The organism is Acinetobacter sp. YH12068_T (assembly GCF_024606005.1).
Classification (GTDB): Bacteria; Pseudomonadota; Gammaproteobacteria; order Pseudomonadales; family Moraxellaceae; genus Acinetobacter; species Acinetobacter amyesii.
The window spans coordinates 288,357-403,699 of record NZ_CP094555.1; the positions used below are offsets into that span (position 1 = coordinate 288,357).

Genomic DNA, 115,343 nt, shown 5'->3' on the forward strand with positions numbered 1-115,343 from the left:
GGGCAAGAAAGATGTGCCTATTGTCAACGTGGTATTGAAAACAGACGTACGTGGTACTTTGGAAGCATTACACGTTGCACTTGCTGAACTTGCAACTGATGAAGTGAAAGTACGTATTATTGGTTCAGGTGTTGGTGCGATCACTGAGTCTGACGTAACACTTGCTGAATCTTCAGAAGCGGTTCTTCTCGGCTTTAACGTACGTGCTGATAATACTGCACGTCAAAAAGCTGATGCTGATGGTATCGACATTCGTTACTACTCGATCATCTATCAATTAATTGATGATGTGAAAGATGCGATGAGCGGTAAATTGGCGCCTGAACACCGTGAAACAATTCTGGGTGTTGCTGAAGTACGTGAAGTGTTCCACTCAAGTAAATTCGGTGCTGCTGCAGGTTGTATGGTACTTGAAGGTACATTACACCGTAATAAACCGATTCGCGTATTACGTGATGACGTGGTGGTATTCCAAGGCGAGCTTGAATCTCTTCGTCGCTACAAAGATGTGGTTGAAGAAGTTCGTGCCGGTATGGAATGTGGTCTTGCGGTGAAAGGCTATAAAGACATCAAAGCACAAGATAAGATTGAAGTGTACGATGTTCAATTAATTAAACGGAGTCTTTAATGGCGGGTAGTCAACGTCTGAAGCGTATGGCGGATACAGTACAACGTGAGTTGTCAGAACTGATCCGTCAGGAGCTGAAAGATCCACGCTTAGGTGGTCTCGTGACCATCTCTGCCGTGAAGGTGAGCCCAGACTTAGGATATGCCGAAGTTTATGTGACTGTAATGGGTCGTGAGCTAGGCGATGAGCAAAGTGAAGCCGCAAATAAAGAGACTTTAGATGTCTTGAATAAAGCATCTGGTTTCTTGCGTCATGAACTAAGCCGTCGTATCAAAACACGTATTACGCCACGTTTGCGTTTCCATTACGACAAAACAAATGCTTATGGCAACTATATGTTTGGTCTAATTGCGGAAGCAGTCAAGGACTTACCTCCTACTGACGAAGCAAAAAAAGATGATGAATAATTCAGTTTGCTGAATGAAAAAAGCCACCTTTGGGTGGCTTTTTTATGTTTGAATAACGGTAATTTAAAAACTCAATCACTTTAAAATTATAATATGCCAATGAAAGACAGGTCGAACATGATATTTAATCCGCCAATCTGTAAAATAATGAATTGAAAAAAATAATCCTTTTGAGTAGCGCATTATTTATTACTATGCCAAGTTGGGCATGTTTAAATACCTATGTAGAAGATTTTTATACATCTGATTCACAAAAAGAAAATCAACGCGAAGAACATCATGACGAGAAATTGAATAACTTTGTATCAAGGCATCCTAGCCCAATAGACTATCAGGCAGAAAATGATTATGCCGTACATCAGATCTACGCAGGCCGTTACGATTTAGCCATTAAAGTTTTACGTGCAATTGGAAATTGAGCATCCAAGTTTACCGAAGACGGCAGTGAATTTAGGCACAGCTTATGAGTTGATCGGCAATATTAAACTGGCCAAAAATTGGATTGCAGAAGGTATGAAGCGTGATCCATCGATACATCTTGGCAGTGAATGGATTCATCTGAATATTTTAACAGCCAAAGAAAAAGTGCGACAGCAAAATATTTTCATGAATATCTATTGTTGAATGTATATTATGTAACAGGCTATGTTCCTGATGGACATTGGAGTGATCAGCGCAAACCCACAACAGCGGAATACGATGCCATACGAGAACAGGTCAGCTTACAAATCAGTGAGCGGAAGAATTTTGTTTCAAGACAGGATGCCGTGATGGCACAGCTGTTTTATGAATTGGCGAATCTTGAGATGAGCCAGAATCAGCCTGGCTGGTATAACAATTTTCAAAGTAGTTTTGAGACTAACTTACTGATTGATTTAGCTAGGCAGTATGGTTTAAAAAAAACACCTTATAACCAAAAACGTTTGCAATATATGGCTCAAGGGAATGTAATTGAGAAATTATGGATGAAAATTAAAGACTTTTGGGCTATAAGGGATAATCAAACTGGATCTAGATTTAATCCAGATCCTCCGGTTTTGAATGGAGTTTAGAGTGAAATGCACGGCGCCGAGTTCGCTGCCAAGGAAGAGGGCGATTCAGAGCTTCTGGTGCATCACCACTCATCGAGCGCAGTCGTAAATGTAATGCCGCTTGTGCCATGAGGTTTGCAGAAACCGGTGCAGTGATAAAAGCAAAAAGCGTGATCAGGATTTCTGCAAATCCAAAACGGCCTTGAAATGCTGCATAAATAATTGCAGCAATTAGAAAACTTCCTAAGCCTAAGGTGCTCGATTTGGTCGGTGCGTGCAGTCGCATAAATAAGTCGGGTAGGCGAACCATGCCAATACCGCCGACCAACATGAAAAAAGCGCCAATCACCAAAAAAATCGAGACCAAAATTTCCATGACTAATTGCATATTAAAGGACTCCTAGTCGATGACGTGGCCAGTAGTGAAATAACGCGCTAAAGCAGCTGTAGATACAAACCCCAGCATGGCAACCAATAAAGCCCCTTCAAACATTGATGTACTTGCCCAATAAATACCTAAAATGACGATTAAGCAGGTGGCATTTAAGAACAAAGTATCTAAAGCAAGTAGTCGGTCCACAACTGAGGGTCCCATCACCAAGCGGATGAGGCACAGTAACATCGAGATCGTCACCGCAACTAAACAAATGCCAAGCGCATAAGGTAAAATTGTCATGCAGACTCTCCTGTATCAGCGCCAAAAATAAGGATGAGAGGGCGCTCATAGCGCTCTTTAATGGTTTGAATTTCTGCTTCAGGATCATCCGTGCTCAGAGCATGGACCAAAATATCACCACGGTCTTGGTCAATTCCGGCAGACACCGTACCGGGTGTCGTGGTGATGATCATCGCAAGCAGAGAATTGACTTCTTCATGCTGTGTATCGAGAGGAACACGGAACCATTTCGGATGCAATTTATGTGTCGGACCAAGGACGAGTTTTGCAACATGGATATTACTGACAATAATATCCCATAACACCACAAAGAATAATTTACATGCTGCCAGCCAGTTGATATTCGGTGTTCGATCAATAAAAGGGCGAACCATTCGCGGAATAACAATTGCTAAAACCAAGGCCATGCATAGTGTGGCTGCATCTAAACTGTGCGCTAACATCACCCAGCTCAGACCAACCATGACTGATACCAAAGGATGCGGAAACCAGCGATTAAATAAAGATAGTGTCGCCATGTTAAGGCACCTCCATTGGTTTCAGCTGGGTCTCTTCAGGCAATTTTTCTTCTTGTTGCTGTCCCTGAATTTGGCGTCGCTTATATTCAGAAATATGTTCGCCATTTAGGGTTTCAGGCGCAATCAATGCAGGGATGAGGTGTGCATTTGGATCCGCTGATTCGCCACCATATTTGGTTTCAGGTAAATTTTCAGGATCATAAGGTTGAACACTGATAATTTGACCTTCTTTATCCTTTTTCAATAGCAACGATTCATATAATGGGTTGTCTTGAATTTGCTGCGCAGTCTTGTAGGTATAGTCATAGATTGGTGCAGCAAAGACCATATATCCCACAAGCGCTGTTAATAGTAGATAAATGGTCTTGTCATTGCGTAGCGGAGCCTTATTCGGCAAAGCCTGATAACGTTGATATTCTTCAGTATCAATATCATCTTCTGGACGAGATGAACGCCAGAAAAGTACAAAACCAGCGCGGGTAAATGCCATGATACTGAGTAAACTCACCAACAAAACAATTAAAATAATCATGATTTGGTAAGGTGAATTGGCTGTTGCTTGTAAGATAAATACTTTACCCAAAAAGCCGCTAAATGGTGGTAGACCAGCCATCATCAACGCAATGATGAAATAGCAGACAGCAACTGTATTATGCTGTTTCATGCGGGGCGCAAGTTTAAAATGATCTTTAAATTCGCCGCGTTGTGAGGTAATCCAACCCGATAGAATATAAAAAGCTGCACCAATAATGGTACTGTGAATCAGGTAATAAAGTCCTGCAGCCCATGCATCCGTATTAAAGAGTGAAATCGCAACCAATATTGTACCGATAGAAGACAAAATCATAAAACCGACAAAACGACGTAAACGATCCGTTCCGATTGCACCATAAGCACCATAGAGCGACGTCACTAAACCAATCGGTAATAGCCACTGCTGTAAGATTTCACGGCTAATCCCATCGTCAAACACAGTGCCATTAACACGGAGAATGGCATAGATGCCGACCTTGGTCATAATGGTGAACAAGGCTGCGACAGGAGTGGTTGCCACAGCATAGGTCTTTGGTAACCAGAACCCTACAGGCAGCATTGCTGCCTTGATGCCAAAGACGGTAAACAGTAACAATGCACCAGCTACAGCAATACGATGTTGATCCGCTTCAAGCAAAGGCATAAGTCGTGCAACATCTGCCATATTTAAGCTACCTACACTGCCATAAATCATCCCGAGTCCGATCAGGAAGAGAGCAGAGGCAAATAGGTTAATGGTGACGTAATGAATACCCAATTGAAAACGTGCTTTGCCTTGGCCGTGTAAGAGCAAAACGTACGATGCCATCAACAGGATTTCAAAGAAGACAAATAGGTTAAATAAATCGCCTGTTAGGAATGCACCACACAAACCCATCAGTAAGAAATGGCACATGGCATGGAAATAACGACCACGCTCATCCCATTCTTTGCTGGCAAACCACATCACTGGCACAGCAAGACCATAAGTCAGCACCAACATGAATGCTGAGAGTCGATCTAGAACTAAGACAATACCAAACGGTGCGGCCCATTCACTCAGGTTATAAACCAAGACTTGGCCAGAGCTGGCGATCATCAAATAACTGATAGATGTGATCAGCCCAAGGATGCCAGAAACATAGCTGATTCCACGACGCCAAGGTTGTCGCCAGTCATGTGCCAACGAGCCAGAGCCGGGGTTGCCCAACAGGACTAAAATAAATGCAGTAATTGCAGGAATTAAAATACTGAAAATCGGGCTGTGGGTAGTCCAAAATTGGATGAAGTCATGCATTATGGCTCATCCTCCCGCGGGTCAATTTGCGGTATTTCTTCTTTGGAGTCCACATGATCTGTTCCGGTTTCATAGCGGCTACGCAGAGCCAATTGTACGATAAACGCAGTGGTCGCAAAGCCAATCACAATGGCGGTTAGGACCAAGGCTTGTGGTAAAGGATCGGTCGCTTTGGTTGTTTCCGTTAACACAGCCGGTGCGTTGACATGAATACGTCCCATGACAAATAAAAATAAGTTCACAGCATAGCCAATCATGGCTAAACCCAGCACGACAGGAAAGGTACGTGCCCGCAAAATCAGGTATACCCCTGTTGCGGTCAGTAAGCCAATGGCTGAAGCGAGTAAAAATTCTAAACTAATCATCTTATTCGCCTCTTGGAACTGGACCAGACATACTCGAGTGACGCGAGTCGCCTAAGACGGAAATCATTAACATCGTCGCACCCACAACAGTGATGTAGACACCTGTGTCGAAGAGGGCAGCGGAGGCAAGGTGCATTTCACCTAAAATGGGTGGTGAGACATAGATATGAGCACTGGTCAGGAATGGGCGGCCCCATAGCCAAGCAGCGATCCCTGTCAAACCCGCAATGGTTAAACCAATACCAATCCACACTTCATATAAGCGACCTGATTTTGCACCAATCAATTGTTCAGCACGGTCTTGACCGAGCGCGATATATTGAATCACTAAGGCTAAAGAGGTAATTAAACCTGCAATAAAGCCACCGCCAGGTAAGTTATGACCCCGTAGGAAAATATACAGACTGATCACCAAGGCCAAAGGCAAAATCCAAGATGAGGTAATACGGAACATCAGTGGCGACGGATTAAAACGATAGGTCAGACCTTGCGTAATGGTGGTGCCATGAGCACGCATACCATCCATCATGCATAGCGTACCAATTGCAGCAATTCCAAGTACGGTAATTTCACCAAAGGTATCGAAACCACGGAAGTCCACCAAGATCACGTTGACCACATTGGTACCACCACCAAGTGGGATAGACTGCTGCATGAAGAACCATGAAATGGAGTTATGATCACGGGTCATGATCAACCATGAAATCCATGCGATCCCTAGACCTACAATAATCGCAATCAATGCATCTCGCCAACGACGTGACACGCTCGACTCATAAGGGGTGAGCTGTGGTAATAACGATAAGCTCATGAGTAAGAGCACGGTGGTCACCACATCAACAGTAATCTGTGTCAACGCCAAATCTGGAGCGGAGAAACAGATAAATACCATGGTCACAACTAGACCGACTGCACCACTGATGAGGACGGCTTTAATCCGTTCATGGTGGAACCAAAGCATCATCCAACATGCAGAGAATAATAATAGCCACAGAACGATTGCGATGACCGGTGCATGTACCAGTTCACGACTGCCTGTGCCGATGCCTTGCAGCCAAAATGGAACGATGACGATGGCTACACTAAAGATTAAAATCCACAATAAATAGCTTTGTAATTTGCCATTTTCAGTAAAGCGACGGAATTTTCTTGAGCTGAGTAAAAGATATTTTAAAAATAAGTCGAACAGCACTTTACCTTGCAAACGACCCAAAAATGGATCTAAGTCGATCCGCCGTAATTTGCCGCCCTTTGCCAATGCGAAGTAGAAAATTAAACCACCCAATAGTGCTATTACACTCATCAAAAGCGGTGCATTTAAACCATGCCAAATCGCTAAATGTGTACCTTCAAACGCAGGGTTTTGAATACTCGCACGTGCTGTGCTGTTGACTATATGCTCAACCAATAGGGCAGGGAATAATCCAACTAAAATACATAAAGCAGCCAGTAATGTTGCTGGTGCGCGCATACCAAACGGTGGTTCATGTGCTTCTTTATTGGGAATTTCTTTCCCCAGTGGACCATCAAAAAACACCCCGTGAACTAAACGTACTGAATACGCGACAGCAAAGATACCGGCAAAGGTGGCAATGATGGCTGATACGATCATCACAGGCCCAGTCAGGTTGGCTAAAAGCTCAGTAAAGAACATCTCTTTAGAGAGGAAACCATTGGTTAATGGGACACCTGCCATAGAGGCTGCAGTGATCATGGTTAGCGTTGCGGTAAACGGAAGTAATTGCCATAAACCAGAGAGTTTTCGTAAATCACGTGTGCCTGATTCGTGGTCAATAATCCCCGCGATCATAAATAGGGCTGCTTTGAAGGTCGCATGATTAATGATATGGAAAATGGCAGCCGCAACTGCGAGGGGAGATCCGATCCCGAGTAAGCAAACAATCAGACCTAAATGGCTGATGGTGGAATAGGCCAAAAGCCCTTTTAAATCTTCTTTGAAAATGGCAAAAAAGGCCGCCATATATAAGGTAAATAAGCCAATAAAGGTGACCAAGTTGTGATACAACGCAGCGCCTACAAAAATCGGTAATAAGCGTGCAAGCAGGAAAATTCCGGCTTTCACCATCGTGGCAGAGTGTAAATAGGCCGAGACGGGGGTCGGTGCCGCCATAGCATTTGGCAACCAAAAATGGAAAGGGAACTGCGCACTTTTGGTAAATGCCCCCATTAATATTAATAGCAGTGTGGGTACAAAAAGCGAGTGCTGCTGAATTTGGCTACTCATCGTTAGGATTTGATCAATCTGATAGGTGCCCGTGATTTGCGCCAACAGAACAAAACCACCCAGCATACATAAACCACCCATACCTGTAATGGTCAAAGCCATTCGAGAGCCACGCTGAGCTGCGTCGTAATTACTCCAATAACCAACCAAAAGGAAAGATGAAATGCTGGTAAGTTCCCAGAAAATAAGCAATAAAATTAAATTATTAGACAATGAAATGCCGAGCATGGCAGCCATGAACAGCATCAATAAAACATAAAGTTTACTGAGCGAATTCTTTGGACTTAAATAATAGTAGGCATAGATATAAATTAAGGTGCCAATCCCAGTAATGAGCAGGGAGAACAACAAGCCCAGTGCATCGAGACGGAAACTGAAATCAATGCCAACTTGAGTGAGCCACGGCCAAGTTTGAATGATGGTTTTGCCATTAAAGACATCTTGAGCCTGACTCAATAATAAAACTAAACTGCTGAGGCTGACGCCAATCGCCCCTAAAGCTGTTACCCCGCGAGAGAATTGCTTCAACCACGAGACAAGTGTTGTGCCTAGTATTAACGGTAACAATATAATAATCGGTAGCACACTCGTATCCATTGTCATGATTAGGCGGTGAAACCTAGGTGTATTTCATCTTTCAAGGATTACAGGACAGCAAAGAGCAGTCCAAAAATTCAATCTTGAAAGCCATGTGTGTCAAAAAAAATTAAAAACAAGCTGTGTTGCGCAACTCGTGAAGCGATAGCAATTTCCGATGTTACTATGAAAATTGCAAATAAAACCGATCATATTACATGCGTAAAACAACATCAATCTTTTTTATGACCCACTTACACATTATACGCCTGACGAAACTGTCTAGACATCTATTGCGGCCTTATTGCTGAATATTTAAACATCGAGGCTATGGATTACACTCAGTCAATCAACCTCAGTATTTTTAACTCAGCGGTTGGATCGTAATGTCCTGATCACCTCGCTGTGATAAAGCCCTAACCAATTCTTGTTGCTGTTGCTCGGTCAGTTGTGTCTGAATTAATTGCAACATGTGTTGGATGGTATCCGGATGGTTCAGCGGCTCATTTAATTCAGTCTCTTCAGTTTTAGGTGGAAGCGATGGTTTAGATCCGAGTTGCAACTGCTGATAAATTTGATCATAGGTTTCTTGTAGTTTTTCAGGCTGAATTTCACTGAGCTTTTTATTCTGTAATTGTAAGCACTGAAAGCGAGAAGCCTGTTCCATCAGTTCAGGACGGTTGCCGCTGGCAATGATTTGGAGTCGTGGAAACGCTTGATTTAAACGGGTTAAAATCACTTGAGTCATGTTTTGATCGAGTTGGTGGTCTATGGCGTCGATCAATAAAATACCGTCACCTTCTTGGCACGGATATAAGCTATGAGGATTGAGCAGACAGAGGCGACGCACAATATCACCAATTAAGGCCACAAGGTTGCGTACACTATTTGATAGCTGTTGGAACAACATATCTTTGCCTTGATAGCAGACCATTAACTGTAATTTGGGGTGATATTGCAGATAAATATTGGTTACCTCGGGCAACACGGTCTCTAAGGCTTGTTTTAATGATCTGAGTGACGGCGCGTGTAGATCGGCCTGAGCTTGTGCTAGTTTATGCCCAAAAAGAGGCGTGTCTGATGCGTTGGGTATATCTGCTTGGGTTTTAGGATGTAATAAATTTTGAATTAATTCGGCACTTTGTGCATTTTCAATGTCGGATATTTCTCGAAACCACTCAAAAAAACGAATAAACGTGGTAAAGGGAATGGCCGATATTTCATAAGCATGCGAAGGCTGAAAAATAGCAGGATTATTTTTATTGAGAATATTCACATCGTTGACGAAACGTTCAGCAGGGTAATAGGCAATGAGTGGCAACCCTTGTAACGGATCGGCTTTGAGGGCTTTTTGATACAGCGCAACCATCGATTCTAATTGCTGTGTTTCAGCCTTACTGAGACCGACGCCTTGACTGTTTAAGGTTTTGTACAATTGCCATGAACAACATTGTGGGTCTTGGTCTTGTTGATCACTTGAAAGCTGAAATGAGCCAATGTCTTCGGGAAAACTGACTTGAATATCAAGTTTCGATTGCAGGCGATTTAACATGATGTCTTGATCGAGCATCACCACGCCTGCGGTGCGTAAATCTTTATAACGTGCAGCGAACCAAGTGAGGGCCTGATAACTAAAGCGTAGTAGGGAGGTTTTTCCAGAACTTTGATCACCCAAAATTAAGGTGATCGGCAGATCGTGGTAATTAAAATTGAGGGTGATATCAGTAAAATGAAGGGTGTGCTTGAGTTGGATCGATTGTAATTTCATGGTGCACCTTTTACTGATTTATTGTTTATTCACCTTTTTCATCATACTAGCTGACCGCTTGTGCCAAAGATTTGGGCATTTGACGTTTTAAGTGCTGCATCAAGTCATAAATATGATGGATATTTAAACTTACTTTAGCACGTGTGCAAGCCACGTAAAGTAACCGTAACTCTTCGTCACTAATTTTATAATCTTTATCGTTGAGCTTAAATTGGTAGTCATCTTCAATATGTACCCGATCCCATTCTAAACCTTTGGCTTTATGGGCGGTCGAGATGATGTAGTCGGCTTGATCAATTGGGGTGATTTTCGCCAGCGCCTTTTTCAGTGGGTCAGTACCGTGGTCATCGACCAACTTCACTAGCGGTTTAATATCGCTGCCGTCGTTGGTTTCACAATATTCATGCACATCATGCCATGAGTTAAACCACGCAAGCTCTGGGACATCGACTACGCGCTTGCCTTGCTTGAGCATGGCTGCAGCATCGACAAAACGATTGAGTCGCGCATGATCTGCTTGCAGGCTAACTTTTTCGCCCTTAACCAAACCCGCCAATAACAGTTCCATCGCACGTGCATTGGTACGACATAAAATGGCATCGCGCATCTTGGTATGTGGTTTATTGACCACTTTAGAGTTGAGCTGCGGATTACCCAATAAAGGCACGGTTTCGTTCAATGCGCCCAGTAGAGCATTGGCGTTCAAGGCAATTTCTTCACCAAAACGGAAAGACGTGGTTAAACGGGATTCGGGTAAAGGGAGTTGCTGCATGGCATTGACTGCGCCACGCCATGCATAAATTTGTTGATGCGCATCGCCAACATAGATGACTTGAGTATTCCGCTGTTTCAGTAAAATCCCTAGCATTAGCGGGTCAGCATCTTGAGCTTCATCGAACAGCACATAATCCGCAGGAATATTCGGTTCAGACAAAGCCCAAAGTTTTAAATAAATATCGTGTCCAATCCCTGCTGCATGATTCGGATCAATCGACTCTAACCAACGACGTTCAATGGCAGGATACAAATGCTTTTGTAAGCTTTCGATATCGTCCGGATGCAGCCAACTCGGTGCTTGTAGATGTCGTGGGGCAGGGTATTGCGAACTGGTCGAACAGAAATAACTGACAGCGTTTGCCACCAGACTTGCCAAACGCGAAGGCATGAGTACATATTTTTCATAACGACCGCCCATCATACGACGTAAGGTGATCGGTTCTAGTCGATATTCTTTAGCAATAAAGCTCGGACTTAAACGTGGTAGACGCAGTTTGTCAGTCACTCCACGTGGAACACTACGATAAGCCAATGAGTGGAAGGTTCGACAGTCGACATTTTGATGAAAACGATTCTGTGCTTCGGTGGCAATGGCTTTGTTAAAGGCCAAGTACATGCCACGCCGCTGAGGCATGGCATCACTGATCATTTGCAGTGTGGTTGTTTTACCTGTGCCAGCATAGGCAATCACTTTAAATGATTTACCAAGACGTGCGTTATCTATGGCAGTGGCCTGCTCATAGGTCGCGGTCGGTTTTTTAAGATCTGGCACGGTTGCGTCTTAGTGCTGACGGTTGGCTTTTTCAACCAAACCAGAAAGGCCTTGACGACGAGCGAGTTCGTTAAGTACCAATTGAGGATCAATATCGAAATAACCCAACATCACAATGGTATGGAACCAAAGGTCTGCTACTTCGTAAATCAAATCGTTTTTGTTGTCTTCATTGGCTTCGATTTTGAAATCTTTAGCGGCAATGATGGTTTCAACACTTTCTTCACCGATTTTTTCTAAAATTTTATTCAGGCCTTTATGGTAAAGCTTTGCCACATAAGAGGACTCAGGATCAGCTTGTTTGCGTTCAGCCATCATTTTACCTAAGTAGTCGAGTACTTCGACTTGCTCAGATTGCGCATTGGATGCATTCATCGCAAGGGTATGCGGATTTGCTGATTTTGCACCATAAATTGCAGCCGGATCTTTTAATTGCGCATCGACAATTTCCCAGCCATTGGCAGTAAGCTTGCGGTAGAAGCATGACTCACGGCCGGTATGGCAGGCAATGCCGCCATGCTGTTCAATTTGTAGCACAATCACGTCAGCATCACAGTCCAAACGGATTTCATGTACGGTTTGGAAATGGCCAGATTCTTCACCTTTGTGCCATAGCTTATTGCGTGAACGTGAAAAGTACACCGCCTGATTTTTTTCTGCAGTTTGCGCCAACGCTTCACGGTTCATCCATGCCACCATCAATACGCGCCCGCTTTGATGATGCTGTGCAATAGCAGGTACTAAGCCTTGTTCGTTAAATTTTACTTCATCGAGCCATTGCAGGTTGTTCATGAGGATTTCACCAATTCAAAAATCAAAAAATAAATGCCGCAGCATTTGAGCAGCACTATAGTGTAAGCCATCAAGAGAATGATGGGGAGTTAATTCTTAATCAAATTTTAAATTGCGCAGTTCAGCCGCAGAATCATCTGCAGGCTTTCGGGCAATGTCAGCATAATTCATTTGCCCAAATGCACCCGTTTTTAAGCCGGAAATTCTAATCGCCATTTCTTTGCGGAAAAACGGCAGCTGATACATAGCACGAAATGAAAAATCACGGAGCGGTGCTGTCCAGCGATGATGTGATTGATAAAAAGGAGTCAGCAAGCGACTAAAAAATTGGTAAAATCGCACGGAGGGCAACCGTAGCTGATGATACTCCTGCCAGAGGTTTTGCAGTGAGGAGTCCTGTTGATATTGAAGCAGAGCTTGACTGATGGCCCATGCATCGAGCAAAGCCATATTGGCGCCTTGTCCAAGCTGTGGACTCATGGCATGAGCAGCATCGCCTAATATGCCGATACGACCTTCACCAAGTTTGCTCAGCACCACATCACGATAATTGGCAGATAGCCATTGCTGCGGATCATCTGGATGTGGAATCACATGCGCTAACCATTCTGCAACACTCGGCCAGCGTTTTGAAACTTCAAGCAACCATTGCTGCTGTGCGTTCTTGGTTTTTAAGAATCCCTCTAAATCTTCTGTAGGCAGACTCCAGAAAATGCTCGAAAGGCGCTGTTCAGGCTGTGTTGGAATTGCTCCCGTTGGCATCACACCCATCATGATATTGGAACGGTCATAGAACTGATGCAAGATCTGCGGATTGAGTACTTCGCATTCAGGCACGATGATCCACTTCGCCCCCCAAGGATAGGCTTGGTTGAGCTTTTCCCACGCTTTAGGACGTAAATGGCTGCGTGCACCATTGGCAATCAGCACGAGATCAAACTGACGTTGAAAAGATTGATCTGCGAACTGCCCAATTACGTTTATACCCTCACTGGATTCTTGAAGTTCATGCACTTCATGCGCCATGCACCATTCAACGTGTTGAGGATATTCACCGACTTTGGATGCGAGGACATGACAGAGTGTGGCACGGTGAATGCCGAGCCCATATGAACGGTCATCGGCTTGACGATAATGACTGTTTATCAGCAAGTCGCCGCCAGCCAGTTGACCTTCAAGACCAGTTACCACAGCGCCAAGGCTTAAGGCATGTTCCAAAATGCCTAAATGTTCGAAAACTGCCAGGCCGGCAGGTTGTAATAATAATCCTGCACCCACAGGTTCAAGTTGTGAGACTTTTTCATATAAGCAGATCTGATGGCCTTGAGCAGCAAGCATTGCTGCAGCAGCTAATCCTGCTGTACCTGCACCGATGATGGCAATATTTTGAGTTTTCATTGTTATAAAAGTTGATTTTATCTCAGCCCAATGTAGCAAAGTTGTCGTATAAAACCCAATAAAAAAGCCCTCATAAGGGCTTTTTTAGGGATGCATCAGGTCTTACCAATGTTCACCAGGGAATAGGCGAGCATATGCTTTTTGTACCCAATTGAGTTTTTCTTGCTTACCAATAGACGCTGAAGAGCTTGGGAACAGGTTATAACCAATCGACATGAGTTTATTGTTAATGTCAGGAGCAATGGAGTAGGTGATCGAAGCCAAACGGCCCAAATTGGTCGCCACTTTCTTCGGACGTTTCACGATGGCATAGGCAATCAGGTCAGTTGCTTGTTCTGGAGAAAGCGTTGGAACATATTTATAAATTTTGGTTGGGGCGATCATTGGCGTGCGCACCAATGGCATGTAGACCGACGTGATGGCAATATTATGCGAGTGAACTTCAGCACTTAGGCAACGGCTGAAAGCATCTAATGCGGCTTTAGATGCAACATACGCAGAGAAGCGCGTTGCATTGGCCAATACACCAATCGAACTGATGTTGATGATATGACCTTCACGGCGAATCATCATTTTCGGCAGTAAATTCATCACCAAACGTACCGCGCCAAAATAGTTCAACTGCATAGTACGTTCAAAATCATGGAAACGATCAGTTGATTCATGCACGGCACGGCGAATAGAACGGCCAGCGTTATTAATTAAAATGTCAATATGATCGACGGAAGCGAGAATTTGTTGTGCCACAGCATCAATGGATTCCATATCATTGAGGTCACATGGGAAAACATCGGCTTTACCGCCAGTGGCTTCAATTTCAGCTTTTACGGCATCAAGAGTTTCTTTGGTACGTGCAACCAATAGAACATGTGCGCCTGCGTTGGCAAGGCGATGTGCTGTGGTTAAACCGATACCACTTGATGCACCGGTGATTAAAATGGTCTTGCCGTTGACACGGTCAACGAAACGTTTCTCAAGTCTTGAATTCACGATGAGGTTCCCTGTTAAATCAGTTTTATTGTATTCATTTATCGGCCCGACAATGCTATGTGCAGGGCTGTTTTAAGTCAGCGGTATGATAGCGTTTTATTTAAAAAAAGCCATATGATAAGTAATTGATAATAAAATAATATTTAGAGTTTTTACTCTAAATTAAAATCCCTATTTACTCATTTTTTAACACATAAATATGTGAAAGAGAAGTGCTTTTATCCACATCGTTGCAACGTAAAAAAGTCGATTTTCAAGATAAATAAAATTGTAAATAAATATAGAAGCAGGGCCATAGATGCGCAAAATTGAAAGGCGGATAATGTGGGGGTGGTTATTTAATTGAAATGGAAATAAAAACAGGCCTTAAAAATAAGACCTGTGGATTGTGCACTTGTGGTTTAAACAGCAGCTAAGGCTTGCTCTAAGTCGGCAATCAAGTCATCTGCATGCTCGATCCCAATCGATAAACGAACCATATCAACGCTGACACCGGCTGCTTTGAGTTCATCTTCATTGAGCTGGCGATGTGTCGTGGTCGCAGGATGGCAAGCTAAACTTTTGGCATCACCAATATTCACAAGGCGAGTAAATAACTGCAACGCATCGATGAAACGCGTGCCGCCTGCAAGGCCATCTTGAACTCCAAATGAAAGAATCGCAGATGGTTTGCCTTTGACATATTTTTGCGCCAAAGCATGCTGAGGATGGTCTTTTAGGCCAGCGTAGTTGACCCATTTTACTTTTGGATGCGCTTGTAAATATTCCGCCACTTTTTGCGCATTTTCAGTATGACGCTCCATGCGCAGGCTTAAGGTTTCCAAACCTTGTAAGATTAAGAATACATTATGCGGGCTGATCGCAGCGCCTGTATTACGCAGTGGGACCACGCGCGCACGGGCAATGTAGGCTGCGTCACCTAAAGCTTCGACATAATTGACCCCGTGGTAGCTTGGATCAGGGGTGTTGAGTGATTTAAAGCGTTCAGGGTATTTGCCCCAAGGAAATTTGCCGCTATCGACGATGATGCCACCGATCGAATTACCATGACCGCCAATATATTTTGTGAGTGAGTGCACCACGATGTCGGCACCAAATTCAAATGATTTTTGCAGAACAGGTGTGGCAACAGTATTGTCTACGACTACAGGTATGCCAAATTCATGCGCAATTTTCGAAATTGCTTCGAGGTCAATAATATTGCCCAATGGGTTACCAATAGATTCGACAAAGACCAACTTGGTTTTGTCATCGATGAGGCTACGCAGCGCTTCAGGGTTTTGATAATCAAAGAAGCGAACTTCAATGCCTTGTTTCGGCAGGGTGTGGGCAAACAGGTTATATGTGCCGCCGTACAGGGTCGAAACAGAAGCGATATTGTCGCCCGCTTCAGCAATGGTTTGAATCGCATATGTAATGGCAGCCATACCTGATGCCAACGCCAGTGCGCCTATACCGCCTTCGAGCGCTGCAACACGCTGTTCAAGTACCGCCGTGGTTGGATTCATAATGCGGGTATAAATATTACCCTGAACTTTTAAGTCAAATAAATCAGCACCATGCTGCGTGTTATCAAACGAATATGAGGTGGTTTGATAGATCGGAACTGCAACAGCTTTGGTGGTTGCTTCCGGGGTATACCCCGCGTGAATTGCTAAAGTTTCGTCTTTATATGTCATGATTACATCATCTAAGTGAGCTAATTTTTTAAATAGTCTATCATTTATATATATGAATAAAAGTGCTTTATTTATAAAATGAATATCATAATTATTCATATTGTTGAAAAATTTTCAGCTAAAGATGAGCGAAATCATGCTTAAAAACGCATGTTTAAATTTTGTTCGCCATTAAACTTGTAACAATGCATTGAAGGCGTGTGCGAAACCTTATTTTTTCACGACTTTATGCGTATAATAGCCGATTATTTTTTCGCTCAATTGAGCAGGGACAACTTTGTGTTGTTCCTTATATGTTTTGACTATTGAGGAGTCCTAAGTGGCCCAATATATTTACACGATGAACCGTGTGTCGAAGATGGTTCCGCCTAAGCGCGAAATCCTGAAAGACATCTCTTTATCATTTTTCCCAGGCGCAAAAATTGGTGTGCTTGGTCTAAACGGTGCAGGTAAATCTACCTTGCTTCGTATTATGGCGGGCGTAGATAAAGATTTCTCAGGTGAAGCACGTGCTCAACCGGGTATCAAAATTGGTTACCTTGAACAAGAGCCGCCATTGGATGAAAGCAAAGACGTTCGTGGTAACGTTGAAGACGGTTTACGTGAGCCGTTAGATGCTTTGGCGCGTCTTGATGAAGTGTTTGCAGAATATGCAGCAGAAGATGCTGACTTTGACGCACTTGCAAAAGAACAAGAGAAGTTAGAAGCCATTATTCATTCATGGGATGCACATAATATTGTGAACCAAATGGATCAGGCTGCTGCAGCGTTGAACCTTCCAGCTTGGGATGCAGATGTATCTAAGCTGTCTGGTGGTGAGCGCCGTCGTGTTGCACTTTGCCGTTTGTTATTGTCTAAACCAGACATGTTACTTCTAGATGAACCAACGAACCATTTGGATGCTTCATCAGTATCATGGTTGGAACGTTTCTTGAAAGACTTCCCAGGTACGATCGTTGCGATTACCCATGACCGTTACTTCTTGGATAATGTGGCAGAGTGGATTCTTGAGCTTGACCGCGGCATGGGTATTCCATACCAAGGCAACTACTCTTCTTGGTTAGAGCAGAAAAATGCCCGTTTAGAGCAAGAGCAGAAGCAAGAAGAATCTTTTGCTAAAGCATTGAAAAAAGAACTTGAATGGGTTCGTTCAAATGCCAAAGGTCAGCAAAAGAAAAACAAAGCGCGTATGGAGCGTTTTGAAGAGCTTAACTCACGCGAATTCCAACAGCGTAATGAAACGTCTGAAATCTATATTCCACCTGGTCCACGTCTAGGTAATAAAGTTGTAGAAGTTGAAGGTATTAGTAAATCCTTTGGTGACCGTACACTTTATAAAGATTTATCGTTCGTTGTACCACCTGCTGCAATTGTAGGTATCGTGGGCGAAAACGGTGCGGGTAAAACCACATTATTCCGTATGATGACAGGCGAACAACAACCAGATACAGGTACAATTACACTGGGTGAGTCTGTTAAAGTGGCTTATGTTGGTCAGATTCGTGACACCTTAGATGACAACAAAACTGTTTGGGAAGAAGTTTCTGGCGGTTTAGATATCTTGAAAATTGGTGAATACGAAATCGCATCTCGTGCGTATATCGGTCGCTTTAACTTCAAAGGTCAAGATCAGCAAAAACGTGTAGGTCAATTGTCAGGTGGTGAACGAAACCGTTTACAACTTGCGAAAATCCTGCAAATGGGTGCAAACGTCATCTTACTCGATGAACCGTCAAACGACTTGGATATTGAAACTTTACGTGCGCTTGAAGATGCCATTTTAGTATTCCCGGGTACTGTAATGGTGATCTCGCATGACCGTTGGTTCCTCGACCGTATTGCTACGCACATCTTGTCATTTGAAGGTGAAACCCCTGAATTCTTTACAGGTAACTACCATGAATTTGAAGAATACCGTCGTAAACGTGATGGTGATGACCTTGTTGCAAAGCGTCAAAAATACCGCAAAATTGGCAACTAAGTTCCAGTTTTAAAATAAAAAAACCAGCCTGCGGGCTGGTTTTTTATTGCTTAGGGTGTGATGACTATACGACAATGTCTTCATAGGCATGATGTAAGACGTAGTCTGCATGTTCATGGCCTTGTGCAGCAGCTTTACTGAGCCAAAGTTCTGCAAGTTCATAATTACGGTCCAAGCCGAGTTCTCCACGTAAATAACCAAGACCTAAGCGATATTGGGCATCTTTATGACCTTTTAATGCGGCACTTAAAAAATTCCACATAGCATTGCGATAGTCAGTAGGGGATTGGTCTGCTGAATCCATAGTATGGTGACTGAGAAAGTCTTGATGGTGTTGAGCCGCAAGAATTTCGAAATAAGTGCCTTGGGCATAATTACCCTCGGCTTCTGGAACCGAAAGATGCATTCCTTGCAACTTTGGATTCATCTGTTGTGACAACAGTGCATAGATTTTTTTCAGAGCTTGTATCATCATTGTTAAACTCCTTGTTTCTAAATATAACCACTTGATTAATAAAAATATTAATTTCAGTCATTCGTGCGCTGCGATGAATGATTTAATTGTTTTAAACAGATCACACTTAAGATGAAAATTAGCATGCTTGTCATGATATGTGAATAGTTCTTGAAAAATATCTATAAGTGATTTCAGTCATCTAGATTGCGAAAAATTAATTTGAATAAATTGAAAGTAGATGCTGAAAAAAGCAGTTTTAAAGTTTGAGAGTAAAATGCCATGCTGTTGGTTGAATAATGTAATTTTATTACGTTTACTGCACCTGTTAAGCTCAAGATTGAAGAATATATAATTTATAAAGGTCAGAAAATAATGAGTGAGCATCATGGGCATGACCACAGCCATGCCGTTGTGACGGAAGGGAATGTCAAAAAATTAAGTTTTGCCTTAGCACTGACCACGACGTTTTTGATTATTGAAGTCATTGCTGGATTTGTGACACAAAGTTTGGCGCTATTGTCAGATGCGGCACATATGTTCACTGATGCCGCAGCCCTTGCTATAGCATTAGTCGCGATTAAAATTGGCAAGCTTCCTGCTGACAACAAACGCACCTTTGGCTATCAGCGTTTTGAGATTTTAGCTGCCTTGTTTAATGCCTTGATGTTATTTGTAGTTGCAATATATATCTTGTATGAGGCCTATCAGCGCTTTTCGACACCACCTGAAATTCAAAGTATGGGCATGATGATGGTCGCCGTTATTGGTTTGATCATTAACTTAATCTCGATGCGTATTTTATTTTCCAGTTCACAAGAAAGCTTGAATGTGAAGGGGGCGTATCTAGAGGTGTTGAGTGATGCCCTAGGTTCGGTTGGTGTAATTATTGGTGCAGCGATTATTTATTTTACGGGCTGGATGTGGGTCGATACGCTTATAGCGGTGCTCATTGGCTTTTGGGTTTTACCAAGGACTTGGATTTTACTCAAACAAAGTATCAATATTTTATTAGAAGGCGTGCCTGAAGAAATTGACATAGAAAAGTTACGCAATGATTTATTGGCACTCAATGGGGTAGAGAGTATTCACCAGTTAAAGGTCTGGGCAATAACATCAAAGAATGTGCATTTGACAGTTCATCTCTTTGCACCTGAAGCCGATCGTAATGCCTTGTATTTTGAGGCGATTGAAATGTTGCAACATGAACATGGAATCACGGAGATGACATTACAAATCGAAGAAGATGAATGTGTGGTACACCAACATACCCAAAAGTCTGATCATGCACATGGGCATCATCAAGATGATCACGCGCATTCTCATGATGAATCACATCAGCACTAATGCTGATGTAATTTAAATGGCCGGCTTAGATTTCCCATTCATGATTACATTCGCGGCATTTCCATTTTTTCTGTGATTGCATAAAACCTTGCATTGAAATTTTGAAATCTGGCAGGTCGCGATAGAACATGAAGCCAGCAATCAAGCAAGCAATAAATACAACAACAGTCGCAGTTTGTAATGTAGTGCCTGCACCGTCACCAAAAATCCACATTGCGATGCTGATAATCACCAACAGTAAAAGAATAAATACCGCAGGGATGAGGATAATCAGGCTTTTAGGCACGACAGGACGAGCAACAGGCTGGCCTGCTTGCGCAAGAGGCATAATTTTAGGGCTTTGACATTTAGGGCAACGGTATTGCATTGCAACTCCATAATTTTAATCTATGGTTTATTTTAATCAGAATGACGCAGAAAGCAAAAATACCGTAAATTTAAATCAGATAAAATTTAGGCAATAAAAAACCCAAGTCATAATGCTTGGGTTTTTTATAAGATGATTTGCATCACCTTGAATATGGCGTCCCTACGGGGATTCGAACCCCGGTTACCGCCGTGAAAGGGCGATGTCCTAGGCCTCTAGACGATAGGGACAATTTGAGGCAACTTAGAGTTGGTTGACACCATCTCTCGGTATGGGCGCTATATTAGGGGGATAACGCCCATCCGTCAACTAAAAAATCAATTAAGCTTCATCAACTGCATCATTTTTCGGCAGTTTTAAGGTTTCATTGAGTTTTTCCCATGCTTTTGTTTCTTTTTTACTCGGGCTGCCCACAATTTCAAGTGCATGACGTAAGCGAGCAAAGGTTAAATCAGGACCAATTGTTACCATCGATTGCATAACAGGTGTCGAAGATGTCGAACCAGCAATTGCAATAAAGAAGGTTGGCATGAAGTCACGAAGTTTAATGTCCATTTGGTTCGCCAAATCCATAAGCGTTTGGCTGACGGTGTCATTGTTCCAAGTGAACATGCTTTCTAGACGCCAAATGGCAAATTGAAGGCTTTGACGCACTTGTTCTTCAGTCAATTTTTTGCTTTCAAACTGTTCTTTGCTGAGTGTTGGGAATTGGTTGAAATAAAAACCTGCCCAATTCACTGCTTCAGATAACAAATTAATACGCGGTTGAATCGCAGCAGCAATTTCTTCCAAGGTATTACGATCTGATTTCCAAGCCAGTAGGGTATCGAGCAATTGACCCGGTGTTAAACCTTTAATCCATTGACCATTTAACCAGTTCAACTTTTCAACATCAAAGATTGGACCGCCTAGTGATACACGTTGAATGTCAAAGTGTTCAATCATTTCAGCCAAAGTGAATTTTTCACTTTCATCCGGCATTGACCAGCCCATACGGCCTAAGTAGTTCAATAATGCTTCAGGTAAAACGCCGATGTCTTTATAGTAGTTAATTGAGGTTGGGTTTTTACGCTTAGACAGTTTTGATTTATCTGGGTTACGTAACAGCGGCATGTGGCAAAGTACAGGCATGTCCCAACCAAAATATTTGTACAATAATTGGTGTTTAGGCGCAGATGGAATCCATTCTTCACCACGAATCACGTGAGTGATTTCCATTAAATGGTCATCAACCACGTTTGCTAAGTGATACGTCGGTAAACCATCGGTTTTTAATAGAATTTGCATGTCAACTTGCGCCCAAGGAATTTCGACTTCACCACGTAGTAAGTCGTTAAATTTACAAATCCCTTCTTCAGGCACTTTCATTCGAATAACATGCGGTTCACCAGCAGCCAAACGCTGTGCCACTTCTTCTGCAGTGTGTTTTAAGCCACGACCGTCATAACGCGGTGATTCACCACGCGCTTGTTGTTCCGCACGCATTTGATCGAGTTCTTCTGCTGTTGCGAAGCAGTAGAATGCATGGCCTTTTTCAACCAGTTCCAAAGCATATTGTTTATAAATGTCCATACGTTCAGATTGACGGTATGGCGCATGAGGGCCACCCACATCTGGACCTTCTGACCAGTTCAAACCTAACCAACGCAATGAATCTAAAATCATTTTCTCAGATTCTGGGGTAGAGCGCAGTTGGTCTGTATCTTCAATACGAAGAATAAATTCACCGCCATGTTGCTTCGCAAAACATAAGTTAAACAATGCAATATAAGCAGTCCCAACATGCGGGAAACCAGTAGGAGAAGGTGCGATACGAGTACGAACAGTCATAATCAGCTTTTAATCAGAATGTAAATTGGGATCTATTATAACGAAAAAGCCTGATCACTTAATGCTTAATTCAACATTGAATGATCAGGCGTTTTTTAGTATTTTTTAGACGACAGTAGGGGAACTCGTCTAAAACAATAGCTTGGACAGCATCAGTATGCTGATGTCGTTATGAGTTGCTACCAGAAAAAATGGCTTGAACAAAACGAGAAAAACTTTGGTTTTGTGATGCAAAGAAACTTTGAGTCGGTGCAGCTTTAATAGACGTAAGTACTTTTAAATTATCGTCTGTACGGCCTTTACCTTCAGATTTTTGCTGATTAATCGCTTTTTCGATCAATGAGGTACGTTCAGCAGGCATCGTAAGTTTGTTATTCGATGCGGTGCTGGTTGCAGCACACAAAGCAGTCTGTGCAGTAACGCTTAAACTTAAGCCTAGGCATAGCGCGTATGAAAATTTCATGTCCAAATCTCCCCCTAGTTTTGGTGATGGAACTTTTTATTTGCAAAATAGTTTTAATATTTAGACTACGATTTAACCATCTTTCGTAATTAAAAAGTAGAACTACGTCACAATTTTTACAAAAAAACTAAAAAAGTCTGTACTGGGATTACCTAAATAGACTGTTTTCTCCAGATTTTCGGATGTTTTAGCAAACAACTATGAAGATAGCATGGAGATCGCTTCTGATTGTTGCTGCATTAGCAGAATTAAAGCTTTAAATACGTTATTTTTAGATATCTTTAAAACAGAAATAGATTTGAATTTATATTATAGATAGCTGATTGTTAAAGTTATTTTTGATTTATATAGTGCTCTCAAGATCAATTTGAGTTTGAGCAGATGAAAAAAATAATAGCATCGGGCATTTTCGCATTGTTGGGTGGGGTGGCGGTACAGGTGTATGCCGCAAAAGATTTCTTAAATGTCTCATATGATCCAACACGTGAGTTTTATCAGGAATATAACCAAGAATTTGGACAATATTGGAAAAAACGTACAGGACAAGAGATTAATTTTAAACAATCACATGGTGGTTCTGGCAAACAAGCTCGTGCAGTGGCAACGGGTTTACAAGCGGATGTAGTCACTTTGGCATTGGCAAATGATATTGATGAAATTGTGGCGACCGGACAAATCAATAAAAATTGGCAAAAACAATTTCCACATAATTCTGCTCCGTATACCTCAACCATCGTATTTTTGGTGCGTAAGGGCAACCCGAAAAAAATTAAAGATTGGAATGACCTGACCAAACCGGGCGTTGAAATTATTACGCCAAATCCAAAAACAGGTGGGGCACCGCGTTGGATCTATTTATCAGCTTGGGGATATGCTTTAAAACAACCGGGTGGCAATGATGCCAAAGCCAAAGAATTGGTGAAAAAACTCTATAGCAATGTCAAAGTTTTGGATTCAGGCGCACGTGGTTCACTCACGACCTTTGCTGAGCGCGGCATTGGAGATGTCTTGCTGTCTTGGGAAAATGAGGCATTGTTGGCGACTCAGGGCTTAGGCAAAGATAAATATGACATTGTTTATCCGTCTATTTCGATTTTAGCTGAACCTTCGGTGGCTGTAGTAGATAAAACCGTCGACAAAAATGGTAATCGAAATTTGGCGAAGGGTTATTTGAACTATCTATATTCACCTAAGGGCCAAGAGCTGGCAGGTAAATATTTCTTCCGCCCTCGCGATGCAAAAGCCACTGCAAAGTACGCTGCCCAATTCCCGAAAGTTCAAACCTTTACCATTGATAAAGTGTTTGGCGGTTGGGTAAAAGCGCAAAAGACACATTTTGTGAATGGTGCGATTTTCGATCAAATCTATAGTGAAAAGAATAAAGAGTAAAACGACCCACTATAATGTGCGCTGCAAAAAACGGATAATCTAGATTATCCGTTTTTTGCATATGTAATGCATAAAAATCTATATATAGAGAATAAGTAGATTGTTTTTGTGTATTTTAATATGAAAAACAAACAATTAAATTCGTAGCGTTAGCTGTATTCAGCAAAGGGTCTAAACACGCTGCAATTGCGATTTATGACTTTATTTCATATATTTAGCAGTATTGAATATAACTTTATGCTGGCTGTTATGAAAACTCAATTTAAGGCGTGGCTCAGTGCTGCGTTGCTTGCCACTGGTGTTGCTTTCTCTGCGTCTGCTCAGGCCGCTGATCGTGAATTTTTAAACGTTTCTTATGATGCAACGCGTGAATTTTATGACGAATTTAATAAGTCATTTGGTGCATATTGGAAAGAGCGTACGGGTAAAACGGTCGCATTTAAACAATCACACGGTGGCTCAGGTAAACAAGCCCGTTCCGTGGTTGATGGTTTAAAAGGTGATGTCGTGACTTTGGCTTTGGCCAATGATATCGAGGAAATTGTAAAGTCTGGTCAGATTCAGCCGGGTTGGCAAAAAGAGTTTCCACATAACTCAGCGCCATATACGTCAACGATTGTCTTCATGGTGCGTAAGGGCAACCCGAAACATATTAAAGATTGGTCTGATTTAACCAAACCGGGCGTACAAATTATTACCCCGAACCCGAAAACAGGCGGTCTCCCACGTTGGGTTTACTTGTCAGCTTGGGGTTATGCTTTGAAACAGCCGGGTGGTAATGAAGCGAAAGCCAAAGATTTCGTGGGTAAAATGTACCATAACGTAAAAGTGATGGACTCTGCGGCACGTGCATCGATGACTACTTTTGCAGAACGTGGTATTGGTGATGTGTTATTGACTTGGGAAAACGAAGCTTTAGTTACTCAAAAAACTTTGGGTAAAAATAAATTTGATATCGTTTATCCATCGATGTCGATTTTGACTGAGCCTTCAGTGGCGATCGTGGACAAAACTGTCGAAAAAAATGGCAATAAATGGTTAGCTCAAGGCTATATCAATTATCTTTATTCTCCATTAGGTCAAGAGATGGCAGCTCGTCATTTTTACCGTCCACGTAATGCAGCAGTTTTAGCAAAATATAAATCACAGTTCCCGCCATTAAAAACCTTTACCATTGATGAAGTCTTTGGTGGCTGGGCAAAAGCACAACAAACACATTTTGTGAATGGTGCGATCTTCGATCAGATCTACAATAATAAGCGTTAATACATCGAAATCTATGATTTGAGATGTTCAAAGACCTCCTTCGGGAGGTTTTTTAATGGATGGCAAAAAAATAAAAACGGTTTTCTCTATGGAAAGTAATATTTCTGTACAAAAAGACGTTTGGAGCTTTGCTAAAACAAGGTAATAATGTGCAGTTACATTTTTAGCTGTGTTGAACGAACCCTTATGTCGCATATTTCTGTATTACTTCATGAAACTGTTGATGCTTTACTGGCAGATCGCAATACAGGAATTTTCGTAGATGGCACATTTGGGCGTGGCGGTCATACGCGTTTATTACTGTCTAAATTAGATGAAAATGCACGTGTTTATGCCTTTGATAAAGACCCGCAAGCATTGGCTGTTGCCGCAGAATTAGAACAAGAAGATGCGCGTTTTAAAATTATTCACGCCAGTTTTGCAGACTTAAAAGAAGAACTGCGTAGTCGAGGTATCGATTTGGTCGACGGTATTATGGCAGATTTAGGGGTGTCATCTCCGCAGCTAGACCAAGCAGAGCGTGGCTTTAGCTTTATGAAAGATGGCCCACTCGATATGCGTATGGACAATTCACAAGGTCCAACAGCCGCAGAGTGGTTGGTTGATATTGAAGAAGAAGATTTAGCCAATATTATTTTTAAATATGGTGAAGAGCGTTATAGCCGCCGTATTGCCAAAGCGATTAAAGCGGCAGGGTATATTGAAACTACAGCTCAATTGGCCGAAATTGTGAAAGTTGCCCACCCGAAATGGGAAAAAAATAAACATGCAGCGACACGAACTTTCCAAGCAATTCGTATTGCTATTAACAAAGAACTCGACGATATTGATATCTTCTTACCTCAAGCGGTGGAGATGCTGAAACCTGAAGGCACTCTGGCAGTGATCAGTTTCCATTCTTTAGAGGATCGTTTAATTAAACAATTTATTCAAAAAGAATCTACACTTGCAGAAGACACAGGCTGGGGTTTACCACAAAAACGCGAAGATACCCGCCGCTTAAAAAAAGTGTCACGAATTAAAGCAAGTGAAGAAGAAGTTAAAGCCAATCCACGATCTCGTAGTGCTTGGCTTCGTGTGGCAGAGCGTTTAGCTTAAAAGGCAAAGAATGAAAACCGAAGCAATCGAAAAAAACTCTGATCAATCGCAGTCTAAGAAAATCATTACATACAGCATTTTATTGCTCTTGGTTTTTGTGAGTGCGATTATGGTGGTGTTTCAAGTCTTTGAATATCGCCAAGATTATCGTCAATTGAGTACCTATATGCGTGAAAGGGATGACCTCAATGCAGAATGGGGACGTTTGCTGATCGAACAACAAACTTTTGGTGCAACAGCCCAAATTGGGACACGTGCAGTTACCCAATTACGGATGTATTCGCCTCCTATTGCACAAACCGTTGTTATTTCATTGCCACAAACTCCAGAACAGAAAAAATAGGCTGCCGGTCACATGGTTGAAAAGAGAAACAAACAAACTCCGCGTAAAAAACAGCAGTCTGTTACTGGTCGTACAGCAATTTCGGTGGAGATGTGGCGCTATCACTTGATGTGGGCGGTGGTTTTACTGTGCTTTATTGCATTGGTCGGGCGGGCTTTTTATGTACAAATCATCAATAAAGACTTTTTACAAAATAAAGCCAATGCCAAAATTTTAAGAACTGAAACCTTAAAAGCCATGCGCGGTGTAATCTATGACCGTCACGGCGTTCCTTTAGCCATTAGTACTCCGATCATGAAAATCGTGATCGATCCACGTGATTATTTTGACAATAAAAAACTCTTTGAAGAAATTACGGCCGAATTGGCTAAAGATCCAAACAATCGTAAGTTAAAACGTCAATTACCAGATAAAAATCTGAATTTAGATGAACTCGCTGATGCTGTAGGGATGGATCGTGCTGAATTGAGACGCAAAATGAATGAGCGTCCACGTTCACGTTATTTAGTTTTAAAGAAAGAAGTGCCACCACAACAAGCTGAATTGATCATGAAACGTGACTTTCAGGGGGTATATACCGAGAAAAACTATAAGCGCTACTATCCACAGCCTCAGCCAAACTCACAAATTATTGGTTTAACCAATAGTGAGGGTATGGGCATCGAAGGTTTAGAGATGCAATTGAATGAACGTCTTGCAGGCGTAGATGGTGCGCAGCAAATTGTCCGAGATAAAAAAGGCAACCGCGTTAAAGACCCTGAGATCGTGAAAGAAGTTGAGTCGGGTGAAAATATAACGCTGAGTATTGATTCACGTTTGCAATACATTATGTATCGTGAGTTGACTGCAGCCGGGGTAGCCAATAACGCACGTTCTGCCACAGCGATTGCTGTCGATGTCAAAACGGGTGAAATTTTAGCGATGACCTCTTGGCCGTCGTACAACCCGAATGATAAAAAAGGTGTCTTAAATAAAGATGCCATGCGTAACCGTGGTGCAATTGACTCATTTGAGCCGGGTTCAACTATGAAGCCAATGACCGTGGCAATGGCATTGGAAAGCGGTAAATACACGGCAAATACCGTTGTAAATACCGCACCCGGTTCTATGCGTGTAGGGAATCATACTATCCGAGATACGCATAACTATGGCCCTCTGACTTTGGGCGGCATTATTCAAAAATCGTCTAACGTCGGTGTGGCAAAAATCGCTTTATCTCTCCCTTATGAAACATTACCAACGTTCTATCAACGTCTTGGCTTTGGTCAACGTTCAGCGGTGAAATTCCCCGGTGAAAGTGCTGGTCTGATTTTGCCGAAGAGCAAATGGAATGTGTCAGAAGTAGCGACCATGGCTTATGGTTATGGTTTGAACGCTACAGTGCTCCAACTGGCTGATGCTTATGCCATGATTGCCAACAAAGGCGTCAAAATGCCACTGAGCTTGTACAAGCTTGAGGAAAAGCCGAAAGGTGAGCAGATGGTTGACCCTAAAATTGCTGATCAAGTGCTTTTAATGATGGAAGCGGTGACCTTGCCGGGTGGTACGGCACGTCAAGCCAATATTCCGGGTTATCGCGTGGCGGGTAAAACTGGTACAGCACATAAATTACGTGCAGACCGTAAAGGCTATTCGACTTCAGAATATCGTGCACTCTTTGCTGGTGTCGCACCAGTGAGTGATCCACGTTTGGCCATGATTGTTGTAGTGGAAAACCCGACAGGTCAGTATTACGGTGGTCTGGTGGCTGCACCCGTTTTCGCTCGTGTAATGCAAGAATCTTTACGTTTAATGAACGTACCATTAGATAAACCTTTAGACACTCCTAAGATCCAGTAATAGGTGATGAATGAAAATTACGTTTCAAGATCTATACACCGTTGAACAGCCCGCTGAATGGATGTCGCAATCCTTTCAGGGCTTCAATCTGGATAGTCGCAAAGTTACAGCAGGGCAAATATTTATTGCCCTGACTTCGTTTTCGCAACCTGAAAAAACAGCACAATTTGCACGTGCAGCGTTAGAGAATGGCGCGTTGGCTGTCATTTCAGAAACTGATTTGGGCTTGGATCAAAGTGTCGTGATCGCGGATGTGCGTCAATTGATGGGGCAGTGGCAAAAGCAATATTTACAGGCGACTCAACCAGCTCAAGCTGCACGGATTTTGGCTGTGACGGGTACCAATGGTAAAACCACGATCTCACGCTTAATCGCTGAATTACTCATGCTGCAAGGCAAAAAATGTGCAGTGATGGGAACCACTGGAAACGGGATTTTACCGAATTTAGAAGCCTCATCTCACACTACTTTAGATGCGTTACATATGCAAAATGCATTGCATGCCTATGCGCTTGAGGGTGCAGAGTTTGCTGCCATAGAGGCAAGTTCGCACGGATTAGAACAAGGTCGATTAAATGGCTGTGCAATTGAAATTGCCGCTTATAGCAATTTAAGTCGTGACCATTTGGATTATCATAAAACCCTTGAAGCCTATGCTGAAGCGAAATCACGTTTGTTTCAGTTTCCATCGCTCAAAGTTGCAGTCATCAATCTCGATGATGAACATGCAGAAGTGATGTTGAATGCTGCACGCCAAAACCCGGCTCAGCCTAAAATTTTGACTTATTCAACGCGTCAGGCTGCGGATTATCAAGTGACGGATATTCAATACAGCTTAACGGGCGCAAAATTTAAATTGCGTACTGCTCAAGCTGAATTTGTGGTGCAAAGTCCATTATTGGGACACTTCAATATTGAAAATATTGTGGCGAGCTTAATTTCAGCGGAGCAAGCGGGTTTTGACTTATCTGCCTTGATCGCAACTGCGCCCAAGTTAAAAGGTGCGCCGGGTCGTATGCAAGTGATCCGTGATGATGAGCGCCTGTTTGTGGTGGATTATGCACATACACCAGATGCTTTAGTTCAAGTGTTACAGACTTTAAAACGTCATGTATCGCAACAGTTATGGGCGGTGTTTGGCTGTGGTGGTGATCGTGACCGTGGTAAGCGTCCATTGATGACACAAGCGGCATTAAACCATGCAGATGTTGCGTTGATTACCTCGGATAATCCACGTACTGAAAACCCAGAACAAATTTTTGCAGATATGAAGGCTGGTATTGATTTTACTGGAAAAACTGTCCATGAAATCCATGACCGCCGTGAAGCGATTAAATTCGCAGTCAACCATGCGCAAGCGGGTGATATTGTGGTGATTGCTGGTAAAGGCCATGAAAACTATCAAGAAATTGATGGTGTTCGACATTGGTTTGATGATGTGGTGGAAGTGAAATCAGCAATTGATTCACAGCATCACAACACTGACTCGGCTTATCCAGCGCAATAGGAAACAGATATGCATACTTCAACGACCAGTACGGTTCCGTTAGAACCATGGACTGCCGAACAGTTGGTTCAAGTGACACAAGGTCACTGGCATAACAATCAAGCGCCGACAGGTTCTGTAAAACGAATTTTGACCGACTCACGTCATGCAGAGCAAGGTGACGCTTTTCTTGCCCTGAAAGGTGAGCGCTTTGACGCGCATGACTTCCTTGCTCAAGTGGCTGAAAAGGGTTGTGAAATTGCCATCGTTAGTCATCCTGTCGATGTGGATATTTATCAGTTGGTGGTTGCAGATACACGTTTGGCGCTTGGACATTTGGGTGCATTTCGTCGTGCCCAAAACCCAGCTTTAAAAGTAATTGCCTTGACAGGAAGCAGTGGTAAAACTACGACCAAAGAGATGCTCGGGAGTATCCTTTCTCGTCTTGCACCAACATTAATTACGCGCGGTAATTTAAATAATGACCTTGGCGTACCGATGATGTTACTTGAGTTGCGTCCAGAACATCAGTATGCCGTGATGGAGCTTGGTGCCAGTCATAAAGGTGAAATTGATTACACCTCAAATTTGGTACAGCCTCAGGTTGCCGGAATTTTAAATATTGGCACCGCTCATATGGGTGAGTTTGGTGGACGTGATGGCATCTGTCGTGCCAAGTCTGAAATTTATGCACATATAGCGAAAACAGGAACTTCGATTGTGCCTGCGGCAGATGATTTTACAGATGCCATTCGTCAAGCTGTGCAAACTGAGCAAGTAATGAGTTTTGGTCAGGGCGGGGATGTCTTTGCGACTGAGACGGAGCTTCAGGCTCAATCTTCACGTTTTATCTTAAATACGCCACAAGGTGCACGTCCTGTTCAACTGCCATTTGCTGGTGAACATAATGTGCAAAATGCCACTGCAGCCGCAGCTTTCGCATTATCGATTGGTGTGAGTTTAGATGATATCGTTGTGGGGCTTGAACATGCGACAGGTGCCAAAGGCCGTCTAAACTTTATTCAGCATAAAGATTATTTGTTTATTGATGATACTTACAATGCAAATCCAACCTCAATGCGTGCTGCTGCTGATGTACTTGCGCAGCAAGATGGCATCAAAGTCATGGTCATTGGGGATATTGGTGAGTTAGGTTCATCTGCTGCACAGCAGCACTACATGTTGGGACGTGATCTTGTCTCACACTCTGGTCTTCAATTTGTCGTTGCTGTCGGTGAGTTTTCACCTGCTGTGCAAGAAGGCGCGCGCAGTACACAATATGGTAAAAAATTACAGGCCTTTCTTACTCAAGAACAGGCCTTACCGTTATTAATTAGTCTAGTCAAAACACATCAGCCTCAGTCCATGAGTTTCCTGTTTAAAGGTTCTCGTTATACCCACATGGAAACTTTGATGGCTGAATTGATGGAGAAACTTTAATGCTGTTATGGTTATTTGAGCAGCTTGCGGGTTATCACAGCTCGTTTCAGGTTGTTCGTTATTTAACGCTTCGTTCGCTACTCAGTGTCTTAACGGCATTGGCCATTGGTCTGTTACTTGGACCTGTGATGATCCGAAAATTGCAAGCTCTCAAATATGGTCAGGCAGTCAGTTCATTTGCACCTGAAAATCATGCCAAAAAAATGGGCACACCGACCATGGGTGGTGTGTTGATATTACTGTCTATTGGGATTTCAACCTTACTTTGGGCCGATCTTTCAAACCCTTATGTATGGATTGTACTAGGCGTGATGGTGATCTTTGGTGCTGTTGGCTGGGCAGATGACTGGATTAAAATCCGTTATAAAGACAACGCAGGTCTACCTGCGAAGAAGAAATTCTTTTGGACTTCGGTGGCATCGTTAGGCGCTGGTATTGCACTCTATGTGATTGCGACACAGCAAGCAAACCCAGTACATACCTCAAATATGTTGGATCTGTTGATTCCATTCTTTAAAGAAATTAGCATTCCGCTGTCCATTATTCCACTCGGTATTGGCTTTATTGTCTTTACTTATTTGGTGATTAACGGCGCATCCAATGCTGTGAACTTAACCGATGGTTTGGATGGTTTGGCAATTATGCCAATCGTTCTGGTTGCCGCAGGTTTAGGTGTATTTGCTTATCTGGCTGGTGATGTCCGTTTTGCTGATTATTTGCATATTCCTTATGTGAAATATGCATCTGAACTTGTCGTGATCTGTGCGGCGATGATCGGTGCTGGCTTGGCATTCTTATGGTTTAATGCACATCCTGCTCAAGTCTTTATGGGTGATGTCGGTGCCTTATCTCTAGGTGCGATGCTCGGTACGATCGCAGTCATGGTTCGTCAAGAAATCGTTTTTGCCATTATGGGCGGTGTTTTCGTGGTTGAAGCTATTTCTGTCTTCTTGCAAATTGGCTCGCTGCGTATGCGGAACAAGCGTGTATTCTTAATGGCACCGCTGCACCATCACTATGAGAAAAAGGGATGGCGTGAAACTCAGGTGGTGATTCGTTTCTGGATTATCACAATTATGCTGGTAGTTTTGGGTCTAATGACTTTAAAATTACGCTAAGCAAATAAATAAACAAAACCGGCATTTGCTCCCACAGATGCCGGTTTTTTTATTTCAAAATCTAGTGGAGTAAATGATGAACCTGTTGATGTGTCCTGTATGCCGTGAAGCATTGAAACTCACAGAGCGGACATGGCGCTGTGAAAATAATCATAGCTATGATGTTGCAAAACAAGGCTATGTCAATTTACATGTGGTTCAACATAAACACAGTAAAAACCCGGGTGATACGCCTGAATCTGTACAGGCGCGTCGAGCATTTTTAAGTGCAGGTCACTATGCACCTTTGCAACAGACAGTAGTGGCTTTGATTCAAAAGTTACGTGTTGAAAACTTGTTGGATATTGGCTGTGGTGAAGGCTATTACACCAATGCGATGCAAGCTGAAGTATTACAGTGTGTGGGTGTCGATATCGCTAAAAATGCAGTACAAGTGGCCGCTAAACTGAATAAAGAGGTGACTTGGGTGGTTGGGACAGGGGCAACCTTACCTGTATTAGATCATTCGATTGACTTGTGTACGAGTTTATTTAGTCCTATTCCAAAAGAAGAAATCCTTCGCGTATTAAAGCCTGAGGGGCACTTGATGGTGGTTACACCTGCACCAGAGCATCTTTATGCTATGCGTGAAGCTTTGTTTGAAGAAGTAAAACCACATGAACCGCATAAATTTGTGGAACAACTGGCGAATGATTTTGAATTGGAAAGTGAGCAAGTGGTTCAAGCGAAAATGTCACTTTCTCAGCAGGATCTCAAAAACTTAATTGCAATGACGCCTTATGCATATAAAGTGAAAGCTGAGCGTCGAGAAGCTCTAGAAAAAAATGAACAATTTGAGTTGCAAGCGCAGTATCAAATTTATCTCTTTAAAAAGAAATAATGCATTGGAAGTGATAAAAAAGCCCTCGTTTGAGGGCTTTTTTTATGCAGTATTTACTGAACTTGATCGATGAGATGATCAAGTGCGTCCGTTTTATGCTCTGCACCTTGTGGTTTAGGCTGCATTGGCGGAGGCGCAGTTCGAGTCGGTGCAAGATTGGTTTCAGTAGACCCAGGAAGGTCGTCAAAATCATTTTGCGAAGCCTGAGGCTTCGGTGCAACAGGAGCAGGACGATACAGCGGTTGAGCCATTGGTGGCGTTGCTGCACGATCTTGTTCAGGTTGACCTTGAGTCGCTTTAGCCGAATTACGGTTGATTGGATTCTTGGCATGGGTGTCTAAACGCACCCAAGCTTCAGGTGTGCCTTTAAGTGATTTCGCCATAAAATCTGACCAAATTGGCAGAGCTGCAACACCACCATATTCACGGCGACCTAAAGTAGAGGGTTGGTCAAAACCGACCCAAGCCACAGTGACCAATTTTCCATTAAATCCAGCAAACCACGCGTCTTTTGCATCATTGGTTGTACCGGTTTTACCGCCTAAATCACCGCGACCAATTTTTAAAGCCGCACGACCTGTACCGTGTTGAATCACGTCACGCAAGATGTTCGCCATATCAAAGGCTGAACTTGACTTCAAAATCCGCTGAGCTTGTTTATAGTTTGCTGCTTCAGTATCGGAAATTTTTGATTCAGCGGGCTTGTTATCCTGATTGGTGACTTCAATCACTTCATCATCCGGCGTGGTTGGATCTGCAGATTCAACTTCGTCTTTTTGATTAATACATTGAATACATGCATATTCAGGATTGGCTTGATAAATCACTTTGCCATAAGCATCTTCAATACGGCTAATAAAATGGGGTTGAATACGATATCCACCGTTGGCAAATGTCGCATAACCTGTCGCCATTTGAATCGGTAATACCTGTGGGGTACCTAAAGCAATGGTGTAGTTACGTGGAATTTGGTTTTCTTGTAAGCCAAAATCCATAAATAATTGGCGAGTACGTTCAATCCCAACGACTTGTAATAAGCGAACTGAAACTGTGTTACGTGATAAATAGAGGGCGCGGCGTAGAGGAATCATCCCCAAATAGCGACCGTCAGAGTTTTTAGGCGTCCATTTGCCAATGGTAATTGGATTGTCATTGACCATGGAGTACGGTGTCATACCGCGTTCAAGTGCTAAAGCATAAACAAAGGGTTTAATGGTTGAACCCGGCTGACGCCAGCCTTGTAGAGCACGGTTAAATTTAGATTGATAAAAATTATAACCACCGACAATGGCTTCAATGCCACCATTATTGGGGTTAAGTGCGATCAATTGACCTTGCGCTTTTGGAATTTGCACCAAAGCCCATGAGCTTTTATCAGCATTCGGACGTAGGCGAATTATATCTTTTACTTTTACAATTTGTGAGGCTTTGCTTGGCGCATTGCCTACACTATTGGCATTGCGATAGGGGCGTGCCCAAGACAGACCTGACCATGGAACTGTCACACTACTGCCGTCTTGCATCAACACTTCGATACTGGTGTTGTTAACTTTAGTGACTTCGGCAGGGTATGTGTTGGCATATGGAATAAAGTTTTTTAATGGCTCATCATGTGCTTCTGCACCACGCCAACCATGTCGTCTATCGTAAGCTTCAAGACCATCTTGCACAGCTTGCTCAGCATAGGCTTGGCGTTGGCTGTTGATGGTGGTATAGACTTTATAGCCAGAATCTGTCGCTTGTTCGCCAAACTTTTCTACGAGCTCAGAGCGAACCATTTCCCCGACATAGGGGAATTTGTTGCTAACTCCGCGGTCAGGCATATCGAGATTAATTGGTTCAGCAATTGCTTCTTGATATTCCGATTGATTGATATAACCCAATTGCAACATACGTCCTAAAATCCAATTACGACGCTCTAAAGCACGTTTTGGATTGGCTACAGGATTATATTTTGATGGTGCTTTGGGTAGGCCTGAAATCATTGCCATTTGAGCCAAGCTCAAATCTTGCAAGCTCTTGTTATAATAAATTTTTGCAGCTGCTGCGATCCCGTATGCATTTTTGCCCAAAAAGATTTTGTTAACATACAGCGTTAAAATTTCTTCCTTACTTAGATTTTGTTCAATTTTTCGAGCAAGGAAAACTTCGGTTAGTTTACGTTTTAAAGTACGCTCTGGAGTCAGATAATAGTTTTTTGCAACCTGCATGGTAATGGTTGAACCACCCGTTTGCACATCTGAGCCTGTAATACTTTCACTGACGGCACGCCCCAATCCTTTGAAACTAATTCCGCTGTGTTCAAAGAACGAAGAATCTTCCGCAGCTAAAAAGCCATGAATGAAATGAGACGGGATTTGGTCGTACTCTACAGGAACCGAAAGTTTGCCACCATATTCTGCAATCAGCTCATTATCAGCACTATAAACTTGCAATGGTTTTAATAATGGAGCCTTTTTTAAGATGGACATTTCAGGCAAAGACGGGGCAATATAGAGATACATGCCATAGAAACCCATTGGAATTGCGACCAAAATAATAATAATGGCCAAAAAAAATGGATGAACAAGGCCTGAACAAGATAGCTTTTTCATAACAAGTAAGTTTTAATAAGAGCTAATGGCAAACTAATTGGTGGTCAGTATATCCTTTCGATATACGGATTGTTAGATGAGTTATTGTATCTGTATAAAATTATAGACCAATGCTAATTAGTGGGTTAATTTTTTTGGGGATAAAAAAATAATAGGAATTATATTGTGCTCAGGTTATATCGTAAGCCAAATAAGGGGTTAATAGGAGTAGATATTAGTTCGACTTCTGTTAAGGTTTTGGAACTTTCTGTAAAGAGTGGGCGGTATTGGGTAGAAAGCTATGCTTTGGTGCCATTACCAGAAGGAAGTGTTGTTGAAAAGAACATATTGAATCCGGAAGCTGTCGGTGACTGTTTAGAGCGCGCAATTAATTTGGCCAATACGCAGACCACTAATGCAGCTTTGGCGGTTCCAACGTCGATGGTGATTACAAAAATCATCGAAATGGACGCAGATATGAACGATGATGAACGTGAAATTCAGATTCGTGATGATGCTGAGCAATATATTCCGTTCCCACTTGATGAAGCGAGCCTTGATTTTGAGGTCTTGCCAGATCGTCTGTCCAACCCAAATCGTGTCAATGTTTTGCTTGTCGCTACGCGTATTGAAAATGTCGAAGCGCGTGCGGAAGTCATTCAGCTTGCTGGTCTTACACCAAAAATTGGCGATGTAGAAAGCTTTGCAATTGAAAATGCGTTTAAAGTTTTCTCAGATACTTTGCCAATGGGTGTGAATACCGTGGGTATTTTAGATATTGGTCATAGTATGACGACCTTATCTGTCATGCAGAATAACAAAGTGATTTATACCCGTGAGCAAGTGTTTGGTGGCAAACAATTGACACAGGAAATTCAAAATCGCTATGCATTGTCTTTCGAAGAAGCTGGTCGTGCGAAAAAAACACGTGCCTTGCCAGATGATTATGATATCGAAGTCTTAGAACCCTTCTTAGAAGCTGTCGTTCAACAAGCAGCACGTTCTTTACAGTTCTTTTTCTCATCTTCACAGTTCAACGAAATTGACCATATTTTATTGGCAGGGGGGAATGCCAATATTCCGGGTCTTGCAAAATTACTTCAACAAAAATTGGGTTACCGCGTCACGATTGCCAATCCATTCTTACAAATGGGTTTTTCACCTCAAATTGATATTAAAAAAATTGAAAATGATGCCTCATCACTCATGGTGGCATGCGGTCTAGCATTGAGGAGTTTTGATTAATGGCAAAAATTAACTTGCTCCCTTGGCGTGATGAGCTAAGAGAGAAACGAAAAAAAGAATTTATTGCACTTTGTATTGGGGCTTTCTTAATTGGGGTAATTGGGGTTGGTTTAACATGGTTGTACTTTGATCACAAATTAAAAGATCAAGAACAAGCGAACCAATTGATTATCAGTCATAACCAAAACTTAGATGTTCAATTAAAGTCTTTGGATGGTTTACAAGAACAGCGTAATGCCATTATTGAACGAATGAAGTTGATTCAAGGCTTACAAGGTCAACGTCCAATCGCTGTACATCTTGTAGATGAATTGGTTCGTGTGACACCTGCCAATATGTACATCACAAAATTTGAACGTAATGGCGACAAATTTATGATCGAAGGGCGTGCGGAAAGTCCAAACACTGTTGCAGATTTACTGCGTAATTTGGAAGCATCACCTTGGTATCGTAATGCCTTCATGAGCTCATTCCTTGTGGCGGAAGAGAAAAAAGACAAAGCGCCGACGTCAGTGGTTCCTCGCGTAGAAGAATCTTATGGTGCATTTACTGTGACTGCTGATTTGGAGCAAATTGCGCAGCCGACCATTAATGATCCAGCAGCAAATGCAGGACAGTCAGCTTCATCGGCGCAAACATCTGACGCACAAACTGCAGCAACACCAACTCCGGAGGCTGCAAAATGAGTCGTGATGAATTTGAACAATTGAATCAAGATGCTGTGGTCATTCCGAAAAAGAAAATGACTTTTGATAAGTTTGTACAGCAGTTCAATACGCTAGATCCGAATAACTATGGTAGTTGGCCAATTTCAGTCAAAATTACATGTTGGATTTTTATCATTATCCTTGTGGCAATTTTGGGCTATTTCTTGGCGATTAAAGACAAGATTGAAGCTATTTCAAGTGCTAATGCACAAGAACAAAATTTGTTAAATGAGTTTCGTGAAAAAGATTCAAAACTACGTAATTTGCAACAATATCAATTGCAGTTACAAGATATGGAAGCACGTTTTAATCAACAGTTAGAACAATTGCCGAAAGAAACTGAAATTCCAGGTTTGGTTGAAGATATCAACTTAACAGGCGTGAATTCTGGATTGAAATTTAAAATTATTCGTCTTGAGCCTGAAGTTAAGCAAGAGTTCTTTACGGAACAGCCAATTCATATTGAGGCAACAGGTGATTACCACGCCTTTGGTTCATTTGTAAGTGGTATTGCGGGGCTTTCACGGATTGTGACTTTGCATAATTTAACGATTACAGCAACTGAAAATAAAGAAAAGAACTCAGATATTCCAAAAATTGACTATGTGATTTCTGCAAAAACATATCGTTATGAAGGGAATACTGAAAGTGCTGCGAAAGCTGCAGATTCAGCAAGCACACAGGAGGCTCCAAAATGAAAATGAATAAATTGGCACTTTCTGTGATGGTTGGATTTGTATTGGCTGGTTGTGAATCACGTATTGATGTGGTCAATCAAGAGATGGCAAATATACGCAATCAAGCTCCACTAGCGATTGAACCTGCGCCAGATTTTGTACCTGTCGAAACTTTTAATTATGCGGCGCATTCTTTAAAAAGTCCGTTCTTGCCAAGTTCTTTGGCAGCAGAACTTAAAATCATGGCAGGTAAGCGTGTTTATCCAAACTTGAGCCGTCAGCCTCAGCCTTTGGAGAGTTATGCACTCGAAACCCTGAATATGAAGGGTAGTATGCGTAACCAATCTGGGCAAATATTAGCCTTGATTCAGACACCTGATGGTGAAGTTGAGCGTATTCAACGTGGAAGTTATATGGGGCTCAATCATGGTCGAGTGGTAAATATTACCCCGACTCAAATTGATTTGATTGAGATTATTCCGGATGGGCGAGAAGGATATGTAGAGCGTCCTAGAAGTCTCATATTAATTGGACCAGCACCTTAAGCTTAAAGGAATAAAAATGAAGAATAGTGTACAAGATTTTATTTTTGGGGATGGCAATACAATGAATCATGTGTTTCGTCAGTTTTCGATGGGGGCTGTTGCAATGGCGATGATGCAAGTTGCCAATGCTCAGGTGAGTGTAACCAATGTGGTACCAATGCAAATTCCAGGTCAAGGGACTGAAATTCGCGTGATGTTTAATGGCTTGCCGCCGCAACCACAAGCTTATCAACTCGATCAACCATCACGACTAGTTTTAGACTTTGATAAAGCACAGCAAAATTTAAAACAAAGTTCAATTCCTGTTGCAACGGCTGAAGCGAGCACTGTGGATGTGAGTTCGGATGCACAACGTGCGCGCTTAACTGTGAATTTAGCCAATGCTGGCGCTTTTACCACGCGTGTTGAAGGTAATACCTTTATTTTAAAAATCAACTCTGCACAAGCTGCAAATTATGTACAGCCTGTAGCACAACGTCAGCAACAGGGCATCTCAAATATTGGTTTCCACCGTGGTTCTAATGGTGAAGGTCAAGTTGTTGTTGATTTACTGGGTGGAAATACCCCCGTTGATGTTCAACAGCAAGGCAGTAAAGTGGTGATCCGTACTTTAGGCAATAAAGTACCTGCACATTTGACTCGCCGTTTAAATGTCAATGATTTTGCAACACCTGTTGCAACGGTAGATGCACATAATGATGGCGGTAATGGTGTGATTACCATTCAGTCGACGGGCAGCTATGAATATATGGCGTACCAAACAGATAATAAATTAACGGTAAGTTTGAAACGTCCGGAAGATAAGAATCCATTACGTCCTAAAGCTGCCAATCATTATATCGGTAAGAAGATTTCATTAGACTTCCAAGATATTGAAGTACGTCGTGTGCTGCAACTTTTGGCTGATTTCACTGAAATCAATATGGTTGCTGCTGATACGGTTCAAGGAAATATTACACTTCGCTTAAAAGATGTGCCTTGGGATCAAGCGCTAGATATCGTATTGAAAACCAAGAATTTGGACAAACGTCGTAATGGTAATGTGATTTGGATTGCGCCTGTATCTGAGTTGATTAAAGCGGAAGAAGAAGAAGCAAAAGCCTTACGTCAAAGTATGAAGTTGGCACCATTACAGACTGAATATTTAACGTTAAGCTATGCAAAAGCTGCTGAGCTAGAGAAGCTGATTACGCAGTCTAAAACTGCGGGTAATAGCGGTTCGTCAAATAATAGTAATAATGCTGATGATGATCGGGGTAATTTGTTAAGTCCACGCGGAACAATTTCTGCAGATACGCGTACAAATACACTGATTATTAATGATACCGCGCAAAACATTGATCAGATTCGTAAGATGGTGGATTTGCTTGATGTATCAGTCAAGCAGGTCATGGTTGAAGCACGTATTGTAAAAGCATCTACTGACTTTACCAAAGAAATGGGTGTGAAATGGGGTCTCTTGTCCCAAGGGATTAACCAAAATGACCATTTATTGGTGGGTGGTAGTGATACTACGCTTTGGGACCTAAAAACACCGGATGATGATGGGAAATATACTATTCAACGTCCAAGTAACTTAAACGTGGACTTAGGGGTGACTACTGCAGGTGCCAGTCGAATTGCGTTCGGCTTAATTAGTCTTTCTGATTTTATGTTGGATTTAGAGCTTTCTGCTTTACAAGCAGATGGTTATGGTGAAGTCATTTCTACACCAAAAGTACTGACAGCGGATAAACAACCCGCCAAAGTTGCATCAGGTCAAGAAATTCCGTATCAAACCATAACGGGTACAGGTTCAAATGCGACTTCTTCTACCGAGTTTAAAGAAGCTTTATTAAGTTTGGATGTCACGCCTAGCATTACTCCAGATGGTAAAGTGCAAATGAAGCTGAATATCAAGAGTGACTCACCAGCAGGTTATGCACAAAATGGTGAAATCATCCTGAATAAAAATGAAATTAATACCGATGTCTTAGTCAACAATGGTGAAACTGTTGTGCTCGGCGGTATTTTTAATCAGGAAACACAAAGTAAGCAAACTAAAGTACCGTTCTTAGGTGATATTCCTTATGTAGGTCGCTTATTCCGTAAAGATATGAAAAGCGATGCAAAAAATGAGTTACTGATTTTTGTTACTCCGCGAATTGTTAATGACAGTGTTACCAGAAATCATTAATATATTTTCAATTTAACAAAAGAAATAGGTGACTCCTTGCCAAGCAAAGAGTTTGAAACCCTACCAAATATCTATTTGGTAGGGCCAATGGGGGCAGGAAAAACAACCGTAGGGCGACATTTAGCAGAATTGTTAGGACGTGAATTTCTAGACAGTGATCATGAAATTGAACGTAAAACAGGTGCGACCATTCCTTGGATTTTTGAAAAAGAAGGGGAAAAAGGCTTTAGAAGTCGTGAAACGAATGTCATTGATGAGTTAACTGCAAAGAAACAACTGGTCTTGGCGACTGGCGGTGGTGCTGTGACTCAGCCCCCAAATCGTGAATTTTTAAAACAACGTGGTATTGTTGTTTATCTATATACTCCGGTGGAAATTCAGTTACAACGAACTTACCGCGACAAAAATCGCCCACTTCTTCAAGTGGAAAATCCAGAGCAAAAGCTACGAGATTTATTGGCTGCCCGTGATCCGCTTTATCGTGAAGTCGCGCACTATATTATTGAAACCAATCAAGGTGCTGCGAGAGATCTTGCGCAAAAAATTTTTAATTTAATTGTTTCACAAAATATATCTCGTTAGAAAAGGTTAAATTCATGCAAACCTTACATGTTGAACTCGGTGATCGTCGCTACCCTATTTTTATTGGGAGTGACCTTAATCCACAAACTTTACTTGAGCCTTATGTTCAGGGTAAACAAGTGATGATTGTCTCTAATACCACAGTTGCACCGCTCTATTTAAAACATTATGTAGAAGCAATTGAGGCATTAGGGAAAACTGTTGCGACATGTATTTTGCCTGATGGTGAAAAGTATAAAAATTTAGACCATTTGAATTTAATTTTTGATGCCTTGCTCGAAGCAGGCTTTAACCGCGATTGTACGGTTTTGGCATTAGGTGGTGGTGTCATTGGAGATATGACCGGTTTTGCCTCTGCATGCTATCAACGCGGTGTGTATTTTATTCAAGTGCCGACGACTTTGCTGTCTCAAGTGGATTCAAGTGTCGGTGGAAAAACCGGGATTAACCATCCACTGGGTAAAAACATGATTGGTGCCTTTCAGCAACCCCAAGTGGTCCTTGCGGATATGGCGCAATTAAAAACTTTGCCAGCGCGTGAACTTTCTGCAGGTTTGGCTGAAGTCATCAAATATGCCTTGTTGGGTGATGTTGAATTCTTAGCTTGGCTTGAACAGCATATGGATGCTTTAGTTGCAGGTGATGCAACTTTGTTGGCTGAAGCAGTATATCGTTCATGCGCTCATAAAGCGCGTATTGTGGCTAATGATGAAAAAGAACAAGGTGAACGTGCGTTATTAAACCTGGGTCATACCTTTGGTCATGCGATTGAATCGTACTTGGGATATGGTGAATGGTTACATGGTGAAGCCGTTGCAACTGGTATGGTGATGGCTGCAGATTTGTCCCATCGTATGGGCTGGATCACACTTGAAGATTTAGAGCGTACAAAAAAAATCATTTTACGTGCACAATTACCGATAGTTTGCCCTAAAATTCCGCTAGAGGAATTTTTGGTGTATATGTCCCATGATAAAAAAGTATTGAATGGGCAATTACGACTTATTTTACTGAAATCATTAGGTCAGGCCATCATCACCAAAGAGTTTGATGTCGAATTAATGAAACAGGCAATTTTGGCAAATCAGGCAGAGTAGGTACATCATGGCAGCGCGGCAGTCTCAATGGCAAAAAGTTCATCACTACACATGGTTGGTGGGTGGAGCTGTGTGTCTGTTCGCTGCATTGGTTTTCTGGGCGATTACAGATACCAAAGAATTGGTTGAAGTTGAAAAACAAGCGGAAACCGAAGTGGATTTGCAAATTCAGCCAGAGAAAGTGGCAGCAATGTCCCATCTTGGTGCATTAAATGACGAAGTGCGTCCGCTTGATATGACGACACGCGTAGTTGCTACAGCTCAACATGAACCAGAATTCCGCGGCACTAAATTTATCAATGATTCTGTCAAGCTTTATGGTATTGAATTATTTAGGGTTTCTGAAGAAGATATTTTAAAAAGCTTCTTACGCAAGCAGCCTGAGCGTCACAAATTTATTTATCTACGTCTTTCTGGTGAAGACCATCCTGAGCAATACGTCATTTTAACAGGACCATATTCGTCTCAAAATGATGCGAAAACTGCAATGTCGAGCCTCAATATTGCTTTGCCTGCATCAATTAAACCTAAGGTTGTGGAATTTAAACAATATCAAGCATATGTGAATGACTTAGGCGCGGAAGAAATGTCGTCGAGTCAAAAGTTATATGCTGTTAAATTAAAGTCTGTGCCTTTACCGAAAATTGATGAAGCTCAAATCGCAGCACGAAAAGCAGCGGCTGCAGCGTCGGTAACAACTCCAGCTAATGCAACAACAAGTACTACGGTGACTCGCCGTGATGCTGAAGGGAATGTGATTGATGTGCAAAAATCACAAAGTAGTGTAGATGCACCACGTCCAAAACCTGCACCGCTAGAACTAGAAGTAACCGATCCTTTTAATTAGTTCTAAAATAGCGCAAGACGTCTTAGGAAAAGCTTAAACTGCACAGAAAAAGTGCATAAAATAAAAAAAGAACAATTTGAATTATTTGTTATAACTAAAAAATGCTTGTAATCAGCCATCTTAGGAGAAAATGCATCAAGTTGGCATGTAAATTGCTTAATTGGTGCGTAAATTGAACTTTTCTCCCTGTTTTGGCGCGAAAATGATTCGATAAAAGTGCGAAGTCATTAATCCAGTCGTTATCCCTGATCTGAACTGCAAAAGCAGAAAATTTGACTTCTATTCATGCATCTAAGATGAAATCGGTTTATCTTAAAGGTGTGAATAAGAAATAATTTTGCTCGACAGAACAATTCATGTGAGTAAGTTAAGACGAATCGCAACAAGAAATTAGTTTGTTAAGTGCTCGAAAGAGCTGTAAAGAAAAGAAGGGTACGCTATGCACATGCCATCGCCTAATACTGTAGCTCCCGCTCAAGGTTTATACCAACCGGATGAGTTTAAAGATAACTGTGGTTTCGGTTTAATCGCCCATATGCAGGGTGATGCAAGCCATGATCTCGTCAAAACCGCAATGCATAGTTTAAGTTGTATGACCCACCGTGGTGGTATTGCCGCAGATGGTAAAACCGGTGACGGCTGTGGTCTACTCCTTGCTATGCCAAAAGAATTTTTCCGTGAAGAAGCGAAAAAACTCAGTGACATTACATTGAGTGAAATCTTTGCTGTGGGTACTGTATTTCTAAACCTAGACCCTGCATTAGCCGCACATGCAAAACAAATTTTAACCAAAGAAATCGAAGACGAAGGTTGTAAAGTCATCGCTTGGCGTGTTGTGCCAACCAATAACGATGCGTTGGGTTCAATCGCGATGCAGTCATTGCCTGCATTTGAACAAATTATCGTGAATTGCCCAATGGGTGTTTCAGAGGTTGAATTCAACCGTAAGTTGGTGATGGCACGTCGTCGTGCAGAACAACAGCTGACTGCTGACCCATACTTCTATGTAACCACTTTATGCTCAACTGTGATCAGCTATAAAGGTTTGATGATGCCAGCAGCCATTGCTGACTTCTATACCGATCTTGCTGATGAGCGTTTAAAGTCACACATTGTTGTATTTCATCAGCGTTTCTCAACTAATACTTTGCCTCGTTGGCCATTGGCTCAGCCGTTCCGTTACTTAGCACACAATGGTGAGATCAATACCATTACCGCAAACCGTAACTGGGCGATGGCACGTACACCAAAATTTGAAAACCCATTATTGCCGGGTTTAACTGAGCTGAATCCAATTGTAAACCGTACAGGTTCGGATTCTTCAAGCTTAGATAATATGTTGGAAATCCTTGTCGGTGGCGGTATGGACTTGTTCCGTGCGCTACGCATGTTGGTTCCACCTGCTTGGCAAAACGTTGAAACTTTAGATGCGGACTTACGTGCATTCTACGAATTCAACTCGAAGCATATGGAAGCATGGGATGGTCCAGCAGGTCTGGTAATTCAAGATGGTCGTCATGCGATTTGTATGCTTGACCGTAATGGTTTACGTCCAGCACGTTGGGTAATTACTAAAAATGGTTACATCACCTTGGCGTCAGAAATTGGTGTTTGGGGTTATGAACCTGAAGACGTTGTATCTAAAGGTCGTGTCGGTCCAGGTCAAATTTTGGTGATCGATACCTTTACTGGCAAAATGCTCGATACTCAAGATGTGAGTAATCACCTCAAACGTATGCGTCCGTACCGTCAGTGGTTACGTGAAAACTCAGTACGTGTACAAGGCAGTCCAGAGCTGGAAGAATATTTGTGTGATCAAGGCTTAAAAGGTGATGACCTGAAAGCTTCACAAAAAATGTTCATGGTGACATTTGAAGAACGTGACCAATTGCTTCGTCCAATCGCTGAAAGTGGTCAGGAAGCCGTGGGCTCAATGGGTGATGATACGCCAATGGCAGTATTGTCTCGTCAGGTGCGCCATGTGTCTGACTACTTCCGTCAGCAGTTCGCTCAGGTTACGAATCCGCCAATCGATCCATTACGTGAATCGATCGTAATGTCGTTAGAGACATGCCTCGGCCGTGAACAAAATGTATTTGAACAAGGTCCAGAGCATGCGGATCGTCTGATCATTTCAAGCCCAGTACTGTCAAATTCGAAAATGCATCAAATCCGTACCCTTGGTCGTAAAGGTTACGAGATTGCAGATATCGACCTGAACTATGCAGAAGATGAAGGCTTAGAAGCTGCCATCGCGCGTATTTGTGAAGAATCTGCGCAAGCGATTCGCGATGGAAAGACATTACTTGTATTGTCTGATAAGAAAATCCGTCAAGGTTTCTTACCTGCAAATGCATTGATGGCGACTGGTGCGGTTCACCATTATTTAATCAATGTGGGTCTTCGTACCGATGCCAACATTATTGTCGAAACTGGTTTAGCACGTGATGCACACCAGTTTGCGGTGATTCTTGGTTTTGGTGCGACTGCGATCTATCCGTACTTGGCTTATGACGTGATCAATGACTTGATCGCGAAAGGTGAGTTGTTGGGTGATCCAATTCATGCGCAAGCGAACTTCCGTAAAGGTATTGAGAAAGGCTTATTAAAAGTCCTTTCTAAAATGGGTATTTCTACTGTTGCCTCTTACCGTGGCGGTCAGTTGTTTGAAGCGGTCGGCCTCTCTGATGAAGTGGTTGCAAAATGCTTTACTGGCGTGCCGAGCCGTATTAAAGGCGCAACATTCTCTGATCTAGAAAATGACTTGAAAAAATTGGCCGATTTGGCGTGGAAATCACGTAAGCCAATCGATCAAGGCGGTATGCTGAAATTTGTATTCGGTAAGGAATATCACGCATTTAACCCAGATGTGATCAATGCGCTGCATAAATCTGTGCGTTCTGGTAATTATGCGGACTTTAAAGAATACGCAGAGCTAGTGAATAACCGTCCAATCGCGACGATTCGTGACTTATTCAAACTTAAAACTGATAATTCAATTGCGCTTGATCAAGTTGAATCCGTAGAAGAAATTCTGCCGCGTTTTGACTCGGCTGGGATGTCTTTAGGTGCATTATCACCTGAAGCGCACGAAGCTATTGCAATCGCTATGAATACCATTGGTGGTCGTTCAAACTCTGGTGAGGGCGGTGAAGACCCTGCGCGTTACGGTACCATTCGTAACTCGAAAATCAAACAAATTGCATCTGGCCGTTTTGGTGTGACCCCTGCATATCTAACTTCTGCAGAAGTCCTTCAAATTAAAGTGGCACAAGGTGCAAAACCAGGTGAAGGTGGTCAGTTGCCGGGCGGTAAAGTGAATGGCTTAATTGCACGTTTACGTTACTCAGTACCGGGTGTGACATTAATTTCTCCGCCACCGCATCACGACATCTACTCAATCGAAGATTTATCACAGTTAATTTTCGATTTAAAACAGGTTAACCCACAGGCGATGGTGTCAGTTAAGCTGGTTTCTGAGCCAGGTGTTGGTACGATTGCGGCAGGTGTAGCGAAAGCTTACGCAGACTTCATTACCATTTCTGGTTATGACGGTGGTACAGCGGCTTCTCCACTTTCTTCAATTCACCATGCAGGTTCTCCATGGGAGCTTGGTCTATCTGAGGCGCATCAGGCGCTTCGTGTGAATGACCTGCGTGGTAAAGTCCGTGTACAAACTGATGGCGGCTTGAAAACGGGTCTAGATGTTGTGAAAGCTGCGATTCTAGGAGCTGAAAGTTTTGGTTTCGGTTCTACACCGATGATCGCATTGGGTTGTAAATACCTACGTATTTGCCATTTAAACAACTGTGCGACCGGTGTTGCAACACAACAAGATCATTTACGTCAGGAACACTATATCGGTGAGCCTGAAATGCTGATCAACTTCTTCCATTTTATTGCGGAAGAAACACGTGAATGGTTAGCAGCGCTAGGCGTTGCAAGTCTGAAAGATTTGATTGGCCGTACAGATTTACTGGAAATGCTTCCAGGTGAAACTGAAAAACATGCACATCTTGATTTGAGCGCATTGCTCCAATCGCATCCTGCGGCTGAAGGCAAAGCACAGTACTGTGAAGTACAAGGTAATGCACCATTTGATAAAGGCCTCTTGGCTGAAAAAATGGTGGCAGAAATGCTGCCAGCGATTGAAGCAGGTACAGGCGGTGAATATAGCTTCACAATTGGTAACTGTGACCGTTCAATTGGTGCGCGTATTTCGGGTGAGATTGCAAAACGTTATGGCAACCTCAGTATGGAAGCGCATCCTGTTAAAGTTAAATTAACAGGGACTGCAGGTCAGTCATTGGGTGTTTGGAACGCCGGTGGTTTACACATCAGCCTAGAAGGCGATGCGAATGATTACGTGGGTAAAGGTATGGCTGGCGGTCGTATCTCGATCTTCCCACCTAAAGGTTCACCGTTCCAAACGCAAAATACTGCGATTATTGGTAACACCTGTTTGTATGGTGCAACAGGCGGTAAATTGTTTGCTGCAGGTACAGCAGGCGAGCGTTTTGCTGTACGTAACTCAGGTGCGTTTGCCGTGATTGAAGGCGCAGGCGACCACTGCTGTGAATACATGACGGGTGGTATCGTGACTGTATTGGGTAAAGTGGGTCATAACTTTGGTGCGGGTATGACAGGCGGTTTCGCTTATGTGCTCGACCTCGACAATGACTTTGTTGACCATTACAACCACGAACTGATTGAATTGAACCGTATCTCTACAGAATCGATGGAAGAACACAAAGAGTTCTTGTGCCGTATCTTAGATGAACATATTAAAGAAACAGGTAGTGCTTGGGCGTATAAGATCCGCAACGAGTTTGACTTCTATAGCCGCAAATTCTGGCTTGTGAAACCAAAAGCTGCTAATTTGCAGACTTTGTTGAAAACAACTCAAGCTGATCCACAATAATTCCACTACTGCAGATTTGATAGGCAGGTGTAAGTCCAAACATGCTTACACCTACCCACGGAGAGAGACATGGCAGAGCGCCTAAATAATGACTTTCAGTTCCTGGATGTAGCACGCCAAGATCCAGAGAAAAAAGATCTAGTTGTCCGCAAAGCAGAATTTGTGGAAATTTATAAACCGTTTACAGCTGAAGTTGCAAAAAACCAAACTCACCGCTGCCTTGGCTGTGGTAACCCGTATTGTGAATGGAAATGTCCAGTACATAACTACATTCCAAACTGGTTAAAACTGATTGCAGAAGGTCGCATTTTCCAAGCGGCAGAATTGTGCCATCAAACCAATACATTACCTGAAGTCTGTGGTCGTGTTTGTCCACAAGACCGTTTATGTGAAGGCGCGTGTACGCTAAATGATGGCTTTGGTGCAGTCACCATTGGTAATGCTGAAAAATACATTAACGATACGGCTTTTGCATTGGGCTGGCGTCCAGATATGTCACACGTTAAGTGGACAGACAAAAAAGTTGCGATTATTGGTGCAGGCCCTGCTGGCCTTGGCTGTGCAGATATTCTTGTACGTAATGGTGTGAAGCCAGTTGTATTCGATAAACGCCCTGAAATTGGTGGTTTGCTGACATTTGGTATTCCAGAATTCAAAATGGAAAAAGATGTGATGAAACGTCGCCGTGAGATTTTCTCTGGCATGGGCGTTGAATTCCGTCTAAATACTGAAATTGGTAAAGATGTGACCATTGATCAGCTTTTGGCTGATTACGACGCTGTATTCATGGGTATGGGAACCTATACTTACATGAAGGGTGGTTTTGCGGGTGAAGATCTTGTTGGTGTTCATGATGCACTGGATTTCTTAATTGCCAATGTCAACCGTACGCAAGGTTGGGAAAAAGATCCATCTGAATACATCAGCATGGAAGGTAAAAAAGTGATTGTTCTGGGTGGTGGTGATACCGCGATGGACTGTAACCGTACCTCGATCCGTCAAGGTGCCGAATCTGTTGTCTGTGCCTACCGTCGTGATGAAGAAAACATGCCGGGTTCACGTCGTGAAGTGAAAAATGCGCGTGAAGAAGGTGTGGATTTCCAGTTTAATCGTCAGCCGATTGAAATTGTGGGTGAAAATGGCAAAGTGACGGGTGTTAAAGTTGTGACTACACAGCTAGGTGCACCTGATAGTCGCGGTCGTCGAAGCCCTGAACCAGTTCCGGGTTCAGAAGAAATTTTACCAGCAGATGCAGTATTGCTTGCCTTCGGTTTCCGTACCAGCCCTGCAGATTGGTTTACTACATCAAACATTAGTATGGATGGTTCAGGTCGCGTCATTGCTGCTGAACAGCAAGAATTTAAATTCCAAACATCGAATCCGAAAATTTTTGCCGGCGGTGATATGGTCCGTGGATCTGACCTTGTGGTAACCGCAATCTGGGAAGGTCGCCAAGCTGCAGAAGGTATTCTTGACTACTTAGATGTTTAAGTCATGACATGCCAGTGATTGCATTGGATTTATTCAAAAAAACTCGCTTCGGCGGGTTTTTTATTTTTTGGAATTTACCTCAAATGACAAGTAAATGGATTTTGCAGATAAATACGCTGAAAAGTTGTCAGACAGCGCTTTAGAATGGTGAATTATGCAAATGTGCTAGCACATTTTGCCATGTGTGAAAGAGCTTAGGAATTACATACTGCGATCATGATCCAAATCTTAGGAAGCGACCATGACGCAAGTGACGACACAAAAAACATATCTAAATCGTCCTAAAGCCATTGGCATTACGGTACGTCGAGCACAATTCAATCCTAAAGCGATTCGCCGGCATTATTTTGCCAACTCACCGGTGATGTCGCATTTGTTGACGGCATTGTCATCGACCTTTCCCATTGGTGAGCAATTCTTTGTGCATAGCGTCCGTAATGTACGCGATAAAGTCAGTGATGAAAAATTGCAAGCTGAGATCGCGGCATTCATTGGGCAAGAAGCGATGCACTCCAAAGCCCACGCTGAATTTAACGATGCTTGGCGCAGTGAAACCTATAATTTAGATCGTTTCCAAGCATGGCTGGCACGTAAAGACAGCTATGTAAAAAACTTACATCCAAAGATTCAACTGGCAATTACCTGTGCTTTTGAACATTTTACAGCGTTGCTCGGTGGCTATATTTTAAGACATCCTGAAGTGCTGAGTACTTTAGATGATGATGCGGTGAAACTTTGGGTGTGGCATGCGATTGAAGAAATTGAGCATCGCGCAGTGGCATTTGATGTATATCAACATGTCTATGGAGATGACAAAATACGCCGCATGATTATGCGCAGTGTGACCACGGGTTTTGCAAGTCTTACGTTTTATTCTGCAACGAAGCTATTTATGCAGGATAAGAAAAAAAGTTTGCCGAAGGTTGGTGGAAATATATTCGGGGCGTATTTATTGGCAAAAATGTTTATTCAATTGGCGCCTGAATATTTGTCATATTACAAAGCAGAATTCCATCCGAGCGAAATTGATTACAGTCAGATCGTGAAATATTGGAAAGAACGTCTCGCTGACGAATATCAAATGGAAAGTTTTATGACTGAAATTACGCCGCAATTGTATAGTTAATTCAACATGATAAAAAAAGCCCGAGTTGTGGGCTTTTTTTAATGCTAGATATCTTAGGAGTAGATGAATTTAATCACAAAGAAAATACATAATTCATTCGAAAAATAAGGTTAGAATGAATTTATTTAAACAATTACAAATAAATACTTGAGGTTAAGGGTTATGAATTCAATGAAAAAAAGCATGCTCGCAATCGCATTAGTCAGTACATTGACCCTGAGTGGTTGTGGCTATAACACATTACAAGTTAAAGACGAAGCCGTTACAGCAGCATGGTCTGAGGTGCAAAACCAATATCAACGCCGTGCAGATTTGGTGCCTAATCTTGTCAATGTCGTGAAAGGCTACGCGAAACATGAGGAACAAGTACTGACCGAAGTGACTCAAGCACGTGCCAATGTTGCGGGCTTAAAAGTGGATAAGGAAGTTTTGGAAGATCCAGCACTGTTCCAAAAATACCAAGAAGCACAGGCACAAATGACTAGCGCACTTTCTCGTTTAATTGCAGTCTCGGAAAATTATCCAGACTTAAAAGCCAATGAGCAATTCCGTGATTTACAGGTGCAGCTTGAAGGCACTGAAAACAGGATCGCTGTCGCACGTAATCGCTACATTACTACGGTACAAGACTTTAATGGCTATGCACGCCAGTTCCCGCAAGTGATGACAGCTAAAGTCATCGGTATGGATAACAAGCCTAATTTTAGCGCAGAGCAAAGTGCACAAACTGCACCGAAAGTTGATTTTAATTAATTGGCATCACTGCATTGTGAGGTGGGCTGATGGTGGATTTTGAGCTAAAACATACAGGTTTGTTGTGGTTGCAGCGCATGGTTTTAGCATGCTTATTGTGTGTGGTGGGTTTCACACATGCAGAAACTGCCACCGCTACAGATGTAGATGCTGAAACAGTTGTTGTCAGTAAAATATTAAAAGATCAACAATCAGCTACGCAAAAAGAAACAACAGCAGAGCCTGAAATCAAAATTCAGCAACCACAAATTGCTAATGATATGGCAGATGGCGAGTCAATTCGTGGACTACCAACACTGAATGAACCTGTAGTTGATCAGGCAAACTTACTTTCCGCTGCTGAAAAGCAAGCCATTAGCCAGAAAATTTTACAGTTACACGAACAAGGCAAGGCACAAATTGGCGTCGTGATTGTGCCAACCACAGGTCAAGAAGATATTTTTGATTATGCCATGCGTGTTGCAGAAAAATGGCAACTCGGTTCTGCAAAACGTGACAACGGGATATTGATGGCGATCGCTGTGAATGATCGTCGCATACAAATATTAACGGGTTATGGGTTAGAAGGAATCATGCCCGATATCATCGTTAGTCGCATAATTCGTAATCAAATCACACCGTATTTTAAGCAAGCCCAATATGCTCAAGGCATAGATGCTGGCTTAACGGAAATAACACGTATTTTAAATCAAGACCCTGAAGTTGCAGCTCAGGCAGCCCAAGAGTTGAAAGAGCGTCAGGAACAAGCCTTACACGAACAACAAGCCAAAGAGAAAACGTTTACAACGGTTCTCATCATTTTGGTTATTGGTATTTTTGCATCCTTTATTGTGGGTAAGCGCTTAAGTGCGTCAACTGCTGCTGTTGCAGGTACCGTTGCTGGTTTGGTCAACGGTGCAGGTCTACTCACCAGTCTGTTGATGGGTGGAGCAATTTTCTTTCTACTGATTACTGCTATTGCTCAAACCATTTTTCAAATGTTCCTTGCTGGTGGTGGGGGCGGTGGAGGCCGTAGCGGAGGTGGTGGCTTTGGTGGCGGCGGCTATAGCGGAGGCGGTGGTGGCTTTGGCGGTGGGGGAGCATCAGGTTCATGGTAACGAAAACAGAAACAACAGAAATTGTCACCTGTCCTAAAACACAGGAAATACAACAACCAAGTTTTAAACGCTGGTTGAAGCACTTTTTTTATATGCCTGCAGCAAACCGGTTTTTTAATAAGCAAGATCAGCAGGCCATTGCGCAAGCGGTGACAGAAGCTGAGCATGGCCATGTGGGTGAAATACAAGTGGTGATCGAAGGGCATATTCCGTCAAACCAAGCCTATTACCAAAATACCCGCGCGCGTGCTGAACAACTCTTTGCTGAACTGGGTGTGTGGGATACGGAGTTTAATAGTGGCGTTTTGCTTTATCTAAACTTGTGTGAACGTCAGGTGGAGATTGTCATTGATCGCGGGATGAGACAGGCGACCGATCCCCAAGTGTGGCAGGCTATTTGCGCGCGAATTATCCAAAATATGCAAAATAAACAATACCGACTAGCTTTGACGGTTGGTGTAAAAGAGATCGGTGAAGTGATGGATCACTTTTATGCAGGGAAGTCTGTAGATCGAAATAATGAAATTGCAAATGCGCCAATAATTCTGCGCTAAAAAAACGGTGATAAAGTGACACAAATCGTCACTTTTAAACACAAAAAGAGACGTAATGATTACAAAAAATAAAAATATTTTTTTAAAGTGCTGTTTTTTCTGTCATTTTCACTATAATAAATCTTGGCACGCTCTGTGCTATTTATAAAACAAGCTACATAGCTTTATTAAATAATTAAATTAAAAAACATTTGTGGAGAATGTTATGAAATCAGTTCAAAAGGGTTTTACTCTGATTGAATTAATGATCGTTGTTGCAATTATCGGTATTCTTGCTGCGATTGCGATTCCAGCTTATCAAGACTATACAGTTCGTGCGCGTGTTTCTGAAGGCTTAACAGCAGCTTCAGCTGTGAAAGCAACTGTTACAGAAAATATTTCTAATAACGGTGGTGCATTGGCAGCAGATAACTGTGTAGGCTTTACTGATACAACAGGTGGTACTGGTAATGTGGCTTCTGTAGCATGTGCTCCAGCAACAGGTATTATTTCTGTTACTATGGGTGCTAAGGCGCAGAACGTAGCAATGACATTAGAACCAACTCCTTCGGCAACAGGTGTTACATGGGTTTGTAAATCAGCAGCAACTGTCCATAAATATGTTCCTGCTGAATGTCGTAATGTGGCTGCTGCAGGTGGTGCTGCAGGTGGTGCTGCAGGTGGTGCTGCAGGTGGTGCTGCAGGTGGTGCTGCAGGTGGTGCTGCAGGTGGTGCTGCAGGTGGTGCTGCAGGTGGTTAATAATTAGTTTGATTGAAAAAGGTTACCATAAGGTAGCCTTTTTTATTTAAATATTTCACGGGGCAAAAAATTGAAACATAGCGTACTACTAATTATTTATTATTATATTTAGAAATACTCTGATTGATTTTCCCATTGAAAGGCTTTGTTGCACAAACCTATCTGTAAAGGCTTTTTCAGCGATATAATTTTCAAATGAAGAAGCCTACACACAAAATCTATCGCACAACCAATTGGCCCGCATATAACCGAACACTCATGAGTCGCGGAAATATTGCCATTTGGTTTGATCCTGCTACGCAATGGTATGCTCCATCAAAAGGCAAACAAGGGCGAAATCAAACCTACTCCGACGCAGCTATCCAATGCTGCTTAATGATTAAATCCTTATTCCGTCTATCTTTACGTATGGTCACTGGCTGTGTGCAAAGTCTGATTAAACTTTGTGGATTAAATTGGACCGCACCAGATTACAGTACGCTTTGTAGAAGACAAAAGCATATTGATATTGCAATCAGCTACCAAAAAAGTAGCGATGGGCTGCATCTACTCATAGACTCTACAGGCATGAAGTTTCTAGGTGAGGGCGAATGGAAACGCAAGAAACATGGACCTGAATATCGTCGCCAATGGCGTAAACTTCATATTGGTATAGATGCTGAAACCCTTCAAATACGCGCTATTCAACTCACTACAAATAATGTGAGTGATTCACAAGTGCTTGGTGATTTACTCGATCAGATTCCACAAGATGAGCAGATTGACTCTGTTTATACCGATGGAGCTTATGACACCAAGCAATGCCGTCAGGTCATTGCAGATCGGCAAGCGCATGCGGTGATTCCACCTAGAAAAAATGCGAAACCATGGAAAGATACAAAGATCAGCTCGCTAGCACGAAATGAATTACTTCGAACAGTTAAACGTTTAGGCAAGACATTATGGAAAAAATGGTCCGGCTATCATTGCCGAAGTTTGGTCGAAACTAAGATGCATTGCATCAAATTATTGGGGGATAAACTCAGTGCAAGAAAATTTGATAGCCAAGTCAATGAAATTCATGCACGTGTAGCAGTCCTCAACAGATTTACGGAATTAGGTCGACCACTTACCCAAGTTACGCCTTAAATTTGGCTCAATTAGGGGGCTTTGTATTTCAAATCTTTGTGCAACAAAGCCAATTCGAAATAAAATCGCTTCAATAAAATTCCGTAAATTTAATTTGAGATAAATATTAAAGTGACGGAAAATAGCAAGTAACTTGGACCAGTGTTGATCATTTAGCATTGTTCGAGGCATAGCGAGTGTAAAATTGGGTTTGGCGATTTAATTTTACTATCTCGCTATTTTTTTAATCAACAAATGTCAACAGATCCTAATAAGTTTAAATCTGACTTTGAATATAATTTTCTATACCCACAGACTCAACAAGGTCTAACTGAGTTGTTGCCCAATCCAGCCATTCTTCTTCTTTTTCTAAAATCTCTTGAACTAGATCTCGAGTGACATAATCTAACTGTTCTTCTGCTAGTTTAGCTGCGGTTTGAATGGCTTCGATGTTCTCTTTGACTTTACGCACATCACAATTTAAGGCTTCAACAGTATGCTGACCGATATAGAGTTTACCGAGGTGCTGTAAGTTTGGTAAACCTTCTAAAAATAGAATACGCTCAATAATTTTATCGGCATGCTTCATTTGACGAATTGATTCTTTATATTCCGAAGAACCGAGTTGCTCAATGCCCCAATCGTTAAACATGCGTGAATGAAGAAAATATTGGTTAATTGCAGTTAAATGATGATAAAGCACCTGATTTAACTGATTAATTACATCACGATTGCCTTTCATGTTTGACTCCTTAACTGCAATAAAGCTCGAACTAAGCAATATAAATTCGATATTAGAATAGAAATATCTTAAACAACAAAGTGTAATTTAGCGAGTGTTTTATAGAACAGCAAATGAAAATCACAATCAAAACAAGGCGCTAATTTTCAGGGCTTTAATAAATAAAAACCCGCTTAGAGTCAGAAGCGGGGGAGGAGGAATGGTCTGAGACCATTGGTTTTATAATTATGATTGTTGAGAAAATTTAAAAGCTTGGCTTATGCAGCAATTGCGATACGGGCTGCAATTTGTGCAACTTCATCACTGATGATCATACGTGCTTCAGGAGCACAGCGACCACAACAGGTGCCTAAATCGAGCATATCGCGAACTTCACGATAGCTTTCTGCACCATTGGCAATTGCATCTTTAATGTCTTGATCAGTAATACCACGGCACAAACAAACGTACATGAAATCAAACCAAGTGAATAAATGGGATGAGTAATATTATTGATAATTATTATCGTTTGTCAATAAAAATCATTTAAAAATACTATAATGCTGATTGAGTTTTTGAATAAAAAAATGTCATTTAAGCGGAAATCTGAGTAATGCTCAGATTTCCATGAAAGGCTTTTGATCTTTTAGTATGAGATATTTCGCGAAAGGCTTAATCAGAGTTTACTAAATTATTGATTAATAATCACCACGCCATCCATTTCAACTAGTGCACCTTTTGGAAGGCTAGCAACACCGAGTGCTGCGCGTGCAGGGTAGGGTTGAGCAAAATATTCGCCCATAATTTGGTTGACCAATTGGAAGTTAGAAAGGTCAGTGAGGAAAATATTCAGCTTAGCGATATCGGCTAACGTACCACCTGCAGCTTCACATACCGCTTTTAAGTTGTCGAATACACGGCGAATTTGAGCTTCAATGCCTTCTACCAGCTCCATGCTATATGGATCTAAGCCAATTTGACCTGATAAATACAAAGTGTCGCCCACTAAAATGGCTTGTGAGTAAGTACCAATTGCAGCGGGTGCATTTTCAGTATGGATTACCTGGCGGGACATCTATTTCTCCTATTATCATCACAGACACAACATATATAAAAATGCGGTGTCAGGTTAGCTGGCAACTTTCGCAGGCTCATTTATGGCAACAGGTTGTGCCAAACGACTGATGCGTGGGAAGCCAAAATGCATTCTTAAATTACGGATAATTTCGGCAATTTGTTTACGGTTATGTACAACAATATTCACATAAGTTTTTTCTTCATGTGAACGGACAGTTTCTACACCGACTTTTTCTTTACGGCATAGATAGATCAGCTCTGAAATTTGTTCATCATTTAACAGCATGTTTAAGCATAAATAGGCTGTAAAACTAATGTCCTCACTGTCTTCTGTAGTCCAGTGTAAAGGCATGATATTTTCAGGATGTAAATGCTGTTCATGCAATAAATTATGACAACGTGAACGGTGCACAATCAAACCACGACGTGATAAATGCCCTTGTATTGGATCACCTAAAACGGGGTTACAACAATGCGCATATTTGACGTCGACACCATCAGTACCCAAGATCAAGCGTGCAGAATTTGAAGTCTGAATGGTGTCTTGAGCATATAAATGATTGGCAACCAATTGAGGCAGTAAATCACCCACGGCGATCTGTTCAAATAATTGTTCTTTATCATTTAAATGACGCCAATTCAGCACATTTTCCCAATCGGCTAATGTCAAATCACTCACAGAACGGTTAAAGAGTTTTAATGCGCGATTTAAAGCTTGCTGACCAACTAAGCGTTGTTCGTCTTGGTCTTGGTCACGGAGGATATTTTGTAATGCGCGGCGGGCTTTTTGGGTATTAATAAAGCTTAGCCAGTCAGGGTTTGGTGTTGCAAGAACATCAGTAATAATTTCAATCACTTGACCACTCAGTAATGGTGTTGAAAGGGGCTTAGTTTCCCCATCAATTTTCGCACCAACGGCATGGTTGCCCAAAAATAAGCTCGCTGAATAAGCAAAATCAACCGCTGTCGCACCCTGAGGGAGTTCATGCAAATGACCGTGTGGGGTATAAACCCAAATTTTCTCTTGATGTAGATAATCGAGTAATTCACTAAATGTAGTCTTTGCGCATTCGCCATCCACTAGCACATTTAAATTTTGCATGGAGGCTTGGATCGCTGAGCGACAAGCTTGTGGTGCATTTTCACCGAGAACCACACCAAAGCGCGCCGCTTTACGCATTAACTCCGTTTGGATAGTCAGAGATAAAATGGTCTTTTCACCTTTTAAGCGCATCATCAGTGACTGGTTGCCACCGGGTAACGGGCGGCGAATATGATCGGTGTAATTTAGAACTTTAAAGCTTTCTTTGAGGATGTCTGCAAGTCGGTCACAGTCTGCGATGCTTTGTAAAATAATTTCAAAGGCATGACTATGGGTGAGCTCTTGCAGATCGATATCGTTTTTTACAAAGTGGCGAAGTAATTCAATATTATTATTCTTCTTTTTAATTCGACCTGAAATATGGTGTTGTTCTAGTAAGGCGGTGAGGTTATTTTCCCACTTGGTTTGGTATTCGCAGCGTTTCGGTTTGGTTTGTAATAAAGCTTCTTGAACATTGTTATACATATCTAAGTCGAGATTTTGATAACACAAATGTTCAAGGTTGTCGGCCATTTCATTCATACCGACAAGGCGTGCCATAGGCACAAAAATTTCAAAGGTCTCTTGGGCAATACGAGCACGTTTGTCAGGGCGTAAAGCACCCAGTGTGGTCATATTATGATAGCGATCTGCCAGTTTAATAATAATGACACGTGGGTCTTGTAGTGTGGCTTGCAGAATTTTACGGAAAGATGCTGCCTTATTATATTCTTTATCACTAGAGTGGCTGAGTTTTGTGACGCCGTCGACGAGTTCAGCAACGGTCAGACCAAATTTTTCAGTAATATCTTGTTTGGTAAATTCAGTATCTTCGATGACATCATGTAGTAAAGCAGCCATTAAAGTTTCCGCATCAAGACGCATATGCGCCAAAATACAGCTCACCGCAATCGGGTGAAGGATGTAGGGTTCGCCACTTTTACGTGTAATGCCATCATGGGCAATATCCGCATAGTCGCAAGCTTCAAGCACGCGTTCGACATCACTTACTGAAAGGTAAGCGTCGATGATCACATTTAACTGTTGCTTGGCTTGGCTGACCATTGGGCCTGGCATAGAACACCCTTTTACTACTAATTTACAAATGAAACGGTTAATACTTTAATGAAATGCATATCGCATGACTTGTCAATTTTTTAGTTTAAAAAAATGAAAATCTTTTTTGCTTGCTTTGCACTTCTTAAGCTTATGTTATAACTGTTCTGAGTAAAATATTAAAGAGAATCCATAAAAAAAGCCTAGTTAAAAACTAGGCTTTTAAGGTCAGGTTTATCTTATTGGAAAGAAAAACCGTCTAAGTTTAGGTTATTTGCAGAAAGTGCAAGGTCTAAACTTGAAGTTTGGTAGTCTTGTTCACGTTGTTTCAAAATGTCTTTAGAAACGTGACCCGCTGCGATTTCACGAAGAGCAACAACGGTTGGTTTGTCATTGTCCCACTCAACAGTAGGTTCGATACCTTGACGTGCCAATTGACGCGCGCGTTTGCTTGCCACTAGTACAAGCTCAAAGCGGTTGTCTACATGGTCTAAACAATCTTCAACGGTTACGCGTGCCATAAGAATTCTCGTTTGAATATAAATTTTTAACAGACTGTGCAGTATAAGGTGCTTTGTCTATAGACTCAAGTTTTAATCACTGCTCAGTCGGCGTGATTAATTTTTCAATTAACTGCTGATGACGTGTCGCTTGCTGTTTTAAAGCCAAACGATTGGCAATAATTACAGACTCTAAATCATGTAAGGCTTTATTAAAGTCATCATTAATAATGATATAGTCAAAATTAACGTATTGCTGCATATCTTCTACGGCACAGCTAAGACGATGTTCAATGACTTCAACAGAGTCTGTACCACGATTGGATAAACGTTGACGTAAATCGAACTGACTCGGAGGGAGAATAAAAATTTGTCTAGATTCAGGAAAAAGTTTACGAACCTGTTCAGCACCTTGCCAGTCAATTTCAAGTAAAACGTCATGACCTTTGGCCAATTGTTCTTTTACTGTGCGCTGTGCAGTACCGTAATAATTACCAAAAACTTCTGCATATTCAATGAAGCCACCTTCATTTACCAAAGATAGAAAATCTTCTTTTTTTGCAAAATGGTAATGTACGCCGTCTAATTCGCCAGGACGCTGACCACGAGTGGTATGAGAAACAGAGACATGTAAATTGTTTACACGTTCAAGCAGGGCTTTAACGAGGGATGTTTTGCCCGTTCCCGAAGCAGCAGAAACGACAAACAAGAGACCCGACATGATATTTTTCCTGATATGATAAAATATCTTCTCTATTTTAGAGTAGACGCGCGCCAAACAAAATAGTCAGACGTCTATTGTTTACATTTATTTCAAGTGATACCCGTAAAATTGAGTGGGCATTGAGGATTCTATGGAAATTGTTTTAGCTAATCCACGTGGTTTCTGTGCAGGTGTTGATCGCGCCATCGCGATTGTGAACCGTGCATTGGAATGCTTTAACCCACCCATTTATGTACGTCACGAAGTAGTACACAATAAATTTGTGGTGGACGACTTGCGTCAACGCGGTGCGATATTTGTGGATGAACTGGATGAAGTACCTGATGACAATATTGTGATCTTCAGTGCGCATGGTGTATCTAAAGCGGTACAACAAGAAGCTGAACGCCGTGGGCTAAAAGTTTTTGATGCGACCTGCCCTTTGGTGACCAAGGTGCATATAGAAGTGACCAAGTACGCTCGTGAAGGTGTGGAAGCGATTTTGATTGGTCATGAAGGTCATCCAGAAGTTGAAGGGACAATGGGTCAATATGACACCAAAAATGGTGGTTCGATTTATTTGGTTGAAGATGAACAAGATGTTGCAGAGCTAAAAGTGGTGCATCCTGAAAAAGTAGCGTTTGTAACTCAGACAACGCTTTCTATAGATGACACAGCAAAAGTGATTGATGCCTTACGTCAGAAGTTCCCTGAAATTCAGGGGCCGCGCAAAGATGATATTTGTTATGCCACTCAAAACCGCCAAGATGCCGTACGAGATCTTGCTGAGCAATGTGATGTTGTATTGGTTGTGGGTTCACCGAACTCTTCGAATTCGAACCGATTACGTGAATTGGCTGAACGTATGGGTAAGCATGCGTATTTGGTGGACAATGCCGATCAGTTGCAGCAAGACTGGTTTAATGAGCACACAAAAATTGGTGTAACTGCAGGAGCATCTGCACCTGAAATTTTAATTAAACAGGTAATTCAGCGCTTACAAGATTGGGGGGCAAAAGCGCCGCAAGAATTGGATGGTCGTGAAGAGAATATTACATTTAGTTTACCAAAAGAGTTACGTATTCCTGTAACTCAGGCATAAAGTGTTAATGACTTAACATTCTGAATTTTTTAAGAATTGACAGATAATTGCTTTTTGGCAATTATCTGTTTTTTTATGCCTTTTATCCTAATTTGTGTTTGTTTTGTAATTTAATTAGATATTATTTTTAATAGGGTAAAGTTTGGCGCGCCTTGGGGGGAGTATGCAGAAAAATAAAGGATTTACGTTAATTGAGTTGATGGTGACGATTGCTGTGATGGCGATTATTGCCATGATGGCTGCGCCTTCGTTTGTTAAATTAGTTCGAAATTATCAATTAACCACAGATACTCGTGATTTTATTGACTTGTTAGCTGAAACTCGCTCGGAAGCAATATTTAAACAGAAACCACAAATTTTAGCCGTAAATACAACGGTTGTTGATGCATATAAAACTTGGGTGCCGTCTTATATTCAAAAAGATAGTGGTGAGATGTCTTTAACATTTAAACGCTTAGGTCAAATAGATAATGCAGAGTGCTTTATTTTTTCGCATAAAAGTGATTCAACATTAAAGGCTTATGTTTATGTACAAAAGGGTGGAACAGTTGTGTACAACAAATCTTTAACCAGTTGCCCAACCTAAAATTAGGGAAAAATATAATGAAAAATTCTCAAAAAGGTGTTGGTTTGATTGAGGTGTTGGTCGCGCTCATACTGCTAAGTATTGCTGTATTGGGTTTTGTTGCATTACAGATTAGAGCGGTTACAGCAACGACTGAAGCTAGTATGAATGTTCAAGCGACTAATATTGCCCGTGATTTGGCAGAAAGAATGCGTATGAATCGGGATGGTCTGCTTGAATATAAAAGTGATGCGAGTGCGGCAACGAAATGTGCTTCAGAATTTTGTACACCTAAAGAAATGGCTCAATACGACTATGCGCAAGTAAGTAAACATGCTACCGATTTAGGTATGAATATGAATGTTTTAAATTGCCAAGGCTCAACATTGGTTCGTAAATGTGTATATGTTGCATGGGGCGGTACTACAGCAACAAATGGCACGGCCGCAACAGACTGTACAAACGGTGCGGCATATATCCCAAATGCACAATGTATCATTATGGAGGTCTATAACTATGGAAGCTAATAGACATACGACTTCTTATCACCCGATCAACGGTAATCGAGTCAATGCTGGTTTCACCTTAATCGAGCTTATGATTGCATTAGCATTGGGTTTAATCATCGTTGCTGCAGGTTTGGCTATCTTTTTTAGCAGCTCGAAATCCTTAAATTTACAAAATAGCATGGGCGAATTACAACAAAATGCGAATTTTGGTTTATCTGTAGTTACGCATGATATTCGTCATACAAACCTAAATACATTGTCTTCTCAGCGCGTAAACAATATTACTAATGGTTCAGGTGTTATTTTTACTAAAGAAAATCTTCCAACCACTTTAGCTGCTTTTAGTGATTTAGAAAGTAAATACGTAACTGCACAAGATAAAGATGCTGATAATACTTCGGGGAATAGTGACCAACTTACGATGCAGTATGTTCCAGTGGAAGAAACAATTACAGATTGTGAAGGAAATAATATTGATGATGCTTCATCAAAGATTATTGTACAACGCTATTTTGTGGCTGAAACACCACAACAAGTTGCGGGAGAGCCAACGTCTTATTCTTTATATTGTGATGCAGGTTATTACGAATCGACTAGCACAACGATAGATGGTTTGGGTGTGAATGCACAACAGATTATGCAGAGAGTGGATGCATTTAAAATACGTTTAGGTGTTAAGAACCCGGCTGGTAATTTAAGATACATGACCATAAACGATTATAAAAAAGACATGGATGATATTCTAGATGCTGAGCCTTGTGAGGCTGATAAATATGCTACGTCATGTACAAGTACTTATTTAAATGTGGTTTCAATTGATGTTGGCGTGCTATCTCGTTCAACTGGAACAATAGGGGCAGATGCAAGTCTAAATACAAAAAAGACGTTTGATGTGGCGGGGCAAAATGTGACTTTAACAGGTGATGAAGCATTAAATAAAAAATATCTTCGCCAAGCTGTAAATCAAGTCGTTGCTATTCGTAATACATTGGGGGCATCGTAATGAATCAACAAAAAGGTGCGACATTAATTACAGTATTAATTATTTTGGTTATTATTACTTTAATAGGAACAATTGCGGTGAAGTCAGGAATTTTGGGACTTAAAATCGCAACAAATAGCCAAGTTAATTCACTACTTATGGGAAATTCTGACTCAGCATTATTTAATATTGAAAACCCAGATCAAATTGCAAGACAAATGGCACTTGATGGGATGTTTGCTTATTTTAACTCTGCTGCAAATGCAAAGGATGAATTGGTTTTTTGCTATAGAGCAAGTGAAAGTAGTTTTTTTAAACTGTCTAAAGCAAGTGCAATCTCAGCAGATGGTTCAACGACTAAACAAGGTGTTAGTGGGTTTTGTAAAGCCAATCAGTTTTCAATGGGGCGTTCAGCCGTTATTTCTCAAATTTATTTAATGAAAAATACAACAACTGAAACACCGTTTAGTAGTGTTCCTAAAGGTACCAGTATTGGTCAAAGTTCAGTTCCATCAAGCACCAATAATATTGGTGCGACAGTAATTTCTATATTACCAAGTTTTTCTGCTGCATCTAAAGCTGAAATCGAGGCTTGCTTTAAAAAGAAAAGTTCTGAAGTGGCGGCGTGTTTTGAAAATTTAAATATTCCATACAATATGCAACATTCTGATTATGTCGTTGGCGGTCAGCCGAAATTGGTATCGTAAGGAAAGAGGATTTAGTGATGAAAAAGTTATATCAAAAAAATATACTTTCGGCTTCGGTATCAATGATGATGACTTTGGCACTATGTCAAAGTGTGGCAACGCAAGCCAGTGATATTGATATTTATACAAATGCGACTGGGGGGCAAACTTCTATTTTACTAATGTTAGATACTTCAGGGAGTATGGGGATTAGTTCTTTAGTTATGCCTAAGAATTATCTTTGGGGAAGTCCTGGAGATGTTGATGGGGCATCTTTATGTAGTAGGACAGATGTTTCAGAAACAGGAAGTGGCACTAGAAATTTTAAAGCTTGGACTTATAATTTAGCAGGATTTCAAAATTCTATTCCTGTAATGGCGGAAACAACCTCTACAAATGCTACTGCAATATCTAAAACTGTCACTATTGTAAATTCTAAAAACTCTAACGAGAGTACTACAATTACATATTATCTGCGTGGTTGTACTAATGGTGTTAATTGGCAGTATGATCGGTTGTCGCGTTTAAAGGATGCAATAATTCCTTTATTGGCTGGTAATGATTTATCAGATAAGGTCGTAATGGGTTTGGGGCAATTTTCTGCAAAAACTGAGCTAAATGTATCTGGTTCTGAATTAAAGTTAATTGACGGACATTCAGGTGCTATTTTAGTAAAAAACCATGAGCTTGATTATGGCCATCGTGTTGAGTTGGCTAAGAAAGTGGCATCGTTTCAATCGTTGGATAATAAAACATATGGTAATGGGAGGCAAAAGGTAAGTTTGGGTGTAGATGGTGAGACATATATTTCTGCAACTAGTGATACAAAATACGTATCAAATATCTTGCGTAAATCTAGTAATTTATATCCTTTAGGAACTAAGCAGTATAAAACTGCTGGCGGTACACCTGCTGTTCAAGCTTATGCTGAAGCTGGAGCTTATATGATGGGTACCACAACGGGGGTTAATAATTCACATTCATCTTTAAATGCCATAGAGTGGATATATGATGGTTCAATGACTATGCAGAATGTTAATTCTCCATATGATCAAGTGCATTTTATTTGTGTAGAACTTACAACAGGAGCGAATGCCTTAACTTCTTCTGATTTTAAAATTTCAGGTAAAGCAAATGATGTTAAGCAATGTATTAATAATTGGCCAAGTGTAGATGCTGGCAATAAAACAGTTAGTGCCAATGTTGTAAATGGCGTTTATCAAAATAGTAATCAAAGTGGAACGGTTTTTAGACCAGATGGAAATGGTGGTTGGATTCAAATTGTAGGGCAGACTAATTTTAAAAATGCTTTAAAAGCGGCTGGTGTCTCTAGTAATGGTGAAATGACTAGTGGTTGGGAGACATTAAGTAAGTTGCCTGCAGGTTGGCGTTATGGTGGTTGGATGAAGGTGGATCAAGAGCCATTGGATATTGAGCCGATAGTAGGTAAGGTTTGGGGGCCATATGCAAACAATTCGGCGTATGGCATTGTTGCATATAGGAGTAATCCATTTGCTTTAGTTGAAAAAGCAAGTACTAATTTAGCAGATTCTTACACTGATAATTTGGTAGGTGGTTACAGGTACTCAGTCGAAAATAGTAAGGATATATCTAAAGGTAAATATTATCCAGCAGGAAGTGCAAATACATGTAATGGTAATGGGATTTACTTTTTGACAGATGGGGCTCCTAACTCAACAAAAGATAATATGGCACAAGCCATTATGAATACAACTCTAAGTTCAGCGGATTATGAATTTAAAGGTAAGCCATCTGGAACTGGAACGTTAATTTCACCTAGGTTAAAATCAAATCTATTTTCTGGTGAAACAGGTGGTTGGGAATATATTGGTGAATACTCGAAGAAGATTTTAGATCCAACCAAAAACCCTGCCAAAATGAAAATTAAAACGGCTGTTGTCGGTTTTGGTTCTTCTTTTTCAGGTTTAACAAAAAATACAGATGGTACATATAATTGTGCAAGTGCGCCCAATGATGATGCAAAAAATGCATGTTTATGGGGAAGCTCAGCTTATGGTGATGGTGGTTTCTACTATGCTGAAGATGCTGATGATATTAAAAATAGCATTATAAAATTCGTTACGAATGTAACACCTGACTTTGAACCCATTGCAACAGGTTCACCTACATTACCTCAAGATGCTTTAAATCCATTAACGATTCAACCTTATGGTTATTATGCGTCTTTTACACCAAAGCCTCAGGCGCAATATCGTTTGTGGATGGGTAATCTTAATAAATACAATGTCTATAATGGTGAACTGTATAATAGTTCCAACACCATTAAGTTAATTAAAGACGATGGTTCGCTTAACTCAAACGCCAACGGTCTTTGGAGCGGCGGCGTACTCGGTCAATTGGCTTTAGGTACCGCACTTAATTCGGAGAATGAAGCGTATGTTCGACGGACTATTTTTACCAATAGAGAGATTAGTTCGTCGACGCCATATACTGCAACTGAAACAAATTCTTTAAAAGAATTAAATGTAAATGCATTGTTTGGAACAGGTGCGAATGCTTCTTTTGTTAATGATCCGCAAAAAAATTATTGGTTGAATTTATTGGGTTACAACGTTGCTGCTGATGCAACGGGGATTACCTTAGATAGTTTATCTTCTGCTGCTGAACTTCGTCAGTTTGGTACAGTAATGCACTCAACACCAATATTACTTACCCAACGTGGTGCAATTAAAGTTGATGTTGCAACGGGCGCGTTAGATACAACAGATCGTGATGATTATTTACTCTTTGGCAGCTCACAAGGGCTTTTACATGTTGTAGATGTTAAAACAGGTAAAGAAAAATTTGCATTTGCTCCTCATGAGATGATGGAAAGACAGCGAGATGCATTTTTAGCTGAGAATTCGACCACTGGTGGATCTGCTAATTTGTTTTATGGGATTGATGCACCATGGACTGCGTATACTCAATATGTTTCAAAAGAGGATGGTTCATTAACAGTACAAGCATCGGATAAAACAAGTGATGGTAGTGCGGACACAGATTTAGCACTCAAAGGCTTACAATGGGTATATGGTGGTCTGCGCATGGGTGGTAACAGTTACTATGCATTGGATCTTACTAACTTAGATACGCCGAGCTTGAAATTCCATATTGATCCAAAATTAACTGACTCAAAAATTTATAAATCTGGCTCAACAGTGTCTGTAGAAGCGCTAGATTACATGGGGCAAAGTTGGTCTAAACCGACGCTCGCTTATGTAAACTTTGGGGGGGAAAAACGTCCAGTGATGTTTGTAGGTGGTGGTTATGATGCAGGTTATGAAGCCGCTGATTACAATCAAACTACAACCAAAGGTGGTGGTGCTGGTGTTTATATGTTTGATGCAGATACTGGTGATTTACTGTGGTGGACAAGTGCAAATGCTACAAAAGCCTTAGGAGCTCAAGCATTCACCGATGCGAGCGACGCAAATATCAATATGAAATACAGTGTTGTGAGTCAGATTAATGCAGTCGATCGTGATAATGATGGTTTAGTGGATAATCTTTATTTTGGCGATTTAGCAGGGCAAGGCTTCCGTGTTGATTTAAATAATCTTGCAACGGGTACAGATGAAAATGCTAAAAAAGCTAACTTTGCTAAACGTGTTGTTCGCTTATTTAGTGAGTATAAAACTGGAGGAGCAAGCCCACGTTTCTACGAAATGCCAAGTGTTTCTATTCATGAAAGTAATGATGGTTATATTGCCGCTGTTGCTTTTAGCTCTGGGAATAGAAGTAAGCCTTTAGTAGGTGCTGCAGGTACAAATCAGAATGGTTCAACGGTTAGTGCAGATGATGGTGTATTTGTTGTTTACGACAAAGATGTTGCTAAACAAGCACTATATGGTGAATTGACACTTGTAACGAATAATATAGCCTTAGAATCGTTAAATGATGTAATGGATGACGGTGTTCCTGTCTCCGATAACGATGGTTGGAAGTATACTTATTCTGACAAGGCAGGTGTGTATAAAGGCATGAATGAACTTTATGCACTGGATAGCATGCTATATGTAAACGTATTCCATCGCGATGGTACGGGTATTGGTGGTAATTGTGGTGCTGGTGTTAAAGGTGATTCCTATGTGTATCAGTTCTGCTTACCAACAGGTAAATGTCCGTTTGCAACAACAACCTCTGGTGAGCCGAATAAAGCTAAAATAGGTGCTGGTATTTTAGGTTCTGGCCTTGGATTGGGTCATAACAACAATAAAAATAATACTGGCTTAGTAGTAACTCGTCCGGATAGTGTGGATTGTGATGCTACTGCAAATAAAAACTTACCTGAATGTCAATTGTTTAGTACGACAGCAAATTTAAGACAATTGCGTTGGTATGAAACACGCTAGGAGTAAAGAGATGAACTTTTTTTCTAGTTTAATACGAACGTATGTTACGGAGCTGGCTGTTTCTTCTTCAGATGCACAGTTAAATTCGGTAGCAAAAATTAAAAAGGTAAAAGGTTTTACATTAATTGAACTGATGGTCGTGGTTGTTGTTGTTGCAATTGTGGCAGCAATTGCGATTCCAAGTTACAGTCAATATATAGAACGTAAAGATCTTGCTGTCGCTCGCCAGGAAGCATTGCGTCTGGCAGGAGAGCTTGAGCGCTTTAAATCTAAAAATTTTAGTTATAAAGGTTTTGATGCAACATACTTATATGGTTATCAAGGTACTGATTCCGATGGAAACTCTACCAGTGAAAGCTATTATGATAAAGCTACAGGGAAATTATCATTGCCTTTAGGGGCGAGTGGCTCAGATGTTAAATATATCATTACCTTAGTTGATGGTGGTACTGACCATAAACCTTTGACAATTGAAAAAAATAGTGAAGGTGCAGAAACAACTGATTCTGAAAGCGTTAATGGATTGAGTTGGGCTATTTCTGTGGAACGTGCTAAAGACGGCACTGAGCCTAAACAGCCACGTAATTATGATTTGCTTTTAACTAATGCAGGCCTTCGCTGTATGACCAAAGTAAAAAATGTTGTGACAACATTCGTAGACTGTGGTAATGAAGATAATAGTGAGTCATGGTAATGAAGAGTGTGAAAGGATTTACATTAATTGAGCTAATGATTGTTGTGGTTATTATTGCAATTCTTGCAGCAATTGCTTATCCCTCATATCAAAACTATGTACAGAGAACTAAACGTGCTGATGCACAAGCCGAAATGATGCAAATTGCACAAAAAATGCAGAGCTATTATGTCATCAACCATAATTATTCGTCCGCAACGATAGATGGTTCAAATACTACAGTAGATTTCCCAAGCCATGATGCACTGTACTCTATAGATTTAGATGCTGGGGATCAAACTTGGACACTCACAGCGGCTCCTAAAAATACTAGCGCTATGAAAAATACAGGTAGCTTAACGCTAGATAGTACCGGCAAACAATGTTGGGAAAAAACTTCTGGCGCTTGTGAACCATGGGACGGCAAATAACCTCAAATTCAAAATTGTGGATAAACACTTTTTGATCTTTCATTCAGGGCAAATTTCACGTAAAATATTGCCCTCTATGAAAGGGGTTTGAAATGTATCGATGGTCGGTACAGGGATAATCCGTAAAAACTATAAGGTTCTATCATGGTTGTTATTCGTCTTGCACGCGGTGGTGCTAAAAAACGTCCGTTCTATCAAATCATTGTGACTGATAGCCGTAATGCACGTGACGGTCGTTTCATCGAACGTATTGGTTTCTTCAACCCTACAGCTCAAGGTAAAGCAGAAAAACTTCGTTTAGATGCTGACCGTTTTGCTCACTGGGTTTCACAAGGTGCTCAACCTTCAGAACGTGTTGCTTCTTTAGCTGCTGAAGCTAAGAAAGCTGCAGCTACTGCTTAATTAGTAGTAGGTTACCCATGACACCAACACAGAATGTTCCCGAAGATCGTATTCAGATTGGACAGCTACGTTCAGCATATGGATTAAATGGGTGGCTCTGGGTCTATTCCAATACAGAACCTATGAGCAATATTTTTGACTACCTCCCTTGGTACATTGAGACCAAAGCAGGTTGGCAAACAGTAGATGTAAAACGTTGGAAACCACATGGCAAAGGCTTGGTTGTTTCGCTAAAAGGTGTGAGTGATCGTACCGCGGCAGATAACTTGGTTGGCGCAAATATCTGGATCTCTAAGTCGCAACTGCCGCAAGCAGGCGTGGACGAGTACTACTGGTCAGATTTGAAGGGCTTAACCGTGTTAGGTCTTGGAGAAGATGAGCAAGAAGTCAACCTCGGTCAAATCCACGAATTGTTTGAAACAGGTGCTAACGACGTGATGGTAGTTCGCGCTACTGCTGACAGTGTCGATAGCGAAGAGCGAATGATTCCATGGCATAAAGATGTGGTACAGCGTGTTGATCTCGAAGCTGGTCGTATCTACGTAAATTGGGGCGTAGATTATTAATCCTTTAAGGATTGACGCAGCAGGAAAATAGAGGAGTCTGCGATGTTTTTTGCAGTCATTACGCTTTTTCCTGAAATGTTTGAAGCGATTACAGCCTACGGTATTAGCGGGCGCGCAGCAAAACGTGACATTGTGCAAGTTCATTGTATCAATCCACGCGAATTTGCTGAGGGCAACTACAAAAGAGTGGATGAACGTCCATTTGGTGGTGGTCCAGGTATGGTGATGATGGCTGAGCCATTAGCGAAAGCAATTCATCGTGCCAAAGAGCTTGCCAAGCAAGCGGGTGCTGTTCATGTCCCTGTGGTGTATATGTCGCCGCAAGGAAAGACCTTAAATGAACCTGCGGTACAAGATTTCGTCAAATATGATGGATTGATTGTATTGTGTGGTCGTTATGAAGGTGTAGATGAGCGTTTGATCCAACAATATGTTGATCAGGAATGGTCAATAGGCGATTACGTTTTATCTGGTGGTGAACTTCCTGCGATGGTTTTATTGGATAGTGTGATTCGGAGACTTCCGGGTGCAATGTCTGATGAGCAATCACATGTGCAAGACTCATTTGTGGATGGTCTTTTAGATTGCCCACAATATACCAAGCCAGACCATTTTGAAGGTTTAGATGTTCCTGAAGTATTAAAATCGGGACATCATGCCAATATTGAGAAATGGCGGTTTTTGCAGCGATATCAACGCACTTTAGAACGCCGACCTGAGTTGGTTGAAAAAGTTGAATTGACCAAGCAGCAAAAGAAATGGCTAAAAGATTCCAAGGTTTAAATTTTTTAAATCTTATATTAGGCTCTTTATGCATTGAAGCGGTCAAGCATAAAGGGAAAGTCAATCGGGTCTATGCGCTTTAGCCTCTAGCCCCAGCGATGATTAGACCTCTTCTAACTCGCATAATCGGAGATACCCCATGAGCGGTAAACATCCTTTAGTACAAGCTGTTGAAAATGCACAGTTGAAACAAGACATCCCTGCTTTTGCTCCTGGTGACACAGTAGTTGTTCAAGTTAAAGTAAAAGAAGGTGAGCGTGAACGTCTTCAGGCATTTGAAGGTGTTGTAATTGCTAAGAAAAATCGTGGTTTGAACTCTGCGTTCACAGTACGTAAAATTTCTAGCGGTTTCGGTGTTGAGCGTGTATTCCAAACTCACTCACCAATCGTTGCTGGTATCGAAGTGAAACGTCGAGGTGACGTTCGTCGTGCTAAACTTTACTACCTACGTGAATTGTCTGGTAAAGCTGCACGTATTCGTGAAAAATTACCAGCTCGTAAAGCAAAATAATTTGTTTTACAACGCTGTAAAAAATGCGCCTTTTGGCGCATTTTTTATGCGAGAAAGAAAATTATAAACCTTGAGATTTTAGCCGGTTTGCATGTTGACGGTAAGCATCCGGCTAACACAGCCTTACCAAGCGATCCTATAAGCCTTAATTTAGTTCCCACCTAAAAACAAGTGGGGACTTAATCCATGAACATGGATATATATTCAGCAACACCTCCTGTTGCTAAAAAACGCAGAACATACAGCAAAGAATTCAAACTCAGTATTGTCAATGCCTGTAAAAATCCTAATACCTCGATCGCTTCGGTCGCACTGCAACATAGTATTAATGCCAACCTTGTCAGTCGTTGGATCAGGATCTTCAGCCATCATGAGGGTGCCGTGCAGGATCCTACTCATGTGAATCCAGCATTTATTGCTTTGCCTTACACTGCTGAAATCAGCCAACCTATTGATGAGAGGATCACGTTGTGTATCACCGTGCCTCATACGAATAATGATATTCAGCTAAAATGGCAGACATCAGAAATACCTGTCTTGGCAGAATTACTCAAGGCACTTGCAACATGATCCGCATTGATGAAATCTGGTTGTCTACTCAGCCCATGGACATGCGTGCAGGTATGGATACGACCATGGCTCAGGTGGTGAGAGCCTTTGGCTACATCAAACCGCATTGTGCTTACCTGTTCTGTAATAAACGTGGCCATCGCATGAAAGTGTTGGTACATGATGGACTGGGCATCTGGCTGTGTGCCCGGCGGCTGGAACAGGGCAAATTTCACTGGGCTCAAGTTCACCAAGGTGAAACCGTGGCCCTCAGCCCGGAACAGTTACAGGCACTGATCCAAGGTTTGCCCTGGCAGCGCATTGGACGACAGCAGGTGGTGACGATGCTTTAAACCAGGCTGTTCCATTCTGCTATTCTCCAAACGTTCTATTTCATTCTTCTCATGACCTCAGGCATACTGCGGTCATGAATACGCTGCCTGACTTAAGCCAACTGACCCATGAACAACTGCTGGAATTCACCAGGCAGTTGGCGATGCAGCATCAGTCTCTGGCACAATCAAACCAGCAATTAGATGCCAGAGTTCAACATCTTGAAGTCACCAATCAGCAATTAGATTCTAAAGTTCAACATCTTTCTATTCTCAATCAAAAATACGAGCATGAACTGGCGCTGTTTAAAAAGCACAAATTCGGCAGTAAAAACGAACATCTCACTGCAAAACAAATCCATCTGTGGGATGAAGCGGTTGAAGAAGATATTGCCGCGGTTGATCTAGAACTGGAACGGCTAAATGCAGATAAAACCGATGCAGTGACACACAAAGCCAAAACCAATAAACCTAAACGTCGACCACTGCCAGATCATCTACACACCATCCGTATTGAGCATGAACCTGCATCAACCCAATGTGCTTGTGGCTGCCAACTCCGTCGTATCGGCGAAGATGTCAGTGAAAAACTGCATTTCAGACCGGCACAGTTCTATAAGGAACAGCATGTGCGTGGTAAATGGGTCTGTGATCAGTGTGACACTCTGACTCAGCAAGCGATGCCCGCCTATGTGATTGATAAAGGCATTGCTTCACCTGAATTGCTCAGCCATGTGCTGGTATCGAAGTATGCCGATCATTTGCCGCTGTACCGTCAACGTCTGATCTATCAGCGGGCGGGAATCGAGCTTTCTAGATCAACGTTATCTGACTGGATAGGTCGCTGCGGTGTAGAACTGGAGCCTCTGGCCAATGCCTTAAAAGAGGTGGTACTACAACAGCAGGTGCTGCATGCAGATGAAACACCGGTCACCATCATGCGGATGGGTGAGAATGATAAAAAACCGAAGAAAGGTTATGTCTGGGCCTATGCCACCACACAGTACAATCCAGTTCAGGCGGTGATCTATGACTTTCAGGATAGTCGTTCAGGCCAGCATGCTGAAGAGTTCTTGAAAGGCTGGCAGGGCTATCTAGTCTGTGATGATTACAGTGGTTATAAAGCACGTTTTAAATCAGGTCAGGTGATTGAGGTGGGCTGCATGGCCCATGCACGTCGTAAATTCCATGAACTGCATGTAACTGGGAAAAGTCAGGTTGCTGAACAGGCATTAGTGTTGATTCAGAAACTGTATGCGATAGAAGCCGAACTCAGGAAAAAGACCGATGGTACAGCGGAAGACCGCCGCGAATACCGACAACAGCATAGTCAACCAGTGATGCAACAACTATATGAATGGCTCAACCAACATCATCTGACAGTGCCATCGAGTTCTCCTACCGCCAAGGCGATCAATTACACTCTGAAGCGTTGGCCAGCCTTAAGCCGCTATCTGGATGATGGCAATCTACCGATTTGCAATAACTGGGTGGAAAACCAGATGCGCCCCTGGGCGTTGGGACGTAAGAACTGGTTATTTGCAGGTTCGCTGCGCAGCGGTCAGCGAGCAGCCAATATTATGACATTAATCCAGTCAGCAAAGCTGAATGGGCTGGATCCCTATGCCTATTTAAGTGATGTGCTGAAAAGGTTACCGACACATAAAGTGACCCAGATTGAAGAGTTACTGCCACACTGCTGGAAACCTAAATCGAATTAAAATTGGTATGGGATTCAGCGGACGCTTACTGTTGACGATAGACATCGACAGGATCTGGTGCAAATAGCGCTTTGAGACCAAGCACTTGGTTGACTTCATCTAAATGGTTCCAGTTGTAGTTATCACGAATGGTTTTACCAAACTTGGCACTACAGCGTGATACGAGGCCATCATTGTCTTTTCCGCCATCGATCAGTAATGCGGTCACTTTTAGGGCTGAGTCTAAATCTAAAATATTGGTGATTTGGCCCACACCTGTAAATGAATAGTTATAAATGCCTTTTTCCACGCTATTGCCATCAGCACAATTGGATTTAGGCAAGCCCAGAGGGAATGCGGCATTGTACTTTGCAGAACCCGCTAGCATTAAACTTGAACCACCTGCCAATGCGTCATGAGGATAAGTCGTTGGATCTAGACCTTGCGCCCAAACAATGGCTTTAGAGACAAAATTCACAGCTCCAACCAAGGGTGCTTCGACAGCGGTGCCTTCAGCTTTTAAAATTAAGTCTGCAACAGGGGAGCCTTGATGAGGTCCTGCAACACTGGTTAATGAAGCCACGACATCTGGGCGAACACCTGCAACATAACGAATCGTTGGTCCACCATGACTATGTCCAATTAAATTCACTTTATCCGCACCGGTGAGTGCTTGGATTTCAAGAACTTGTTGTAGAAGCTGTTCGCCACGCACTTCGGTAGAGTTAAAAGGCGATACGCGAGTTGCCCAAACATTTGCACCATTTCGGGCAAGATCAGGAAGGATTTGATACCAATAGTCGAGTCCAAATGAGTCCGTACCAACGGTAATGAAACCACCCATACCATGGTTGAATACGATTGGATATTTGGTCTTTGCATAGCTAGAACTAGCTTTGGCAGTGACTTGGGTTGCTTGCGATGCAGATACATTACCGATGAATGTAGCTGCAATAAAACTTGCTAAAAATGATCCGTATTTCATGAGCGATCCTCAATGTATTATTGTTTTATGACAATATTTATTGTCACTTCTAATAAAGCAATAAAGATCACCTGTTGCAAATTGAAAAAGATTAACTGTGACGCTAAATGTAACAAAATAAAAGATCACGAATTTTCAGATCTATAAAAGTAAATAAGAGGGCCGAAGCCCCCTTATTGCATTTAAATTTCAACGATAAGAATTAAAGTCCTTGCAGTTTTAAACGGTTTGCATGTTGACGGTACAGCGCCACAGGATCTTGTGCAAATAGCCCTGTTAAGCCAAACATCATATTGGCTAAATCGGTATGGTTAAGTTTGTAGCTGTCATTAATGACTTTACCGATATAAGCACTACAACGTGCAACCATACCGTCATTGTCTTTATTGCCATAAGACAATGGTCCGAGTTGCATTAGGATCGTGTCGATATCAAGTAAATTCGTGGTTTGCGCAACACCGGTCCATGAATAGTATTGAATGCCTTTGCTGTCGACTTGCTTTAAGTTCTTACTGCAATTTCCTGAAGATGCCAAAACACCGTCAGCTACAGCAGATTTTGCAACCGTACTGTTAAATGCAGCAGAACCTGTTTGTGATAATGATTTCATAGAAGCATCGAAATCAATTTCAAGCTCAGGTTTTGCCTGACCTAAAGCAATAAGTGGGCCGACAATATAATCACCTAAAATATTGAAGGCAGTACGAGAAAGTGAGTTGCCTTGAATATCATCCGCTACTTTAGAGCCGTGATAGGTACCTGCAACACCTGTAATAGACGCAATGTACTGTGGTTTTGTTTGAGCAACATACAATACAGTTGGACCACCATGAGAGTGACCAATTAAGTTAAGCTTTGGTTTCCCTGTAATAGCCAAAACATCTTCAACTTGTGCAATTAACTGCTCACCACGATGTGCTGTAGTATTTGCAGGAGATAATTGCGCTGCGAATACGGTTGAGCCATTTCGTGCCATATCTGGCAAGATTTGGTACCAATAATCCAGTCCAATGGTGTCGGTACCGATACGTGACCAACCGAGCCAACCATGCACCATTAAAATTGGATATTTGGTTTTTGCGTAGTCAGATTTTGCCGTTTCCTTCACTTGGAGGACGCTAGGCGCAGCTTGAGTGCTTGCCGATATACTCATCGCTAAGCCTGCAACTGCAGCTACAGAGGCCATCTTGGCCGTGTTTACTAAAGATCGCATAAATGTTCCTTGATCTGATGTTGTTTTTATTACTTTTTAATCATGAAAATACTCTCTGTTTTTAAGCAACATCTTTGTGACTGGCCAGGCCATATCTTTGATTTTAGAGAGTTTGAATAGACAAAGATGCCTTGCCATTTTTTCATGCTCGGTTTGAAATTCCATGTCATTTTAGGACATGGGCGGCGTTGAGGTGACAAGTATATTTATATACATTCGTCTTTTATTTTTGCTATTTATTTTAGTTGTTATGATTTAATAACTTATTGAATTAGCTTGTTTAATACTTACAAATAAAAACATTGTAAACAAAAAAGGACGCTTAAAGGCATCCTTTTCAGTGCTGAAAGGGAACCAACTTTTGAGGTTACAGACCCTGTAATTTTAAACGATTGGCATGTTGGCGATAGAGTGCAACTGGGTCAGGTGAAAATAGGCTGCGTAGGCCAAAGATCATATTCACTTCATCTAAGTGGTTGTGATTGTAGTCATCACGGATTACTTGTCCGATGTGGGTGCTACAGCGTCCAACCAAACCGTCATTGTCACGATTTCCATAGGCCAAAGGGGCAAGCTGACTAATCACTGTATCTAGTACATCTAATACATTTGTGGTTTGCGCTGTACCTGTCCATGAGTAGTAATACACGCCATTGTCGACTTTGGCACCCGACTGATTGCAGTTCGCAGCCAGTGCTGCGGTTGGAAATTTTGCATTAAATTCAGCAGAACCTTTTTCACTGATCGCGGTAAGTGATGCATCAACACTGTTGGGTAGACTCGAGTTGCCTTCAGCCCAAGTAATAATCGGTGCTAAGAGTTGATCGCCAAGGACTCCAAAGACTGAGTTAATAGTTTTATTCGCTTGTATTTTATCTGCGACTAGAGAGCCACGATAAGTGCCTGCAACCCCAGTCACCGAAGCCACATATTCAGGTTTGATCGCTGCAATGTAGCGAGTTGTCGGTCCACCATGTGAATGACCAATGAGGTTCACTTTGGATTGGCCGGTCAGAGCAAGAACCTCTTCGACTTGGCTCAGGAGCTGTTCACCACGAACTTCTGTAGACTCTAGCGGTGAAACTTGGGCAGCAAAGGTATTGGCCCCATTACGAGCTAAATCTGGCAAAATTTGATAAAAATAATCCATGCCAAAGCTGTCAAAACCAATGCGAGTAAACCCGAACATACCATGGGTAAACACAATCGGATATTTGGTCTTGGCATAGTTTGCCGAGCTGTTGGCGGTGACATGTTGGAGTCCTGCTGCAGCTTGGGATTGTGTGCTGGCGATCGCTGCTGATACAGCCATAATTGCGCATAAAAGAGCTTGTGGTTTTTTCATCATTTCATCCTGAAATTGAGGTTGTTTTTAAATTGTTGTTTGCAGTTATTCTGCGAAAGGTAATTTTCCACCTTGATCATGCACAGATTCAAAGGTACTGACGCGGAGCTGATCTTCCTTCGATTTAAAATGTTGATTACGGAGTTGCTGCACCGCTTGTTGTTTCGCACTGTCACTCATATTGCTTTTCACAATGCTGTCACGCTCTGTGAGGTATTGATTTACGCTAGATTTCCAAGAGCTGCGCTGGCTGTCTAGATTTTCAAGGCGCTGAGTAGCTTCTGGACCCACTAAATTTAACCGCATTTGATGGATTTCTTCGCTTGCACCACCACGGGCTTTAATGTCTGCTGTGAGCTTGCGTAAATCTTCAAGTTTATTGATTTGTTCCAGATTTTCTTTCCAATCTTCTGGGAGTTCATCAAACAGGGCTTTTAGTTTTTTGGCTTTTTCTGATTCAGACAGTTTTTTGTCATTTACTACTTCCATCCGTTTCAGCGTGTATTCGTGATAAGTATTTTCCTTGCCAAATAAACCTTCAATTTCATAATCAGAAAAGAACTGTTTTCTTAAATTCTGGGTGCTGCTGTAGATCGAGCGATAGTATTGTGGTGATTCTTTGTCGTCGCTTGGTGGCTGTAAATGACCTAACTGTTCACGATATTTCATATAACGATCCCACAAATCATAAATTTGGGACAGCGCAGGTTCTTTATGACCTTGTGCAATGTAGGTTTTAAAATCCTTTTTAATTTGATCTATCGACTTTTCACCATACTGAGTAATGAAATATTCAAAGCAATTCCGTGTTTGTTCATTCACGATCAAACGGTTTGAACCATCCATACTGATTTGACAGTTAACTTCCGTGTCTTGTTGACTTGGACTGAGCAGCGAAGAACCGCTTGTGGCTTGAGCCGTAGCGGTTTCGCCCTGAGCTAAAGGCGTATTTTGTTGTTGAATCGATTGATCTGAAGGATCATTTTGTGATGCTTTTGGCGCAAGCCAATATATGAATGCAGCAACTGCGATAACGACCAAGGCAATGATGAGCCAAAGTTTATTTTTTTGCATATCCCAATGCACCTTTATTCCGTTTTTAATTGTTTTAGAGTTCTAAATGCGAACTCAATATGACATAAAATGCAGATAAAAACATAGAAGAGTTGTAAACGTTAGATGTGGGTTGTTACCATTGCGCTGTTCCTGTATTAGCCAAATTTTGACATGAAAAAAGCCTCTCCTAAGATCCAACGTCGTCCTGTACATGGTGTATTTCTTTTGAATAAGCCTTTGGGTATTAGCTCGAATGCAGCCTTACAGAAGGTGCGTTGGTTGTATCGAGCACAAAAAGCAGGACATACAGGTGCGCTAGATCCGCTGGCTTCAGGTTTATTGCCGATTTGTTTGGGTGAAGCGACCAAGTTTTCACATTTCTTGCTCGACTCAACCAAGCGCTATCAAACCACGGTCTTTTTAGGACAAAGCACCACGACGGGTGATGTAGAAGGTGAGGTGCTGATGGAACAAGCCGTACCCGTTTTGACCGAGGCATCTATTCAGCAGGTACTGGCACAGTTCGTGGGAGATATCCAACAAATTCCACCGATGTATTCTGCGCTGAAAAAAGAAGGTCGCCCGCTGTACGAGTTGGCGCGTAAAGGCATAGAAATAGAGCGTGAAGCACGTCCAATTTCGATTTATGCCATCGAGTTATTATCATTTAGTGAGAATAGTATTACACTCGACATCACCTGTTCCAAAGGCACATATATTCGTGTTTTAGGCGAAGATATTGCCAAAGCATTGGGTACTTTTGGACATTTAACCTATCTACACCGTATTCAAACGGGTCATTTTGATCTTAACCCAAGCTTTACCATTGAATATTTAGAGAGTCTGTCCGAAGCTGAGCGTGAAGCATTATTGCTGCCGGTGTATTCACCTGTCGATCATTTCTGCAAAGTGCAAGCGCCGGAAGGTCGAGCTGAATATTTTAGTCGTGGAATGGAAAGTAATATTGAGCATGCTGCGGAAGCGCAGGTTTTGGTATTTGATGGGGAACGTTGCTTAGGTCTAGCGGAAATTACCGATCGTAAGCGCTTAGTACCAAAACGTGTATTAAATCTTGAATAGTCATTAACAGCCACTGAAGCCAAATTATGGAAATTGAAATCATCTTAAGCCTGCTATTTTTTGCATTTTTTGCTGGTGCAATTGATGCAGCTGTTGGCGGTGGCGGACTGATTCAAATTCCTGCCATTATGAATGCCATGCCGCACTTATCTCCAGCGACTGTATTTGGCACCAATAAGTTGTCTTCGATTTTTGGTACAGCGTCAGCTTCCTATTCTTTTTTACGCCAAGTCAAACTCCGTTGGAAATTACTTGCGGTCATTGCAAGCTGTGCATTTGTTGCCTCCTTTGTGGGAGCAGCCTGTGTATCAATGATTCCAAAAGAAGTCTTACGTCCTTTCGTTTTGGTCATGTTGATCGTGATTGCGATTTATACCTTTGCCAAAAAACAATTTGGTCAGGTGCATGTACGCCAAGAACTGACTCCTAAAATCCTCGGTTTTGCCGCTATTGGTAGTCTGGTGATTGGCTTTTATGACGGCATCTTTGGACCTGGCACTGGCAGTTTCTTTATTTTCTTTTTTATTCGTTATCTACAAGCAGACTTTTTACATGCCTCTGCTTTGTCAAAAGTCGCCAACTTAACCACCAACCTTGCAGCACTGAGTTTTTTTGCGCCCACTGGCCATGTGTTATTTGCGATAGGCTTAATGATGGCTGTAGCAAATATTTTAGGCTCGATCGTTGGTGTACGTGCGGCAATTAAATACGGTAGTGGCTTTATTCGAATTCTATTTTTGATTTTGGTGAGTATTTTGATTGTACGGTTGGGTTATCAAACCTTTACGGGACAAGCTTAAAACAAATCTTAACAGAGCGTTGCTGAATTCTGTCGCTGAAATGATTAGTATGAAAATAAGCGACTCGTTTGAGTTGTGGATAATAATTAAATTTCATAATACACAATTAGCTAAGCATCAGAGGTCATCACTACAATGAATATATTTGAAGCTTTACGCCAAAGTCATGAAAAGCAACGTGAACTTGCTGAAAAACTCATTCAAACATCAGGGGATACACCTGAGCGTCGAGATTTATTTGAGCTGCTCAAAAATGAGTTATTTGCTCATGCTGTTGGCGAAGATCGTTATTTTTACATCCCGTTAATGATGACTGATTCAGGCTTAAACATCACCCGTCATGCATTGGCGGAACATCATGAGATGGATGAATTATTAGAGCAACTGACGGAAACTGAATTTAGTAATCCAGGTTGGTTGGCAATTGCGAAAAAGTTATCTGAAACGGTACATCATCATTTGCAGGAAGAAGAACATGGCTTTTTTCAGCAAGCGGGTAAAATCTTAGATGAAAAACAAAAGGAAAGTTTAGCCAAACAATATTTGGCAGAATATAAAAAATACAAGAAGGCGGATAAAGACAGTTTGACGGGATAAATATTAGTGAGTTTTGAGGACAAATTCCAAATTAAAAAAGACGGCAGAGGCCGTCTTTTTATTTCAGCGATAAAGATGAAAATTAGTTTGATCCGCTAGTCGTTGTAGTGCGAGAGGAGCGCATTGTCACCCCGACCGAGGCAAGCATAATACACACCAAAGCAAGCCATTGCCCTATATTAATGCGTTCCCCCAATACCACCATACCCGTAATGGCTGCCAAAGCAGGTGAGATACTCGACAATGTGCCATAACTCAGTTTGCTTAGAATCTTCAACGCTTTGAGGTCAAGGGCATAAGGTATGGCTGTAGCTAAAATCGCAATCAACAAGGCTTTAGGCCAATATTGCGTATCCAATAAAGCTGATGCGTTGTTATAGAGGCCGATGGGTAATAAGGTCAATGCCGATAAACTAATGGCGATGGTCAGTGCATGCATACCAATATTTTGGTGTACCACTTTTTGTCCAAAGTAAATATAGAATGCCCAACATAGCCCCGCAGTTAAGGCACAAGCTGCTCCAAATATTGAGAAATTACCACTTTGAGCTTGCCCCCAAGGCACCATCAACGCAATCCCTAAGATCGCCAAAAAGACCCAAATATAGTCACTACGGTTTTTAATCGACAGCAGTGCCAAACCTAGCGGCCCAATAAACTCGAGTCCTACGGCAATGCCTTGAGGGAGTTTGCCCAGTGACATATAGAACAAGACATTCATGAGGCACAGTGCTGCGCTATAGCAGAGCAGATCACGCCATTTTAAAAACGACAGCCGTTTTAAAATGTGCCATGAACGAAACATTAAGCAGATAATAATTGAAGCAAAACAGAGTCGTAAAATGGTCACACTGAGTGGATCAAGCACCAAAAATAATTGCTTGGCGAATGATGCACTGATTTGATAGGAGATCATGGAAAGTACCATGAAAACAACAGCGAGAAGTTGTGAATTTGGCATGCGGCACACAGTTGTTGGGCGGTGTTGAGCCCTATTTTTGAGTCAGTACAGTATAGCGGTTAATGCTAACAATTGAGTGAATTTTAACATTTGACCAAATCATGATGGATTTTGAATTTAAATGACTTTGGCTTTTTGCGTGGTATAGGTACACCCAATCGATGCACAGATGATGACAGCAAGGGCTAACCACTGGGTCCACAGCAATTGTTCATTTAAGAAAACAAAACCAGAGAGTGCTGCAATTGCAGGTTCTAGGCTCATGAGCGTTCCGAAACTGAGCGCCGTTAAATTGCGGAGCGCAATCATTTCTAGAGTAAAAGGTAAAGCACTGGCTAGGGTCGCAAGTGCAATAAAATACAGCAGACTACTTGGCTCAAACGCCTGTGCCGGCATACCTGCAAAGAGTGCGATGGGCATCAAAACACACATGCCGACGAACATGCCTAAGCAAACGGTATGATTGCCTGAGACCCCTGACGGTTTTTGACCAGCCACGATATAGAGTGCCCAACACGCACCTGCGCCAAGGGCGAGGGCAATGCCCAAGGGATCAAGTCGTTGTGCAGCTTGGTCAAAAGGAAAAAGTAGGATAAGGCCTAAAATAGCCAGTCCGACCCAAATAAAGTCAAATTTTCGGCGTGCAGCAAATAGTGCGACACTGAGCGGACCAATAAATTCAAAAGACACGGCAATGCCGAGCGGGAGACGATCAATCGACAAGTAAAATAGCATATTCATGCCTGCAAGAGCACAGCCATAACTGATAATCGCAGACCATTTGACTTGTTTAAAATTGATCTGCCAAACTTTAAAAATGATCGCCAAGATTAATGCACCGAGCAGTAAACGCATCGCGGATACGGTCAGGATGGGAAACTGACCAAACAGGTACTTAGCGAACGAACCACTGCTTTGCATACTGATCATTGCAATAAGCAAGATCAGTGGTGCTTGTAGAGCAGGGGTAATTTTAAAATTTGGCATAGACTAAATTTTTTTCGATGACTCGAATAGCGGGAGATTGGCAAAAGCCAGATTTTAAAAGTCTACTACAATAAAAAACCACAGCCCGAAGGCTGTGGCTTCAGTGTCTAATTAAATTAGAACAATACGCGAACGCGGATGGTACCTTCAACTTCGTGAAGAGTATCCAAAGCTTCTTTAGATGCAGTTGCATCAACGTCCATTACAAGATAACCCACATCACCTTTAGTCATTAAAGACTGACCAGAGATGTTGATACCGTGTTCAGCAAACAAGTTGTTGATTTTTGAAAGAACGCCCGGCACGTTTTTGTGGATGTGAAGTAAACGGTGTTTACCTTCAGTCAACGGTAACGCGATTTCTGGGAAGTTCACTGCAGATAAAGTCATACCTTTATCAGAGTAAGCAACGAATTTTTCAGCAACTTCAAGACCGATGTTCGCTTGCGCTTCCATCGTAGAACCACCAACGTGAGGGGTTAAAATCACGTTGTCTAAGCCACGAAGTGGAGAAACAAATTCTTCACCGTTTGCTTTTGGTTCTTTCGGGAATACGTCTACAGCCGCACCAGCAATATGACCAGATTTGATTGCATCAGCAAGATCTTCAATGATGACACATGTACCACGTGCAGCATTGAGGAAGATTGCGCCTTCTTTCATTTGAGCAAATTGCTCTTTACCGAAGAAGTTACGTGTAGATGGAACGTCAGGAACGTGTAAAGAAACCACGTCTGCATTCGCAAGAAGTTCACCCATAGAACCGACTTGACGTGCATTACCCATTGGAAGTTTAGTTACAGCATCGTAATAAATTACGTGCATACCTAAACTTTCAGCAAGTACAGAAAGTTGCGAGCCAATCGAACCGTAACCAACAATACCTAAAGTTTTACCACGAGTTTCAAATGAACCAACTGCAGACTTGTTCCAACCACCACGGTGAGTTGAAGCAGATTTTGCAGGAACACCACGAAGTAATAGAATCGCTTCAGCAAGTACTAGTTCAGCAACTGAACGCGTATTTGAGTATGGTGCGTTAAATACTGGAATACCGCGAATCATTGCAGCATTTAAGTTCACTTGGTTTGTACCGATACAGAAACAACCCACAGCAATCAGTTTGTTCGCCGCTTCAAAAACTTCTTCAGTTAATTGAGTACGTGAACGAATACCAATGAAGTGAGCATCTTTAACCGCTTCTTTCAACGCTTCACCCTCAAGCGCAGTTTTACGGTAGTCAATGTTGGTGTATCCAGCAGCATTTAGAGTGTCGATTGCGTTTTGGTGAACGCCTTCTAACAACAAGAAACGAATTTTATCTTTAGGTAAAGAAAGATGTTGGCTCATTACGGCTCCGCTACAAAGGCCAAATTTAGTGCGCATATAATAGCATAGGAAGTCGCCTGATATACATTTCCTTTATGACTGACGTCATGGCTATTTTGGCGAATGATGAGTCAATATTTTTTAGATTTGGTCTAATTAACTTGGTCATATTCCTCGTGACATTTTGAAATCACGTTTTTCTTTGGGTTTTGTCAAAAAAAGCCCAGTTATAGCTTATAATGGTGCCGCTCAAAATCATCATGACCAATTCCCTGACATTTTGATGCGCTCTGTTTCAGGCTTTTTCCCTTGAAATATGCGTTACCGCAGTTTTGACTGAATGAAGTCTGGACCTTTAAAAAACTTGTTTACTTCTTGCAAGGTCTGAAAACGATGAATGCTCCAGTCGCTTTAACCCCAGAGTTATTGACCCAATTGACCGCTATTGTTGGCGAAAGCCGAATTAAAACCGATGCGGATAGTCTCCAAAATTGGGGTCGTGACCATACTAAGCACTTCGATCCAAACCCGTCGGTCGTCGTTTTCCCTTCAAGCACAGAGCAAGTTCAACAAATTGTTAAGCTGGCAAACCAATTTAATGTCGCGATTACCCCAAGTGGCGGTCGTACAGGTTTATCAGCAGGTGCTGTGGCTGCTAACGGTGAAATCGTGGTGAGCATGGACAAGATGAATCAAATCTTGGAATTCTTCCCAGCTGACCGTATGGTTCGCGTACAAGCAGGTGTAGTGACTGAACAACTTCAGAACTATGCTGAAGAACAAGGCATGTACTACCCAGTTGATTTTGCATCTTCAGGTTCATCACAAATTGGCGGTAACATCGGTACCAATGCCGGCGGTATTAAAGTGATTAAATACGGCATGACTCGTAACTGGGTGTTGGGCATGACTGTGGTTACTGGTAAAGGTGACATCCTGCGCTTGAATAAAGGCATGATCAAAAACGCGACGGGTTATGCACTTCAACACTTATTTATTGGTGGTGAAGGTACGCTAGGTTTAGTGACTGAAGCTGAAATCAAACTTGAACGTCAACCCCATGACTTACAAGTGTTGGTTCTCGGTGTGCCTGATTTTGATGCGATTATGCCTGTTCTACATGCCTTCCAAAAGAAAATCGACCTGACTGCATTTGAGTTCTTTGGTGAGCTTGCAATGCAAAAAGTATTGGACAATGGTCATGTTCAACGTCCATTTGAAACACCATGTCCGTTCTATGTATTACTTGAGTTTGAAGCACCATTTGAACCGATCATGGATGCGGCAATGGAAATCTTTGAACATTGCATGGAACAAGGTTGGGTACTGGATGGCGTGATGAGCCAAAGCTTAGACCAAGTACACAGCTTATGGCGTTTACGTGAAGACATTTCAGAGTCAATCGCACCGTTCACACCATACAAAAATGACATCTCAGTTCTAATTACACATGTGCCTGCATTTATTAAAGAAATTGATGCAATTGTGGAAGCGAACTACCCAGACTTTGAAATTTGCTGGTTCGGTCATATTGGTGACGGTAACTTGCACTTAAATATTTTGAAACCTGCGGATTTAAGTAAAGATGAATTCTTTGCAAAATGTCAAGTGGTAAACAAATACGTATTTGAAACTGTGAAAAAATATGACGGTTCAATTTCTGCAGAACATGGCGTGGGTATGACTAAGAAGCCTTACCTCGATTACACACGTTCAGCAGAAGAAATCGAATATATGAAAGCATTGAAAAAAGTATTCGATCCAAATGCAATTATGAACCCAGGTAAATTGTTCGATCTTTAATTTTTTAAAGACGATTGGAAACGCATCTTCGGATGCGTTTTTTATGGCTATAGCATGCTTTTTAGCCGCCTATGGATGAGAAACAGCACGGTGATTTTGTGGAGTGAGGTACTTCTTTTACATTGCTTAAATAGTGTTTTGGACAAATGTTCGGCATGATAGGTCTGAATAATAAATTTGAGTTGGTTCTATGTATCGTTTAATTGCTGTGTCTGCATTGTGTGTGGGGATGTTGGCGGGTTGTGCGACAACGCAGAAAATTGTGTCTAAAGTCGGTTCTTCTGCTACGCCACTCGATCAGGTATTAAAAGAACGTCCTGATTTGCGTAAAGAGCTGTCGACTGTGGAAATTCGTCAGTACTTTAACCGTGTTGAGTCGCCAAATGCGGGGCAGGTGAAAGTGACGGAAACGGGTTTGATGGATGATTCAGTGAAATCGGTTCGTACTATTTATAGTTTTAGATTGGTGGATGGTGACTGGCAGCGTGTAAATACACAAAAGGAATATCAGTGCCAACGTGGTAAAAATACTAAGACTTTCCAATCGGCGAAGTGTCCTTAATAAATCTTTGATTTATAGTTGAAATTTAGGCATGTGTGCCTCATAAAAAGCGTATCGATTGATGCGCTTTTTTATTGGGGTAAATAAGAACAATGAATATTTTAATTGTCGGAAACGGTTTTGATTTATCACATTACTTGCCGACGAAGTATGACCATTTTATGGATGTGATGAGAGCAATTATTAAAAAAGATTTAGGAAAACCAATACAAGATGTTTTTAATAATTCAGTTGATACATTTCCAGAGTTAATATCTAAAGTTTTGAATATAAAAAGTGCATTAGATGAAAAAAGTTATCAAATGAATTTTAATGAACTTTTTTTTAAATCAAGAGATATTAAATTTATTAATAAGACTAAACAAATCTATGATACAGCGGCTATTGTTGTTGATTTTGAAGATTTAGTGGAATTTCAGTATAAGTTGAAACAAAACTGTTGGTTTCAGTATTTTAATAATCATGTAGAAAAAATTAAAACATGGATTGATTTTGAAATAAAAATTGAAGAGGTTTTGGGCTCTTTTGGAAAATTAATTAATAGTTTAGACAGCAATAATTTAGATTTTAATAATCTTGATCTTAATCTATATGATTTTTTAGATAAAAATTGTATTAAAGTGTTGGAGCATTTTCCTATTTTTAAAGAAGTTGGTGGTGTTTATAAAGTTAATGGGAAAAATTTTGCTATGCCGAAACAATTATATTTAAATTCAAAATTTTGTCATGGTGAAGCTGTTACTAATGGATTTTCATCTTCATCATTTTTAGAGTATTTAATAAGGCAGTTAGACGATTTTATTGAGATTTTTAATTCATATTTGGAATTAATTATAGATAAATTAAAACCTTTAAAAAAATTAGAACTTTTCATGGAGTCTAAATCATTGTTAGAACTAGGCGAAAACTGCTGGATGGAACCGAATGTAATTTATTCTTTTAATTATACAAATACATATCAACGCCTCCATAACTTGGTAAGAACTGAATATTTACATGGAAGTCATGGCGAAAATCAAAACATTGTTTTAGGTATCTCTGATTTAGACGATGATACTCTAAAAAAAATTAAAGCATTTGGTTTTACTAAATATCATCAAAAATTATTTAAAGATACAGATTATTTATTTTTAGATATCTATAAGAAAAAAATTAAACAGCATAATTTAAAGATTGAATATTTTGAAAAAGATTTTGGGGATAGTGATCCAACAGCGAAGAAATTAGCAAGACAAAATTTAATGGATGTTGATAGTAAATTAAATTTAAACGTTCAAGTTTGGGGACATTCGCTAGATGTTTCTGATAAAGATTATATTATTGATTTATTTAGTTTAAATGATGATATGGACCGAAATGTCCGAGTAATAATTTTTTATTTTGATAAGCAAGCAAAATTTTCACTACTCAATAATCTACTCGCCATTTTAGGTAAAGACAAAGTAGAACAATGGATGAAAAATAAATGGCTAGAGTTTAAGCCTAATCCCGAAGTGAAATTCGAAGTTGACTCAAACTTAGAAGAAGCATCCTAAAACTGTGACACTGAAATCCATTTAGCCTATCGAATCAGCTATCTTTGGTAGGCTAAGATCAAACGATCCTAAATACACTTAAAACAATATGAAAACCCTCGCTTTTATTCACGTCAATGACTCAGGCTCACCGGTCGGTGACTTTGCTCCAGTGACTTCAGTATTTTCCCATTATGAATTGGGCAATACCGTTTCACCATTTTTATTGCTCGACCATTTAGGGCCTGGGGTGCTGAAACCAACCAAACTGAAAAAAGGTGTGCTGGAACACCCACATCAAGGGTTTGAAACCGTCACCTTAGTGTTTAAAGGCGAACTTGAACATCATGATACGACTGGCGGCGGTGGTGTCATCGGAGAGGGCGATGTGCAATGGATGACTGCTGCTTCAGGCATACAACACGAAGAAGTTTTTAGCCAAGCCTTTGCACAGCGGGGTGGAGCATTTGAAATCTTGCAACTTTGGGTCAACCTGCCTGCCAAAGATAAAATGAATCCTGCACGCTATCAGAGCTTAGTCAAAGCTCGTATTCCTGTAGTGGATTTAGCAGATAATGCAGGTTATGTACGGGTCATTGCAGGGCATTATTTAACAGCCCACGGCCCCGCAGAAACACATACACCTATGCAAGTATTTGATGTTTTTGTCAGAGCCAATCAAAGCATCACACTGCCTGCACAGGAAGGGGATACCACGCTGGTATATTTACGTTCGGGCAAACTAAAATTTACTGAAACAGATGAACCGTTAAATGCACAGCATATAGCAGTTATGTCGAGCCAAGGAGAAAATGTCGAATTGACGGCCGGCGAAGATAGCCACATGTTGTATTTATCGGCGCAGCCTTTAAATGAACCCATCTATGGGCGAGGTTATTTTGTGATGAATCATTTTGCAGAAGTCATGCAAGCCTATGAGGACCTAAAACAAGGTCGCTTTATCCAAAAAGCAGACAATGAAAAACCATAAAAGCGGTAGTTTAAAAAGACCAATACAACGCCAGCAAACACTGTTAAAATAGTCGGACTCAAACCGACATATCGGTTCGTTGAAGTTCATTTTATCTCTATCTAGCGTCTTGTGAATACGACGCACATATGGCGGATACGCCGCAAATTCATTTTTAAAATTAATATTACAGTGCTCGTCATTGGGCTGAAGTGTCTCTCCCTATTTGTCATTTCAAGCTCGACAGCACATATTTGATATGTAGATAACAATGCAAAACGTACAAACCACAAAATTAAGTCGTGCCACCTTAATGTTTCCCTTGGCACTGGTTTTATTTGAATTTTCTGTCTATATCGGAAACGACTTAGTCCAACCAGCCATGCTTGCGATTACCCAAGAGTTTGGTGTGAGTAGTGCATGGGCACCCTCGTCGATGTCATTTTACTTATTGGGAGGTGCTTGTGTCGCTGCGATATTAGGGCCATTGTCAGACCGATTAGGCCGTAAAAAAGTCCTGTTGGGTGGTGTGGCATTCTTTAGCTTATGCTGTCTAGCGATATTGCTCACGCATAATATCGAAAGCTTTTTAACGTTGCGTTTTTTACAAGGTTTTGGTTTGTCGGTCATTTCTGCCGTGGGCTATGCTGCTGTTCAGGAAACTTTTGAAGAGCGTGATGCCATCAAAGTCATGGCGATCATGGCGAATATTTCACTACTGGCGCCACTGATCGGTCCCGTCCTCGGTGCCTTTATGATTGATCACGTGTCATGGCATTGGGGCTTTATTGGAATCGCATTTCTATCTTTTCTGAGTTGGTTTGGTTTAAAAGCCAAGATGCCGACTCAGCACATCAGCATTCCAAAGCAACCGGTGGGCTATATCATTGATGACTTTAAACAAGTGTTAAAAAATAAACGCTTTTTGGCACTGACACTGGGCCTACCGATGGTGGCAATGCCACTGATGCTGTGGATTGCGCTATCTCCAGTCATATTGGTGGAGCAGCTAGGACTGAGTAGCATGCAATATGGCATGGCACAGTTTCCTGTTTTGGGCGGTCTGATCCTCGGTAATATTGTCCTGATTAAAATCATCGACAAACTGCCTCTAGGTCAGTCTGTGATGATCGGGCTACCGCTGATGTTACTCGGAACGAGCCTCGTGGTGATTGGGACGATGACTGAAAGTTATTTTCTGACCTTTCTCATTCTTGGTATGAGTTTGGTCAGTTTTGGTGAAGGGATTAGCTTTTCTGTGCTCTATCGATTTGCCTTAATGTCGTCTGAAATGTCGAAGGGCACAGTGGCTGCGGCAGTGTCTGTGATCATGATGCTGACGTTCTTTGCCGTGATCGAAATCGTGCGCGTGCTGTATGAAAACTTCGGCCTTTGGGCCTATAGTTTGGCAGGATTTACCCTCATTATCTTGTGGTTCAGCCTACCACGCTTAGTGGTGCGAGATATTATGCGACAACGTAAATTGACGGGTGAATTTTAAATTCGAGTTCATGCCATTATAGAAAAAGCCCAATGCTGTGTAGAACAACATTGGGCTTTTTTATTTGCTCTATACCGTCTTAATTTGATGTTGCAGGTTGTTCTGCATTTTTTAATTTGCGATCGAAAATGAAAGGACCAAAAGGCAATATCGATGCAATCAGGCCCATTAGAAATACGCTGAGTGACCATTTTTGCTTTTCACAGACCACAAATAGCACCACTAAGAAGGCAATAAACAAGACGCCATGTCCCATACCGACGTACTTGACCAATATTGGATTATCCATCAGGTACTTCATTGGCATAGCAATGAACAACAATAATAAAAAGGAGATGCCTTCGAGTAGGCCCACAAAGCGTAAGGTCTTGATATTCATGCGAAGTTTAAATTCAAAGTGATTTCAGCCTTGAGTGTACCTGAAAGCACTGCAGGAACGAAGCATTCCCGTTGAAATAATTGATTCGCATATTGAATCTAAGTAAATGTTTTTTAAGTTAATTATGAGTTATCTGTTCGGATTAATCTTCTAGATCCGCTAAGGCGTCTTCAATCGAACCTTGATCAAATTCATAGTTACAGCCGAATAAAATCATCGGGCTTTTTCCGGTCATTTCAGACAGGCTCAGTTTGTGATTGATGGCATGTAGATCATCTGTTTCGGCTTCCGTACGTAGGATTTTTTCACCACGGAAAAATGGCATATCGGCAAACATCGGATGTTGTTCAATACCATATTTTTGGGCAAGTTCTTTCACATCGGCTTGGCGATAGATCGCGAATACTGAATTGGAAGACAGGCCAATTTCTTGGGTCGGCATGCCAAAAAATTCAACAGCTTGCGTATTTTTATAGATATAAATAAACGGTTGATGTGGGTCATCATGGCGTTTCCAGCCCAATTGCCCCAGAGCCTTTTCATAATCGAGCAAAGTGTTATGGTAGGTGTCGTAATCGGCCTGACATTCCAAAATACGCTTCAAATCTTGTGCTGTCGGTGCTGCAAAAACAGAAGACGCAGCTAAACATGAGGTCGCCACAATAGTAGGTAATATGAGGTGTCTAAAACCTAAACTAAGCATTTTCATCATGAGTCTCAAATGATTTTATTTTATTTCTGCCTGAATCAGCTGTGTTCGAAGCTGAATCAGTTCGGCTAATGTTTCTAATAATAAACTGATCTGCTTAAGCACCAGTTGTAGGTGATTAGAGCGCATTTCTTTAGTGCTGAGTGTTTGAATTTCGAAAAGTTTTTGCTGAATTTTCTCAGGGTTGAGCGGTTTTTGCTGAATTAAGACGTCGTCTAATGTGCTTTGACACCATTGCAGCAGTTCAAGGACTTGTTGGTCTTGTACTTGTTCACGGTGGCTCCCCAGTGCCGAAATATAACTGAGCTGACTATGGCTATACACCAAATAGCGAAAGGCGTGTTGTATTAGGTTCTGGTCAGGATCAGGTTCCGTACTTAAACTTGAAATCATGCTCGATAGTTCAGTTTGAGCATTATGGGCTGAACGACGGGCACGCCGATAATCAATGCTATTGGTTTTCCCATGGAGATATTGCTCAACTACGGCATCAAAATAATGCAAGGTCGCAGCAGAGCTTTTTTGAATGGTCTTGGAAATATTGCGAAAGTCCCAATCTGGCCAGATGACATTCACTGCGAACCATGCAATAAAACAGCCGAGTAGGGTATCAACGATACGCGGTAAAATAACCGCATAACCTGCGCCTTTTAAATTAAAAATCAGCAAGACCATTAAGGTTGCCATGAGGGTCGCCATGGCATATTTTTTGGCACTCAGATAGAAAAAGCATACGCCAAAAATAATTGTCAGTAGCAATTGACCTTCGACACTTGGCACAAAATACAAAATAGGAATGCCAAATAAGACCCCTAATATGGTTCCCAAAGTCCGCATTTTTAAACGACTTTTGGTCGCAAAATAGCGCATCTGACAGACAAATAAACTGGTCAATAATATCCAGTAGCCATTTTTTGCAAAGGGCAGTAGCGAAATGGCATAGCCCATAGCAAAGACAAAAGCGATGCGAACAGCATGGCGAAATAAGGCAGATTCTGGACTCAAATGCTGTTTCAGTTTGAGCCATAAATCGTGCAAACCGTGAATGTCGTCGTCGAGTAAATTGAGGTTGTCGATATGCTGCTGATAGGCCTGTTGCTGTGAATGATCTAAATCCTGCACATGCGAAAAGCGTTCTTGCACACTGTCCAAATTACTCAAGATCAGCTGTAGATTTTTCACTTCTATATTTTGCGGATTATTGGCCATCCACTCCTGCAAAGAGGCATGCAAATGTGCCAGTGCTTGCGCAGTAATCGGATCAGGCTGATAGGGCTGTCGATGCAAAATGCAGTAGGCCAACTGTTGGCAAGCCTGCGCTTGTAATCGAATATTTTTTTGAAAACGGAAAATTAAATCGGTACGGCTAAAATTTTGATGAATTTGTTCATAGTGTAAATAATTCGCACTGGCCTGTTCGTGAATATCTTGTGCTAAGAAATATAAATTCAGCCAGTAGATGGTGTTTTTATTGGCCCTTGAGGCTTTTAAACGGGTGAGTAAAGAAGCTTTAGTCGTGTTTAAACTCGGGATGACATCACTGTTTTTGAGCGATAATTCATACAGTAAGTGTTCTACATTGTTGACATTATCTGGGTCGAATAAGCGTGCTTTTGCATTCAGTACTTCGGCGATTTGTAGAAAACAACGCGAGATGTCAACGGCATTCTAAAATTGACCCCTTTTACCTTACAAATGGCAAAGTAAAATTGACCCCTTTGATCTCGTATTAAATTTCAACCTGAGGCTGAATCCCTATTCTTTTTTTATCCTTCAAACGATAACTCTCACCCGATATTTGTACCACATGACAGTGATGCAATAACCGATCTAACATCGCAGCGGTCAACGTGACATCATCCGCAAATGACTTAGACCATTGGCTAAAGGGTAAGTTACTCATCAATATCGTACTGCCTTTTTCATAACGCTTGGCAATCACGTTAAAGAACAGATTCGCTTCTTCACGTCCAAACGGTAAATAACCAATTTCATCGATAATCAGTAATTTTGGGGCGAGTATCACCCGTTGCATATAGGTTTTCAATTTACCTTGCTGATAGGCTGTACTGAGTTGCAGCATGAGATCGGCGGCGGTAATAAACTTGGTTTTGACATTGTTCATGATGGCCTTATAGCCTAATGCCATGGATAAATGCGTTTTCCCTACACCGCTAGCACCAAGAAACACCACATTTTCTGCTCTAGCAATAAAGCTCAGGTTGAACAGTTCAATCACCTGTGATTTAGGGGCCCCTAGGGCATAATTAAAATCATAGTCTTCCAGGGTTTTGACTTGAGGCAGGCCTGAGAGTTTCATCAGTACCTGCTGGCTGCGCTGTTGCCTGGCAGCATATTCATGCGTCAAGATCGCTTCAACAAAGTCGGCATAACTTCCATCCTGACCTAATGTTTGTTGTGCATGATGTGACCATTGTGATGCGATGGCAGGCAGATTGAGCTTTTGGCAAAGCTGCTCTATACGGTCGTATTGCAGATTCATCAGGAAACTCCCAGCAACTGGTCATATACAGATAAGGGATGCTGCAAACTCTCGTAGGGCATGACATGCTGTGCTGCTGCAACAGGTACAGTGCTGGAACCTGTATCTGATTGCGGTAATGGCGTAAATTTTTGCTGCTCCTGTTGCAGTCGAACAGCCGGTTTTTCCTGCGTGGTGGCATGAATCCGCTGATTGGCGGTTTCATGCAGCCACCGGCCAATGTGGGCATTGGCGACATCAACATCTAACAGTAAACCCGAAGTCTTCAGGCTTGCTTTCAATGGCACAATAAAGCTTGATTTGAGGTATCCATTAAAGCGTTCAACTTTGCCTTTGGTCTGTGCACGGTAGGGCTTACATACGCGAGGACGAAAGCTGTATTTCTTGGCGCAGTCGAGCAGTTTGGGATTCCATTTATGCTGCCCCTCCTGATAGGCATCCCGTTCAATCATGATCGTTTTAGCGTTATCAAACAGGATTTCCTGAGGTACTCCTGCAAAGAACTGAAATGCATTTTGCAGACCATCGATCCATGCATCGGTACGTTCATGATCATAAAATTTCACGAAAGTCGCTCTGGAATACCCTAATGTTGCGACAAAGGCTTTTAAAGTCGAGTTGTTGCGTCGAATCGTGGTGAAATCTACCTGCATTTGTTGGCCAGGTTGGGTTTCAAAACGAATGATCGGTTCCGGTTTAGCAACTGATTTTAATGTTGCAAGATATTCCCTCAAGATCCTGATCTTTCCTGGATATCCCAACCTTAAAATTTCCTGGTAGAGCACAACAGCAGGAATCCATTCAGGATGAGCTGCGTTTACACGTTTGAGTAAATAGGGTTTATATGGATCAAGAATACTTGTTCTAGGTTGTGTACGCCGATACTGAGGTGTTTCCTTCTGCCGTAAATATTTACGTACGGTATTTCGGGACACCCCCAGTTCACGACTAATGGCTTTAATAGATTTACCTTGTTGATGAAGTATTTGGATTGTCACTGCTTGCTCCAAAGTTAACATGTTGAGCAGTCCAAAATGACCGCTATATTAACCAAGGGGGTCAGTTTTTAAATGCCATTAGGGGGTCATTTTTACACTGCCGCTAACAGAGAGATTGTCTTGTACGGGTAGGGTGGGTTTAATCAAGTAAAAGAGAATCGAGGTGAAGCCATACCATAAGGCCCCTAGAACAAAGCAACTAGGTTGAAAATACCAGGTGTCATATTCGCCCAAGCCGAACATGGTGTAGATCGATAGTAAAATCGTGCCAAAAGATATCGTGGCATAACGTTGCCCCAATGCACCAAGTAAAATAAAGCCTGCACTGGAAAGTGAAAGATACAAGATAAACAGCAGCTTATAGGGATAGAGAAAATCTAAAATACTACTGACACTAAAGAAGAGTACGCAGACATAGAGCAAATTACGCAGTCGGATGCTGAGTCGGTCATCAAAGTCGGTGAGTGCAGTGGCAATCGCACCTAAGGTGACGGGCACAATAAAACTATGAAAACCGAGAAAATATAATCCGAGCGTGGTGCCACTCAAAACAATACAAATTTGCAGGCAATACATAATGATTGCACTGGATTGAAACTGTTGAAACCAAGAGAGTCGCGTGTTCACAGAGTTATGAAGTATTCGAATGATTTTGTAAATTAGACTGAGCTTTTTTCTGTGAACTGTCAATTTTTATTCAATAGAAAAGCGGACTTAAAGTCCGCTTGTTCAAATCTATATGCAAGGTTGATTATTGAATCACACCACAGGCAATACGGTCACCGCCACCGCCTAGAGGTTTAGGGTCGTCAGAGTAATTATCACCACCGGCATGGACCATGATGGCTAAGCCTTGTACATCCGCCAATTTCAAACGCGGTGCAATTAAATTCACTTTTGCTGTGCCATCGGTTTGAACTTGAAGGATCGGTAAGTCACCCAAGTGACCTGTTAGCGGCGTACCGTGGTGAGGTGCAGATTTAGGGTTAAAGTGACCACCTGCAGCAAGAGCAGCACCCGCTTTTCCATCTTTTTCAGCTGGGGCACAAGAGCCTTTTTCATGAATATGGAAACCGTGTGGACCCGGAGGAAGCTGGGTTAAATTGGTATGAATAACCAAGCCAGCAGGGCTATCAACCAAGTTAATTTGACCGATGCTTTGACCAATACCTTGAGCAGTCACGGCATTGACCGTCACGGTTTTTGCATTCAGACCTGTTGAAGTCGAGGTACTCGCACAGCCTGTAAACATCAGGGCACTGACCGCAGCAAGCGCACCGAATTTAAATAGTGAAGACATGTTTGGCATCCTGTCTGTTTTTATGGAGTTTCAACCATTGAAACAGATGCGAATACAGGATGACAGATAATTTAAGTATTTGATTGTAATATTTGTTTAATGAATTCAAGCCTGAATTAAGGTTGTTCAGGCTTATCATCCATATTGTCTAAGTCATGTGCCAATGTTGCTTTGGGCATCATGACGGCTTCAATTTGGGTTTCATGCAACCATTCACGCCAAATAGCTAACAATACTGCCAAGATTACTGGCCCGATAAATAAACCAACAAGACCGAAACTGGCGATCCCACCTAAAACACCAAACATGATTAATAAGAATGGAATCTGCGTTGCCCCTGAAATCACTAAAGGACGAATCACGTTATCGGCCGTACTCACGATACAAACACCCCAAGCCATGACGCCAATGGCTTCAATGGTTTGACCTTGTGAAAATAACCACAACGACACAGCGGTATATGAAATTGGGGGACCAAACGGAATCAGTGCCAACATGAAGGTAATGATGGTTAATAACATTGGGTTAGGCACATCGGCAACAAAATAGCTGAGACCGGCAAGTAAAGCTTGGGCAATGGCGGTGAGACCGATGCCATACACTACGGCACGTGTAGTATCCGAGATGGTGGCAAGATAATGATGAATACGTGGCCCGATCACCATTTCGAGGGCTTTACTGACCTGACTTAAAATAGTTTGACCATCACGATAGAAGAAAAATAAAGACATCACGGCAAAACACAGCTTAAAGATATTTTTACTGACTTCGCCGACCAGAACTTTACCGTAGTTCAAATGCCCCTGAATCCAAATTTGTACCGATTGAATAATACTGTTTGGATCATTGTTCAGTTCATGCAGGGTACGACTGACTTCTTTACCAATAAACGGTAGTTGGCGAATAAAATCAGGCACATTGACATGACCTGAGAAGACCTGCTTTTGTAATTCAAAATACAAGTTACGGCCTTCATGTTGTAGCAAGAAGATCGCAAAAATCACCGGCAGACCCACCACGAGCACCACCAGTAAGATCATCAGCGCCGCACTTAGATTTGCACGATTGCCACAAAAACGATGCACCGATTGATACAGCGGCCAAGTCATATAAGCAATAATCGCTGCCCAAACAACGGGCACAATAAAGTATTTGAGTACGCTAAAGCTCAAAAAAATCAGGATAAAAAATAATCCGAACAATAAGACTTTTTGTAATGTAGGTGCGAACGTTGGCAATGCGTGCTCTGATTTTTTCATCATGTTGTGTTCAATCTTAACCGAAAAAAAAGCTCCCGAAAACGAGAGCTTGTTAACTTATGGTGAATATCTTTCAGGCTAGATCCTTGCAAGATTGGCCTTTATATCAACAAAATGTGGAATGATGGGTTAAAACCACTCGGCTTCGTCTTCAATAATGGCATTGAGCACAGGTTGCCATTGTTGTTGCATACTGAGGTACAATTTTTGCGTTTTGTCAAAAACCGAAAGACCTTGCATGGCAAGTTGACCATAAGCGGTACGTTCAGAAATCCAAGCAACGGGCTGTTGTTCAACTTTATTGAAAAAATCTTGAATTTCTTTGGAATGAGCAGAATTGGGTTTGACACGATTGGCAAGCAATAAGATTTGGACTTTACCTTTACGAATCCGTTTAATTTCTTGTAAATGCTTTAAAAAACGACGGGTCGAGTCGATGTCGAAGAAAGATGGTTGTAGCGGGGTAACGATGGCGTGAGCTTCACTGACCAACTGATCTGCATGTTCACCCGATAACGCACCCGGCGCATCGATAATCAGATATTCAATCCCTTTCGGCACATCACCAATCGACTTTTCATGACGCCAATCTAGGCTCTGAATTGGGGCGGCAGTCTCTGGGCGCTGTTTGAGCCATTGACGTGCAGACTTTTGATTGTCAGCATCTGCCAAGGCCACTTTATAACCTTTTTGCGCAAGTGCAGAGGCTAAACTGATTGCTGTGATGGTTTTGCCACAACCACCTTTTTGATTGGCAATTAATATCGTTTTCATCGACCTAAATAGATTTTATTCTGCTCATCCCTAGCATATCATTGTTTAATGCGGGGAATATGACAAAGAACCAAAGTCTAAGTTTTTTCTATACGTTTCGCTGTAATATATTAAAAAGATTAGGAATTTTAAATGTCTGTCTGGATGGCCATGCTCATTGGCGCGTGTATTGGGATTGTACTGACCACCTTAATTTTAAGTGGCAGTCGCAATGGAAGGATTAAGGCAGAATACGAGCAATATATTGCAGAACTAGAATTGGAACATCAGCAGGCATTGGCCCACGCACAAAAACGCAGTGTAAATACCAGTCGTGCTGTTTTAAAAGGCAAAATGGCCGAACAAATGGCGCCGATCATGCCCGAATTTCAATATTTACCTAGCGATGCAAAGTTTCTCGGTGACCCGATCGATTATGTGGTTTTTGATGGCTATACCGACTTTCGTGATGGTGATGGACTCGCTGAAGACATCGAAGTGGTGCTGATTGATATTAAAAGTGGTGGGGCACGCTTGACCAAAGGGCAACAAGCGATTGCTCAAGCCATTGCCGAAGGGCGAGTGCGTTTTGAAACCATTCGAATTGACTTTGAGCATATTTAAGCTCGCGTGACTCAGCCTCAGAACCGTCGAAAAGTAATAAGGACAGAATATCCACATGGAAAAACTCTTAGCGACTGCAGCCGTTTTTGCGCTCATGCTGTGGATATGGTCTGAATATTTTCGTGCCATTCCACATTTAGAGCAGACTGGTGTGCTGAAAAATTTTCAGGTCACACCGACTCAGGCATTTTCCGGTGAATATTTGCTGTTGGATAAACGCTACTACAGTGCCAGTAGTCGTACATTACATCCGGCCGCACCGACCGTGGTGGGTGGCTTTCAAGACTTGGCCTATGTCAGCAATATTGATCTGCTACTGAGTTCAGGCGCAAATGATTTCCAGTCTTTAAAATATCATCTTGAATGGTCACAGCAGAACCGCTGTTTTAACGTACAAGCGAAAAATGTACCCTCGACACAAGTTGAACAGCTCAAGTCTGAATTGCAAAATGTCAGTGTGATTGCTCAATCCGAAGACGTTGCAAATCGTATTCGTCGTTTAAAATCAGGGGATCGTGTGGAGATTTTGGGTGCATGGGTGGATGTACATTCCATCAAAACAGGGAAGTCGTATAACACCTATAATGTGTTGAATAAAAAGCCCTGTCATATCCTAAAAATTAATGCCATTCGATTAATCAAAGACTAGGTATTTTTATCTAGATTTGATTGTGCTTAAACATGGCCTTGGACGCTTTAACTCAACTTCCGTGCGCGGGCGAGCAACATGCGCTGTCCAATTTTTGGAATGCCTTCAGCATCAAAATACTGCGTTTCAAAACATTCAAACTGGGCATCTTCAAGCAACTTTTGCATATTACGATCCAAATGACAGCCATCCGCGACTTTCTTTTGAATGGGCGTGAGTAAATGCTGTAACTGCTTAACTTTTCGATTTTCATTGTGTTGTACATGCTCAACCAAATGAAATGTCCCTGTTGGTTTAAGGACACGGTAGATTTCTTCAAGCGCAGTTTCAATATCGGCAATGCTGCATAAGGTCCATGTACTCACGACATGATCTAGACTTTCATCTGCAAAGGGTAATTTTTCAGCACCAGCTAAAATATGCTGTACCTCAAAAGGTGCTGCATGTACACGTTCAGCAGCTAAATGAAAAATATCGGGATTGGGCTCAAGGGCAAAAACCGTATCGACATTTTGATAAAACGCTAAATTCAAACCTGTACCAAAGCCAATTTCGAGCACCTCACCAGATACGGCTAACAGGAGTTCGCGTCGTTTATCCATCAAGCTTGGTACTTGCATGACTTGATTTAAAAGATGCGGAAAAATGTGTTGTTGATAAAATTTATAAATCATAGCGGGCATTATTGTTGGCTTTTTTTAAAGTGTAAATCATGTCTTTTTAATTTTAAATCATGTGGTAGGGCGTGGATATGGACCAATTGACTGAATAACAGCATTTTGTTACCAAGTTCATAAGGTTTATGCAGACTGTGTGCGTAATATAGAGTTACAACTAGTGAAAACGACATTCATCAGGCTCAACTGACGTGATTTTAAGCTCATGTTCAGGTTGGGGCATTATGAATAGATGAAGTCGGCTCAATTGCAGAATTAAAATTGAGTAATGTGAAGTATTACAGGGTAAGAGGATAACGCGATGATCAAGCGAATTGCATTAAGTACTGTGCTTGCAGGCTTTTTATTGAATGTCGGTGTCCAAGCGTCTTCAGATTATAATATTGCCAAAGGCTTAGCACCTGCTGCCAAAGGCCAGTCGATTTCTACCTTGAAAGAATTTAAAGGTGATTTCCGAATTTTAGGTTCTAAAACCTATCAAACAGATGAACAAGCAAAATTTTCTCCGATCGATTATGCGGTCAGTTGGGGCTTATTTGCAGAGCCAGAAATTGCTCGTACGATTTCAGTCAATCAATATGACCGTTTCTTAAATTGGAAAATGGATCGTGTTCCTGTACCGCAAAAGCAAGCCATGATGATGGTGTCGAATATGCACATCATTCCTGCAAACCCGCAAATTGCTAAACAAATTATTCAAGTAAAACGTGGCGATCTTGTGCGTTTAAAAGGGGATTTGGTTGAGGTGAAAGACAAAGATTTAGTTTGGACTTCATCTTTGACCCCAACAGATACGGGTGATGGGGCTTGTGAAGTTTTTCGTGTCAGTTCGATTCAGTGGATTGAAAAAGTCAAAGGCTAAACTTCGATTACATCGAGATCGTATTGAAATCGGTGTGCATTAGATTCAAGGTAAAATAATTTGATGATGAAAATGACGATAAAGAAACAGCTTATTTTGAGTCTAATGTTGGCGAGTGGTTTGGCGCTTGGTGGATGTACCAGTATGAGTTCAACTGTAGATGGGAAAACCCATGTATTTACTGAACAGCAAAGTTGTCCGACCTTGCTTGAGATGGATCGTGGACAGACTTTGGAAGTACTGTTAAACGAAAATCCAAGTACCGGATATGTATGGTCTTTGGCTGAGCAACCGAAACTTTTTAAAGTTGAAGAAGTGTTTCAATCAGCTCAACAACAAGCTGCTGCAGATGCGACACCAGTGCTTGGTGCCGGTGGTCAAAAAACTTATCGTTTTACCGCAACGACTGCGGGTGAAGAATTACTACATTTGAAGCATGCACGAGCTTGGGAAAAAACCGCGATGGCTGAATGGACTTGCAGAGTTCGAGTGTCTTGATTTGAACCGATGATGAACGATAAAAAAAGCCAGTATTTATACTGGCTTTTTTATCGCAGACGAACTGATTTAAAACGTCCACCTAAGCATTATTTCGCGCTGAGCGCTTGACCGTCAAATTGAATACCTTCCCAACCATTTTGCATAAATTGGCGAATGTTTTGGTGGTCAGTTGCGTCTGGTGTCGCCAAAACAGCAGCATAATGTTCAGCAAAAAGACTTAAGGTTTCAGCTTGGTTTAGACCATTCAATTGGGCAAAAGAAAATACTTTGGCACTGCCTTGGTTTTCAGTCGCTGCATTGGCTTGTTTGCCATTGGTAAAAGCAGTTGGTGTGTGGTTATAACGCGCTTCAATAAATGCAATCACATCTGAAAATTTCGCAGTCCCTGCTTGAAGTTGATCTAATAATTCCTGAGCCATAATGTCCTCTTTCAATAAAAAATACCGCAAAGTGTTGCAGACTATAGCAAGCTTTGACCCAAACATTTAACACTATTTGCGTAAATTAAATGCGTGTATATTGAAGGGCGACCTTAGGCAGTCTGTTGCCTAAATTGTAGATACCAATGATGTTGAAGTAGGACAACTATGAACTGGCTTTTGGTCGCATGTGGCGGCGCAATTGGAGCAACACTTCGCTATGCAGCAGGACTGTTATTGGCCAAGCCAACAGTACTCTTTCCATGGGCTACATGGTGGGTGAATATTTTAGGTTGTTTTTGTGCAGGTGTGTTATTTGCATTTAGCCAAAAATATCCCGTTCTACAAAATGAAGCACGCTTATTGCTTATGGTCGGGATCTTAGGTGGCTTTACCACATTTTCCAGTTTCGGCTTAGAAACCTTTCAACTGCTCAGACAAGGGCAAAGTGGGCTGGCATTTAGTTATGCCATTTCCAGTGTGGTGATTGGTGTCATCGTATTGGGGCTGGGATATTACTTATTTCATTCGATTTTAAAAATAGATGTTTAAAACAACGCTTGAAAACCACAAAATTTCAGACATAAAAAAAAGAAGCTCAGGCTGGAGGAGGGGAACCCTGAACTTCTTTAATGTTTTAATTTTAAAAGCAAAAACTTAATCGAAGCTGAACTTATTGTGAGCGTTTGAAACGCGCAAAGCGTTTATTAAAGTTCGCAATACGTCCTTCGTTATTCACTTGACGTTGTTCACCTGTATAAAAAGGATGTGATGCACTTGAAATATCGAGTGTCACATAGGGATAAGTTTTGCCTTCAAACTCTTTGGTTTGATTGGTGCTTAAGGTACTGCCAATGACAAAAAAGGCATTTGCATTGGTGTCATGAAAGAGTACTTCACGGTATTCGGGATGGATGTTGGCACGCATTTTTCTGTTCCTTAAATTTATTGATTAAAGAAATGTTATAACATAACAATATAAAATGCAAATATTGCCCGAAATTCATCGGGCAATCAGCGCTTCATGTTCTCTTAAGCGCTAGGTGGGACCAACTCATCAAAAAGATCATTGAGATTGTCATTCACTTTCAAATGAATCAAATTCCAATAATGCCCTGAAACAGTCCGGTTCACCATCAGGGTGTCTGGCGACGGTTTAAACACATCCCAATATTTAAGAGAAGGCTTAATTAATTCTACCCCGTCATGGTGTGCTGAGTTTTCAGCAAAGTCGTATTGTGTGGTTAGCGGACGCATCAGCACTTCCAGCCATTGTTCATACAAGTCCACTGGGAATTTACCGAGTTCATTGAGGGAATGTAGGGCATCGAGTTGCTGTTCCATCAGTGGAATATCGTGCTTGCGTGCAGCATTGATCAATTGCTTAAAGTGCGACACGATTTCAGGAGATAGGGTTTTCACACCGCCGTAGTCATATACGATGACTGAACCATCTTCACGAAAGGCGAAGTTGCCCGGATGCGGGTCACAGTGGAAACGTTTAAGGAAGAAAATTTCACGGCCTATAGCACGGAATAAGCGTCTTCCCAAGGCATTTCGGGTTTCTTGTGACCACGTACTGGCAGTTTCTATACTGTCGCCAAGCTCTAGACTTAGAGTCAAAATATGACGTGAAGAATAATCTTTATAGACCTGTGGAATAATGATTTTGTCATCCAGCGCACTATGAAAAGCACGGGCTACATCTAAGTTTTGCGCTTCAATTTCATAGTTCAATTCGTTGTCTAAACTGTCCTGAATTTCACGAAATAGCTTGTCTTGTAACTTTCGATCAATTTTCAATACGCCCATCAAACGAAGTGCAAGGCGAACTTGTTTTAAGTCACTTTCACAGGCTTCTTCGACACCCGGATATTGCACTTTCACCACCACCTGCTGACCATTAGGTAACACGGCTTTATGCACCTGCCCAATGGATGCAGCTGCAAAAGGTTGTTCTTCAAAACTTTTAAAAATCTGCGCGAGGGGCTTGCCGAGTTCTTGTTCTACTTGAGCCTTAATTTCAGCAAAGGGCATGGCTGGCGCTTGGCGTTGTAATTTACTAATGGCTTTTGCGACTTCAGGTGGAAAAATGTCTTTGTACTGCGAGGCAATTTGTCCGACTTTCATCACCGCACCTTTCATTTCACCCAAAGTGTCTGCAATTTGCAGACCGATGTCCTGAAAAAGTTTACTGCGAGATGCATTTTTCTGTTCTTCATCGGCAGTGATATTGCGGATGGAATTGGAAACGGTTTTAGTAGCAATGCTTGCCGTCATACTGGCAAGTTTCATAAAGCGACGACCCGGTGTGCTAGCCGTTTTTGCCATGTGATGTTCCTCAAGATCATCATTTATTATCTAATACCGATCATAGGCGACAAAACACAAACTGCCTACTTTAAATTGTTAAGACTTTATTTCCATTGATAAAATGATGGGCAAAAATGTAAATACTGAAAATAATTCAGGCAAATTTAAGCCACGCGCTGAATGGTTTAAAATATCGCGTCGCTAGAAGAGAACTGAACGATGAAAGTGTATCGCTATTTAACCGGTAAAGATGATGTCAATTTCTGTGCCCGTGTGACCAAAGCTTTAAATGAAGGCTATGAATTGTATGGCTCACCAACCATGAGTTTTAATGGGACAGATGTGATCGTCGGGCAGGCGATCGTGAAAGACGTAGAGGACGACAGCCAAGTGCCACAAGGTTTAAAAAATGCCATCGAGGCGCTTAATTAGTTGGTTTTTGCTGCTTCGCTAGATTCAGTTTTTTCCAGTTCTAAATGTGGACTGAGATATTTACTGCATTGGTTATGGTGTAAATTTTCATTCAAGGTGATGAGGTTTTGCGTCACGATAAAATCCTGATCATCCGCAGAGGCAAACTTTTGATTGGCCTTGATGAAGTCCTGATAGGTGTATGCCATACCAGTCTGCTGACAACTTAATTTTAAACGTGTGGTATATGAGTCCGCTTGTTGTTCATGATAAAAGCGAAAGGCTGTCCAAAGTGCTTGATTGATGTAATCAAATTCGGGTTGTGATTGGACTTTGATGGGTGCGTGATATAAAGGAAATTCATGTCGGTTGATCGTTTGTTCAGCTTGTAGTGACATGGAAAAGCTCAAGCTCAGACAGAGACTGATCGAGCGAAATACATGGGACATGTTTATTTTCCTCTTCTTCGTGCTTTTTATTTATGGCGTTGCTATGCAGCGTGTTAATTTGCATTAATCTTCTGCATAGCGTAGCCGTATTTTTAAGTAACTTTTTAGATGATTTTTAAGGGCTTATCCCGCTTGAGCTAAACGTTTATTCATCATAAATAAACGTGTAAGTAGCAGTATACAGGCGACAGTCAGACCCACAATTAGGCCAATCCAAACGCCTGCAGCACCAGTCGTGGTGAAGCGTGCAAGATAGATCCCGACAGGGAAGGCAATGATCCAATACGCGATCATGGTGATCCACATCGGCCCTTTAGTGTCTTGCATGCCGCGTAAACACCCTGCGGCACTGACTTGCCATGCATCCATTAACTGATAGGCAATCGCGAACAAGACCAAATATACTGCAAGCTGAGTCACATCATAGTCATTGGTATACAGTGACACAATTTCATTACGTAAAAGCCAAAGCAGTAGCATGGTAATCAGGGCAAATACCGTCCCTGTCAACATACCGACTTTCTGGACTTTTCGCATAGCCAGCCAGTTCTTTTCCCCATAATAGGTACCGACCCGAATGGTCAGCGCAATCGCCAGTGACATGGGAATCATAAACAATTGCGAGGTAATCGAAATGGCGACTTGATGCGCTGCAATGGTAACTTCGCCTAAGGGACTCAACACAATAGCGGCTGTACTAAAAATACTGACTTCAAAGAAAATGGCTAAGCCAATAGGAAAGCCGAGTTTTAAAATACGTTTGATCCATTCACTGTTCATTTTTTCAAAAGCAGCGAAAGGTTGGGTTTTTTGATAGGCCGATCCTTTGAAAACGTACATCGCCAAAGCAAAGAACATTAACCATTGCAAAATCGCGGTGGCAAATCCACATCCAGCAGAACCCAGTTCAGGGACTGGGCCTAAACCATACATAAAAATAAAGTTCAGTGGAATTAACACCAATAAGGCCAGCAGACTCAGCACAGTGACTGGACGTGGATGCCCCAATGCTTCTGAGTAACCACGTAAAGCTGCGTACATGGTGACAGCAGGCATACCTAAACTAATGGCGTGTAAGAATAAGCTCGCCTTCGGAAGTAATACTTCAGGGACACCTAATAACGGTAAAAGCAGCGGCATAGCTTGTAAGACTAATGCGGCAATGATCCCTAAAAATAATGCGAGCCACAAAGACTGACGGGCGATGGTGGCAATTTTTTCAGGCGTGCGAGCACCATTGGCTTCTGCCACTAATGGGGTGGTTGCAATCATAATGCCGCTGAACAGCAGCATGACCGGTATCCATAAACCGACCCCGACCGCAATGGCTGCAAGGTCATTGGCGGACATGTGTCCAGCCATGATGGTATCAATGAGACCAAATCCCGCTTGCGCAAACTGCGTGATCAATATCGGGATCATTAAATGAAACAGTTGTTTTAATTCATACTTGCTGCTTGTTACAGCCGTGACAGTAGACACAGAATGTACTCATTTCTTGTGAGGTGCTTAGGAATGAGGTCTTAGCGTTGGAAAGTGAGAAGCACACCAATAAAAATCACCACGCCACCCAATAAGCGTTGCCAGTTAATCGGGGTTTTTTCAGTGCCGAGCAAGCCAAAATGGTCAAATACCATCGACATTAAGATCTGTCCAAAAATAATCAGACCGGAGAGGGATAAAAAACCCAGTTTCGGTGCGGTATAAATACTGATACTGATGGCATAAACACCCAAACATCCCCCTAGCCATAAATACCAAGGGATTTGAGCAAAACTTGCAAAGTCCGGTTTTTCGGCCGATTGAAAAAACACCATAAAGGCGAGGACTATTGTACCAACCAAAAAAGAAAAAAGGGCAGCTTGCAGCGGTGAATATAAATATTCACGCAATTGGCTGTTGATCGCTGTTTGAATGGTCATGGCGATACCAACACCCATCGCGAGCGGCAGTAAGTACAATAAATGGCTGCTTATTTTCATCTTCTAATCATCTAATTCTTCTTTAATTTTATTAGTCTACTGTATTGTGGATGAGATTTCATAAGCGCTCTGATGCAGTCATGTTAAAATGCGCTTACTTCTTTTGTTCCTTTTGAGCATTTTCCTTGGCTGAATTAAATCCTGCAGTTGTTCCGTTATCTTTATACATTCACATGCCGTGGTGTGTGCGCAAATGTCCATACTGTGACTTTAATTCGCATGCGGTGCCGAATGGTGAATTGTCTTTAGACTTAGAACAAGAATATTTACAGGCGTTGGTTGAAGACTTTAAAACGCAAGTCGATTTTGCTCAGGGTCGCCTGATTCATAGTGTATTTATTGGTGGGGGTACACCATCGCTCATTTCATCCAAAGGCTATCAATGGTTATTTGCTCAACTCAAAGCGTTAGTGCCATTTGAAGCAGACTGTGAAATTACCTTGGAAGCCAATCCGGGCACGGTTGAGCACGATCCTTTTGCCGGTTATTTAGATGCAGGGATTAATCGTCTATCTATCGGTGTGCAAAGTTTTAATACCGACCAGCTGAAAAAACTGGGCCGGATTCATTCGAATGATGATGCGATTTCTGCCATTCAGCATGCAAAAGAGGCGGGTTTTGAACGCGTAAATGTCGACTTGATGCATGGCCTGCCTGAACAAACCATTGAGCAAGCACTGTTGGATTTAAAACTTGCTGTTGAAAATGGCGCAACGCATGTGTCGTGGTATCAGTTGACCATTGAACCTAATACGGTTTTCTTTCGCACAAAACCGATTTTACCTGTCGATGATGTGCTTGAAGAGATTCAAGCGCAAGGTGAAGCCTATTTAACAGCGCAAGGCTTTATCAATTATGAAGTGTCGGCTTGGCGTAAAGAAAAGCCGTCGGCCCACAATTTAAATTACTGGCAGTTTGGCGATTATTTGGCGATTGGCGCAGGCGCGCATGGCAAAGTGACCATGCCAGACGGGGTGTATCGTTTCCAAAAAACCCGATTGCCGAAAGACTATTTAGCCAAAGTACCTGCTGAACATCTTCAGTTTAAGCGCATCGAAGCAGCCGACATGCCTTTTGAATTTATGATGAATGCACTTCGTTTAAATCATGGGGTGGAAGCCAAGCTATATAGCGAGCGTACAGGGGAAAGTTTAGAGCCGATTGCCGAGTTATTGAACTCATTACGTGAACGTAAATTGATGGTCAGTGATCCAACACTTTTGTCTTGTACCGAGCAGGGACATATCTTTTTAAATTCAGTATTGGAAGAATTCCTGTAATGAAAGCTATGTCAAACTTGTTTTAAAATTTGAGCGACAAGTAATTTTTCATATTTCGAATGTAATTTGCAGAATGTGTATGAAATTATTCAATTGATAATTGAATTTACATGGCATAAAGGAACTTCAGAAAATGAAATATATTTTAACTGCGACGTTATTAACTATAGCTTTGGTGGGTTGCACCGATAAAAAAGCACCATCAGAACAAAATGTTGCAACAGAGGCAACGGCCACAACTGCACAAACAAACGATGTTGCAGTAGCTCAAGATGAGCAAGTGATTCACTTTACAGGGCCACAAGATCTAAGCCTTGAGTTAAAAACCAAAGATAATTTTGAAACCGCACAATTGACTGATGATTCTGATCGTGTGTATGAATTGAAACGAGCAGTTTCAGGAAGTGGTGTACGACTTGCCAACGACCAAGGTGTTTCAATTCACTTTAAGAACTTTAATGGTGTGAATGAAGGCACAGTTGAGTTGGTAAAAGATAAACCCATAGAGATTAAAGAATTTATTGCTGATAAAGCAAAGTAAATATTAAAAAAGACCGCATGAGCGGTCTTTTTTTAATTTAGCTTAACGATGTTTCGGTGGCATTGGCGGTAATTTATGCTGCGAAGCAGGTTTGTGTTGATTGCCTTTAAAAGCTACTGCCTTATGATTTTGTTTGGCAAATTTTGCATGAGCTTGTTGATGCTCTTTTTTCACTATTTGCGGCCCAGCAGGTTTGTGATGTGTTGCTTTAGGCGGTACAGGTTTTTTATCGAAGTGTGCAGCAGGTGGCGGATTTTTATGATCGAATGCAGGCGCTGCCATTGGAGACATTGTCGCAGTTATTGCAATCAGACCAATCATTAATGAAGACATCAATTTTTTCATGGTTACGCTCTTTATGAATCAATGAAGTCATCATAGGGGGAGGCTATGGAGAAGATATGAAGTTGTATGAGATACAAATGTAAAGCTAAAATTATGGAGTTAAATTTACTTTAAGTATTTAATATTTATTAAATAAAATTATGTTTTGGCGATAAGGTGTTCTATTTTTGTTGAAAAATACAACAATATTTCTCCATATAAAGTTCATCTTTATACATTGTTATTACCTCTTGAAGAAATTAAGAATACTACTCGTAATTCCTATAGATCAAAATTAAAAGAGAAGACAATAAAAAGACCGCCGAAGCGGTCTTTTTATAGAGTCATTTAACTCGGTTTAAAGCTTAGTAGTCAAAGCTAAAGTGTTCAGGAGCCAAAGAAGTCATGGTCTTCGATGGGTTAACCATTGCTTCAGCGTGACCTTGTGAGCGTGGTAATAGACGTTCAAAGTAGAAGTCAGCCACTTTGATTTTTGCTTTATAGAACTCAGGAACTTCTGCACCATTGCCTTCTGCTAATTTTTCAGAAGCTACGGCAGCTTGTTGTGCCCAGAAATAAGCCATCATCACGTAGCCAGAGAACATCAAGAAATCTACAGATGCAGAAGACACGATGTCACGGTCTTTACGTGCTGCAAGCATGATACGAACCGTTAATGCATTCCACTGTGCGCAAAGCTTCGTTAAGTCCCACGCAAAACGACGCATGTATTTGTTACGTGCATGTTGACCACAGAACTTCAAGATTTCTGCTGTGTAGTCACGAATCACTTTACCTTTAGAGGTCAACAGAACTTTACGACCAATCAAGTCTAGTGCTTGAACACCGGTTGTGCCTTCGTAGAGAGTAGAGATACGTGAGTCACGAACGATTTGTTCCATGCCCCATTCTTTAATATAACCATGACCACCGTATACTTGCATACCATGGTTTGCAGCTTCATAACCCATTTCGGTTAAGAAACCTTTGAGAATCGGTGTGTAGAAGCCTAAGTGGTCATCATGTGCTTCAAACGCTGCTGTATCACCGCGGGTTAAAGCATCAGTCATTTTGTCCGCAATTTGAGCTGCATAGTAAATCATTGAACGGCCGCCTTCAGCGATCGCTTTTTGAGTTAAAAGCATACGACGTACGTCTGCATGGTGAATAATCGCATCGGCTACTTTTTCAGGATCTTTTTTACCTGAAAGTGCGCGCATAGACATACGTTCTTTGGCGTATGGAAGTGCGCCTTGGAATGCCAATTCAGCATGTGCAATGCCTTGAATTGCTGTACCAATACGTGCAGTGTTCATAAAGGTAAACATTGCATGTAGGCCTTTGTGTTTTTCACCGATCAAGTAACCAATGGCATTGTCAAAGTTCAGCACAGCTGTTGCTGAAGCACGGATCCCCATTTTGTGTTCAATCGAACCACAAGTCACTGGGTTGCGTTCGCCCACTGAACCGTCTGCTTTCACAAGGAATTTTGGAACGATGAACAATGAGATCCCTTTAGTACCTGCCGGAGCATCTGGAAGACGAGCAAGTACGATATGCACGATGTTATCTGTTAAATCATGCTCACCCGCAGAGATGAAGATTTTTGTACCAGAAATTGCATAGCTACCGTCAGCTTGAGGTTCCACTTTGGTTTTTACCTGACCTAAGTCGGTACCGCATTGAGGTTCAGTTAAGCACATGGTGCCTGACCAAGTTCCAGCAACAAGGTTCGGTAAATATTGGTTTTTTTGTTCTTCTGAACCAAATTGTAGAATGGTGTTGATACAACCTACGCTGAGACCCGGATACATTTGGAATGACCAGTTTGCTGTACCCATCATTTCAGATTTGATGAGATTCAACGACTGTGGCAAGTTTTGACCGCCAAATTCTTCAGGGAAAGACAGACCTTGCCAGCCACCCTGTACAAATTGGTCATAGGCTTCTTTAAACCCTTTTGGTGTTTTCACATCACCATTTTCAAAATGACAGCCTTCTTCATCACCCGTTTGGTTTAAAGGTGAAAGGATGTTTTCACAAAAATCCGCTGCACCTTCTAAAATCATGTCGACAGTATCTGCATCAGCAGCTTCACCATTAGACAAAGTTTTGTAGTGTGCTGGGTAATCGAGCACTTCATTCATTAAGAAACGAATATCGTGTAAAGGCGCTTTATATGCAGGCATAGTCTTAATCCTAATATCTAAATTTTTTTGGATTATCTGTATTGATGATTTGATTATTCATAATTTCATCCAAAAAACATTGATGAATACGCCCTTAAAAAATGTCAGAAAGGCGAATTGTAATATTTAACCAACATGTGAAAAGTAAACTTCTGATAGACTGGGTGTTGATCTTTTGATCATTTTTTTCTTTTAATAAATCATAAAGAACTTAGGTCTTTCGTACAATTATGCGATTAAAATATATAACACTTTGTTTACTGGGTTTGAGCATTACTGGGTGTGCTCAACATGTCATAAAAACCAATTCAACGGAGCAGTCTCTCGGGCAACAAGCCACTCAAGGCTTAAACGCAATGTTTGAAAATGCCAGTTATGACATGAAAGGGCAATTTTCAATTCAGACCGATATTCAGTTCGATGAAAAAAAGCCTGAAACCAAGTCAAAACCTGCGATAAGCACACAGCCAGAGCTGGATCCTAAACTTAAAAAACAACTGGATCAGTTGATTAAAACCCAAAATATTCCATTTAGCCAAAAAGAAAAGAAACAGCTCTATCAAGCGATTGCCAATGAATCGATCCCACCATCAGCGCGCTATAGCGATGAAGAGGATGGCGTTTCTCCGCAATCCAAAATTGCACAATCACTACTGAATGTGTTGAATGATTTACAGTTTAGCTATAGCGGTTCAGTACATTTTAGAGAAAAACTTGCTGCCTTAACCTTGCAATTGAGTTATCAAAAACCGACTTTGCAGGTGAATGCACAGTTGCCGATGATCATTGATTTTAATCAACATAAATTTTATACCAACTACTTTGCGTTCATGCCGTTTATGGTAAATCGTGAAAGCCAAAGCAGCTTGGCTTATGTGGATTTTTCAAAACATAAAGACACGATTGCTCAGTACGATTTGAAAAAATTTGCTGACTATTTAAAACAAATGAATGCTTTGCCTTATGTCTTGGCAGAGCCGAATCAAGTGCAAAATATTGCTTTAACACGTGATGAAAAAAATGCAGGGCTGACTAAAAAAATCCGCTATGTGGGTGATCTTAATGCGCTATACACCCAGCTTGAACTTTTCGATTTTGTGAACGCCAACTATTACACCACGCAAATCAAAGGTCAGCGTAATAGTGACGCCGAGCAAGATGAATCTGTGGACGCTGCTGTGCATCAGAGTGCTTCCGAAGAGGCGATGGCTGCGGCTGAAGCGGAGGGAGGGACTGCAGTAGCGGCAGCAGCTGAGGATGAAGACTATGATGCGGCTTATGCATCTGTAGAACGTGTGAATGAGCTGCTCAATGCGAAAATGCATGGCCTGATGTATCACCAACACGAAACGCAAGAAGAACAAACGTCTTCTGCAGCTGAATCTGCTGAATACGCGATCGATACTGCAAGTGCATATGCGGAGGCGACCGCGGGTGATGACGAAGAAGCCTATAGTACGGATACTGAAGTAACCGAAGCTTATGCGGCTTCAGAAGAAGATGATGAAACAGCGAACTTATCTGAGGAAGTCTGTCAAGCCTTGATGAACACCAAACAGGTGCCGATTGGTAAAGTCACGCTGTGTCAGGATTATCAAGATGTTCGGGTGATACCGCTGCAAACAGATTCTGTACCATCGGCTTCTGCTGCGGACGCATCCAATACAGATTCAGAGATTTCGGATGCTGTTGAGCAGTTAAAACCAGTATTCCAGCAATATCAAAGTGAACAACTTATCGATGTAAAACAATTTCAGCAATTATGGCAAAAGCATCAAGCTGAAATTGCGCAGGTGCTGAATGCACAGGATAAATCATCTTCGAATGTTGTGATGGATGTAGGCTTAGATCACAAAGGCCGCGTCCAAGTAATGGACTATCAATTGGCCTTTAATGAGCCACGTTTAGGTCAATTAAAGCTGAAAAGTAGCAACCAAATCTTGAATTATGGCAATGCGACTAAAATTGATCGTCAAGCCATGAAACAGGCAAAATCCATTGAGGAAGTCAGTAAAGATTCACTCTTTGAAAATATGTTGAAAGGTCTGCTTGCACCAATCACGGGAAATGATCCTCTGCTTGTTGAAGCAGAAACTGCATCGGTTGATGATGTCCGTGCTGCAAATGAAGAAATCGAACTTCCTGAATATCTCAGTACTGTGGCATTGCAAAGTTATAAACGTCATCAATCTGAAGTGAAAGCCTATCAAGCGGCATTTGTCGTGGCATTTGCTAATTATCGCG

109 protein-coding genes, 1 tRNA gene and 4 pseudogenes (2 of these 114 cut by a window edge) are annotated in these 115,343 nt (G+C 41.7%); 64 read left to right on the forward strand and 50 right to left on the reverse strand.

All coding sequences use genetic code 11. The features are described from left to right. From infB to MST18_RS01390, 5 genes are all read left to right on the forward strand, one after another. On the forward strand, positions 1–628 hold the 3' end of the coding sequence (gene infB, locus MST18_RS01370) for a translation initiation factor IF-2 (RefSeq protein WP_111884116.1). Its footprint begins 2,066 nt before the window's first position; only the last 628 of its 2,694 coding nucleotides appear in the window; its start codon lies beyond the left edge, outside the window; its stop codon occupies positions 626–628. Next, the gene (locus tag MST18_RS01375; RefSeq protein WP_078189413.1) at positions 628–1,035 is read left to right on the forward strand and encodes a ribosome-binding factor A; all 408 of its coding nucleotides are present in this window, start codon (positions 628–630) and stop codon (positions 1,033–1,035) included. The genes infB and MST18_RS01375 overlap by 1 nt, the downstream gene beginning before the upstream one ends. 170 nt (positions 1,036–1,205) lie before the next feature. After that, the gene (locus tag MST18_RS01380; protein WP_180024266.1) at positions 1,206–1,454 is read left to right on the forward strand and encodes a hypothetical protein; all 249 of its coding nucleotides are present in this window, start codon (positions 1,206–1,208) and stop codon (positions 1,452–1,454) included. Continuing rightward, positions 1,438–1,659, forward strand: coding sequence for a hypothetical protein (locus MST18_RS01385; RefSeq protein WP_180024267.1), 222 nt, complete (start codon positions 1,438–1,440; stop codon positions 1,657–1,659). The genes MST18_RS01380 and MST18_RS01385 overlap by 17 nt, the downstream gene beginning before the upstream one ends. Next, the gene (locus MST18_RS01390; RefSeq protein ID WP_180133244.1) at positions 1,584–2,087 is read left to right on the forward strand and encodes a hypothetical protein; all 504 of its coding nucleotides are present in this window, start codon (positions 1,584–1,586) and stop codon (positions 2,085–2,087) included. The genes MST18_RS01385 and MST18_RS01390 overlap by 76 nt, the downstream gene beginning before the upstream one ends. Here the strand turns inward: MST18_RS01390 and MST18_RS01395 are convergent. The 12 genes from MST18_RS01395 to MST18_RS01450 form a co-directional block, all read right to left on the reverse strand. Beyond that, the gene (locus MST18_RS01395) at positions 2,053–2,454 is read right to left on the reverse strand and encodes a Na+/H+ antiporter subunit G (RefSeq protein ID WP_180024269.1); all 402 of its coding nucleotides are present in this window, start codon (positions 2,452–2,454) and stop codon (positions 2,053–2,055) included. The genes MST18_RS01390 and MST18_RS01395 overlap by 35 nt on opposite strands. Positions 2,455–2,466: 12 nt before the next feature. Next, positions 2,467–2,742 (reverse strand): monovalent cation/H+ antiporter subunit F, encoded by a 276-nt coding sequence (locus tag MST18_RS01400; RefSeq protein ID WP_078192553.1) that lies wholly within the window; start codon positions 2,740–2,742, stop codon positions 2,467–2,469. Then, positions 2,739–3,260, reverse strand: coding sequence for a Na+/H+ antiporter subunit E (locus MST18_RS01405; protein WP_111884121.1), 522 nt, complete (start codon positions 3,258–3,260; stop codon positions 2,739–2,741). The genes MST18_RS01400 and MST18_RS01405 overlap by 4 nt, the downstream gene beginning before the upstream one ends. Before the next feature lies 1 nt (position 3,261). Beyond that, a complete protein-coding gene (locus tag MST18_RS01410) occupies positions 3,262–5,070 on the reverse strand; it encodes a monovalent cation/H+ antiporter subunit D (RefSeq protein ID WP_180133243.1) in 1,809 nt (602 codons plus the stop codon). Continuing rightward, on the reverse strand, positions 5,070–5,435 hold the full coding sequence (locus MST18_RS01415) for a Na+/H+ antiporter subunit C (protein WP_078189407.1): 366 nt from the start codon (positions 5,433–5,435) through the stop codon (positions 5,070–5,072). Before MST18_RS01415 ends, MST18_RS01410 begins: the two co-directional genes overlap by 1 nt. A gap of 1 nt (position 5,436) precedes the next feature. Then, complete coding sequence (locus MST18_RS01420; protein ID WP_180133284.1) at positions 5,437–8,277, reverse strand: monovalent cation/H+ antiporter subunit A; 2,841 nt, start codon at positions 8,275–8,277, stop codon at positions 5,437–5,439. A 343-nt stretch (positions 8,278–8,620) separates the two neighbouring features. Continuing rightward, positions 8,621–10,024, reverse strand: coding sequence for an AAA family ATPase (locus MST18_RS01425; RefSeq protein ID WP_180133242.1), 1,404 nt, complete (start codon positions 10,022–10,024; stop codon positions 8,621–8,623). A gap of 46 nt (positions 10,025–10,070) precedes the next feature. Then, a complete protein-coding gene (locus MST18_RS01430; RefSeq protein ID WP_111884125.1) occupies positions 10,071–11,573 on the reverse strand; it encodes a UvrD-helicase domain-containing protein in 1,503 nt (500 codons plus the stop codon). A gap of 9 nt (positions 11,574–11,582) precedes the next feature. Next, complete coding sequence (gene hisIE / locus MST18_RS01435; protein WP_078189402.1) at positions 11,583–12,365, reverse strand: bifunctional phosphoribosyl-AMP cyclohydrolase/phosphoribosyl-ATP diphosphatase HisIE; 783 nt, start codon at positions 12,363–12,365, stop codon at positions 11,583–11,585. Between the two features lie 96 nt (positions 12,366–12,461). After that, positions 12,462–13,763: an NAD(P)/FAD-dependent oxidoreductase gene (locus MST18_RS01440; RefSeq protein ID WP_180133241.1), complete on the reverse strand. Its 1,302-nt coding sequence runs from the start codon at positions 13,761–13,763 to the stop codon at positions 12,462–12,464. Between the two features lie 102 nt (positions 13,764–13,865). Next, a complete protein-coding gene (locus tag MST18_RS01445; protein ID WP_180024275.1) occupies positions 13,866–14,753 on the reverse strand; it encodes an SDR family NAD(P)-dependent oxidoreductase in 888 nt (295 codons plus the stop codon). A gap of 401 nt (positions 14,754–15,154) precedes the next feature. Further along, positions 15,155–16,432, reverse strand: a complete 1,278-nt coding sequence (locus MST18_RS01450; RefSeq protein WP_180133240.1) for an O-acetylhomoserine aminocarboxypropyltransferase/cysteine synthase family protein — start codon at positions 16,430–16,432, stop codon at positions 15,155–15,157. A gap of 319 nt (positions 16,433–16,751) precedes the next feature. On the opposite strand from MST18_RS01450, the gene ettA reads away from it, so the two are divergent. Continuing rightward, the gene (ettA, locus tag MST18_RS01455) at positions 16,752–18,413 is read left to right on the forward strand and encodes an energy-dependent translational throttle protein EttA (RefSeq protein ID WP_078192544.1); all 1,662 of its coding nucleotides are present in this window, start codon (positions 16,752–16,754) and stop codon (positions 18,411–18,413) included. Positions 18,414–18,477: 64 nt separating this feature from the next. Here the strand turns inward: ettA and MST18_RS01460 are convergent, their stop codons facing one another. Continuing rightward, a complete protein-coding gene (locus MST18_RS01460; RefSeq protein ID WP_180133239.1) occupies positions 18,478–18,888 on the reverse strand; it encodes an SEL1-like repeat protein in 411 nt (136 codons plus the stop codon). 354 nt (positions 18,889–19,242) lie between these two features. Between MST18_RS01460 and MST18_RS01465 the strand changes: the two genes are divergently transcribed. Then, a complete protein-coding gene (locus MST18_RS01465; RefSeq protein WP_180133238.1) occupies positions 19,243–20,214 on the forward strand; it encodes a zinc transporter in 972 nt (323 codons plus the stop codon). A 25-nt stretch (positions 20,215–20,239) separates the two neighbouring features. On the opposite strand, the gene MST18_RS01470 is transcribed toward MST18_RS01465, so the two are convergent. The 4 genes from MST18_RS01470 to MST18_RS01485 all read right to left on the reverse strand — a co-directional run bounded on the left by MST18_RS01470 (position 20,240) and on the right by MST18_RS01485 (position 22,874). Then, positions 20,240–20,581 (reverse strand): hypothetical protein, encoded by a 342-nt coding sequence (locus MST18_RS01470; protein ID WP_078189395.1) that lies wholly within the window; start codon positions 20,579–20,581, stop codon positions 20,240–20,242. A 154-nt stretch (positions 20,582–20,735) separates the two neighbouring features. Next, positions 20,736–20,811, reverse strand: a tRNA-Glu gene (locus tag MST18_RS01475). Between the two features lie 91 nt (positions 20,812–20,902). Further along, complete coding sequence (gene gltX, locus MST18_RS01480) at positions 20,903–22,411, reverse strand: glutamate--tRNA ligase (protein ID WP_111884132.1); 1,509 nt, start codon at positions 22,409–22,411, stop codon at positions 20,903–20,905. 169 nt (positions 22,412–22,580) lie between these two features. Continuing rightward, positions 22,581–22,874 (reverse strand): hypothetical protein, encoded by a 294-nt coding sequence (locus MST18_RS01485; protein WP_111884133.1) that lies wholly within the window; start codon positions 22,872–22,874, stop codon positions 22,581–22,583. Between the two features lie 381 nt (positions 22,875–23,255). Between MST18_RS01485 and MST18_RS01490 the strand changes: the two genes are divergently transcribed. From MST18_RS01490 to MST18_RS01530, 9 genes are all read left to right on the forward strand, one after another. Beyond that, positions 23,256–24,263, forward strand: a complete 1,008-nt coding sequence (locus MST18_RS01490; RefSeq protein WP_180133237.1) for a sulfate ABC transporter substrate-binding protein — start codon at positions 23,256–23,258, stop codon at positions 24,261–24,263. A 249-nt stretch (positions 24,264–24,512) separates the two neighbouring features. Then, complete coding sequence (locus MST18_RS01495; RefSeq protein ID WP_180004799.1) at positions 24,513–25,529, forward strand: sulfate ABC transporter substrate-binding protein; 1,017 nt, start codon at positions 24,513–24,515, stop codon at positions 25,527–25,529. 186 nt (positions 25,530–25,715) lie between these two features. Next, positions 25,716–26,627: a 16S rRNA (cytosine(1402)-N(4))-methyltransferase RsmH gene (gene rsmH, locus MST18_RS01500; RefSeq protein ID WP_180011304.1), complete on the forward strand. Its 912-nt coding sequence runs from the start codon at positions 25,716–25,718 to the stop codon at positions 26,625–26,627. Between the two features lie 10 nt (positions 26,628–26,637). Continuing rightward, a complete protein-coding gene (ftsL, locus tag MST18_RS01505; protein WP_180106813.1) occupies positions 26,638–26,970 on the forward strand; it encodes a cell division protein FtsL in 333 nt (110 codons plus the stop codon). Between the two features lie 12 nt (positions 26,971–26,982). Then, positions 26,983–28,809, forward strand: a complete 1,827-nt coding sequence (gene ftsI / locus MST18_RS01510; RefSeq protein ID WP_180133236.1) for a penicillin-binding protein PBP3 — start codon at positions 26,983–26,985, stop codon at positions 28,807–28,809. 10 nt (positions 28,810–28,819) lie between these two features. Further along, on the forward strand, positions 28,820–30,316 hold the full coding sequence (locus MST18_RS01515) for a UDP-N-acetylmuramoyl-L-alanyl-D-glutamate--2,6-diaminopimelate ligase (protein ID WP_180133235.1): 1,497 nt from the start codon (positions 28,820–28,822) through the stop codon (positions 30,314–30,316). Positions 30,317–30,325: 9 nt separating this feature from the next. Then, positions 30,326–31,735, forward strand: a complete 1,410-nt coding sequence (gene murF, locus MST18_RS01520) for a UDP-N-acetylmuramoyl-tripeptide--D-alanyl-D-alanine ligase (RefSeq protein ID WP_180133234.1) — start codon at positions 30,326–30,328, stop codon at positions 31,733–31,735. Next, a complete protein-coding gene (gene mraY / locus MST18_RS01525; protein WP_078189386.1) occupies positions 31,735–32,853 on the forward strand; it encodes a phospho-N-acetylmuramoyl-pentapeptide-transferase in 1,119 nt (372 codons plus the stop codon). Before murF ends, mraY begins: the two co-directional genes overlap by 1 nt. 76 nt (positions 32,854–32,929) lie before the next feature. Beyond that, positions 32,930–33,733 carry a putative RNA methyltransferase gene (locus MST18_RS01530; RefSeq protein ID WP_180133233.1) on the forward strand — a complete coding sequence of 268 codons (804 nt, stop codon included), beginning with the start codon at positions 32,930–32,932 and terminating at the stop codon, positions 33,731–33,733. Positions 33,734–33,786: 53 nt separating this feature from the next. Here the strand turns inward: MST18_RS01530 and ponA are convergent, their stop codons facing one another. Next, positions 33,787–36,327, reverse strand: coding sequence for a penicillin-binding protein PBP1a (gene ponA, locus MST18_RS01535; RefSeq protein ID WP_180133231.1), 2,541 nt, complete (start codon positions 36,325–36,327; stop codon positions 33,787–33,789). 165 nt (positions 36,328–36,492) lie between these two features. Between ponA and MST18_RS01540 the strand changes: the two genes are divergently transcribed. The 16 genes and pseudogenes from MST18_RS01540 to MST18_RS01615 all read left to right on the forward strand — a co-directional run bounded on the left by MST18_RS01540 (position 36,493) and on the right by MST18_RS01615 (position 55,991). After that, entirely contained in the window at positions 36,493–37,551 is a 1,059-nt protein-coding gene (locus MST18_RS01540; protein ID WP_078192532.1) for a pilus assembly protein PilM, read from the forward strand. Beyond that, entirely contained in the window at positions 37,551–38,237 is a 687-nt protein-coding gene (locus MST18_RS01545) for a PilN domain-containing protein (protein WP_078189382.1), read from the forward strand. Before MST18_RS01540 ends, MST18_RS01545 begins: the two co-directional genes overlap by 1 nt. After that, on the forward strand, positions 38,234–38,956 hold the full coding sequence (locus MST18_RS01550) for a type 4a pilus biogenesis protein PilO (RefSeq protein ID WP_180133229.1): 723 nt from the start codon (positions 38,234–38,236) through the stop codon (positions 38,954–38,956). Before MST18_RS01545 ends, MST18_RS01550 begins: the two co-directional genes overlap by 4 nt. After that, positions 38,953–39,480, forward strand: a complete 528-nt coding sequence (locus tag MST18_RS01555) for a pilus assembly protein PilP (protein ID WP_078192530.1) — start codon at positions 38,953–38,955, stop codon at positions 39,478–39,480. Before MST18_RS01550 ends, MST18_RS01555 begins: the two co-directional genes overlap by 4 nt. 61 nt (positions 39,481–39,541) lie before the next feature. Beyond that, positions 39,542–41,656 carry a type IV pilus secretin PilQ gene (gene pilQ / locus MST18_RS01560; RefSeq protein WP_180133283.1) on the forward strand — a complete coding sequence of 705 codons (2,115 nt, stop codon included), beginning with the start codon at positions 39,542–39,544 and terminating at the stop codon, positions 41,654–41,656. A 36-nt stretch (positions 41,657–41,692) separates the two neighbouring features. Further along, a complete protein-coding gene (gene aroK / locus MST18_RS01565; RefSeq protein ID WP_078189378.1) occupies positions 41,693–42,238 on the forward strand; it encodes a shikimate kinase AroK in 546 nt (181 codons plus the stop codon). Positions 42,239–42,252: 14 nt separating this feature from the next. Continuing rightward, positions 42,253–43,335 carry a 3-dehydroquinate synthase gene (aroB, locus tag MST18_RS01570; protein ID WP_180133227.1) on the forward strand — a complete coding sequence of 361 codons (1,083 nt, stop codon included), beginning with the start codon at positions 42,253–42,255 and terminating at the stop codon, positions 43,333–43,335. A gap of 7 nt (positions 43,336–43,342) precedes the next feature. Further along, positions 43,343–44,182 (forward strand): hypothetical protein, encoded by an 840-nt coding sequence (locus tag MST18_RS01575; RefSeq protein ID WP_180133225.1) that lies wholly within the window; start codon positions 43,343–43,345, stop codon positions 44,180–44,182. A gap of 445 nt (positions 44,183–44,627) precedes the next feature. After that, positions 44,628–49,103, forward strand: coding sequence for a glutamate synthase large subunit (gltB, locus tag MST18_RS01580; protein ID WP_180133223.1), 4,476 nt, complete (start codon positions 44,628–44,630; stop codon positions 49,101–49,103). Positions 49,104–49,172: 69 nt separating this feature from the next. Continuing rightward, a complete protein-coding gene (locus MST18_RS01585) occupies positions 49,173–50,594 on the forward strand; it encodes an FAD-dependent oxidoreductase (RefSeq protein ID WP_180024289.1) in 1,422 nt (473 codons plus the stop codon). Positions 50,595–50,835: 241 nt separating this feature from the next. Beyond that, on the forward strand, positions 50,836–51,720 hold the full coding sequence (locus MST18_RS01590; RefSeq protein ID WP_180133221.1) for a metal-dependent hydrolase: 885 nt from the start codon (positions 50,836–50,838) through the stop codon (positions 51,718–51,720). Positions 51,721–51,882: 162 nt separating this feature from the next. Then, the gene (locus MST18_RS01595) at positions 51,883–52,473 is read left to right on the forward strand and encodes a LemA family protein (RefSeq protein ID WP_180133219.1); all 591 of its coding nucleotides are present in this window, start codon (positions 51,883–51,885) and stop codon (positions 52,471–52,473) included. 29 nt (positions 52,474–52,502) lie between these two features. Beyond that, complete coding sequence (locus MST18_RS01600; RefSeq protein WP_180133217.1) at positions 52,503–53,570, forward strand: YgcG family protein; 1,068 nt, start codon at positions 52,503–52,505, stop codon at positions 53,568–53,570. Then, positions 53,564–54,124 (forward strand): TPM domain-containing protein, encoded by a 561-nt coding sequence (locus MST18_RS01605; protein ID WP_180133215.1) that lies wholly within the window; start codon positions 53,564–53,566, stop codon positions 54,122–54,124. The genes MST18_RS01600 and MST18_RS01605 overlap by 7 nt, the downstream gene beginning before the upstream one ends. A 205-nt stretch (positions 54,125–54,329) precedes the next feature. Beyond that, positions 54,330–54,743: pseudogene (locus MST18_RS01610) on the forward strand (pilin); the annotation flags it as partial. Between the two features lie 315 nt (positions 54,744–55,058). Next, complete coding sequence (locus tag MST18_RS01615; protein ID WP_180133211.1) at positions 55,059–55,991, forward strand: IS5 family transposase; 933 nt, start codon at positions 55,059–55,061, stop codon at positions 55,989–55,991. Between the two features lie 51 nt (positions 55,992–56,042). Here the strand turns inward: MST18_RS01615 and MST18_RS01620 are convergent. The 7 genes and pseudogenes from MST18_RS01620 to gmk form a co-directional block, all read right to left on the reverse strand. Continuing rightward, positions 56,043–56,162: pseudogene (locus tag MST18_RS01620) on the reverse strand (IS5/IS1182 family transposase); the annotation flags it as partial. A gap of 85 nt (positions 56,163–56,247) precedes the next feature. Then, positions 56,248–56,712 carry a bacterioferritin gene (bfr, locus tag MST18_RS01625; protein ID WP_180133209.1) on the reverse strand — a complete coding sequence of 155 codons (465 nt, stop codon included), beginning with the start codon at positions 56,710–56,712 and terminating at the stop codon, positions 56,248–56,250. Positions 56,713–56,969: 257 nt separating this feature from the next. After that, a complete protein-coding gene (locus tag MST18_RS01630) occupies positions 56,970–57,164 on the reverse strand; it encodes a bacterioferritin-associated ferredoxin (protein ID WP_078192519.1) in 195 nt (64 codons plus the stop codon). Between the two features lie 218 nt (positions 57,165–57,382). Next, positions 57,383–57,766: a RidA family protein gene (locus tag MST18_RS01635; RefSeq protein WP_078189365.1), complete on the reverse strand. Its 384-nt coding sequence runs from the start codon at positions 57,764–57,766 to the stop codon at positions 57,383–57,385. Positions 57,767–57,820: 54 nt separating this feature from the next. Next, on the reverse strand, positions 57,821–59,926 hold the full coding sequence (locus tag MST18_RS01640) for a bifunctional (p)ppGpp synthetase/guanosine-3',5'-bis(diphosphate) 3'-pyrophosphohydrolase (protein ID WP_180133208.1): 2,106 nt from the start codon (positions 59,924–59,926) through the stop codon (positions 57,821–57,823). A gap of 218 nt (positions 59,927–60,144) precedes the next feature. Then, complete coding sequence (gene rpoZ / locus MST18_RS01645) at positions 60,145–60,426, reverse strand: DNA-directed RNA polymerase subunit omega (RefSeq protein WP_067762989.1); 282 nt, start codon at positions 60,424–60,426, stop codon at positions 60,145–60,147. A gap of 76 nt (positions 60,427–60,502) precedes the next feature. Continuing rightward, a complete protein-coding gene (gene gmk / locus MST18_RS01650; RefSeq protein WP_180133206.1) occupies positions 60,503–61,126 on the reverse strand; it encodes a guanylate kinase in 624 nt (207 codons plus the stop codon). Positions 61,127–61,259: 133 nt separating this feature from the next. Here gmk and ispH point away from each other — a divergent pair, with 133 nt between their 5' ends. The 15 genes from ispH to MST18_RS01725 all read left to right on the forward strand — a co-directional run bounded on the left by ispH (position 61,260) and on the right by MST18_RS01725 (position 75,296). Further along, the gene (ispH, locus tag MST18_RS01655) at positions 61,260–62,210 is read left to right on the forward strand and encodes a 4-hydroxy-3-methylbut-2-enyl diphosphate reductase (RefSeq protein WP_180093061.1); all 951 of its coding nucleotides are present in this window, start codon (positions 61,260–61,262) and stop codon (positions 62,208–62,210) included. Between the two features lie 163 nt (positions 62,211–62,373). Beyond that, positions 62,374–62,796, forward strand: coding sequence for a Tfp pilus assembly protein FimT/FimU (locus tag MST18_RS01660; RefSeq protein ID WP_180133205.1), 423 nt, complete (start codon positions 62,374–62,376; stop codon positions 62,794–62,796). A gap of 17 nt (positions 62,797–62,813) precedes the next feature. After that, positions 62,814–63,302, forward strand: coding sequence for a type IV pilus modification protein PilV (pilV, locus tag MST18_RS01665; protein WP_180133204.1), 489 nt, complete (start codon positions 62,814–62,816; stop codon positions 63,300–63,302). Positions 63,303–63,327: 25 nt separating this feature from the next. Next, a complete protein-coding gene (locus tag MST18_RS01670) occupies positions 63,328–64,287 on the forward strand; it encodes a PilW family protein (protein WP_373684463.1) in 960 nt (319 codons plus the stop codon). Next, positions 64,287–64,973 (forward strand): pilus assembly protein PilX, encoded by a 687-nt coding sequence (locus MST18_RS01675; protein WP_180049197.1) that lies wholly within the window; start codon positions 64,287–64,289, stop codon positions 64,971–64,973. Before MST18_RS01670 ends, MST18_RS01675 begins: the two co-directional genes overlap by 1 nt. A 17-nt stretch (positions 64,974–64,990) precedes the next feature. Continuing rightward, entirely contained in the window at positions 64,991–69,328 is a 4,338-nt protein-coding gene (locus MST18_RS01680; RefSeq protein ID WP_180133202.1) for a pilus assembly protein PilC, read from the forward strand. Between the two features lie 97 nt (positions 69,329–69,425). Next, positions 69,426–70,022 carry a type IV pilin protein gene (locus MST18_RS01685; protein ID WP_180133282.1) on the forward strand — a complete coding sequence of 199 codons (597 nt, stop codon included), beginning with the start codon at positions 69,426–69,428 and terminating at the stop codon, positions 70,020–70,022. After that, positions 70,022–70,432 carry a type IV pilin protein gene (locus MST18_RS01690; RefSeq protein WP_180049203.1) on the forward strand — a complete coding sequence of 137 codons (411 nt, stop codon included), beginning with the start codon at positions 70,022–70,024 and terminating at the stop codon, positions 70,430–70,432. The genes MST18_RS01685 and MST18_RS01690 overlap by 1 nt, the downstream gene beginning before the upstream one ends. Before the next feature lie 144 nt (positions 70,433–70,576). Beyond that, complete coding sequence (gene rpsP / locus MST18_RS01695) at positions 70,577–70,834, forward strand: 30S ribosomal protein S16 (protein WP_078189354.1); 258 nt, start codon at positions 70,577–70,579, stop codon at positions 70,832–70,834. A gap of 17 nt (positions 70,835–70,851) precedes the next feature. Next, the gene (rimM, locus tag MST18_RS01700; RefSeq protein ID WP_078189353.1) at positions 70,852–71,400 is read left to right on the forward strand and encodes a ribosome maturation factor RimM; all 549 of its coding nucleotides are present in this window, start codon (positions 70,852–70,854) and stop codon (positions 71,398–71,400) included. Between the two features lie 42 nt (positions 71,401–71,442). Continuing rightward, positions 71,443–72,183, forward strand: coding sequence for a tRNA (guanosine(37)-N1)-methyltransferase TrmD (gene trmD, locus MST18_RS01705; RefSeq protein ID WP_180004770.1), 741 nt, complete (start codon positions 71,443–71,445; stop codon positions 72,181–72,183). Between the two features lie 139 nt (positions 72,184–72,322). Continuing rightward, entirely contained in the window at positions 72,323–72,694 is a 372-nt protein-coding gene (gene rplS / locus MST18_RS01710) for a 50S ribosomal protein L19 (protein WP_078189351.1), read from the forward strand. Positions 72,695–72,880: 186 nt separating this feature from the next. Further along, complete coding sequence (locus MST18_RS01715) at positions 72,881–73,264, forward strand: transposase (protein WP_154320783.1); 384 nt, start codon at positions 72,881–72,883, stop codon at positions 73,262–73,264. Continuing rightward, complete coding sequence (gene tnpB / locus MST18_RS01720; RefSeq protein ID WP_000618091.1) at positions 73,261–73,596, forward strand: IS66 family insertion sequence element accessory protein TnpB; 336 nt, start codon at positions 73,261–73,263, stop codon at positions 73,594–73,596. Before MST18_RS01715 ends, tnpB begins: the two co-directional genes overlap by 4 nt. 74 nt (positions 73,597–73,670) lie before the next feature. Continuing rightward, positions 73,671–75,296, forward strand: a complete 1,626-nt coding sequence (locus MST18_RS01725) for an IS66 family transposase (RefSeq protein ID WP_257249974.1) — start codon at positions 73,671–73,673, stop codon at positions 75,294–75,296. Between the two features lie 25 nt (positions 75,297–75,321). Here the strand turns inward: MST18_RS01725 and MST18_RS01730 are convergent, their stop codons facing one another. The 4 genes from MST18_RS01730 to MST18_RS01745 all read right to left on the reverse strand — a co-directional run bounded on the left by MST18_RS01730 (position 75,322) and on the right by MST18_RS01745 (position 79,892). Beyond that, entirely contained in the window at positions 75,322–76,260 is a 939-nt protein-coding gene (locus MST18_RS01730; protein WP_180133441.1) for a triacylglycerol lipase, read from the reverse strand. 202 nt (positions 76,261–76,462) lie between these two features. Further along, positions 76,463–77,473, reverse strand: coding sequence for a triacylglycerol lipase (locus MST18_RS01735; protein ID WP_180133442.1), 1,011 nt, complete (start codon positions 77,471–77,473; stop codon positions 76,463–76,465). A gap of 367 nt (positions 77,474–77,840) precedes the next feature. Beyond that, positions 77,841–78,785 (reverse strand): triacylglycerol lipase, encoded by a 945-nt coding sequence (locus MST18_RS01740; RefSeq protein WP_257250168.1) that lies wholly within the window; start codon positions 78,783–78,785, stop codon positions 77,841–77,843. 78 nt (positions 78,786–78,863) lie between these two features. Beyond that, positions 78,864–79,892, reverse strand: a complete 1,029-nt coding sequence (locus tag MST18_RS01745) for a lipase secretion chaperone (protein ID WP_180133444.1) — start codon at positions 79,890–79,892, stop codon at positions 78,864–78,866. Between the two features lie 153 nt (positions 79,893–80,045). Here MST18_RS01745 and truB point away from each other — a divergent pair, with 153 nt between their 5' ends. The 3 genes from truB (at position 80,046) to MST18_RS01760 (ending at position 82,351) form a co-directional block, all read left to right on the forward strand. Then, positions 80,046–80,954: a tRNA pseudouridine(55) synthase TruB gene (truB, locus tag MST18_RS01750; RefSeq protein ID WP_180133445.1), complete on the forward strand. Its 909-nt coding sequence runs from the start codon at positions 80,046–80,048 to the stop codon at positions 80,952–80,954. A gap of 26 nt (positions 80,955–80,980) precedes the next feature. Then, the gene (locus MST18_RS01755; RefSeq protein ID WP_111884173.1) at positions 80,981–81,754 is read left to right on the forward strand and encodes a TSUP family transporter; all 774 of its coding nucleotides are present in this window, start codon (positions 80,981–80,983) and stop codon (positions 81,752–81,754) included. Positions 81,755–81,889: 135 nt separating this feature from the next. Continuing rightward, a complete protein-coding gene (locus MST18_RS01760; RefSeq protein WP_078192502.1) occupies positions 81,890–82,351 on the forward strand; it encodes a hemerythrin domain-containing protein in 462 nt (153 codons plus the stop codon). Between the two features lie 82 nt (positions 82,352–82,433). Here the strand turns inward: MST18_RS01760 and MST18_RS01765 are convergent, their stop codons facing one another. From MST18_RS01765 to serA, 3 genes are all read right to left on the reverse strand, one after another. Next, positions 82,434–83,312: a DMT family transporter gene (locus MST18_RS01765; protein WP_180021550.1), complete on the reverse strand. Its 879-nt coding sequence runs from the start codon at positions 83,310–83,312 to the stop codon at positions 82,434–82,436. Between the two features lie 117 nt (positions 83,313–83,429). Beyond that, complete coding sequence (locus tag MST18_RS01770; protein WP_180133446.1) at positions 83,430–84,299, reverse strand: EamA family transporter; 870 nt, start codon at positions 84,297–84,299, stop codon at positions 83,430–83,432. Positions 84,300–84,415: 116 nt separating this feature from the next. Further along, a complete protein-coding gene (serA, locus tag MST18_RS01775; protein ID WP_180021554.1) occupies positions 84,416–85,648 on the reverse strand; it encodes a phosphoglycerate dehydrogenase in 1,233 nt (410 codons plus the stop codon). Between the two features lie 372 nt (positions 85,649–86,020). On the opposite strand from serA, the gene MST18_RS01780 reads away from it, so the two are divergent. The 5 genes from MST18_RS01780 to MST18_RS01800 all read left to right on the forward strand — a co-directional run bounded on the left by MST18_RS01780 (position 86,021) and on the right by MST18_RS01800 (position 91,977). After that, the gene (locus MST18_RS01780) at positions 86,021–87,430 is read left to right on the forward strand and encodes an FAD-binding oxidoreductase (RefSeq protein ID WP_078189543.1); all 1,410 of its coding nucleotides are present in this window, start codon (positions 86,021–86,023) and stop codon (positions 87,428–87,430) included. A 190-nt stretch (positions 87,431–87,620) separates the two neighbouring features. Then, positions 87,621–87,992 (forward strand): hypothetical protein, encoded by a 372-nt coding sequence (locus MST18_RS01785; protein WP_180004761.1) that lies wholly within the window; start codon positions 87,621–87,623, stop codon positions 87,990–87,992. A 92-nt stretch (positions 87,993–88,084) separates the two neighbouring features. Continuing rightward, positions 88,085–89,527, forward strand: a complete 1,443-nt coding sequence (locus MST18_RS01790) for an AbiH family protein (protein WP_180133447.1) — start codon at positions 88,085–88,087, stop codon at positions 89,525–89,527. Between the two features lie 88 nt (positions 89,528–89,615). Next, the gene (locus tag MST18_RS01795; RefSeq protein ID WP_180133448.1) at positions 89,616–90,497 is read left to right on the forward strand and encodes a pirin family protein; all 882 of its coding nucleotides are present in this window, start codon (positions 89,616–89,618) and stop codon (positions 90,495–90,497) included. 250 nt (positions 90,498–90,747) lie between these two features. Further along, positions 90,748–91,977 carry an MFS transporter gene (locus MST18_RS01800; RefSeq protein ID WP_078189336.1) on the forward strand — a complete coding sequence of 410 codons (1,230 nt, stop codon included), beginning with the start codon at positions 90,748–90,750 and terminating at the stop codon, positions 91,975–91,977. A gap of 79 nt (positions 91,978–92,056) precedes the next feature. On the opposite strand, the gene MST18_RS01805 is transcribed toward MST18_RS01800, so the two are convergent. The 9 genes and pseudogenes from MST18_RS01805 to MST18_RS01845 form a co-directional block, all read right to left on the reverse strand. Then, the gene (locus tag MST18_RS01805) at positions 92,057–92,356 is read right to left on the reverse strand and encodes a DUF3817 domain-containing protein (RefSeq protein ID WP_078189335.1); all 300 of its coding nucleotides are present in this window, start codon (positions 92,354–92,356) and stop codon (positions 92,057–92,059) included. Positions 92,357–92,498: 142 nt separating this feature from the next. Next, entirely contained in the window at positions 92,499–93,068 is a 570-nt protein-coding gene (locus MST18_RS01810; protein WP_180133449.1) for a hypothetical protein, read from the reverse strand. Positions 93,069–93,083: 15 nt separating this feature from the next. Further along, positions 93,084–94,724, reverse strand: a pseudogene (gene yccS / locus MST18_RS01815) (YccS family putative transporter); the annotation flags it as partial. A gap of 70 nt (positions 94,725–94,794) precedes the next feature. Then, positions 94,795–95,568, reverse strand: coding sequence for an IS21-like element ISAba8 family helper ATPase IstB (gene istB, locus MST18_RS01820; RefSeq protein WP_180133450.1), 774 nt, complete (start codon positions 95,566–95,568; stop codon positions 94,795–94,797). Further along, positions 95,568–96,587: an IS21 family transposase gene (istA, locus tag MST18_RS01825; RefSeq protein ID WP_179995099.1), complete on the reverse strand. Its 1,020-nt coding sequence runs from the start codon at positions 96,585–96,587 to the stop codon at positions 95,568–95,570. The genes istB and istA overlap by 1 nt, the downstream gene beginning before the upstream one ends. Before the next feature lie 87 nt (positions 96,588–96,674). Further along, positions 96,675–97,142: pseudogene (locus tag MST18_RS01830) on the reverse strand (FUSC family membrane protein); the annotation flags it as partial. A 175-nt stretch (positions 97,143–97,317) separates the two neighbouring features. Continuing rightward, complete coding sequence (sodC, locus tag MST18_RS01835; RefSeq protein ID WP_180133451.1) at positions 97,318–97,866, reverse strand: superoxide dismutase family protein; 549 nt, start codon at positions 97,864–97,866, stop codon at positions 97,318–97,320. Positions 97,867–97,982: 116 nt separating this feature from the next. Further along, positions 97,983–99,104 carry an AI-2E family transporter gene (locus MST18_RS01840; RefSeq protein WP_162689724.1) on the reverse strand — a complete coding sequence of 374 codons (1,122 nt, stop codon included), beginning with the start codon at positions 99,102–99,104 and terminating at the stop codon, positions 97,983–97,985. Positions 99,105–99,254: 150 nt separating this feature from the next. Next, positions 99,255–99,899: a ParA family protein gene (locus tag MST18_RS01845; protein ID WP_180133452.1), complete on the reverse strand. Its 645-nt coding sequence runs from the start codon at positions 99,897–99,899 to the stop codon at positions 99,255–99,257. Between the two features lie 132 nt (positions 99,900–100,031). Here MST18_RS01845 and MST18_RS01850 point away from each other — a divergent pair, with 132 nt between their 5' ends. Next, entirely contained in the window at positions 100,032–100,502 is a 471-nt protein-coding gene (locus MST18_RS01850; protein ID WP_078192492.1) for a Holliday junction resolvase-like protein, read from the forward strand. A 55-nt stretch (positions 100,503–100,557) separates the two neighbouring features. Next, positions 100,558–101,151 carry a hypothetical protein gene (locus tag MST18_RS01855; protein WP_180133453.1) on the forward strand — a complete coding sequence of 198 codons (594 nt, stop codon included), beginning with the start codon at positions 100,558–100,560 and terminating at the stop codon, positions 101,149–101,151. Between the two features lie 47 nt (positions 101,152–101,198). Here MST18_RS01855 and MST18_RS01860 read toward each other — a convergent pair whose 3' ends face one another. Further along, on the reverse strand, positions 101,199–101,825 hold the full coding sequence (locus MST18_RS01860) for a class I SAM-dependent methyltransferase (protein WP_180133493.1): 627 nt from the start codon (positions 101,823–101,825) through the stop codon (positions 101,199–101,201). 304 nt (positions 101,826–102,129) lie between these two features. On the opposite strand from MST18_RS01860, the gene MST18_RS01865 reads away from it, so the two are divergent. Both MST18_RS01865 and MST18_RS01870 read left to right on the forward strand, forming a co-directional pair. After that, on the forward strand, positions 102,130–102,690 hold the full coding sequence (locus MST18_RS01865) for a hypothetical protein (protein WP_180133454.1): 561 nt from the start codon (positions 102,130–102,132) through the stop codon (positions 102,688–102,690). A 72-nt stretch (positions 102,691–102,762) separates the two neighbouring features. Further along, positions 102,763–103,188, forward strand: a complete 426-nt coding sequence (locus MST18_RS01870) for a protease inhibitor I42 family protein (protein WP_257227528.1) — start codon at positions 102,763–102,765, stop codon at positions 103,186–103,188. Positions 103,189–103,277: 89 nt separating this feature from the next. On the opposite strand, the gene MST18_RS01875 is transcribed toward MST18_RS01870, so the two are convergent. Continuing rightward, positions 103,278–103,610 (reverse strand): HopJ type III effector protein, encoded by a 333-nt coding sequence (locus MST18_RS01875; protein ID WP_078192490.1) that lies wholly within the window; start codon positions 103,608–103,610, stop codon positions 103,278–103,280. A gap of 168 nt (positions 103,611–103,778) precedes the next feature. Here MST18_RS01875 and crcB point away from each other — a divergent pair, with 168 nt between their 5' ends. Then, positions 103,779–104,162: a fluoride efflux transporter CrcB gene (crcB, locus tag MST18_RS01880; protein WP_078192489.1), complete on the forward strand. Its 384-nt coding sequence runs from the start codon at positions 103,779–103,781 to the stop codon at positions 104,160–104,162. Between the two features lie 121 nt (positions 104,163–104,283). On the opposite strand, the gene MST18_RS01885 is transcribed toward crcB, so the two are convergent. Next, on the reverse strand, positions 104,284–104,538 hold the full coding sequence (locus MST18_RS01885; RefSeq protein ID WP_078189321.1) for a type B 50S ribosomal protein L31: 255 nt from the start codon (positions 104,536–104,538) through the stop codon (positions 104,284–104,286). A 104-nt stretch (positions 104,539–104,642) separates the two neighbouring features. Next, complete coding sequence (locus MST18_RS01890) at positions 104,643–105,941, reverse strand: AarF/ABC1/UbiB kinase family protein (RefSeq protein WP_180112989.1); 1,299 nt, start codon at positions 105,939–105,941, stop codon at positions 104,643–104,645. 201 nt (positions 105,942–106,142) lie between these two features. Here MST18_RS01890 and MST18_RS01895 point away from each other — a divergent pair, with 201 nt between their 5' ends. Next, positions 106,143–106,355 (forward strand): DUF1737 domain-containing protein, encoded by a 213-nt coding sequence (locus tag MST18_RS01895; protein ID WP_078189319.1) that lies wholly within the window; start codon positions 106,143–106,145, stop codon positions 106,353–106,355. Here MST18_RS01895 and MST18_RS01900 read toward each other — a convergent pair. The 3 genes from MST18_RS01900 to MST18_RS01910 all read right to left on the reverse strand — a co-directional run bounded on the left by MST18_RS01900 (position 106,352) and on the right by MST18_RS01910 (position 108,765). Next, complete coding sequence (locus tag MST18_RS01900) at positions 106,352–106,783, reverse strand: hypothetical protein (protein ID WP_180133455.1); 432 nt, start codon at positions 106,781–106,783, stop codon at positions 106,352–106,354. The two genes, MST18_RS01895 and MST18_RS01900, sit on opposite strands and share 4 nt — an antisense overlap. 123 nt (positions 106,784–106,906) lie before the next feature. Continuing rightward, positions 106,907–108,265, reverse strand: a complete 1,359-nt coding sequence (locus MST18_RS01905) for an MATE family efflux transporter (RefSeq protein ID WP_306674307.1) — start codon at positions 108,263–108,265, stop codon at positions 106,907–106,909. Between the two features lie 41 nt (positions 108,266–108,306). Continuing rightward, positions 108,307–108,765: a DMT family transporter gene (locus MST18_RS01910; protein ID WP_180003411.1), complete on the reverse strand. Its 459-nt coding sequence runs from the start codon at positions 108,763–108,765 to the stop codon at positions 108,307–108,309. Positions 108,766–108,890: 125 nt separating this feature from the next. Between MST18_RS01910 and hemW the strand changes: the two genes are divergently transcribed. Further along, the gene (gene hemW, locus MST18_RS01915) at positions 108,891–110,045 is read left to right on the forward strand and encodes a radical SAM family heme chaperone HemW (protein ID WP_180133456.1); all 1,155 of its coding nucleotides are present in this window, start codon (positions 108,891–108,893) and stop codon (positions 110,043–110,045) included. A gap of 133 nt (positions 110,046–110,178) precedes the next feature. Continuing rightward, positions 110,179–110,586, forward strand: a complete 408-nt coding sequence (locus MST18_RS01920) for a hypothetical protein (protein ID WP_180133457.1) — start codon at positions 110,179–110,181, stop codon at positions 110,584–110,586. Between the two features lie 42 nt (positions 110,587–110,628). Here the strand turns inward: MST18_RS01920 and MST18_RS01925 are convergent, their stop codons facing one another. Both MST18_RS01925 and MST18_RS01930 read right to left on the reverse strand, forming a co-directional pair. Next, on the reverse strand, positions 110,629–110,931 hold the full coding sequence (locus MST18_RS01925; RefSeq protein ID WP_180133458.1) for a hypothetical protein: 303 nt from the start codon (positions 110,929–110,931) through the stop codon (positions 110,629–110,631). A 344-nt stretch (positions 110,932–111,275) separates the two neighbouring features. Next, on the reverse strand, positions 111,276–113,099 hold the full coding sequence (locus MST18_RS01930) for an acyl-CoA dehydrogenase C-terminal domain-containing protein (protein WP_180133459.1): 1,824 nt from the start codon (positions 113,097–113,099) through the stop codon (positions 111,276–111,278). A 230-nt stretch (positions 113,100–113,329) separates the two neighbouring features. On the opposite strand from MST18_RS01930, the gene MST18_RS01935 reads away from it, so the two are divergent. Further along, positions 113,330–115,343 carry the 5' portion of a hypothetical protein gene (locus MST18_RS01935; RefSeq protein WP_180133460.1) on the forward strand. Its footprint extends 497 nt past the window's final position, so 2,014 of the gene's 2,511 nt are visible here — the first part of the coding sequence; it begins with the start codon at positions 113,330–113,332; the stop codon falls past the right edge of the window.

Excerpts from the sequence above, each read along its gene's own strand:
- MST18_RS01460 (WP_180133239.1), bottom strand. The coding sequence starts at position 18,888 with ATGATGATACAAGCTCTGAAAAAAATCTATGCACTGTTGTCACAACAG.
- mraY (WP_078189386.1), top strand. The coding sequence starts at position 31,735 with ATGCTGTTATGGTTATTTGAGCAGCTTGCGGGTTATCACAGCTCGTTT.
- rpoZ (WP_067762989.1), bottom strand. The coding sequence starts at position 60,426 with ATGGCACGCGTAACCGTTGAAGATTGTTTAGACCATGTAGACAACCGC.
- MST18_RS01800 (WP_078189336.1), top strand. The coding sequence starts at position 90,748 with ATGCAAAACGTACAAACCACAAAATTAAGTCGTGCCACCTTAATGTTT.
- MST18_RS01615 (WP_180133211.1), top strand. The coding sequence starts at position 55,059 with ATGAAGAAGCCTACACACAAAATCTATCGCACAACCAATTGGCCCGCA.
- pilQ (WP_180133283.1), top strand. The coding sequence starts at position 39,542 with ATGAATCATGTGTTTCGTCAGTTTTCGATGGGGGCTGTTGCAATGGCG.
- MST18_RS01660 (WP_180133205.1), top strand. The coding sequence starts at position 62,374 with ATGCAGAAAAATAAAGGATTTACGTTAATTGAGTTGATGGTGACGATT.
- MST18_RS01755 (WP_111884173.1), top strand. The coding sequence starts at position 80,981 with ATGGAAATTGAAATCATCTTAAGCCTGCTATTTTTTGCATTTTTTGCT.
- MST18_RS01465 (WP_180133238.1), top strand. The coding sequence starts at position 19,243 with ATGAGTGAGCATCATGGGCATGACCACAGCCATGCCGTTGTGACGGAA.
- MST18_RS01450 (WP_180133240.1), bottom strand. The coding sequence starts at position 16,432 with ATGACATATAAAGACGAAACTTTAGCAATTCACGCGGGGTATACCCCG.
- MST18_RS01805 (WP_078189335.1), bottom strand. The coding sequence starts at position 92,356 with ATGAATATCAAGACCTTACGCTTTGTGGGCCTACTCGAAGGCATCTCC.
- MST18_RS01885 (WP_078189321.1), bottom strand. The coding sequence starts at position 104,538 with ATGCGTGCCAACATCCATCCCGAATACCGTGAAGTACTCTTTCATGAC.
- MST18_RS01515 (WP_180133235.1), top strand. The coding sequence starts at position 28,820 with ATGAAAATTACGTTTCAAGATCTATACACCGTTGAACAGCCCGCTGAA.
- MST18_RS01575 (WP_180133225.1), top strand. The coding sequence starts at position 43,343 with ATGGCAGCGCGGCAGTCTCAATGGCAAAAAGTTCATCACTACACATGG.
- MST18_RS01795 (WP_180133448.1), top strand. The coding sequence starts at position 89,616 with ATGAAAACCCTCGCTTTTATTCACGTCAATGACTCAGGCTCACCGGTC.
- MST18_RS01725 (WP_257249974.1), top strand. The coding sequence starts at position 73,671 with ATGAATACGCTGCCTGACTTAAGCCAACTGACCCATGAACAACTGCTG.
- MST18_RS01440 (WP_180133241.1), bottom strand. The coding sequence starts at position 13,763 with ATGAAAACTCAAAATATTGCCATCATCGGTGCAGGTACAGCAGGATTA.
- MST18_RS01400 (WP_078192553.1), bottom strand. The coding sequence starts at position 2,742 with ATGACAATTTTACCTTATGCGCTTGGCATTTGTTTAGTTGCGGTGACG.
- MST18_RS01785 (WP_180004761.1), top strand. The coding sequence starts at position 87,621 with ATGTATCGTTTAATTGCTGTGTCTGCATTGTGTGTGGGGATGTTGGCG.
- MST18_RS01770 (WP_180133446.1), bottom strand. The coding sequence starts at position 84,299 with ATGCCAAATTTTAAAATTACCCCTGCTCTACAAGCACCACTGATCTTG.
- MST18_RS01910 (WP_180003411.1), bottom strand. The coding sequence starts at position 108,765 with ATGAAAATAAGCAGCCATTTATTGTACTTACTGCCGCTCGCGATGGGT.
- MST18_RS01875 (WP_078192490.1), bottom strand. The coding sequence starts at position 103,610 with ATGGCTCAGGAATTATTAGATCAACTTCAAGCAGGGACTGCGAAATTT.
- MST18_RS01485 (WP_111884133.1), bottom strand. The coding sequence starts at position 22,874 with ATGAAATTTTCATACGCGCTATGCCTAGGCTTAAGTTTAAGCGTTACT.
- istA (WP_179995099.1), bottom strand. The coding sequence starts at position 96,587 with ATGTTAACTTTGGAGCAAGCAGTGACAATCCAAATACTTCATCAACAA.
- MST18_RS01845 (WP_180133452.1), bottom strand. The coding sequence starts at position 99,899 with ATGAAAACGATATTAATTGCCAATCAAAAAGGTGGTTGTGGCAAAACC.
- ftsL (WP_180106813.1), top strand. The coding sequence starts at position 26,638 with ATGAAAACCGAAGCAATCGAAAAAAACTCTGATCAATCGCAGTCTAAG.
- truB (WP_180133445.1), top strand. The coding sequence starts at position 80,046 with ATGAAAAAAGCCTCTCCTAAGATCCAACGTCGTCCTGTACATGGTGTA.
- MST18_RS01900 (WP_180133455.1), bottom strand. The coding sequence starts at position 106,783 with ATGTCCCATGTATTTCGCTCGATCAGTCTCTGTCTGAGCTTGAGCTTT.
- MST18_RS01420 (WP_180133284.1), bottom strand. The coding sequence starts at position 8,277 with ATGGATACGAGTGTGCTACCGATTATTATATTGTTACCGTTAATACTA.
- MST18_RS01780 (WP_078189543.1), top strand. The coding sequence starts at position 86,021 with ATGAATGCTCCAGTCGCTTTAACCCCAGAGTTATTGACCCAATTGACC.
- MST18_RS01765 (WP_180021550.1), bottom strand. The coding sequence starts at position 83,312 with ATGCCAAATTCACAACTTCTCGCTGTTGTTTTCATGGTACTTTCCATG.
- MST18_RS01640 (WP_180133208.1), bottom strand. The coding sequence starts at position 59,926 with ATGCCAGGCCCAATGGTCAGCCAAGCCAAGCAACAGTTAAATGTGATC.
- MST18_RS01680 (WP_180133202.1), top strand. The coding sequence starts at position 64,991 with ATGAAAAAGTTATATCAAAAAAATATACTTTCGGCTTCGGTATCAATG.
- MST18_RS01920 (WP_180133457.1), top strand. The coding sequence starts at position 110,179 with ATGAAATATATTTTAACTGCGACGTTATTAACTATAGCTTTGGTGGGT.
- MST18_RS01405 (WP_111884121.1), bottom strand. The coding sequence starts at position 3,260 with ATGGCGACACTATCTTTATTTAATCGCTGGTTTCCGCATCCTTTGGTA.
- ponA (WP_180133231.1), bottom strand. The coding sequence starts at position 36,327 with ATGAAAAAGCTATCTTGTTCAGGCCTTGTTCATCCATTTTTTTTGGCC.
- MST18_RS01470 (WP_078189395.1), bottom strand. The coding sequence starts at position 20,581 with ATGCAATACCGTTGCCCTAAATGTCAAAGCCCTAAAATTATGCCTCTT.
- MST18_RS01585 (WP_180024289.1), top strand. The coding sequence starts at position 49,173 with ATGGCAGAGCGCCTAAATAATGACTTTCAGTTCCTGGATGTAGCACGC.
- murF (WP_180133234.1), top strand. The coding sequence starts at position 30,326 with ATGCATACTTCAACGACCAGTACGGTTCCGTTAGAACCATGGACTGCC.
- gltB (WP_180133223.1), top strand. The coding sequence starts at position 44,628 with ATGCCATCGCCTAATACTGTAGCTCCCGCTCAAGGTTTATACCAACCG.
- trmD (WP_180004770.1), top strand. The coding sequence starts at position 71,443 with ATGTTTTTTGCAGTCATTACGCTTTTTCCTGAAATGTTTGAAGCGATT.
- rpsP (WP_078189354.1), top strand. The coding sequence starts at position 70,577 with ATGGTTGTTATTCGTCTTGCACGCGGTGGTGCTAAAAAACGTCCGTTC.
- tnpB (WP_000618091.1), top strand. The coding sequence starts at position 73,261 with ATGATCCGCATTGATGAAATCTGGTTGTCTACTCAGCCCATGGACATG.
- MST18_RS01425 (WP_180133242.1), bottom strand. The coding sequence starts at position 10,024 with ATGAAATTACAATCGATCCAACTCAAGCACACCCTTCATTTTACTGAT.
- MST18_RS01410 (WP_180133243.1), bottom strand. The coding sequence starts at position 5,070 with ATGCATGACTTCATCCAATTTTGGACTACCCACAGCCCGATTTTCAGT.
- MST18_RS01740 (WP_257250168.1), bottom strand. The coding sequence starts at position 78,785 with ATGGCTGTATCAGCAGCGATCGCCAGCACACAATCCCAAGCTGCAGCA.
- crcB (WP_078192489.1), top strand. The coding sequence starts at position 103,779 with ATGAACTGGCTTTTGGTCGCATGTGGCGGCGCAATTGGAGCAACACTT.
- MST18_RS01850 (WP_078192492.1), top strand. The coding sequence starts at position 100,032 with ATGTCTGTCTGGATGGCCATGCTCATTGGCGCGTGTATTGGGATTGTA.
- sodC (WP_180133451.1), bottom strand. The coding sequence starts at position 97,866 with ATGTCTTCACTATTTAAATTCGGTGCGCTTGCTGCGGTCAGTGCCCTG.
- MST18_RS01860 (WP_180133493.1), bottom strand. The coding sequence starts at position 101,825 with ATGATTTATAAATTTTATCAACAACACATTTTTCCGCATCTTTTAAAT.
- MST18_RS01545 (WP_078189382.1), top strand. The coding sequence starts at position 37,551 with ATGGCAAAAATTAACTTGCTCCCTTGGCGTGATGAGCTAAGAGAGAAA.
- ispH (WP_180093061.1), top strand. The coding sequence starts at position 61,260 with ATGGAAATTGTTTTAGCTAATCCACGTGGTTTCTGTGCAGGTGTTGAT.
- MST18_RS01375 (WP_078189413.1), top strand. The coding sequence starts at position 628 with ATGGCGGGTAGTCAACGTCTGAAGCGTATGGCGGATACAGTACAACGT.
- MST18_RS01925 (WP_180133458.1), bottom strand. The coding sequence starts at position 110,931 with ATGAAAAAATTGATGTCTTCATTAATGATTGGTCTGATTGCAATAACT.
- MST18_RS01870 (WP_257227528.1), top strand. The coding sequence starts at position 102,763 with ATGACGATAAAGAAACAGCTTATTTTGAGTCTAATGTTGGCGAGTGGT.
- MST18_RS01590 (WP_180133221.1), top strand. The coding sequence starts at position 50,836 with ATGACGCAAGTGACGACACAAAAAACATATCTAAATCGTCCTAAAGCC.
- MST18_RS01600 (WP_180133217.1), top strand. The coding sequence starts at position 52,503 with ATGGTGGATTTTGAGCTAAAACATACAGGTTTGTTGTGGTTGCAGCGC.
- MST18_RS01735 (WP_180133442.1), bottom strand. The coding sequence starts at position 77,473 with ATGCGATCTTTAGTAAACACGGCCAAGATGGCCTCTGTAGCTGCAGTT.
- MST18_RS01415 (WP_078189407.1), bottom strand. The coding sequence starts at position 5,435 with ATGATTAGTTTAGAATTTTTACTCGCTTCAGCCATTGGCTTACTGACC.
- MST18_RS01895 (WP_078189319.1), top strand. The coding sequence starts at position 106,143 with ATGAAAGTGTATCGCTATTTAACCGGTAAAGATGATGTCAATTTCTGT.
- MST18_RS01730 (WP_180133441.1), bottom strand. The coding sequence starts at position 76,260 with ATGAAATACGGATCATTTTTAGCAAGTTTTATTGCAGCTACATTCATC.
- MST18_RS01605 (WP_180133215.1), top strand. The coding sequence starts at position 53,564 with ATGGTAACGAAAACAGAAACAACAGAAATTGTCACCTGTCCTAAAACA.
- bfr (WP_180133209.1), bottom strand. The coding sequence starts at position 56,712 with ATGAAAGGCAATCGTGATGTAATTAATCAGTTAAATCAGGTGCTTTAT.
- MST18_RS01890 (WP_180112989.1), bottom strand. The coding sequence starts at position 105,941 with ATGGCAAAAACGGCTAGCACACCGGGTCGTCGCTTTATGAAACTTGCC.
- aroB (WP_180133227.1), top strand. The coding sequence starts at position 42,253 with ATGCAAACCTTACATGTTGAACTCGGTGATCGTCGCTACCCTATTTTT.
- gltX (WP_111884132.1), bottom strand. The coding sequence starts at position 22,411 with ATGACTGTTCGTACTCGTATCGCACCTTCTCCTACTGGTTTCCCGCAT.
- rplS (WP_078189351.1), top strand. The coding sequence starts at position 72,323 with ATGAGCGGTAAACATCCTTTAGTACAAGCTGTTGAAAATGCACAGTTG.
- hisIE (WP_078189402.1), bottom strand. The coding sequence starts at position 12,365 with ATGAACAACCTGCAATGGCTCGATGAAGTAAAATTTAACGAACAAGGC.
- MST18_RS01630 (WP_078192519.1), bottom strand. The coding sequence starts at position 57,164 with ATGTACGTTTGTTTGTGCCGTGGTATTACTGATCAAGACATTAAAGAT.
- MST18_RS01760 (WP_078192502.1), top strand. The coding sequence starts at position 81,890 with ATGAATATATTTGAAGCTTTACGCCAAAGTCATGAAAAGCAACGTGAA.
- MST18_RS01745 (WP_180133444.1), bottom strand. The coding sequence starts at position 79,892 with ATGCAAAAAAATAAACTTTGGCTCATCATTGCCTTGGTCGTTATCGCA.
- MST18_RS01865 (WP_180133454.1), top strand. The coding sequence starts at position 102,130 with ATGATCAAGCGAATTGCATTAAGTACTGTGCTTGCAGGCTTTTTATTG.
- MST18_RS01395 (WP_180024269.1), bottom strand. The coding sequence starts at position 2,454 with ATGCAATTAGTCATGGAAATTTTGGTCTCGATTTTTTTGGTGATTGGC.
- MST18_RS01930 (WP_180133459.1), bottom strand. The coding sequence starts at position 113,099 with ATGCCTGCATATAAAGCGCCTTTACACGATATTCGTTTCTTAATGAAT.
- MST18_RS01595 (WP_180133219.1), top strand. The coding sequence starts at position 51,883 with ATGAATTCAATGAAAAAAAGCATGCTCGCAATCGCATTAGTCAGTACA.
- MST18_RS01715 (WP_154320783.1), top strand. The coding sequence starts at position 72,881 with ATGAACATGGATATATATTCAGCAACACCTCCTGTTGCTAAAAAACGC.
- MST18_RS01810 (WP_180133449.1), bottom strand. The coding sequence starts at position 93,068 with ATGATGAAAATGCTTAGTTTAGGTTTTAGACACCTCATATTACCTACT.
- MST18_RS01635 (WP_078189365.1), bottom strand. The coding sequence starts at position 57,766 with ATGTCCCGCCAGGTAATCCATACTGAAAATGCACCCGCTGCAATTGGT.
- MST18_RS01490 (WP_180133237.1), top strand. The coding sequence starts at position 23,256 with ATGAAAAAAATAATAGCATCGGGCATTTTCGCATTGTTGGGTGGGGTG.
- MST18_RS01675 (WP_180049197.1), top strand. The coding sequence starts at position 64,287 with ATGAATCAACAAAAAGGTGCGACATTAATTACAGTATTAATTATTTTG.
- MST18_RS01530 (WP_180133233.1), top strand. The coding sequence starts at position 32,930 with ATGAACCTGTTGATGTGTCCTGTATGCCGTGAAGCATTGAAACTCACA.
- gmk (WP_180133206.1), bottom strand. The coding sequence starts at position 61,126 with ATGTCGGGTCTCTTGTTTGTCGTTTCTGCTGCTTCGGGAACGGGCAAA.
- MST18_RS01550 (WP_180133229.1), top strand. The coding sequence starts at position 38,234 with ATGAGTCGTGATGAATTTGAACAATTGAATCAAGATGCTGTGGTCATT.
- MST18_RS01495 (WP_180004799.1), top strand. The coding sequence starts at position 24,513 with ATGAAAACTCAATTTAAGGCGTGGCTCAGTGCTGCGTTGCTTGCCACT.
- rsmH (WP_180011304.1), top strand. The coding sequence starts at position 25,716 with ATGTCGCATATTTCTGTATTACTTCATGAAACTGTTGATGCTTTACTG.
- ftsI (WP_180133236.1), top strand. The coding sequence starts at position 26,983 with ATGGTTGAAAAGAGAAACAAACAAACTCCGCGTAAAAAACAGCAGTCT.
- MST18_RS01690 (WP_180049203.1), top strand. The coding sequence starts at position 70,022 with ATGAAGAGTGTGAAAGGATTTACATTAATTGAGCTAATGATTGTTGTG.
- MST18_RS01790 (WP_180133447.1), top strand. The coding sequence starts at position 88,085 with ATGAATATTTTAATTGTCGGAAACGGTTTTGATTTATCACATTACTTG.
- MST18_RS01390 (WP_180133244.1), top strand. The coding sequence starts at position 1,584 with ATGGATTCATCTGAATATTTTAACAGCCAAAGAAAAAGTGCGACAGCA.
- rimM (WP_078189353.1), top strand. The coding sequence starts at position 70,852 with ATGACACCAACACAGAATGTTCCCGAAGATCGTATTCAGATTGGACAG.
- MST18_RS01855 (WP_180133453.1), top strand. The coding sequence starts at position 100,558 with ATGGAAAAACTCTTAGCGACTGCAGCCGTTTTTGCGCTCATGCTGTGG.
- istB (WP_180133450.1), bottom strand. The coding sequence starts at position 95,568 with ATGAATCTGCAATACGACCGTATAGAGCAGCTTTGCCAAAAGCTCAAT.
- serA (WP_180021554.1), bottom strand. The coding sequence starts at position 85,648 with ATGAGCCAACATCTTTCTTTACCTAAAGATAAAATTCGTTTCTTGTTG.
- MST18_RS01555 (WP_078192530.1), top strand. The coding sequence starts at position 38,953 with ATGAAAATGAATAAATTGGCACTTTCTGTGATGGTTGGATTTGTATTG.
- pilV (WP_180133204.1), top strand. The coding sequence starts at position 62,814 with ATGAAAAATTCTCAAAAAGGTGTTGGTTTGATTGAGGTGTTGGTCGCG.